The organism is Stutzerimonas sp. S1 (assembly GCF_025966695.1).
In the GTDB taxonomy this organism is placed as follows: Bacteria; Pseudomonadota; Gammaproteobacteria; order Pseudomonadales; family Pseudomonadaceae; genus Stutzerimonas.
The window spans coordinates 57,672-173,014 of the sequence record NZ_JAOEIY010000002.1 but is presented as its reverse complement, the minus strand read 5'-3'; the positions used below and the strand labels follow the sequence as shown (position 1 = coordinate 173,014).

Sequence of the window (115,343 nt, the reverse complement as noted above, 5' to 3'; positions counted from 1 at the left end):
GTGGGCATCGCTGTAGCGATAGTCGCGCGCCTGCGCAGCCGAAATAAGTCCGAGCAGGCAACATGTAATGAGGCAGATACGTGCAATCGACAACTGAAGTCCTCCTGACAACCAGCCTGATAGACAACCGCCGGTGCATGCCGTTCGGCTTATTGCTTTCGACCCCAAATCCGAATGCCGGACCATATACCCCCACCGGTATTTGATCGATATCAAAGGTGAAGCTGTCTGCCGCCAGTACCCTCTCGCTGTCCTGTAGTCCTGACGTATCTTATCGACCAGGCTCCACCACGAACCCGAAACCAAAGGATCCATCCATGGCACTCAAAACCATCAGCGCTCGCGGACAGATGAACGCAGGCATGAGCATCGAAGTGGAATGCGGCAATCATCGGCTGATCATGGATCAACCCAAACATGCCGCGGGTCAGGACCTCGGGCCGACGCCACTGGAAGCCATCCTTGCAGCCGTGGCTGGCTGCTTCGGGACCATCGGCCGATTCATCGCGCACCAGCAGAAGATCGAGCTGCGCGGGATGCAGTTCGAGATCGAAGCCGATTACGATCCGGCTGGCCTGCTCGGTCGCGACCCCAGCGTCCGCCCCGGTTTCCAAGAGCTGCGGGTGAAGGTCGACATCGATGCCGATCTCAGCCGGGAAGCCAAGCAGGCCATGCTCGAACAGATCGAGCAGCGCTGCCCGGTCGCCGACAACTTGGCCCATGGCACGCGCCTGGTCAGCGAACTCGTATAATCCACCCGCGAAACGAAAAGGCCCGTCATGCGACGGGCCTTTTCTTTACGGCGTTTGCCTCAGCCTCAGGCGGACAGCTCTACCAGCAGCTTGTTCAGGCGCTGCACGTAAGCGGCCGGATCCTTGAGACTGTCGCCTGCCGCTAGCGCGGCCTGATCGAACAGGATGTGCGACAGGTCGGCGAAGCGATCCTCGTCAGGCTCGCCATCGAGCTTCTCGATCAGCGGATGGCTTGGGTTGAACTCGAAGATCGGCTTCGCGTCCGGAACCTTCTGCCCGCTGGCCTCGAGGATCTGGCGCATCTGCAAGCCAAGATCCTGTTCGCCGATAGCAAGAATCGCCGGTGAATCGGTTAGCCGGTGTGATACACGCACCTCCGCCACCTCATCCCCCAGGGCTGCCTTAAGCCGCTCGATCAGCCCCTCCTTGGCTTTGGCAATTTCTTCCTGGGCTTTCTTGTCCTCTTCCGAATCCAGCGTGCCCAGGTCCAGGTCACCGCGCGCAACGTCGACAAACTGCTTGCCGTCGAACTCGGTGAGATAGCTCATCAGCCACTCATCGATGCGGTCGGTGAGCAGGAGCACTTCGATGCCTTTCTTGCGGAAGACTTCCAGGTGCGGGCTGTTCTTGATTTGCGCGTACGATTCGCCGGTGAGGTAGTAGATCTTGTCCTGGCCTTCCTTGACGCGTCCCAGGTAGTCGGCCAGCGATACCGACTGCTCGTCGCCCTCGCCAGCGGTGGAGGCGAAACGCAGCAGGCCGGCGATTTTCTCCTTGTTGGCGAAGTCTTCCGCCGGGCCTTCCTTGAGTACCTGACCGAAAGCCTTCCAGAACGCCTTGTACTCTTCGGGCTTGTCCTTGGCCAGCTTCTCCAGCATGTCCAGCACGCGCTTGGTCAGGGCCGACTTCATCGAGTCGATCACCGGATCTTTCTGCAGGATCTCGCGGGAAACGTTCAGCGACAGGTCGTTGGAGTCCACCACGCCCTTGATGAAGCGCAGGTACAACGGCAGGAACTCGTCGGCCTGATCCATGATGAACACGCGCTGCACGTAGAGCTTGAGCCCCTTGGGTGCCTCGCGGTGATAGAGGTCGAACGGCGCACGACCCGGCACGTAGAGCAGCGAGGTGTACTCCAGCTTGCCCTCGACCTTGTTGTGGCTCCAGGTCAGCGGGTTCTCGAAGTCATGCGCGACGTGCTTGTAGAACTCTTGATACTCCTCGTCCTTGACGTCGGTACGCGGACGGGTCCACAGCGCGCTGGCCCGGTTGACCGTTTCCCACTCAGGCTCGACTGGCGTGTCCTTGTCCTCGCCACTCTCGGGAGAAGAAAGGGGCTCCTTCGGCAGCTCGATCGGCAGGGCGATATGGTCGGAATACTTTTTAACAATGTTGCGTAGGCGCCAGCCGTCGGCGAATTCTTCTTCGCCGCTTTTCAGGTGCAGCACGATGCGGGTACCCCGCTCCGGCTTGTCGATGGTGGCGACCTCGAAATTGCCTTCGCCCTGCGACGACCAGTGCACGCCTTCGGCAGCCGACAGACCTGCGCGACGGGTGTAGACGTCAACCTTGTCCGCAACGATGAAGGCCGAATAGAAGCCCACGCCGAACTGTCCGATCAGATTGGAATCTTTCTTCTGGTCGCCGGACAGGTTCTTCAGGAAATCGGCGGTACCAGACTTGGCAATGGTGCCCAGGTGAGTGATGACGTCCTCGCGGCTCATGCCGATGCCGTTGTCCTCGAGAGTGACCGTCTTGGCGTCCTTGTCGAACGACAGACGGATCTTCAATTCGGCACCACCTTCGAGCAGCTCGGGCTTGGCCAATGCTTCGAAGCGCAATTTGTCGGCTGCATCGGAGGCGTTGGAAATCAGCTCTCGGAGGAAGATTTCCTTGTTCGAGTACAGGGAATGGATCATCAGGTGAAGCAACTGCTTCACTTCGGTCTGGAAGCCCAGGGTTTCTTTTTGAGTCTCCACACTCATCGTTCACAAACTCCACATCGTCAATGGCACGGGCCGCAACTGCGGCAGTGTCAGGCAGATGGGGGATCGCGCGACGGATTTCAAGGGCTATGAACGCACGCTGACGGGCTGCCGCACACCTTGGCGCGAGATGCAGGCCATCGCTTGCCCCGCTGCGGTTACGGCTCCAGCAACTCCAACAGCACGATTTCGCCTGGCGCCAAGTTGTAATAGGCCTCACCAGGGCCGCTGATGACACGACGAATGCGCAAGTTGCCCTCACTGTCGAGGCCCATGAAACGCCCTTCCGCCACGCCACCGCGCTCGGTATGGGCGCGCACTAGCAGATGCTCGTAACGCCCGGGATTGCGCAACAGACGGTCCATGGAGAAGCGTGGCCGACGATCGAGCGTGCTGGCAGGCGGTGCGACGACAGGCTCTACCAGAGCAGCGCTCGGTTTGGCCGGTGCTTGCACAGCGGCCAGCGGCGGATAGTTGTCTCCCTCGACATGCCAGCCTTGTGCGGTTTTGAGCAGAACGAGTTCGTGTGTCGCTTCTTGCCCCTGGACGGTACCACGTGCAGCAATAGTCAATCGGGTCGCCGCCAAGCTGACGTCATCTAACGGTGCCAATTGAACATCACGAGTGGCATACCGGCGCTGCAGGTAGTCCTTCACCACATAAGCGATCGTGTCCAGGGAATCGTGCTGTGTATCGACCTGCCCATCGCGATAGCGCAGGTGATTGGTATATAGCTCGACCTTTCCGCTCAGGCTGGTCGCAAAGTGCGGCGGCAGGACCAGATGGAAGTCCCCACGCAATGTGTTGGGTGCCTCCGGCTGCAGATCCAGGTGCAGGGTATAGCCACCCGTTAGCCGCCTCGCTTCCGGCCGCTCGGTTCCGGGCTCCAACCAGGACAGTCGGATCTCCGGGAGGTTGCCGGTATCATCCGGCAGCACATCCAAGGCCAGCGGCCCCTCTAACTGCTCCGGCAGGCGAATGCTGACTTCCTGTCGAGCGAAGAAGTCCTTGCCCGCCCGTAGCGTCAGTACGCCATCAATGTACTCGCCGTACTGCGGTGTAAAAGCCCGGCCGTTCAGCTGGCCACGCAGCTGGGTAGCCAGCTCAGGCTGTGCCTTCTGAGGCAGCCATTGCATGCTGAAGATTGCCGCCAGCCGCTCGGCATCCCGCGCGGCCAACAGCGACAAGCCGACGATCATGGGAATGAAGCCCAGTCCAACCAACAGCAGCGCCTTGCGCGCCACGTTCCAGTGCCGCACCACATAGGCGAGTGTGACAGGCGGCAGCAGGCTGCCGATGCCCCAGAAGAGACTGGTCCCGAAGGCGAGGCTGACCAGCCAGACCAGACCCGCAAGGGTCAACAGCAGACCGCCGAGAATCAACAACGCATCCATTCACAATCCTTGACTCAAACTTGGGTGGTCGCCAGCCGGCCACCCTCGCCCGAACGTCAGGGTTCGTCGATCTTGAAATGGCAGCGGGCGGTAGCTATGGGTTCGGCCTGGGTAGTTTGCCAGGCAGTGATCGCGACGTTGGCGACCCTGCGCCCCTGGCGCCATACCTGGCAGGCAGCGAAGGTGTCACGATAGTGACCGGCTCGCAGATAATCTATCGAGAAGTCGATGATTTTCGGCAAATGTGGTGCGCCCATGAACATCAGTAGATGCAGCATCGCCGCATGTTCCATGAAGCCGGCGATCACCCCGCCATGTATGGCCGGCAGCATCGGGTTGCCGATGTTGTCCTCGTTCTGCGGCAGGCGGAACACCATCTCATCGCCCAGGCGCAGGCATTCGATCCCAATTAGCCTGGCGTAGGGCACTAGGTTAATCAGTGGGTCGTAGTCATTGCTTTCATGCGCCTGACGTACCAGCTCGTTGAAATTCACCTTGCTCACGCCTCGCCCCCCTTTGCCACCAAGGGCTGTACACCTTTACCCATGCGCATGAAAGTGCCAACCACGTGAGCGATGGGCTCATTGATGTCGCGCTGGTAGGCGACACCTCGGGTGAAGATCACTGTCGGGGTGACTCGATAGCACTCGGCAAAGCCAAACACATCGTGGCCGGGCTCAGCCGGATGCATGTAGTCGATACGGAGATCGAGCGTCGGACAGACTTCCAGCTCCGGCAGCGCACAGGCAGTTGAAATGCCGCAGGTGGTATCCATGAGCGTGGTTATAGCGCCACCATGAATGCCGCCGGTTTCCGGATTGCCGATCAGCTTGTCGCTGTAGGGCAAGCGCAGAGTCAGGCCGTCGCGATCGGCATGCTCAACGCGCAAGCCGAGCACCTGGCAATGGCGCAATAAAGAGAGAAAGCGTTGGGTACGCTCAAGAATATGGCTGTCGCTCATCGGTACTCTCGGACACTGAATCGAGCCCGGCATGATACCGCTTCGCCAGCGCTACCCCTACTCCTTGAGCGGGTCGGTGGTAGAGGTTGGCGTGAACACCATGACCTGCAGTACGTCCGAATGAAACTCACGGCGGTAGAGAATCAGCACTACCCCCGTGGTGACCAGCATGAAGAACCACGGATGGATGAACCAGGCCAGCGTGGCCATGCCGAAGTAGTAGGCCCGCAAACCGAAGTTGAACTGATTGGCCGCCATCGAGATGACCCGCGCGGCCCGCTCGGCAAATGCCTTACGTTCCAGATCGCTGACGTTGCGCTCCCCCGCCATCGGCGCGGAGGCCACCAGCACCGCGGCAAAATTGTACTGCCGCATGCACCAGCTGAACGTGAAGAAGGCGTAAACGAATACTACCGCCAGCCCAAGCAGCTTGATTTCCGAAAGGCCACGGCTGACAGGCTGAGCAAACGGCAGATCGGCCAGCAACGACACGGCGCGCTCGGACGCGCCGAGGGCGGTGAGGATGCCGGCGAGGATGATCAGAGTACTGGAGGCAAAAAACGAAGCGTTGCGCTCAAGATTACCGATCACGTTGGCATCGGCGATGCGGTTGTCGCGCAGCAGCAGGCGCTGCATCCAGTCTTGCCGATAGAGATGCAGCACGCTGGCCAGGCAAGCCGTGTCACGACCGCGCCAGGTGGCGTAGCGGGTGTACCCCACCCAGCAGAGAATGAACCAGCCGACCGCAACAGCATGCGGTATCAGATGATCAGCAATCGTCATGGCAGCCCCTCGAGAGTTGCGCAGGATTATAGCGAGACGCTGCGAGCGCCCGCAGCATCAAGGCCGCTGTCGCGGCTGTGCTGATTGCAGCAACACCCTATTACCACACTAGACCAGCGAGCATCACGCTTGCTGCGGTTTACCGAGCAGTCGATCGACCACGACTGCCACCGCCAACATCCCCAGAGCCGGCAGCAACCAGCCCATGCTCTGCTCGGCGAATGGCAGGCTGCTGAACCACTGCGGGATCAGTTGTGTGAAGCCAGCCGCAGCGAGCCCGTCCGTTACGCCGAAGACCAGCGTCACCGCCATGACCGGCATGAATACCCGTGCCTGCGAGACCCACAGTCGATCGAGCAGGCTTAGCGCGACCAGAACAATGGCCAACGGATAGAGCCCCACCAGAACCGGAACCGAAACACTGATCAACTGCGTGAGCCCCTGATTCGCTACCAGCAGGCTGAACAGTGCGCACAGAATGACCACGCTGCGGTACGAAACCGGCAGCAAAGCGCTGAAGAACTCGCCGCAGGCGACGGTGAGGCCGACCGCCGTGGTCAGGCACGCCAGCGTGATCACGATGGCAAGTAGCAGACTACCCGGGGTTCCAAAAGTGTGCTGTACATAGCTGGTGAGAATCTGCACGCCGTTCTGTGCGTCCCCGGCGATGCCCTGGCTGGTAGCCCCGAGGTAGAACAGCGCCAGATAAACCAGCGACAGCCCGATCGCGGCGATCACGCCAGCGGTCATCGAGTAACGCGTCACAAGCCCCGCATCGGTCACGCCCTTGTCACGAATGGCAGTGGCAATAACGATGCCGAACACCAGTGCGCCCAGGGTATCCATGGTCAGGTAACCTTCGAGGAAACCCTTGATTAACGGATTGGTCTGGTAGGTTTCGGCGGTTGCACCAATCTCGCCGGCCGGAGCGAACAGCGCCGCTCCGCCGAGTACCAGCAGCGCCGCCAGCAGCACCGGTGTGATGAACTTGCCGACGCTGTCGACCAGACGTCCCGGATTCAGCACCAGGAACAGCACGGCGGCAAAGAACAGTGAGGTATACAGCGCCAGCGGCGCGGCAGAGTTGCCTGCAAATGGGGCTACCCCCATTTCAAAGGACACCACCGCCGTGCGCGGCGTGGCAAATAACGGCCCGATAGCCAGGTAGACGGCGATGGCCAGCAGCGTACCAGCAACCCGTCCGAGCGGTGCAGTCAATCGATCCATGCCGCCGCCTACACGCGCCAGAGCCACCACTGTCAGCAAAGGCAGCCCCACCCCCGTAAACAGAAAGCCCAGCGCTGCCTGCCAGACGAACTCGCCCGCCGCCATACCAGCGCTAGGCGGAAAAATGATATTGCCGGCACCGAGGAACAGCGCAAAGGTCATGAAGCCCAGGGCAAGCAGGTCGAAGCCTTTCAAACGATTCATTCGAAACAACTACCAAAGGAATAACGGCTGTCGAGAAATACCACGCGGCCGAAGCCCTGGAGCTTCAGCCAACAGCGATCACAACAGCGGGAAGGGTTAGGAAATTCTCCGTGGATATGGAAAACAGGATTCGGCCTGATTGGGCCAACTCCGTGCTGCAGCCTGCGCCTCTCGTGAACGCGGCAGGCAAATTGGAAGATGGCAATGATGCCATTGTCTTGCGATGAATGCCGAGCACACAGTCGGCGCAGGGAATTCGAGTGGCACGAAGGCCGCCCATAGAAGCGGCCTTCGGCAGACGACCTGATATCAGGCGCCCTGCATGCTCCAGCCAGTCACCTCGGCCAGCGCCTTACCAATATCAGCCAGCGAGCGCACGGTCTTCACACCAGCGTCCTGCAGAGCGGCAAACTTCTCCTCCGCGGTACCCTTGCCACCGGAGATGATCGCACCGGCATGCCCCATGCGCTTACCTGCCGGCGCCGTGACGCCGGCAATGTAGGACACGACCGGTTTGGTGACGTTGGCCTTGATGAAAGCCGCTGCCTCCTCCTCCGCCGACCCTCCGATTTCACCGATCATCACGATCGCTTCGGTCTGCGGGTCATTCTGGAACAGCGTCAGGATGTCGATGAAGGTGGACCCGGGGATCGGGTCGCCACCGATGCCGACACAGGTCGACTGGCCGAAACCCGCATCGGTCGTCTGTTTCACCGCTTCATAAGTCAGGGTGCCGGACCGCGAGACGATGCCGACCTTACCCGGTTGATGGATATGCCCCGGCTGGATGCCAATCTTGCACTCGCCGGGAGTGATGACGCCTGGGCAATTGGGCCCAATCAGACGTACACCCAGTGCGTCGCACTTGATTTTCACCTCCAGCATGTCCAGCGTCGGAATGCCCTCGGTAATACAAACGATCAGCTTGATGCCACCGAATGCAGCCTCAAGGATCGAGTCCTTGCAGAAAGGTGCGGGCACGTAGATGACCGACGCGTCAGCCCCGGTCGCCTCGACGGCTTCCTTCACCGTATTGAACACTGGCAGACCGAGATGCCGCGTGCCGCCCTTGCCTGGTGTGACACCACCGACCATCTGGGTGCCGTAGGCGATAGCCTGCTCGGAGTGGAAGGTGCCTTGCGATCCGGTGAATCCCTGGCAGATGACTTTGGTGTCTTTATTGATCAGCACGCTCATTATTTGCCCTCCGCGGCTTTGACAACCTGAATGGCCGCATCGGTCAGGCTGTTGGCGCCGATGATGTTCAGACCGCTTTCGCTCAGCATCTTGGCGCCAAGATCGGCATTATTACCCTCCAGACGCACCACCACCGGCACCTGCACGCCAACTTCCCGGACCGCGCCGATGATGCCCTCGGCAATCATGTCGCAGCGGACGATGCCACCGAAGATATTCACCAGAACGGCTGCGACGTTACTGTCGGAAAGAATAATTTTGAACGCCTCGGTTACCCGCTCCTCGGTGGCTCCGCCGCCCACATCGAGGAAGTTGGCCGGCTTGCCGCCATGCAGATTGACGATATCCATCGTCCCCATGGCCAGCCCGGCACCATTGACCATGCAACCGATGTTCCCGTCCAGGGCGACGTAATTGAGCTCCCACTTCGCCGCATGGGACTCGCGCGGATCATCCTGGGATGGATCAGCCATGTCGCGCAGCTTGGGCTGACGGTAAATGGCGTTACTGTCGATGTTGATCTTGGCGTCCAGACAATGCAGGTTGCCGTCCTTCTTGATCACCAGCGGGTTCACTTCCAGCAACGCGAGGTCGTAGTCCTTGAACAGCTGTGCCAGGCCAACAAAGATGTGGGTGAACTGCTTGACCTGATCGCCCTTGAGCCCGAGCTGGAAAGCAAGTTCCCGAGCCTGGAACGGCTGAGCGCCAACCAAAGGATCGATCGTGGCCTTGAGAATCTTCTCGGGAGTATCGTGCGCGACTTTCTCGATATCCACACCGCCTTCGGTTGAGGCCATGAATACGATGCGCCGACTGGCGCGGTCAACGACAGCGCCAAGGTAGAGCTCCTTGTCGATCTCCGTACACGCCTCGACGAGAATCTTGCTGACCGGCTGCCCATTGGCATCGGTCTGGTAGGTGACCAGACGCTTGTCCAGCCACTGTTGGGCAAAGGCCCGAGCCTCGTCCTTGCTGCGAACCAGCTTGACGCCGCCAGCCTTACCGCGGCCCCCTGCATGCACTTGGGCTTTCACGACCCACTCAGTGCCGCCAATCTTGTCGCAGGCCTCAGCTGCTTCTTTCGGACTATCGACGGCGTAGCCCTTGGAAACCGGCAGACCGTATTCAGCGAATAATTGCTTACCTTGGTACTCGTGAAGATTCATGCTTCTCTACCGTTTGGTTGGTATTGCGCATTTCGGCGCCGCACAAGCCGCGCCACCTCTCTCAAGTCGCTGAAAACTATCCACGATACCTTTCAACGACCTGTCGATACTGAAAATGCCAAGCTTAGGCAGACAAAAGCCCGGCGTGTTCCAAGGGAACACGCCGGGCTTCGGTCTTCTACCATCAGAGATGCTTAGCGCTTCTTGCGATTGGCGATGTGAATGGCATGACCATTAACGGCCAGCGCAGCTTCATGCAGCGCTTCAGACATGGTCGGGTGCGAGAACACCATCATGCCCAGATCTTCGGCACTGGTGCCGAACTCCATGCCGATGGCACCCTGCTGAACCAGCTCTGCCGCGCTCGGGCCCATCACGTGAACGCCCAGCACGCGGTCAGTCTTGGCATCAGCGATGACCTTGACCAGACCAGCGGTGTCGTTGGCGGCCATCGCACGGCCGCTGGCAGCGAACGGGAAGACACCGACGTTGACTTCGACGCCCTCAGCCTTGAGCGCTTGCTCGCTCTTGCCGACCCATGCGATTTCCGGATGCGTGTAGATCACCGAAGGCACCAAGTCGTAGTTCATCTGGGTCTTGTGACCAGCGATACGCTCGGCGACCATCACACCTTCTTCGGACGCCTTGTGGGCCAGCATGGCACCACGTACGACGTCACCGATGGCATAAACGCCCGGCACGCTGGTAGCGCAGTAATCGTCGACAAAGATGAAGCCACGCTCGTCCATGTCGACACCGGCATCGGCAGCCAGCAGATCGGTGGTGACCGGACGACGGCCAACCGCAACGATCAGCTTATCGAAGGTCATCTGCTGCTCGCCTTCGGCGCTGGTGAAGCTGACGGTAACCTGATCACCCGAGACCTGCGAGCCAGTCAGACGCGCGCCCAGCAGAATCTTGAGGCCCTGCTTGGTGAGAACCTTGAAGGCTTCCTTGGCAATCTGCTCGTCGGCGGCCGGCAGGAACTTGTCCATGGCCTCGATAACGGTTACTTCGGCGCCCAGGCGCGCCCAGACCGAACCCAGCTCCAGACCAATGACGCCGGCGCCAATCACACCGAGCTTCTTCGGCACGCTTTGGAAATCCAAGGCGCCGGTAGAGTCGACGATGATCTTCTGGTCCACCGGGGCCGGCGGAATGTTCACCGGCGTGGAGCCGGATGCCAGAATGACATTCTCCGCAGCCAGAGTCTGAACGTTACCATCCAGCCCGGTGACTTCGACTTGCTTGCCAGCCAGCAGCTTGCCGTGCCCTTCGAACACAGTCACACCATTGGCCTTCATCAGCGCAGAAACACCACCGGTGAGGTTTTTGACGATCTGATCCTTGCGCGCGATCATCGTCGGAACGTCCATGGCGACGTCACCGGTGCTGATACCGTGCACTTTGAAGCTCTCGTGGGCTTCGTGATACTTGTACGAGCTGTCCAGCAGCGCCTTGGACGGGATGCAACCAACGTTCAGACAGGTCCCGCCCAGCGCGGTTTTGCCTTCCTTACCCTGATACTTCTCGATGCAGGCGGTTTTCAGACCCAGTTGGGCGGCCTTGATGGCGGCAACATAGCCACCAGGGCCAGCACCGATGACGACTACGTCGAATTTCTGGCTCATTACAAATCCTCTTTACGCAACTTAAAGCCAAAGGCTGCAGGCAACAGGCCAGGCACACGCCCTTCCTGTCAGCTGCAGCCCTGGTGTCTCGATTAGATGTCCAGCAGCAAGCGAGCCGGGTCTTCCAGCAGATCCTTCATGGTAACCAGGAACGTTACCGCTTCCTTGCCGTCGATCAAGCGGTGATCGTACGACAGCGCCAGGTACATCATCGGCAGGATGACCACCTGGCCATTGACGGCCATGGGGCGCTCCTGAATCTTGTGCATGCCGAGAATGGCGGTCTGCGGCGGGTTGACGATCGGAGTCGACAGCAGCGAACCGAATACACCACCGTTGGAGATGGTGAAGGTACCGCCAGTCATCTCTTCGATTGTCAGCTTGCCAGCCTTGGCCTTCTTGCCGAAATCGTTGATACCACCTTCGATTTCCGCGAGGCTCATGTGCTCGGCATTGCGCAGGACTGGAACGACCAGACCACGATCACTGGACACGGCAACACCGATGTCCTGGTAGCCATGGTAGACGATGTCGTTGCCATCGATGGACGCGTTTACACCCGGCTGACGCTTGAGTGCCTCCACGGCCGCCTTGACGAAGAAGGACATGAAGCCCAGACGCACGCCATTGTGGGTCTTCTCGAACAGGTCCTTGTACTTGGCACGCAGCTCCATGATCGGCTTCATGTTGACTTCGTTGAACGTCGTCAGCATTGCCATGGACGATTGAGCTTCGACAAGACGCTCGGCAACCTTGGCACGCAGGCGAGTCATCGGGACGCGCTTCTCGACACGATCACCAGCGGCAAAGACCGGAGCCGCAGCCGCCGGCGCAGCGGGCTTAGCGACAGCCGCCGGAGCGGATTTCTTGGCTTCGATGGCAGCAACCACGTCTTCCTTGGTCACGCGACCATCTTTGCCAGTGCCACGCACGCTGTTCGGGTCGATGCCGTTTTCCTCGGCCAGCTTGCGCGCGGCCGGAGCCAGAATCGCCTCTTCAGCGGCGGCAGCCGGAGCTGCAGCGACAGGAGCAGCGGCTTGAGCCGGAGTCGCAGCAGGCGCAGCCGCGGCAGCTGCGCCTGCTTCCAGTTTGCCTAGCAGCTCGCCGCTGAGAACGGTGTCACCTTCGTTCTTGACGATTTCGACAAGGACGCCGTCCGCCTCAGCCAGCACTTCCATGACCACCTTGTCGGTTTCGATGTCAACGATCAGCTCGTCACGCTTGACCGCTTCACCGGGTTGCTTATGCCAGGTGGCGACGGTGCCGTCAGCAACCGATTCGGGGAATGTAGGGGCTTTAATCTCGATAGCCATTATCAGGGGTCCTATTGATTCGGTTTCTACATCGAGGCCGTGCCTTGCACGGCCTCTCGCAGCGATGGTTATACGGTGAAGGCGTCTTGCAGGAGCTTCTCTTGCTGTTCGGCATGCATCGAGGCATAACCGACGGCCGGAGCCGCAGAAGCATCACGACCGGCGTACTGAAGGAACAGCTCCTTCTTGAACGCCACTGCTACGCGACGCATGTGGTGCTGGCTGCAATACCAAGCCCCCTGATTCATCGGTTCTTCCTGGCACCAGACGATGTGCTTGAGGTTCTGATAAGGCGCCAGTGCCTCAGCCAGATCCTCTTCGGGGAACGGATACAGCTGCTCGATACGCACGATGGCGATATCGTCACGGCCTTCGTTGCGACGCTTGTCCAGCAGATCGTAGTAGACCTTACCGCTGCACATGATCACTCGTTCGACCTTCGCCGCATCAATCGGATCAATTTCCGGAATGACCGTCTGGAAAGAACCCTGAGTCAGCTCCTCCAGAGTCGAGATCGCGAGCTTGTGACGCAACAGCGACTTGGGAGTCAAGGCGACCAGCGGTTTGCGCAGCGGGCGAATCGCCTGGCGACGCAGCATGTGGTAGACCTGAGCCGGAGTAGTCGGCACGCAAACCTGGATGTTGTGCTCGGCGCACAGCTGCAGATAGCGCTCCAGGCGAGCCGACGAGTGCTCTGGTCCCTGCCCCTCGTAGCCGTGCGGTAGCAGCATGGTCAGACCACACAGGCGTCCCCACTTGTGCTCGCCGCTGGTGATGAATTGATCGATCACCACCTGCGCGCCATTGGCGAAGTCGCCGAACTGCGCTTCCCAGACGACTAGTGCGTTCGGCGTGGTGGTGGCGTAACCGTATTCGAACGCGAGCACCGCCTCTTCCGAAAGGAAGGAGTCGTAAAGGTCGAAGCGCGGCTGCCCCTCGAACAGATGCTGCAGCGGAATGTAGGTGCTGCCATCCTTCTGGTTGTGCAACGCCGCGTGGCGATGCGAGAAGGTACCGCGACCAACGTCCTGTCCGGAAATGCGCACCGGGTGGCCTTCAAACAGCAGCGTGGCGTAAGCCATCGTTTCGGCATAACCCCAGTTGATGGCCAGCGCACCTGCGCCCATCTTCTGACGGTCTTCGAGAATCTTCGAAACCTGACGCTGGACGACAAAGCCTTCCGGGATGTTCAGCAGCTTGCTGGACAGGTCCTGCAAGGTCTTCAGATCGAAGCTGGTGTCGTGGCGGGCAGTCCATGCATGCCCCAGGTACGGACGCCAGTCGACGAAGAGCTCCTTGTTCGGCTCCTTGACCAGGCTCTTGACCACATGCAGGCCGTTGTCCAACGCCGTACGATACTCATCGACTTTGGCCTGAACGCGCTCGGCATCCAGCACGCTCGACTGGATCAGCGCATCGGCGTACAACTCGCGAGTGGTACGGTGCTTGGCGATCTTTTGATACATCAGCGGCTGGGTACCGCTCGGCTCGTCGGCCTCGTTATGACCGCGGCGACGATAGCAGATCAGATCCAGCACGATGTCGCGCTTGAACTGCATCCGGTAGTCGACAGCGAGCTGGGTGACGAACAGCACCGCCTCGGGATCGTCTGCGTTCACATGGAAGATCGGCGCCTGGATCATCTTCGCCACATCGGTCGCGTACTCAGTGGAACGAGCATCTTCCTGCTTGTTCGTGGTGAAGCCGACCTGGTTGTTAACCACGATACGGATGGTACCGCCGGTCTTGTAGGCGCGAGTTTGCGACATCTGGAAGGTTTCCATGACCACACCCTGGCCGGCGACAGCAGCGTCACCGTGGATGGTTACCGGAAGGACCTTGTCGCCGACAGGGTCGCAACGACGATCCTGACGAGCGCGCACCGAACCCTCGACTACCGGCGAAACGATTTCGAGGTGCGACGGGTTGAACGCCATGGCCAGATGGATCTCACCACCGGGCGTCATCACGTTAGAAGAGAAGCCTTGGTGATACTTCACATCGCCAGAGCTCAGACCTTCGACTTTCTTGCCTTCGAACTCGTCGAATAGATCGCGCGGGTTCTTGCCGAAGGTATTCACCAGCACGTTGAGGCGGCCACGGTGGGCCATGCCGATGACGATTTCCTTGGTGCCGTAGGAACCGGAGCGCTGGATGATCTCATCGAGCAACGGAATCAGGCTCTCGCCCCCTTCCAGACCAAAACGCTTAGTGCCCGGGTACTTGGTGCCCAGGTACTTCTCCAGACCTTCGGCAGCAGTCAGACGCTCCAGCAGGTGACTCTTGATCTCTGCCGAGTACTCCGGCCGACCACGAACACTTTCGACGCGCTGGATAAACCAGTTGCGCTGTTCGGAATCGACGATATGGGCGAATTCAGCACCGATGCTGCGGCAATACGTCTCTTGCAATGCCTGCAGAATTTCGCGCAAGCTCGCTTCATCTTTGCCAATTGCCAAGTCACCAGTACGGAACACGGTGTCCAGGTCTGCGTCGGTCAGACCATAATTGGTGATTGCAAGATCAGCAGGAACCGGACGCTGTTGCAGTGCGAGCGGATCAAGCTGAGCAGCTTGATGGCCGCGCAGACGATAAGCCTGGATCAATCGAAGAACTTCAACCTGCTTCTTCTCATGTTCGCTGCTCACGCTACCTGCGGAGACCGGCTGCGCGCGGCGCTGATTCTTAGCCAACAGCACGAAGTGGTCGCGAATCGTCGAGTGCGATACATCGGATGATGCGCCGCCGCTAGAGGGCAACTTCTGGAAATAAGTGCGCCACTCTTCGGGCACAGCGTTGGGGTCGTGCAGGTAGAGCTCATAAAGCTCTTCCACATAGGCAGCGTTACCACCGGATAGGTGGGCGCTGTCCCACATGCGCTGCATTACGCTTTCTTGCATGTCTGGTCACCTTCGATAAGGAGACACCACCAGCGTGGAGACCGCAGCATGACTTCCCAAGTTCTGAAGCAGCGACTCAGGTAAAGCCACTACGGACCGCGCAGATAGTTTCCGGGAACCAACCCGGATGCTCCTGCTGGTCATCAAATTTTCAGAGTGAAATCCTGGCTTTTTGAGCTGGATTCCTACTAAAGCTACGGCGCCTGGATGTTACTCCGGCGCCGCAGTACCACGGTAAAGCACTGTCGGTCGCTCGCACCTATCGTGCTCGCAACCGCCGTTTCATCAAGTCCCGCTCTGCAGCAGCATGTTGCGAATGTGACCAATTGCCTTGGTCGGGTTCAACCCTTTCGGGCAGACATCCACGCAGTTCATGATGCCGCGGCAACGGAACACGCTGAACGGATCGTCCAGTCCAGCCAGACGGTTCTCGGTTTCGGTATCCCGACTGTCCGCCAGGAAACGATAAGCTTGCAGCGAAGCAGCCGGACCGAGGAACTTGTCTGGGTTCCACCAGAAAGACGGGCAGCTCGTCGAACAGCAGGCGCACAGAATGCACTCGTACAATCCATCCAGCTTCTCACGATCTTCCGGACTCTGCAGACGTTCGATAGCCGGAGGCGGCGTATCGTTCATCAGATACGGGCGAACCTTCTCGTACTGCTTGTAGAAGATGCTCATATCGACAACCAAGTCACGAATGACAGGCAACCCTGGCAGCGGACGAATGACCAACTTATTGCCCTTGACCACAGAGGACAGCGGCGTAATGCAGGCCAGGCCGTTCTTACCATTGATATTCATACCGTCCGAGCCACATACGCCCTCGCGGCAGGAACGACGATAGGAGAAACCCTGGTCCTGTTCCTTGATCAAAGCCAAGACGTCGAGAACCATCAGGTCTTTACCGTCGGTATTGACCTGAAAATCCTGCATGAACGGCTTTTCGTCCTGATCGGGGTTGTAGCGATAAACACTCACTTGCAACATATCGGCGACCTCAATAAGTCCGAACCTTGGGCTCGAATGCCGGAACAGTCTTCGGAGCGAAGTTCACGGCACGCTTGGTAACGCGCTTCTCACCCGGGAAGTACAGGGTGTGGCACAGCCAGTTCTCGTCGTCACGCTCTTCGAAGTCTTCGCGAGCGTGCGCTCCACGGGACTCTTTGCGGGTCTCCGCAGCAATTGCGGTAGCCTCGGCAACCTCAAGCAGATTCTGCAACTCGAGCGCTTCGATACGGGCAGTGTTGAACGCTTGGCTCTTGTCCGAGATCTTGACGTTAGCGATACGCTGACGCAGATCGACAAGCTGTGCGATACCCTTCTGCATGTACTCACCGGTACGGAACACACCGAAGTAGTTCTGCATGCAGTTCTGGAGTTCCTTACGCAGAGGAGCGACGTCTTCGCCAGTAGTGCGCTCGTTGAGGCCGGCGAGGCGACCCAAGGCTGCATCCAGATCAGTTTCGCTGGCGCCGCGATGCTCGACACCTTCCTTGAGTGCTTTTTCCAAGTGCAGACCGGCAGCGCGACCGAACACCACCAGATCAAGTAGCGAATTGCCACCCAAACGGTTAGCGCCATGCACGGATACGCAAGCCACTTCGCCGACAGCGAAGAGGCCGTCGATGATCTTGTCGTTGCCGTTAGCGTCCTGAGTGATGGCCTGACCATGGATATTGGTGGCAATACCACCCATCATGTAATGGCAGGTCGGAACGACCGGTACTGGAGCAGTGACCGGATCGACGTGCGCGAAGGTCTTCGACAGCTCACAAATACCCGGCAGACGGCTGTGCAGCACTTCCTCACCAAGGTGGTCGAGTTTCAACATCACGTGATCGCCATCCGGACCACAGCCGTTACCCGCCAGGATTTCCTTGACCATCGAACGCGCAACAACGTCGCGACCAGCCAGATCCTTCGCGTTCGGCGCATAACGCTCCATGAAGCGCTCGCCATGCTTGTTGATCAGGTAGCCACCCTCGCCGCGGCAACCTTCGGTCACCAACACACCAGCGCCAGCAATACCAGTCGGGTGGAACTGCCACATCTCAATATCTTGCACCGGCACTCCGGCGCGCAGTGCCATCCCGACTCCGTCGCCGGTGTTGATCAGCGCGTTAGTGGTCGATGCATAGATGCGACCAGCGCCGCCGGTGGCAAGCACAGTGGCCTTAGAACGGATGTAGACGGTTTCACCGGTCTCAATGCAGATAGCGATGACGCCAACCACGGCACCGTCCTGGTTCTTCACCAGATCGACCGCGTACCACTCATTGAGGAATACTGTGTCGTTCTTCAGGTTGCCCTGATAAAGGGTATGCAGCAGCGCGTGACCGGTACGGTCAGCAGCGGCACAGGTACGAGCAGCCTGACCACCCTTGCCGAAGTCCTTGGACTGGCCACCAAAAGGACGCTGATAGATTCGGCCCTGCTCGGTACGGGAGAACGGCAGCCCCATGTGCTCAAGTTCGAACACAGCCTCGGGACCGACAGAACACATGTACTCGATAGCGTCCTGGTCACCGATATAGTCGGAGCCCTTGACGGTGTCATACATGTGCCAGCGCCAATCATCGTTCGGGTCAGCCGAAGCGATCGCGCAAGTAATACCACCCTGAGCGGAAACCGTGTGCGAGCGAGTTGGAAAAACCTTGGTGACCACTGCGGTCTTGTGACCGGACTGCGACAGCTGCAGCGCCGCGCGCATACCGGCGCCACCGCCACCTACGATGATGGCGTCGAAGGAAAGCGTACGAATATTAGCCATGAATCAGATACCCCACAGAATCTGCACGCCCCAGACGAAGAAGGTGAACATCGCAATGCCACACCCCGCCTGAAACAGGAAACGCACACCGGTAGCCCACTTACCGATCGCCATGTTGGTCAGGTAGTCGGTGGAAATCGTCCACATACCCACCCACGCGTGCACACTCAGGGCAACCAGAGCTAGGAGACTGAAGATCCGCATCCAATTGGCAGAGTACAACTCATGCCACTGTGCATACTCCAGCCCTGGATTTGCGATCAGATAACCCAGCAGGAACAGAAAATAAGCCGCGAGGACCACTGCAGAAACGCGCTGCGCCATCCAGTCATAGAGGCCCGAGCGCGAAAAGTTTGTGACATTGGTTACCATATCCACACTCCCGCCAGAACGATCAGCACCACCGAGACGGCGATTACGATTTTCGAGCCCAGCTTTCCGCCTTCCAGCGTTTCACCATGGCCAGTGTCCATGATCAGGTGACGAACACCCGCCACCAGGTGATACAGCAGTGCGGACAGCAGCCCCCAGCTCACCAGCTTGACCAGCGGACTACCCAGATACGCACGAACCTCCTCAAAGCCTTCTGGCGAAGACAACGAGGCATCGAGCGCGAGCAGCAGCAGGGCGATACCGACGAACAAAATAACACCGGATACACGGTGGAGAATCGACGTGTAAGCAGTGATTGGGAGTTTTATTGTCCTAAGATCTAGGTTTACAGGTCGTTGGCTTTTCACGGCTTCTTTTCACACTTGAGAGCCCCAGAAACACAGGGCAAAGTTGTTGGGAAGAGTACGCAGCAGTACCCGCTACCCACGAGTGACAACCTACAGATTGTTGCCTGTCAGGCCCCTGCCGGTCGGTTTCCGAGTATAAACAGTTAGGTCACTAATGACAATGTGGTGAAGTGCCACTAAAGGCGGATAGCAGCCTATATATAAATGCCGTAAACAGTCGCCCAATGCTGCATAGACACCCCGCAAAACCCCTCTGCAGCATGGGTTCGCGCAAATTGACTTTGCGATTTATCACACTATAGTGATGCGGGCCCTGCGTGGGGGGCCATGATGATTCCAAGCACAAAACAGGAGGCCATACATGGCTGACAAGAAAGCGCAGTTGATCATCGAGGGCGCTGCCCCCGTCGAACTGCCCGTTTTAACCGGTACCGTAGGGCCTGATGTCATAGACGTACGAAGCCTGACCTCCACGGGTCACTTCACCTTCGATCCCGGCTTCATGTCGACCGCCTCTTGCGAGTCCAAGATCACCTATATCGATGGCGACAAGGGCATCCTGCTGCACCGCGGTTACCCGATCGAGCAGCTTGCGGAAAAATCCGATTACCTGGAAACCTGCTACCTGCTGCTGAACGGCGAACTGCCGACAGCGGAGCAGAAAGCCCAGTTCGTCAGCACCATCAAGAATCACACCATTGTTCATGAACAACTGAAGACGTTCTTGAACGGTTTCCGTCGTGACGCACACCCAATGGCCGTAATGTGCGGTATCGTCGGTGCCCTTTCGGCGTTCTATCATGACTCGCTGGACATCAATAATCCGCAGCATCGCGAGATTTCCGCGCATCGCCTGATTGCCAAAATGCCGACGATTGCGGCCATGGTCTACAAGTATTCCATGGGTCAGCCGATCATGTATCCGCGTAACGACCTGAGCTACTCGGAAAACTTCCTGCACATGATGTTCAACACCCCGGCTGAGGTCAAACCGATCAGTCCGGTGCTTGCGAACGCCATGGATCGCATCTTCATCCTGCACGCCGACCATGAACAGAACGCATCGACCTCGACTGTGCGCCTGGCTGGTTCCACTGGTGCGAACCCGTTCGCCTGTATCGCTGCAGGTATCGCCGCTCTGTGGGGGCCGGCACACGGCGGCGCCAACGAAGCTGTGCTGACCATGCTCGACGAGATCGGCGATGTATCAAACATCGAGAAGTTCCTGGCCAAAGCCAAAGACAAGAACGATCCGTTCAAACTGATGGGCTTCGGTCATCGCGTGTACAAGAACTTCGATCCGCGCGCGAAGGTCATGAAGAAGACCTGCGACGAAGTCCTGGGCGAGCTGGGCATCAACGACCCGCAGCTAGAACTGGCGATGAAGCTCGAGGAAATCGCGCTGAAGGATCCGTACTTCGCCGAGCGCAACCTGTACCCGAACGTAGACTTCTACTCGGGCATCATCCTCAAGGCCATCGGCATTCCGACCAGCATGTTCACAGTGATCTTCGCCATGTCGCGCACTGTGGGCTGGATTTCCCACTGGAAGGAAATGATTGCCTCCGGCCAGAAGATTGGCCGTCCGCGTCAGCTTTACACTGGCTATGCCAAACGCGATCTGCCGCGCTAAGTAATAGCTCCAAAAGAAAAGGCTGCCTCTGGGCAGCCTTTTTACTTTTCAGACTTTGATGGAACACTAGCCGTGCTAAGTGCGGGCCCCATATACGGAAACGACTTGGTTCAGCGATCTTCAGCCAGGCTGCGCAACTGCCGGAGCGTGTTATAGGGCGCCTCCACAACGAATTTGTTGGCGAGCCATGAAGGCACGTTACCGCCCGGCTCAGTATGAACCTGATAGGTCACTTCAACCTCCCCGCCCTCTTTCGGCGCGAATTCCCAAAAACCATCGACCCGACTAACCCTGACGTAGCCATCAACTTCGGGCAGATATTCCGGCATACCGTGTAACTCCCGCCGCAATACACCACTTCCCCCCATATGCGAAGTGATACGCACGATCGAATCACGCGGCGCTACTGGCCACGGGGCGTTGAACTTCGTATACGTCCAGGCTTGCTCGCCCTCACGCTTCAACAGTTTTTGCGCCTTGCATTCATGGATCCACGAGCAGGCAGCAGCCGCATCCTCTTGGAGCTCTCTCAGGGTCAGCATATCTGCCTTGACTCGGGTGACGCCGCGATACGCCTTGTAAGCAGAACCCGGCACCGCCTGCAGATACACGCGAATACCATCCTCTTCCTTCGCGAGTTTCCACTCGGCGGCCTGCGCCAAACCTGCTAGCACACACAGCAATGCACCCGCAAAACAGTGAACAGTTGCACCCATAAGGGACGACTCCTTGTACGAGTAGATAATCGAGAACTATTCGACCTGCTCAGGCAGTTGCCTGTTCCAACCAGCCGAGAATGTGAATCGCCTCCTCACGCGTCGACCCACAAACCTCGGGATCAGCTCCAAATGCCGAGCATACAGCCGGTCGCTCAACGCGCCCGAAGAGCGCACAGCGATTATCGCTAGATAAGTGCAGACAACGAACCCCGGCGGGTTTGCCGTGAGGCATACCGGGAAGTGGAGAGCTGATCGAAGGGGCGATGCAACAGGCACCGCAACCGGGGCGGCAGTTCATGAATAGCCTTCCGACAGAGACGGGGCGCCGATAATAATTGCTGCCTTACGAAAAGACACTAGTAAGCCCGCGCCACATCTTGCAGCTGTGCAACGGCAGTAATAGGCTGCGCCGTCTTCTCCGGAGTACTGAAATGCCCGTCTGGATGCAAACTGCGGCTCTGCTTTGCTGCTCGAACCTTTTCATGACATTCGCTTGGTACGGGCACCTCAAAACCCTCAACGGCAAGCCTTGGCTGGTAGCGGCGCTGATCAGCTGGGGGATAGCCCTCTTCGAATACATGCTGATGGTGCCGGCAAACCGTATCGGCTATACGGAGATGTCTATTGGCCAGCTGAAGATCATGCAGGAAGTAGTCACCCTGGCCATCTTCGTCCCCTTCAGCGTGCTGTACATGCAACAACCACTGAAGCTGGATTACCTCTGGGCCGGGTTGTGTCTGGTAGGCGCGGTGTACTTCATCTTCCGCAACTGAGTTCGCGGCTGGTGACGCCATCAGGCGGCTTGGGCATACTGGCCACCCTTTTCCAACCCTCAAGGTATCGACATGTTCAAGGTCAATGAGTACTTCGATGGAACCGTCAAATCTATCGCGTTCGACATGGCGGCAGGACCGGCCACCATCGGCGTAATGGCCACTGGTGAATATGAGTTCGGCACCAGCCAGCTGGAAATAATGCATGTGATCGCCGGCAGCCTGGACGTAAAACTACCGGGAAGCGAACGCTTTGAAACCTTTGGCACGGGAACCCAGTTCACTGTACCGGCCAACAGCAAGTTCCAACTGAAGGTTGCAACGGATACTGCCTATCTGTGCGAGTACCGCTGAATAATAAAGCACTGGCAAGCCAGTGCTTGTCAGTGCTTCATTAACTTTGCTTTAAGACCCGAACGCTGCGCTTAAACAACGCAACGTCTTTTGATCAGCCTCGGCCAGCGATGCCGTCCCAGCCTTCCTTTACCTCAGCCAGCAACCGAGCCACTTCATCGAGTTTGCTGACGTCATTGTGACGACCGGCTTCAAACAAACGCATGGTCATGTATTCGTAGAGTCGGTCGAGATTGCCAGCCAATTCGCCACCGGCATCCTTATCCAGCACATCACGCAGACCAGCGATGATGTTGATGGCCTTGCCAATCAATGCGCCCTTCTCAGCGAATGCTTCACGCTCCATGGCGCCCTTCGCTTGAGCGATACGATCCAAACCGCCCTGCATCAGCATCTGGATCAGCCGATGCGGGTCGGCTTCATTGACCTGCACCTTCACACCGACCTGCTGATACTGCCTCATCGCTGCCATAGCATTCATTTGAACAAGCCCCTCACCACATCAACCTTGCATGTCCAGCTTATCGGTCCGAAACGCTCAAGCTTGATAGCGCAAGACAGGTTTTTTACTTCGCAAAAAAAAAGCCGCCAGAGCGGCGGCTTCCTATCGCTACGTAATGTTAGCTCTTCGAATTATTTGCAGCCCACGGCAAGTTTTCCAGCGAAGCCAGCAGACTCGAAGAAGTATTGGACAATTGTCCAACCAACAGATCCATCGCATTGAACTGTTTATACAAGCGCTCTTGCAGCGAAGTGATGCGCCGATCGAGATCTTCCTTCTGCTTGTCGATCTTCGATATCGTTTCGGTCATTGCCTTGTTGCGCTGCTCGAGAATGCCGCCAGTTTCGGTGTATGGCTTAAGTTTCTCATCGAGCCGGGTGGCAAGCCCCTTTTCCCCCGCGAACAAACCAGAAAGCGCTTCAAAGCTGTTATCCATCACGGAAGCAAGCTTGTCATCGTCGACCTTCAGCGTGCCGTCTTGCTGCGTGGTGATGCCGATATCGGCCAGGGCACGGATGCTGCCTGAGCCCTGCACGGCAACCAACTCATTGCGAATTGTGTTCAGCAACGTCCGAGCGGTAGCATCACCGACCAGAGCTCCGGTTACCGGCGCCTTGTCGTCCCCAACCGTGGTGACCTTAGTTTGCGTATTGATCACACCGATGAGCTTGTTGTACGCATCGACGAACGACTGAACCTGCTTCTTGACCCCAGCTTCATCCAGCGTCACGCCCACAGTGAGTGGCTTTCCAGCTTCCGTCTCACCCTTCAACTCCAGCGTCACCCCTTCGATGGCGCTGGTGATCGTGTTGGTCTTGCTGGTAACGCTGAGGCCGTCAACGGTTAGCAGGGCACTCTGGGCCGCCGAAATAACGCCCGCCGAACCATCAGTGCCCGGCACGGCAACTCCGCCAGCAAACGCAAGCTTGGATAGATCGCCAGTTGGCGCATCCACTGCCACGGTGATGTCTTCACCGGCCCCGGTAGTCGAACTACTGAGTACCAAGCGGGAACCGGCGTCGTCGGTCACGATAGTGGCGGAAACGCCCTGCTCTGCGCCGGCCTTATTGATCGCATCACGAATACCCGCCAGGGTGTTGTTGCTATCGTCTACCGTAATGGCGGGCAGTTCGGTACCACCAACGCTTACCTTCAGCGTACCGGTGCCAAGCGTGACAGGGTTATTAGCATCATCCTGGATAGCCTGAAGCGCCACCTTGCTGCCAGCAGCAAGCTGACTGACCGCCACCTTATAGCTACCCGCCCCAGCGGTTACCCCAGCCTTCACGGAAAGAAGCTCGGAGTTGGAGGAAGAAGCAGCACGAGCCTGGAACAGCTCGGGCTTGTTCAGATTACCCAGCGCGGTTTGGAATTCACTGATCGCGCTTTTCAGCGCACCGACAGCCGTGATCCGCGTGGTGGTTTTAGCTTCAAGCGTCTTGAGTTGTGACTCTTTCGGCGCGCGCTCGGCAGCCACCATACTGGCCACGATGCTGTCGATGTCGATACCGGAACCAATGCCCGTTACGCCCGCCATAGCCTCACCTCGTCAATAAAATCGCGTATGGGTTACAAACCAGCTGACCATCAAGAACCGTGCCGTTCAAGCCTTGGTTTCGAACAACAGGCTGCGCATCTCATCGAGCCGTTCGGCCAGACGCAGGATTTCTTCCGAAGGAATCTGCCGTACCACCTTGCCCGACTCACCATCAACGACTTGTACGATCACGTCACCGGTCGAGTCGTCGACACTGAAATTCAGGTCCCGCTGCAGATTTTGCACCTGCGAGCGCAAGCGATCCACTACCTCGCCGACACCTTCCGCTACCTTGGTCCGCTCCTCGCCAGTTGGCACAGGCTCTTGCCGGCCGGACGACGAAATCCCAGGCTCCCGAAGAAGACTGGGCGACGAACCTGAAGCGGCTGACGAAAGGGCCATTCCAGACATTTTTGCGACGTCCATGATTCACCTCGTAAATGAATCGATGGGGAAGCAGCCGAGCCACTTCCCCATCCTTTGCGCCGTCCTACTCCTGCTATTACTGCAGCAGGCTGAGGACTGCCTGCGGCAGCTGCTTGGCCTGGGCCAGGATCGCGGTACCGGCCTGTTGCAGAATCTGGTTCTTGCTCAGATTCGCGGTTTCGGCAGCGAAGTCGGTGTCCTGAATACGGCCACGTGCTGCGGAAACGTTCTCGGAAATGCTCTGCAGGTTGGCGATGGTGTTATCGAAGCGGTTCTGTACAGCACCGAGATCAGCGCGCTGCGAGTCGATTGCCTTGATTGCATCGTCGATGATCAGAACTGCGGCCTGAGCACCAGCCGCGTTGCTAATATCAACACCCTTGACGTTGTTACCATTGTCGGTGTCATCGACAGCTGTTGTGCCAAGAGTAATAGCAGCGAAGGTTACAGCCGGGTCTTCTGTACCGGCGGTGAACGCGCCGATAGTGGTCACAATGGGCGCCGCATCAGTGCCCGATTTGCCATTCCCTTTCGCAATGATCTGCCAAGCGTCGTCAGCATCTTTCTGAACGCTGATGCCCAAGTTGGCGTCGTTGATCGCTGCAGCGATACGAGCGGTGGCGGTGTCAGCATCATCACCATCCTTGAACGCAACGTCGATTGTGCGGGTCGTGGTGTCGTCCATCGTAATTTCGATGGTACCCGAGCCTTTGACAATGGCGGCACCGGTAGCGTCTACGAATGCCGTCTTGTAGTAGGTACCAGTGAGGGAATCGGCACTTGCAGAGTCGATCCCGACGCTAATGATCTCGTTGGCAGCTGAACCTACCTGGAAGCTGGCTACACCGAACGAACCATCCAGCAACTGGCGACCGCCGAAGGTGGTGGTATTGCTGATACGGTCCAGCTCCTTCTTAAGCTGACCGACTTCCGAGTTCAGCGCAACGCGCTCGGAATCGCTGTTCGAACCGTTGGCCGACTGCAGGGCCAGGTCACGCATACGCTGCAGAATGTTGGTCGATTGTTGCAGGGCGCCTTCAGCAGTCTGGGCCAGGGAAATACCGTCGTTGGCGTTGCGAACCGCTACGCCCAGGCCGTTGACCTGGCTGGTCAGGCGGTTGGCAATTTGCAGGCCGGCGGCGTCGTCTTTGGCGCTGTTGATGCGGCTACCGGTGGACAGGCGCTGCATGGAGGTGGCCAGCGCGTTGGACGAGCTGTTCAGGTTACGCTGGGTGTTCAGCGAAGGGATGTTGGTATTGACGGTAAGAGCCATGGTGTTTGCCTCCAAAGGCGCTAGTTACTTAGGGTTGCCTGAGCTTGCGACTCCGGGCCGGCTTGTGCCCAGGCACCCATTGAGTTCGCATTCGATTAGCTTATCGGCGTCGTTTTGGTGAGCTTTAGGAGGCGGTTGAAAATAATTTGCAAGCCCCGAAGACAACCTGTACGACACCGGCGAACTCGGAACCACATGCGAGTCCACCTGCCAAGCTTTTCGGACGGGGGACAGAATTCTTTAATGCACGCAATGGAGATGTTGAGGCTGTGCCGGCGAGGATGAACCGATTCAGTGGTTAGCCTGTTGGCAGACGACTGACGGGCGGCCGGGCACGGAGATCGCGTAGAGAACACCAGCAAGCCGCCGTGGAGCAGTTGGTGGATAAGGCTTCGCCGTTATCCACCCTACAGATAGGCAGTACTGCCCGTTTGGACAGGACGCAAAACATAGACGGGTATTGATCGCTTCCGCGCAGACCAGCCACGCAGCGCACAACGCATCCTTCCTCAGCGTTTGCCGGGCTGCGTTACCTAACGATCTAGCCTAGCTGAGCAAGCCGCTCGAGAAACTGAGCCTCATCGAGCACGGTCAGACCAAGTTCGTTCGCCTTGGTGAGCTTAGAACCGGCGCCTGGCCCGGCAACCACGCAGGTGGTCTTGGCTGAAACGGAGCCGGCGACCTTGGCGCCCAGCGCTTCCAGCTTCGCCTTGCCTTCGTCGCGACTCATAGTCTCCAGAGTGCCGGTTAGTACCCAGGTCTGCCCAGCCAGCGGCAAACCTGCTGCGACTTTCCTCTCGCTTTCCCAGTGCATGCCGAATTCGCGCAACTGAGCCTCGATAGCCCGCGCGCGCTCGGCGTTTCCGGGCGTGTCGAAATAATCGCGCAGCGAGCGGGCGGCCTTTTCGGTAAGGCGTTCGACCTGGCGCAAATCGAGCCAGTCGGCAGCGATGATCGCTTCCAGGTTGCCGAAGCGCTCCGCCAGCCGCTGCGCACCGGTACTGGCGATAAACGGAATGTTCAGCTTGTCGAGAAGACCGGACAGGGTCGCGCAGGCAGCGAATCCCGGATGCAGCTCACCCTCCTCCTGCAATTCCACGCGTCGCTCGCGCAGCTGCGCGATCACCGAGCGATTGTGCTCGTCCTCGAAGAAGCTGTGGATTTCGTGCGCGACTTCCAGGCCGACGTCGGGCAGGTAGACCAGCACGTCCGGCAACGCCCGCGCGATGCGATCCAGCGAACCCAGCGCCCGCGCCAGCAGCTTGGCGGTTTCCTCGCCGACATCGGGAATGCCCAGAGCGAAGACGAAACGCGCGAGGGTCGGCCTGCGGCTGGCGTCGATGGCGTTGAGCAGATTGCGCGTGGAGATATCGGCGAACCCTTCCAGCTCGATGATCTGCTCGTAGGTCAGGCAGTACAGGTCCGCCGGCGAGCGGACCAGGCCACGGTCGACCAGTTGTTCGACGATCTTGTCGCCCAGACCGTCGATATCCATTGCACGACGCGAGACGAAGTGGATGATCGCCTGCTTCAACTGAGCCTGGCAGGCCAGCCGGCCGACACAACGGTAGATAGAGCCTTCGCTGACCGACTCGCGACCCTTGCTGCGCTTGATCAGCTGGGTGCGTTCCACCGCCGAACCGCAGACCGGGCACTGCTCGGGTACATGCACAGCACGGGCATCCATCGGGCGGCGCTCGGCGATCACACCGAGAATCTGCGGGATGACGTCGCCGGCGCGCCGGACGATCACCGTGTCGCCGATCATCACGCCGAGGCGTGCTACTTCATCCATATTGTGCAGGGTCGCGTTGGAGACGGTCACGCCTGCGACCTGCACAGGCTTGAGCCGGGCGACCGGCGTGATGGCGCCGGTACGGCCGACCTGGAATTCGACGTCGAGCAGCTCGGTGATTTCTTCGCGCGCGGGAAACTTGTGAGCGATAGCCCAGCGCGGCTCGCGCGCGCGGAAACCCAGCTCGCGCTGCTGCGCGACGGCATTAACCTTGAACACCACGCCGTCGATCTCGTAGGGCAGCGCATCGCGTTTCTCGCCAATGGCGTCGTAGTAGGCGCGACATTCGGCAACGCCCCTGGCCAGTTTCAGCTCACGGCTTATGGGCAGGCCCCAGCCTTTCAGCGCTTCGAGAATCCCGATGTGCGTACCTGGCAGCTCGCCATCACTACGACCGATGCCGTAGGCGCATAACTCCAGTGGACGCGCAGCGGTGATCTTTGGGTCCAGCTGGCGCAGGCTGCCGGCCGCCGCGTTGCGTGGGTTGGCGAAGGGCTTGCCGCCGCTTTCCAGTTGCCGCGCATTGAGCGCCTCGAAGCCTGCCTTCGGCATGAAGATTTCGCCGCGCACCTCAAGCACCGCAGGCCAGCCGCTGCCGTGGAGCTTGAGCGGGATGTTGCGCACGGTGCGCACGTTGGCGCTGATGTCTTCGCCGGTGCTGCCGTCGCCACGGGTCGCACCGCGCACCAGATGGCCGTTCTCATAGAGCAGGCTGACGGCCAGACCGTCGAGCTTGGGTTCGCAGCTGTACTCGACCACGGCGCCGTCGCCGAACAAGTCGCCGGCCGGCAAGTCCAGTCCTTCGCGCACCCGTCGGTCGAAGTCGAGCAGATCCTGTTCTTCAAAGGCGTTGCCGAGGCTCAGCATCGGCACTTCGTGGCGCACCTGGCCGAACGCCGCCAGCGCCGCACCGCCGACGCGCTGAGTTGGCGACTCGGGCGTCACCAGTTCCGGGTGCTCGGTCTCCAGCGCCTTGAGCTCATTGAACAGACGGTCGTATTCGGCATCGGGAACGCTGGGCTCGTCGAGCACGTAGTAACGGTAGTTGTGAGCGTCGATTTCGCTGCGTAGTTCGGCGATGCGCTCGGCAGCGGTTTGGGCGGAAGGCATATGACGGGGCCGTAACTATGGCGATTCTGATTCAGACCGTATCAGCGCGCCGATGATTGATATGGGCGCGGATTTTAGCCGATAAGGCAATTGCCGACTGGGCCTGACATGCCAGCTGACATTCAGCCCAGCCGTCGCGGGCGACTCCCGATCGGAAGGCGCCCGCGGCGCTTGCGGAAAGGCTTGACCGAAAACCGGGCGAACGTCAGCGCTTGGGCGTCATCTGCCGACGCTCGAACTCGACGATGCGCTGCCGGTAGTGCTCGATGGTCTGTGCGGTCAGCACGCTGCGCTGGTCGTCCTTCAGCTCGCCATTGAGTTCCTGGGACAGTTTGCGGGCTGCGGCAACCATGACGTCGAACGCCTGCTTGGGATGGCGAGGACCGGGCAAACCGAGGAAGAAGCTCACCGCCGGCGTGGTGAAATGATCGATGTCGTCCAGGTCGAACGTACCCGGCTTGACCGCATTGGCCATAGAGAACAGCACTTCACCATTACCCGCCATGCTTTCGTGGCGATGGAAGATATCCATCTCGCCGAAACGCAGACCGCTTTCGAGAATGTTCTGCAGCAGCGCCGGACCGCGAAAACCCTGCGGATCGCGCGCGAGCACGTTGATGACCAGCACCTCCTCCACCGGAGCCGTCTCACGAACCTCGGCGTCGTCCTCTGCCTGATCGTCGACCACGGGGTCAAGCAGGGTCGGCACCGGCTCGTCAGCGGAAAAATGCAGATCGCCCTGGCGTGGCTCGCCGGTGCGACGCTTGCCCGATTCCCGCGTGCTCACGGAAGGCAGATCGGTTTCATCCAACGACGGTTCGCTGGTTCGGCTGACTACTCGCGGAGGACCGAGCAGCTCCTTGGCGTCTTCGTCCACATCCGGCAGGTTGGCGGTCAGGTTACGGTCCAGCTTGAACTTCAACTTGCCCTTGCTGCCCCGCATGCGACGCCAGCCGTCGAACAGAATGCCGGCAATGACGATGATGCCGATGACGATCAGCCATTCGCGCAAACCGATATCCATTAATCCTTTTACCTCTGAATCCGATGATAAAGACGAGAATTCACAACCACTTAGGCTGGGTTTCCCGCATCGCAAAAAATTGTGCTCTAAGCTAGCACGACGAACGGTAGGTTTGCACCGTGCGGTAGTTCACTTTTATGGGCCTGCCAGAATCAAAACTGCTCAATCGTCCGGCTTTTCCACAGGCGGCGCTAACGGTAGTGGTTTCAAGCTTCGGCAAGCGCTACCGCCTGCTCCACATCCACTGCCACCAGGCGCGAACAGCCCGGCTCGTGCATCGTCACGCCCATCAGCTGATCGGCCATTTCCATGGCGATCTTGTTGTGGGTGATATAGATGAACTGCACTTTCTCCGACATCTCCTTTACCAGCCGTGCATAGCGGCCGACGTTGGCGTCATCCAGCGGCGCATCGACTTCATCCAGCATGCAGAACGGCGCCGGGTTAAGCTGGAAGATGGCGAAGACCAACGCCAGCGCAGTCAGCGCTTTCTCGCCACCGGAAAGCAGGTGAATAGTGCTGTTCTTCTTTCCAGGCGGGCGCGCCATGATCGCCACCCCGGTATCGAGTAAATCTTCCCCGGTAAGTTCCAGATAAGCGTTGCCGCCGCCGAAGACTTTGGGAAATAGCGCCTGCAAGCCCCCGTTGATCTGGTCGAAGGTTTCCTTGAAACGATTGCGGGTTTCCCGGTCGATCTTGCGAATGACGTTTTCCAGCGTATCCAGCGCTTCAACGAGATCGTCGTTCTGCGCATCCAGGTATCGCTTGCGCTCGGACTGCTGCTGGTACTCGTCGATCGCCGCCAGGTTGATCGGTCCGAGACGCTGGATGCGCTGACCCAGCCGTTCCAGCTCTGCGTCCCAAGCTTGTTCGCTGGCTTCGGCCGGCAGCGTGGCAAGCACGCCATGCAGGTCGTAGCCGTCCTCATGCAGCTGATCTTGCAGCGCCTTGCGCCGCACGCTGAGGCCCTGCCAGTCCAAACGCTGCTGCTCCAGTTGACCGCGTAGCAGTTGCGCCTGCTGTTCGGCCTGGGTCCGGCGTTTTTCCGCCTCGCGCAGCTCGCGGTCGGCGTCGTCCAGCGCCAGTCGCGCATGCTTGAGTTCGTCCTCGACGGCCATGCGCCGGTCGAGCAATTCCTCGAGCTTCATGCGCAACTCTTCCAGAGGCGCTTCGCCTTCTTCCAGATTCAGGTTCAGTTGCTCACGCCGTTCGATGGCGCGTTCGAACTGCTGTTCCAGGCGTTCCAGGGCCTGCCGCGTGGAGTCGTATTGTGCTCTGAGCGAGCCGATGCGCAGCGCCAGCTGGTGCGCATGGTCCTTGCGCTGACGGGCATCCTGACGGATACGATCGAGCTGCTCGCGGATACCGTCGCGACTGGCAAGAAGCGCCTCGCGCTGCTCGGTGTCGTGCGCCATGGCATCCAGCGCTTCCTGCAACTGCAGACGCGCCTCACCCAGCTGCTCGGTTTCCACCGCGCGCTGTTCCGCCTGTTCTACCAGCTCCTCATCGAGTCGGCGCCGGCGCAGGGCCAGTTGTTCGACCTTGGCCTGCTGCGCCGAGAGCTGCGCCTTGAGTTCACCCTGCTGGCGCGACTCGTCCTGCTGACGCCGCCGCTGCTGTTCGCGCTCCTGTTCCAGCTGCTGCTGGGTCGTCCGCAGGCGCTCCAGACTCTCCTGCACCCCCTCGAGGCTCGCCTCGCGTTCGGCGCGCTCGGCCTGCAGGCGCTCCAGCTCCTGGCCGCGGGCGAGCAACCCGGATTCCGTTTCGCTGCCGCGGCGCACGCGCAGGAAATGCCGACCGACCCAGTAGCCGTCGCGGCTGATCGAGCTTTCGCCTTCGGCCAGATTCGCACGTGCGGCCAGCGCCTGCTCCAGTGACTCCACTGGCCGTACGCTGCCCAGCCAGGGGGCGAGATCGACATGGCTGTCGACCTTGTCCAGCAAGCTACCGGGCCGACGCACATCACCGCCGCCCCCCTGGACCAGACGCAGCTCGCCCTGGTCGAAGCGATCCAACGCCAGGCCGGCGAAGTCGTCCAGCAGCACGGCCTGCAAGTCGGCACCGAGCACGGTTTCCACCGCCAGCTCCCAGCCGGCCTCGACGCGCAGGCCTTCGGCAAGTCGCGGCAACTGCTGCAGTTGCTGCTCACTCAGCCAGGCGGCAACACCCTTGCCTGGGTCCAGCGCGGCCTGCTGCAAGGTTTCCAGCGAAGCGATACGACCGTTCAGGCGCTGCAGGTCACCATGCAGCTGCTGCTGGCTGTGAGTCGTCTGCTGGAGCCGCTCGCGCAGCTGCTCCAGCTGCTCGTCGAGCGCTTCGCCAGCGGCGGCCAGCTCGTCCAGGTTCAGCTCACTGATTGCCAGCTGCTCGCCAAGCTCGAGAATCGCCGCATCCTCAGGGTCGGCAATCAGCAAGGCTCGCTCGTCATCCAGCCGGCGCTGGCGTTCGGCCAGGCGCTCGAGACTCTGCTCCAGCTGCTGGATGCGCGACTGCTGCACTTCGGCGGCGCGGCGCGGCTCGGCACTGTGGTGGTTGAAGCGCTCCCACTGCTCCTGCCAGGCCTGCATCGCCGTTTCCGCCTCCTCCAGCTCGGCGGCGGATTCTTCGGCGGCGGCAGCGGAAAGCTCCTGCTCTGGCTCAAGCATGGCCAGTTCTTCGCCCAGCGTGGCCAGCAGCGTGCGATCGTGACCGAGGTGCGACTCGGTTTCCAGGCGTGCCTGCTCGGCCTCGCGCAGGTCGTCCTGCAACTGGCGCAGGCGTTGCTGGCCGTGCTGGATGCTTTGCTCCACCCTGGCGATGTCGCCGCCAACCGAATAGAAGCGTCCCTGCACCTGATTGAAGCGCTCGGACAGTTCATGATGGCCGTCGCGCAGGCGCTCGATGCTCGCATCGGCATTGCGTTGCTCGGCCACCAGCGCCTCGAAGGCCACCTCCTGATCGCCAATGACCTGCTCGCGCTGGCCGACCTGCTCGTTCAGGGCCTGCCAACGCAGCGCCGACAGCTGCGCCTTGAGCTGGCGTTCCTCGGCCTTGTATTCCTGATACTTCTCCGCCGACTGGGCCTGCCGGTGCAGACGCTCTAGCTGGCGCTCCAGCTCCTCGCGCAGGTCGGTCAGGCGTGCCAGGTTCTCATGGGTGCGGCGAATGCGGTTCTCGGTTTCGCGCCGGCGCTCCTTGTACTTGGAGATGCCGGCCGCTTCCTCGATGAAGTTGCGCAGATCCTCCGGCTTGGCCTCGATCAACTTCGAGATCATGCCCTGCTCGATGATCGAATAGCTGCGTGGCCCGAGGCCGGTGCCGAGGAAGATGTCGGTGATGTCGCGCCGGCGGCACTTCACCCCGTTGAGGAAGTAGGTGTTCTGCGAGTCGCGGGTGACACGGCGGCGGATGGAGATTTCGGCGAAGGCCGCGTACTCGCCGGTCAGCGTGCCATCGGAATTGTCGAAGATCAGCTCAATGCTGGCCTGGGTCACCGGCTTGCGGGTATTGGAGCCGTTGAAGATGACGTCGGTCATCGACTCGCCGCGCAGGTTTTTCGCCGAGCTTTCGCCCATCACCCAGCGTACGGCATCGATGATGTTGGACTTGCCGCAGCCATTCGGACCGACCACCGCCGCCATGTTGCTCGGAAAGCTGACCGTGGTCGGATCGACGAAAGATTTGAAACCGGCGAGTTTTATGCTTTTCAGTCGCATGAGAGCCTTTCCGTGGCGGTCAGCGTGGGAATGAACAAGCAGAGATCGCCGCGTGCATCGGGATTCCTGGCATCGAGTGGGTGCTGGCGCAAAGCCGCGGAGTTTATCACGGCGTTCCCGGCGGCTTGCAGGGAACGGAGCACAAAAGCCCTAGGGCCGGCGCGCCGAGCGGCGAAGAATCGGCCGGCCATCGAATGGGCCTTCATGCGGGGGTGACGCAGTGGAATATTGCCAGTGCCAAAGTGAATGTTGGCGCACCGCCTTCGAACGGTGTCAGCCGCCGGTCATGCTCATGAAGCGCACCACCTGCACCTGATCGTCGGTGTTGAAATGATGCTTTTCCGGCTTGAGCTGCAGCGCCTCCACTAACGCGTTACGCAACCGCTCGCGGTCACCGGGATGACGACGCATCAGGCTCTTCAGGTCCAGCGCGCCATCATGACCGAGGCAGAGCACCAGTTTGCCCTCGGCGGTGACCCGCACGCGGTTGCAACTGCCACAGAAGTTGTGGCTGTGCGGCGAGATGAAGCCCACCTGGGTTTCCGTTCCAGCTACCTGCCAGTAGCGCGACGGGCCGCCGGTGCTGTGGCTGCTGCGCACCAGGTTGTGACGCGCCTCGATCCGCTCGCGCACCTCATCGCTGGAGCAGAAGGTGATCTGGCGCTGATGACTAGAGACACTGCCCAACGGCATTTCTTCGATGAAGCTAATGTCGAGTCCACGAGCGACGGCGAAATCCACCAGGTCGAGCACTTCGTCGTCGTTACGCCCCTTCTGGATCACGCTGTTGAGCTTGATTCGCCTGAAACCCGCCTGCCGCGCCACCTCGATGCCGGCGAGCACCTGATCGAGCTGATCACGCCGGGTCAGCTCAGCGAAACGCTCGCGCCGCAGCGAGTCGAGACTGATGTTGAGGCGCTTCACCCCGGCAGCATGCAGCGTCGACGCCAGACTGTGGAGCTGCGAGCCGTTGGTGGTGATGGCCAGATCCTCCAGCTCCTCGCGAGCACCCAGGCGCGTCAGCAGGCTGGACAACCCTTTGCGCACCAGCGGCTCGCCACCGGTGACCCGGATACGCCGCACACCCAGACTGATGAAGGCGTCGGCGACTGCGTACAGCTCTTCCAGGGTAAGGATCTGCGCACGCGGCGCGAACACCATGTCCTCGCTCATGCAGTAGGTGCAGCGGAAGTCGCAGCGATCGGTGACGGAAAGCCGCAGGTAGGTGATGCGCCGGCCGAACGGATCGACCAACTGGGAATCGGGCATGGAACTCTCCAACTACGGGGTGCGCATGTATGCAGCCTATGTCGTAACAACGGATCAGGCAAAGTCGGCTTATGAATGTCGCACCATCAGCACCTCGCTGCCGGCGCGTCTTGGCACGAGCATTCTTCCGCCAGCGCAACGCACGGCGCAGCGCGCTGAGGAAGGCGTGTTTTAATGGGCGGGCCCTGGCGGCACCGACTGCCACCCGAATAGATCTGGAGAGACCTGCGCAGATGGATAACGATTCGCTGCAAGCCATGAGCTGGCGAGAGCGCCTCTACGTCATCATCTTTTTCACCAACACACCGGCGGGCCGACGCTTCGACACCTGGTTGCTAGTGGTGATCCTTGCCAGCCTGGTTGTGGTGATGTTCGACAGTGTCGCCTCGGTCAACGCACGCCACGGAGTGTTGCTGACCAATCTGGAATGGGCATTTACCGCCGTCTTCGCCATCGAGTACGCGCTGCGCATCTACACCCATCCCGAGCCGCGCAAGTACGTGTTCAGCTTCTATGGCGCCGTCGACCTGTTGTCGGTGCTGCCCGCCTTCGTCGCCCTGCTGTTCCCGGACGCGCAGTACCTGCTGGTGGTTCGCGTGGTACGCATGCTGCGCATCTTCCGCATCCTCAAGCTGACGCCCTATCTCAGCCAGGCCAATTTCCTGCTGGTAGCACTGCGCGGCAGCCGGCAGAAGATCATCGTCTTCCTCGCCAGCGTGACCACCCTGGTGATCATCTACGGCACGCTGATGTATGTCGTCGAAGGCCCCGCCAACGGCTTCACCAGTATTCCGGTGAGCATCTACTGGGCCGTGGTCACGCTCACCACCGTGGGCTTCGGCGATATCGTCCCGCACACCTCGTGGGGCAAGGCGCTGGCGACCATGGTGATGATCACCGGTTACTCGATCATCGCCGTACCCACCGGCATCTTCACCGCCGAACTGGCCAATGCCATGCGCCAGGACAGCCTGCAGCACAGCTGCCCGGTGTGCGACAAGCTCACCCACGAGCATCACGCCGCCTACTGCAGCCGCTGTGGCAGCAGGCTGTTCGACAAGCCCGAGCGCCAAGCCCAGGATTGACCAGCAACTAGCGCACCGCCGTCATACCGTTTCGCTTCCGTTCGACGCTCCCCAGCGCGCCGCTAGACGCTCGACCACGCCCCCACCACTTGCTGCAGGCTGCCGGCCCGAACGGGCCCGGCAGCCGATTGTCACATCCTCAGACTCGTCGCGGGCAGGATGGAGACGCGCATGCCCTTGCTCAAACTGCTGCACTTCGCCGCCCTGCTGTGCTGGTGCGGTTCGCTGCTGTACCTGCCGGCCCTGATCGCCGCCGGCACGCGGCCGAACGATCGGCTGTTCTACCGCGACCACGCGCATCTCACCCGCCTGGTGTTCACCCTCATCAGCACGCCTGCAGCATTGCTGGCCATCGGCTCCGGCACTGCGTTGTTTCTACGCGATGGCACCCTCGCCGGCTGGCTGATCGTGAAGCTCACGGCGGTCACTGCGATGGCGTTGTGTCATGCGCTGTGCGGTGTGCTGGTACTACGGATCGAACGCCAGCCCGAGCGCAGCGTCACCCGCCAATGCCTGGTGATGGGCGTGCTGATCCCGCTGCTGATCGCGCTGACCCTCTGGCTGGTTCTGGCCAAGCCCTTCTAACCCAAGGAACCACTGCCTCGCATGACCGACCAACCGGCCCCATACATCGCCGCCCCGCCCACAGACGTGCGGCAAGCGACCACGCTAGGCATCCAGATCGACGCCCACGGCATGTTCGTAGACCAGCCGTCCGCCGAGGAACGCCGCCAGGGAGATCAGCAGTGCGGTCAGCAAAGAAAGGTACAACCCCCACAGGGCGTCCGCGTCACCGCTGTTCATGCCCTGATAGCGCAACAGCCAGTTGAGCGAAGCCAGCGACAGCATCATCACCGCCAGGATGGCATGACACCAGGCGGTAACCTTGCGGCGGATCTGCTTCACGCTGAGCAGATCGATCACGCCGGCGATGCTGGCGATCCAGCCACCGATGGCGCCGACACCTGCCAGCCAGAGCGCGGCACGCCACCAGAACTCGTCGAGCGTCCACAGATAGGCGAGGTCCGCCGGCACCAGGCCAAGCAGTGCGGCCACCGGAAAGTGGATCATCATCGGGTGCAGCGGGTGGCCGGCAATCGCGGCGTTGCTGTTGATGGTTTCGCGATCAATGGCCATTCGGCCCTCCCAGGCGCTCACGTCATCTGCGCCACCGCTAGCGCACAACGCGGCGGCAGGCTCTTGCAATGGACCACGCTGGCGCTGGCAGTTCCTTTGCTCGCCGGCTGCGACGGTCCGCAATCGGCACTGTCTCCGGCCGGGCCGATGGCACGCGATGTGGCGAACGTCTGGTGGGCGATGTTCGCTTTCTCGGTGCTGGTGCTGGTGGTCGTCAGCTGGCTGTGGATCCACGCCATGCGTCGACAGCCGCGCGAAGTCGACGCGGAACAGGCCAGGCGCATCAATCGGCGCTGGCTCGTTGGTGGCGGCCTGATTCTGCCGACCGCCAGCATCTTCGCCCTGCTCGCCTTCGGCATCCCCGCCGGACGCGGCATGCTGCCACTGCCGGTGATCGGCGAGCAGCCGCTACGCGTGGAAATCACCGGCCACCAGTGGTGGTGGGAGGTGCGCTACCCGGACAGCGGCGTGGTGACCGCCAACCAGTTCATCCTGCCAGTGGGCCGCCTGATAGACATCGAGCTCAGCAGCGCCGACGTGATCCACTCGTTCTGGGTGCCACGTCTGGGCGGCAAGCTGGACATGATCCCCGGCCGGACCAATACCCTGCGCCTGCAAGCCAGCGAAAGCGGCGTGATGCGCGGGCAATGCGCCGAATTCTGCGGTAGCCAGCACGCGCACATGATCCTGCATGTCGAGGCGCTGGAAGCCGAGGCCTTCGACCAGTGGATCGAGGCGCGCGCTGGTCGCGAGCATCAGCCGCCCACCGGCGCTGCCGGCCAGGTCTTCGGCGAGCGCTGTGGACAGTGCCACCGTGTCGCCGGTGTCAGCGACGGCCAGCGCGCGCCGGATCTGAGCGACCTTGCAACGCGGCCCACCCTAGGCGCCGGCGTCATCGCCAACGATGCGGAAGGCCTGCGCCGCTGGCTGCGCGAGCACCAGAGTCTCAAGCACGGCAACGCGATGCCGAGGCACGACGACATTTCCGATGAAACCCTCGACCAGCTCGCCGACTGGCTGGAGACCCTTGCACCATGAGTCCGGTCCATCGCAGGGGCGCACCTGCCACCGATCCCGATCAGCTGCACGACCAGTTCAACGAAGTCTGGGGCAACCCACGCGGCTGGCGGGCGCTGACCATCGTCAACCACACCAGCATCGGCCTGCGCTTCCTGGTCACCGGCGCCTTCTTCTTCCTGGTCGGTGGGCTGCTGGCCATGCTGATCCGCACCCAGCTCGCCCTGCCGGGCTACGAGCTGATGGAGCCGGACGTCTACAACCAGGTCTTCACCATGCACGGCACGGTGATGATGTTCCTCTTCGCGGTGCCAATGATGGAGGGGCTGGCGGTCTATCTGATTCCCAAGATGCTCGGCGCCCGCGACCTGGTGTTTCCACGGCTTTCCGCCCTGGGCTACTACTGCTACCTGTTCGGCGGGCTGATCCTGCTGTCGAGCATCTTCCTCGACGTCGCGCCCAAGGCTGGCTGGTTCATGTACACGCCGCTGTCCAGTTCGGCGCACACGCCGGGGGTGAATTCGGACTTCTGGCTATTGGGTATCACCTTCGTCGAGATTTCCGCGGTATCGGCCGGCGTTGAGCTGGTGGTGTCGATTCTGCGCACCCGCGCCAACGGCATGGCCCTGCACAAGATGCCGCTATACGCCTGGTACATCCTGGTGATGGCGATGATGATCGTGGTCGGCTTCCCGCCGCTGATCCTCGGCTCGATCCTGCTGGAGCTGGAACGCGCAGCCGGCATGCCGTTCTTCGACGTCGCCCGTGGCGGCGACCCGGTGCTCTGGCAGCACCTGTTCTGGCTGTTCGGCCACCCGGAGGTGTACATCATCTTCCTGCCCGGTGCCGGCATCGTCTCGACGCTGATTCCGGTGTTCTGTCAGCGCCCGCTGGTGGGTTATCGCTGGGTCGTGCTGGGCGTGCTGACCACCGGTTTCATCAGTTTCGGCCTGTGGGTACACCACATGTTCACGGTCGGCATCCCGCAGCTGGCCACCGCCTTCTTTTCGGCGGCGAGCATGCTGGTGGCGATTCCCACCGGCGTGCAGATCTTTGCCTGGATCGCCACGCTCTGGCTCGGTCGACCGGTGTACCGGGTGCCGATGCTCTGGCTGGTGGGCTTTCTGATCGTCTTCGTCGCTGGCGGACTGACCGGGGTGATGCTGGCGCTGGTGCCATTCGACTGGCAGGTACACGACACCCATTTCGTCGTCGCGCACATGCACTACGTGCTGGTGGGCGGCATGCTGTTCCCGCTGATGGCCGGCCTCTATTACTGGCTGCCGCACTTCTCGGGACGCATGCCGTCCGAAAAGCTCGGCCGCTGGGGCTTCTGGCTGTTCTTCATCGGTTTCAACGCGACCTTCCTGATCATGCACTGGACCGGCCTGATCGGCATGCCGCGGCGCGTCTACACCTACGACACGGGCCTGGGTTGGGACATGCCCAATCTGGTGTCGTCGATTGGCAGCTTCATCATGGCCGCCGGCGTGGCCACCATCCTGCTGGATATCCTGTTGCACTTCCGCTTCGGCGTTCCGGCGCCGAAGAACCCCTGGAACGCCGATACCCTCGAGTGGGCCACCAGCCTGCCGCCCAGCGCCTACAACTTCGTCAGCCTGCCGGACGTCAGCGATCGCCACCCGCTGTGGAAGAACCCGGACCTGCCGGACAGCGTCGCCCGTGGCGAGCATGCGCTGACGGTGATCGACCACGGCCGGCGGGAAACCTGGGGCATCGATCCCTTGACCGGCAAGGTACGTGAAATCATCCATCTACCCGGCAACAGCTGGCTGCCCTTCATCGCCGCGGTGTTCCTTGCGGTGCTCTGCCTGAGTCTGCTGAACAAGGCCTACATCCTCGCGATCATCGCCACCGTGGCCACGCTGATCGTGCTGCTGCGCTGGTCGTGGGAAAACGGCGCGCATCCGGCTGCGGCACCGGACGCCCGCACCCAGCCTGGCGAGCCGCCGCTGCACTCACGCACGTTCGACGGCCCAGGCCTGTGGGGTATGGGCGTCACGCTGCTGGCCAATGGCGCGCTGTATCTGTCACTGCTGTTCGGCTGGTTCTACCTGTGGACCGTATCGCCGCAATGGCGGGTGCCCGACAGTGCGCTGAACGGCTGGCTGATGCTGGCGAGCGCACTGCTGCTCAGCGGCGGCAGCTTCTGGCTGCATCGCCTGATCAAACGTCTGCGCGCCGGCATTCATCGTGGCCTGCTAGGACAACTGGCGCTGCTCGCGCTGCTGGCGCTGGTGCAGTCGGCCATGCTGCTGTGGCTACTGCTGTCGGCAGGGCTGGCACCGACCGAAACGGCCCACGATGCGGTGCTCTTCGTGCTGCTGGCATATAGCCTGATCCACTGCACGCTGGCGGCGGTACTCACCGGCCTGCAGGCCTGGCGCGTGGGGTACGGCTACGTCGGTGACAATGCGCCCTATGAGCCGGTGGTGGTGGAACAGCTCTGGTACTACAACTTGGGCGTCCTATGGATCAGCTATGCGGCAATCGTGTTGTTTCCCGCGACCTGGGGAGGCGCCTGATGCAACCCGCACGCACCTCGCCGTTTCATCCGATCCAGATCCCGATCGGCCTGATCATCTGGAGCCTCTGGTTCGTCACCATCTATGGCGGCCAGGCGGTCGCCTGCAAGATCAGCCCACCCGATCCGGCACAGGGCGTGTGGAACTGGCTGAATGGCAGCCTCGGCCTGCTGACCGTGCTGACGCTGGCACTGTTGCTCTGGCTGACGCGCTACTTCTGGCGCCTGTCGCGACCGCCGCAGGAGTTGAACGAGCGGCAGCTGTTTGTCACCAAACTGGCCGCGGGCATTCACTTCATCGCGGCGCTCGCGACCCTCTTCGTCGGCATCCCGCTGTTGCAGATTCCACCATGCCTATGACTGCTCTGGCGCTGGCCGTGTTGCTGAGCCTGCCGAGTCCGGCGCTGGCCCACGGCCTGTTCGACACGCACCTGTTGGACCGCATGCCGCTGCTGCTCACTGCGCTGCTGGTCGCTGCCGCGTGGCTGCTTTATGTCCTAGGCGCCCGCAAGGTGCCGGCGCGGCGCAGCGAAGCCTTCTGCTTTCACAGCGCCATGCTGCTGACAGCGTTCGCCGTCTTCGGCCCCATTGACGACTGGGCGGAAAGCAACACCAGCTGGCACATGACCCAGCACATGTTGTTCATCGTGGTGATCGCGCCGTTGTGGGCATTGGCGCGGCCGCTGCCGCAGTGGCGCGGCGTCACTGGCCGCTTCGCGCAACCGCTGTGGACGGCCATCCTGCGCGCCGGCCGCTATCCGACGTTGCTGGCGTTGCTGCATGGCGCGGTGATCTGGATCTGGCACACACCGAAGCTCTATGTGCTGGCGCTGGACAACCTGTGGTGGCACGCCTTCGAGCACGCCTGCTTCCTCTTCAGCGGCTGGCTGTTCTGGTGGTCGGTGCTGCGCGCCAACCCGAAAAAGGTGCCGCAGGCGCTGATGGCAGTGGTGCTGACGCTGATGCACACCGGCCTGCTCGGCGCGCTGCTCACCTTCGGCAGCACCTCGTTCTACGGCGCAGGCCGTTCGGTGGAGGATCAGCAGCTGGCGGGACTGCTCATGTGGGTGCCGGGCGGGCTGATCTACCTGCTCGGTGGCGGCTGGATCGCCTGGCGCTGGCTGACGCGCATCTGGCGACGTCAGCCGGCACACCGGCTCGATCAATCATCCTGACCACGTTCGCTCGACAGTACCGGCTCCTGCTGCAGTTGCTCGATCTGCCAGCCGCCACCCAGCGCGGCGATCAGCTGCACGCTGGTCACCAGGCGGTCGCCCAGCAGCGTCAGGTTGGTGCGCTGGTTGTTCAGCGCAGTGGTCTGCACCGTCACCACGCTCAGGTAGTCGACGGTACCGGCGCGATACTGGTTCTCGATCAGCCGCAGCGATTCCTGCGCGGCGTCCAGCGCTTCGCGTTGCACCACGGCTTCCTCACCGAGCACGCGTAGCTGCACGAGGTAATCCTCGACCTCGCGGAAGCTGTCGAGCACCGTTTGCCGGTAGGTCGCCACGGTCTGGTCGTAGGCCGCCTCGGCACGCTCCAGTTCGGCACGCCGGCCGCCGAAATCCAGCAGCGTCAGCGCCAGCTGCGGACCGAGCGACCAGAAGCGGTTCGGCACCTCGAACAGCTGGTTGAAGCTGCTGTTGCGATAGCCACCGCTGGCCGACAGGGTCAGGTCCGGATACCAGGCCGCCTCGGCGATGCCGATCTCGGCATTGGCGGCCATCACCTCGCGTTCGGCCGCCGCGACATCCGGGCGGCGCTCCAGCAGTTGCGACGGCATGGCCAGCGGCACCTCAGGCAGCGCGGGAATGTCTTCGCGCACGGCGATGTTCAGCTCAACTGGCGGTACGCCGATCAGCACCGCGATGGCATGTTCCAGCTGCGCCCGCTGCCACTTGAGGTCGATGGCCTGCGCCTGGGTGCTCTTGAGCTGAGTCTGCGCCTGGGCAACGTCGGACTTGGGCACGATGCCGGCGCGATACTGGTTCTCGGTGAGGCGCAGCGAGCGCGCGTAGGCGGCGACCGTCTGGTCGAGCAGACGCTGCTGCTCATCCATCACCCGCAATTGCAGGTAGGTCTGCACCAGCTCCGCCTGCAGACTCAGACGGACCGCCGCAAGGTCGGCCGCGCTGGCCTGCATGCTTGCGCGGTTGGCTTCCAGGCCACGGCGCAGGCGGCCCCAGAGGTCCAGCTCCCAGGATGCGCTGAGCCCTGCCTCGTAGCTTTCGCTGACGCCCACGCTGCTACTGGAGGAGCTGCCGCCGGTAGCCTGCCGCGAACGGGTAACCCCAGCGTTGCCGGACAGCGTCGGGAACAGCTGCGAGCGCGCGCTGCGCACCAGTGCGCGTGCCTGGCGATACTGCGCCTCCGCCACGGCAAGGTTCTGGTTGGACACGTTCAACCGGCTCACCAGCGCATCCAGCTCGGCGTCGCCGTACAGCTGCCACCAGTCGCCGCGCTGCAGGGCGTCGGCCGGCGCCGCGCTCTTCCAGCCTTCGGCCTGCTTGAACGCGCCGGCATCCGGCAATTGCGGGCGCTGGTAATCCGGGCCGAGGGTGCAGGCAGCGAGCGTGAGGGCCATGCCGATCACGACCAGGGGACGAAGGGTACAGCTCGGGCTCATAGCGGATTTTCCATGGCGGCATCGGTACGCACACCGCGCCAGTTGTTGAAGCGATGGCGCAGGCGGTCCAGGTAGAGGTAGACCACCGGCGTGGTGTAGAGGGTAAGAATCTGGCTGAGCACCAGCCCGCCGATGATGGTCAGGCCCAGCGGCTGGCGCATCTCCGCGCCCTCCGCGCCGCCGATCAGCAGCGGCAGCGCGCCGAGAATCGCCGCCAGGGTGGTCATCAGGATCGGGCGGAAGCGCAGCAGGCAGGCCTTGTGGATCGACTCCGCCGGCGCCAGACGCTCGTTGCGCTCGAACTGCAGCGCCAGATCGATCATCAGGATGGCGTTTTTCTTCACCACGCCGATCAGCAGGAACAGCCCGAGCAGCGAGATCAGGCTGAACTGGTCGCCGGTGAGGATGATCGCCAGCAGCGCGCCGACCCCGGCCGACGGCAGCGTCGAGAGAATGGTCAGCGGGTGGATGTAACTTTCGTAGAGCACGCCGAGCACGATGTACACCAGCAGCAGCGCACCGAGGATCATGAACGGCTGGCTTTCCTGCGCGGCCTTGAACACGTCGCCGGTGCCGCCCAGGCGGCCCTGCACCGAACTCGGCAGGCCGATCGCGGCCACCGCGCGCTCGATGGCCAGGGTCGCCTTGTCCAGGCTGACGCCTGGGGCGAGGTCGAAGTCGATGTTCTCCGCGGCGAACTGGCCGTCGTGGCTGACCCGGTCTTCCTCCAGGCTGCGCTCGTAGCGGGCGAAGGCGGACAGCGGCACACGTCGGCCATCGCTGGTGACCACGTGAATCTGCTCCAGCACCTCGGGATGCTGCGCATAGCTCGGGTCGATCTCCATCACCACCTGGTACTGGTTGAGCGTCTCGTAGATGGTCGAGATTTGTCGCTGGCTGAAAGCATTGTTGAGCAGTGTGGTCACCGTGCTCATGTCGATGCCCAGGCGCTTGGCGGCGTCGCGGTCGATCTTCAGGCTGATCTGCTGCGCGCCCTCGCCTTCGTTGGCGTCGATGCTGGTCAGCTCCGGCAGCTCCATCAACGCCTGATTCACCCGCGGCACCCAGGTGCGCAGGTCCGCGAGGTCGCTGGCCAGCAGCGTGTAGGCGTAGGCCGAGCTGCTCTGCCGGCCGCCGCCGAACTGTAGGTCCTGATCGGCCATGAGGAACAGCCGTCCGCCCGGCACTTGCGGCTGATTCTTGCGGATGCGCTCGATCACCTGCTGCGCCGATAGCTTGCGCTCCTCCAGCGGTTTGAGGCGCACGATCATGAAGGCGTTGTTGATCCCACCCTGCCCGCCGATGAATCCGGCCACGCTCTCCACCGCCGGGTCGGCCAACACCGCCTTGCGGAAGATCTCCATCTTCGGCTGCATGACCTGGAACGACAGGCCGTCGTCGCCACGGATGAAGCCGGTCAGCTGGCCGGTATCCTGCTGCGGCAGAAAGGTCTTGGGCACCTGCACGTAGAGCACCACGTTGAGCGCGATGGTCGCCAGCAGGCTCAACAGCGTGATGCGCCGATGGCGCAGCGCCCAGCTCAGCGAGCGGTCGTAGTAACCGAGCAGCCACTGGTGAGCATTGTGGCTCCAGCGATGCAGACGGCCTTCGCGCTCGGCCTGGTAGGGCTTGAGCCAGCGCGCGCAGAGCATCGGCGTCAGCGTTAGCGACACCAGTAGCGAAACCAGGATCGCCGCCGCCAGCGTCAGCGAGAACTCGCGGAACAGCCGCTCGACGATACCGCCCATGAACAGGATGGAGACGAACACCACCACCAGCGACAGGTTCATCGACAGCAGCGTGAAGCCCACCTCGCGAGTGCCGATGTAGGCCGCACGCAGCGGCGGCACCCCCTCGTCGATATGCCGGGCGATGTTCTCCAGCACCACGATGGCATCGTCCACCACCAGACCCGCGGCGAGGATCAGCGCCATCAGCGACAACGTGTTGAGCGAGAAGCCGAACAGGTACATCACCGCGAAGGTGCCGACCAGCGAGACCGGCACCGCCAGCGCCGGGATCAGCGCGCTGCGCACATGGCCGAGAAACACGAAGACCAGCACGATCACCAGCACCACGGCGATCAGCAGCGTGCGCTCGGCCTCGTGCAGGGTGGCGCGGATCACCGGCGAGCGGTCCATCGCCACGTTCAGCTCGACGCTGCCCGGCAGAATCGCCTGCAGCGCCGGCAGTTCGGCGCGAATGCCCTCGATGGTCTCGATGATGTTGGCGCCGGCCTGGCGGTTGACGATCAGCAGTACCGCCTGCTCGTTGTTGAAGAAACCGCTGTTGTAGCGATCCTCCACCGCATCCTCGACCTTGGCCACATCGCTCAGGCGCAGCGTCGCGCCATCCTGATAGCGCAGGATCAGCGGTAGATAGTCGGCAGCAGCGTGCAGCTGGTCGTTGGCCTGTACCTGCCAGTGGCGCTCATCGTTCTCGACCATTCCCTTGGGCCGGCGCACGTTGGCGTTGGCGATGGTCGTACGCACCTCGTCCAGCGAGACGCCGTACTGCTCCAGCTGCTGCGGCTGCAATTCGACACGCACGGCCGGCAGCGAACTGCCACCGACCTGCACTTCGCCGACGCCGGGCACCTGCGAGAGCTTCTGCGCGAGGATGGTCGAGCCGATGTCGTACAGCTGGCCCTTGTCGAGGACTTCGGAGGTCAGCGACAGCACCATGATCGGCGCCTGCGAGGGGTTGATCTTGCGGTAGGTCGGCATGCTGCGCATGCCGCTGGGCAACAGGTTGCGCGCAGCATTGATCGCCGCCTGCACGTCGCGTGCGGCGCCGTTGATGTCGCGCTCCAGGTCGAACTGGATGATGATCCGCGTCGAGCCTTGGCTGCTGCGGCTGCTCATCTGGCTGACCCCGGCGATGCTGCCCAGCGAGCGCTCCAGCGGTGTCGCCACGCTGGAAGCCATGATCTCCGGACTGGCGCCGGGCAAGCTGGCCTGCACGGTGATCACCGGAAAATCCATGTTCGGCAATGGCGAAACCGGCAGCAGGCCGAAACTCACCCCGCCCAGCAGCAGAATCGCCAGGCTGAGCAGCATGGTCGCCACCGGCCGGGCGATGAAGGGCGCCGACAGGTTCATTGCGCCGCACTCCGTTGCGCCGCATTCCCGTGCAGAGCAACCCGGCTCACGCTTGCGCCTCGCTCGGCACCGCGCCGCGACGGCCGAAGCGTTGGCCCAGGCGATCGAAGAACAGGTAGATCACCGGCGTGGTGAACAGCGTCAGCAGCTGGCTGAGCAGCAGGCCGCCGACCAGCACCAGCCCTAGCGGCTGGCGCAGCTCGGCACCCGAGCCGGTGGCCAGCATCAGCGGAATGGCACCAAACAGCGCGGCCAGGGTGGTCATCAGGATCGGCCGGAAACGCAGCAGCGCGGCGCGGTAGATCGCCTGTTCCGGCGTCATGCCCTGGTGGCGTTCGGCCTCCAGCGCGAAGTCGATCATCATGATCGCGTTCTTCTTGACGATGCCGATCAGCAGGATGATGCCGATGATCGCGATCAGCCCCAGGTCGTTGCCGGTCAGCAGCAGCGCCAGCAGCGCGCCCACCGCCGCCGACGGCAGCGTGGAAAGGATGGTGATCGGGTGGATGTAGCTCTCGTAGAGCACGCCGAGCACGATGTACATGGTCACCACCGCCGCCAGGATCAGCAGCAGCGTGCTCGACAGCGACGCGCGAAACGCCTCGGCGGCGCCCTGGAAATGGCTCTGGATGCCGGCCGGCAGGCCGATGTCCTGCTTCACCGCCTCGATCACCTCCACCGCCTCGCCCAGCGACACGCCCGGCGTGAGGTTGAACGACAGCGTCACCGCCGGGAACTGGCCGATGTGGTTGATCAGCAGCGGCGCGGAATGCTGCTCCAGTCGCGCCAGGCTCGACAGCCGCACCGGCGTGCCGCCCTCGCTCTGCACGAACAGCTGCTCCAGCGCCTGCGGCCCCAGGCGATTGCCGGCCTCAGCCTCGAGCACCACGCGGTACTGGCTGGCCTGGGTGAAGATGGTCGAGATCTGTCGCTGACCGAAGGCGTCGTACAGCGCGTTGGTGATCGCCGAAACCTCGATGCCCAGGCGCGCGGCGGCATCGCGGTCGATGTCCAGGTAAATCTGCAGGCCGTCGTGCTGCAGGTCGCTGGCCACATCGGTGAGTTCCGCCCGCTCGCGCAGCGCCTCGACCAGCCTGGGCGTCCACTCCTGCAGCAGCGCGCTATCCGGCGACTCCAGGCTGAACTGGAACTGCGTGCGGCTGACCCGATCCTCGATGGACAGGTCCTGCACCGGCTGCAGGAACAGCTCGATGCCCGGCAGCTTGGCCAGTTCCGGGCGCAGGCGTTCGATCACTTCGCTGGCGGTGACGTCGCGTTCGGCGTGCGGCTTGAGGTTGATCAGCAGGCGGCCGCTGTTGAGCGTGACGTTGTCGCCGTCCACGCCGATGTAGGACGACAGGCTGGCGACCGCCGGATCGGCGAGGATCACCTGGCTCAGCGATTGCTGACGGTCGCTCATGGCGCGGAAGGAGATCGACTGCGGCGCCTCGCTGATGCCCTGGATCACACCGGTGTCCTGCACCGGAAAGAAGCCCTTGGGCACGGCGAGATAGAGCACCACCGTCAGGCCGAGGGTGGCCACCGCCACCAGCAGCGTCAGCGTCTGGTGACCGAGCACCCAGGTCAGCCAGCGCGAATAGCCGCCAATCAGCCGCTCGACCCAGTCCGGAGCGGCCGGATCATGGCTTACCGGCTTGAGCAGGCGCGCGCACATCATCGGCGTCAGGGTCAGCGAGACCACCAGCGAGATCAGAATCGCCACCGCCAGGGTGATGGCGAACTCGCGGAACAGCCGGCCGACCACGTCCTGCATGAACAGCAGTGGAATCAGCACGGCGATCAACGAGAGGGTCAGCGAGATCAGGGTAAAGCCGATCTGTTTGGCACCCTTGAGCGCGGCATTCAGCGGCGTCTCACCCTCCTCCAGGTGCCGCGCGATGTTTTCCAGCATGACGATGGCATCGTCCACCACGAAGCCGGTGGCGATGGTCAGCGCCATCAGCGTCAGGTTGTTCAGCGAGAAGCCGCACAGATACATCACCGCGAAGGTGCCGACCAGCGAAAGCGGCACGGCGATCGACGGGATGACGGTAGCCGAGAGTTTCTTGAGGAAGATGAAAGTCACCATCACCACCAGAATGGTGGCGAGGATCAGCTCGTGCTGCACGTCGGTGACGGCGGCGCGGATGGTCTGGGTGCGGTCGGTGAGCACGGTCACGTCGAGACCAGCCGGCATGCTGGCAGTGACTTCCGGCAGCAGCGCCTGGATGCGCTCGACCACATCGATGACGTTGGCGCCTGGCTGGCGCTGGATGTTCAGCAGCACCGCCCGGCTCTCGTTGGCCCATGCCGCCAGCCGCTCGTTCTCGGCGCCGGCGACGATGTCGGCGACATCCTTGAGTCGCAGCGCGGCGCCGTCCTGATAGGTGAGGATCAGCTCGGCGTATTCCTCTGGCGTCTTCAGCTGGTCGTTGGCATCGAGCATGGACACCCGCGTCGGACCGTCGAAGTTGCCCTTGGGCTGGTTGACGTTGGCGTTGCCAATCAGCTCGCGCACATCGGCCAGCGACAGGCCGTAGGCGGCCAGCGCCTCGGGATTGGTGCGGATGCGCACCGCCGGGCGCTGCCCGCCGGCGATGCTGACCATGCCGACGCCGCTGATCTGCGCCAGCTTCTGCGCCATGCGCGTGTCGACCAGATCGTGCAACTGCGGCAACGGCAGCGTCGCCGAGGTCACCGCCAGGGTGATCACCGGCGTATCAGCCGGGTTGACCTTGTTGTACACCGGCGGTGCCGGCAGGTCGTTGGGCAGCAGGTTGTCTGCCGCATTGATCGCCGCCTGCACCTCCTGCTCGGCGACGTCCAGCTCCACTTCGAGGGAAAAACGCAGAGTGATCACCGAGGCGCCACCGGAGCTGCTCGAGGACATCTGTGTCAGCCCCGGCATCTGCCCGAACTGGCGTTCCAGCGGCGCGGTAACCGCGCTGGTCATCACCTCCGGACTGGCACCGGGATACAGCGTCATCACCCGGATGGTTGGATAGTCGACCTGCGGCAGCGCCGCAACCGGCAACAGCTTGTAGGCGATCAGACCGGCCAGCAGGATCGCGACCATCGTCAGCGTGGTCGCCACCGGCCGCAGGATGAACAGCCGCGAGATGTTCATCGCGCCGGGCGCTCCCCGGCATTCTCACCACCCACCTTGGGTTGCTGCGCCGCCTCTTCGGCCATGGTCGCGCGGTCGACGACCTCCACCTCGCTGCCATCGCGCAGGCGATCGGTGCCTTCCATGACGATACGCTCACCCGCCGTCAGCCCCTGGGTGATCACCGTGGTCTCGCCATTGCTCGGGCCGACTTCGACGCTGCGCAGCTGCACCTTGCTGTCCGCGCCGACCACATAGGCGAAGTTGCCGCGCGAACCGAACTGCAGTGCCGCCGAGGGGATCAGCGTGGCGTCTTTGAGGGTTTCGACCCGCAGGCGCACGTTGACGAACTGGTTGGGGATGAGCATTTCGCTTTCGTTATCGAAACGCGCCTTGAGCTTGAGCGTGCCGGTGGCGGCGTCGATCTGGTTGTCGAGACTCTCCAGCACACCTTCGCCGAACAGCAGCCGCTCACCACGATCCCAGGCCTGCACGCCCAGCTCGGCGCCCTGACGAAACCGCGTCAGCACTGTCGGCAGGTCACCTTCGGGCAGGGTGAAAGTCACGGCCATCGGTTGGGTCTGGGTGATCACCACCAGCGGCGTGGTATCGCTGGCCGACACCAGGTTGCCGACGTCGAGCTGGCGCAGGCCAAGGCGGCCGTCGATCGGCGCGCGAATCTGGGTGAACTCCAGGTTGAGCTTGGCTTCGTTGACTGCCGCCTGGTTGGCCGCCAGCGTGCCCTGGTACTGGTTGACCAGCGCCTGCTGGGTATCGAGCGTCTGCTTGGCGATGCTGTCGTCGGCATACAGGCCGCGATAGCGCTCAAGGTCGACCTGGGCGTTCTGCAGCAGCGCGCGATTCTGCTGCAGCGTGCCTTCGGCCTGCTGCAGGGCGACCTTGTATGGCCGCGGGTCGATCACCGCCAGCAGCTCACCAGCCTTGACCCGCTGACCCTCTTCGAAGCGCACCTCGACCAGCTCGCCGCCGACGCGGCTGCGCACATTGACCGTGTTCAGCGGCGTCACCGTGCCGAGCGCCTTGTAGAACACCTCGAACTCACCCTGCTTCACCGTCGTCACGCGCACCGGCACCGGCCCGCTGAACGCGCCGAAACCCGGACGCCCGCCCATCTGGGGGGGCTTCGCCGAAGGGCTCGGCCACAACCACCAGGTCAGCAAGGCAATGGCCAGTACGGCAAGGCTGATGATCAGCCAGCGACGACGGGAAGCAGCAGGAGAGGATTGAGCGACGGACATGAACTGAGTTCGCTTGGAAAGGAGCGTGAACCTTAAGCAGTCGCGCTCGGCTCGCAAAGGGGATTTACGGCATTTTTACGTATCGACGCTTGTCTGCCCCGCGACATGCGCCCGGAACCATGCCGCATCCGCCCAGTCTATGTAGCGTTCGACCAGGGGCCAGCCCTGGCAGACGGAACTGTCCCAGGCACGCCGCTCCGCTGAACGCTTGCGTGTCGCATTACCGGACCACCACAGGGTGGCCTGCTACAGGATCAAGGAATGAATGCATCACTGGTCATCCTGGCGTTGACCGTAGCCAGTTTTCTGCTCGGATTTCTGCGCGATCTGTTCATCGCCCGGGCCTTTGGCCTCAGCTGGGAAGCCGACCTGATTTTCGTGGCGTTGATCCTGCCGCTGTTCTTCGAGAACTTTCTCGGCCTCGCTCTGCGCGATGCCATGATTCCCTACCTGCAGAAGCTACGCAGCCAGTCCGAGGTGCTGTTCGAGTCGGTCAGCCGCTGGCTGTACTGGCGCGTGATGCTGCTGGGCGTGGCCGCCAGTGCGCTGGTCATCGTCGCCAGTTACTGGATCCTCAACCTGCTGGCGCCGGGCTGGAGCACCGAGCAGGTGGCAACCGGGCAGCTGGTGTTCTGCGTCGGCGCGCTGCTGATCGCCGTGCAGGCGACGCTGTACTGCCAGGGCGCGCTGCTCAACATGGATAACGTGTTCATCCTGCCGATGACGCGCACCGTGCTGCTCAATGCCGGAGCGATCATCGGCATCCTGCTGTTCCAGCCCACCGGGATGGTGATCTTCATCGGCATGCTGTTGCCGCAGCTGGGGCTGATCCTTATGCAGCATCGGCGGCTGGCCTATCTGCGCGGCGAAGCAGCCGTATCGACCGAGGGACACGGCAGTGCCTTTGGCCTGGCCTTCGCGCCGGTACTGCTGGCGGCCGGGGCGCAGCAGGCATGCATCCTGGCCGAGCGAATGTTCGCCTCGTTCCTCGATGAAGGCAGCATCACCATGCTCTCGTTCGCCTTCCGCATCGTCACCATTCCGCTGACGCTGTACGCGATGTCGGTGCTCTCGGTGCTGTTCCCGCAATTCTCGGCGAGCTGGAACGACAACGACCACAGCGGTCACGCGGCGGTAATCCGCAAGGGCCTGCTGGCGACGCTGCTGTTCCTCGTGCCGGCCGCTGTGGTGCTCTGCTCGTTCCCGGACACCGTGGTCGCCGTGCTGCTGGAGCGCGGCCAGTTCGGCGCCGCGCAGACCAGCGCCACGGCCTCGCTGGTGATCATCTACGCGCTCGGCCTGCCGGCGATGGGGCTTGCGCTGCTCTGGGGCCGTGCCCTGCTCGCCCAGCACCAGGCCCGGTTGTTCCTGGTCATCACGCTGATCAGCTCGGCGCTGACCATTAGCCTCGACGCCGTGCTCTACCGGTCTTACGGCGCCGAGGGGCTGGCCATCGCCTTCTCCAGCGGCGCGATGTTGCAGGCCCTGTTCATGGGCTTGTACGTCTACCGGGCATCGCCCAAGGGCTTGGGCATCGCCCTGCTGCTGCGCTGGGCGGCAACCGCTGCGGCACTGGCGGTGGCGCTGCACTGGCTGCCCGAGCCGCAGGGCTTCATCGAACTGTGCCTGTACATCGCGCTGGTGCTGGCCGGCTTTGCGCTGGGTGTGGTGCTGCTGGGCGAACGCGACCTGTTCCGCCGCAGCTACTGGTCGATGCGCCGCGCCTGACGTGCCGATCGGCTATTGCTGATCGACGCGCTGCAGCTGCTGCGCCTCGTACTGCGGATAGAGATGCGTGACGCTGCGGATCAGCTCGTAGCGGGTCAGGCTGATGCCGGCGAAACGCTCGGGGATCGGGCTGTGGATCACTTCGTTCATGTCGGCGCCGCTGGCCGCCGCCTCGCGCAGCAGACTGTCGAGCCAGACGAGGTAATCGCGCATCTGCACGAACGGTGCATCGTCACTGGCGACCGGCCCGTGACCGGGCACCAACAGCTTCCACGGCTGGGCCTGCAGTGTGTCGAGATCGGCCAGCCAAACATCCAGCCCCGGACTGTTGGGCGTGGTCAGTGCACGCTGATAGAAAAGGATGTCGCTGGCGAACAGCACGCCGCTGTTCTCGTCGAGCACCGCCAGATCGGCGCCGGTATGCCCGCGCAGGGCGAGCAGACGCAGCCTGTGCCCGCCGATTTCCAGCACGCCAGGCTGCAACGTTTCACCCGGCAACACCACTTCGGTGCCGCGCATCCAGTCGCCCACCAGCCGGTACATGTTTTCCGCCATCGCGTCGCCCTGCTCGCGCAGCAGCTCGGTAGTGCCGGCCAGCGCAGCGATGGGCACATCGGCGAACGCCTGGTTGCCGAGCACGTGATCGGGGTGATGGTGGGTGAGCAGCAGCTTGATTACCGGGCGGTCGGTGACGCCCGCAATCGCTTCGCGCATGGCCTCGCCGTAGCGTCTGGACGGACCGCTGTCGATCACCACCACGCCCGCCTCGGTGACGATGAAGCCGGTGTTGACGATGTTGCCGCCGTTGCGCTGCTCGAAGTTGTCGGTCGAGCCTTCCAGCAGCCAGACATCCTCGGCAATCTGCTTAGGCTGCAGGCTGTAGCGCAGCTCGGCGTGCAGCGGCAGCGTCAGACAGCACGCGAGGATCAGGGTGAACAGGCGCATGGTGTCTCCTTGGCTGGGATGAAGCGGGCGAACCTACAGCGCCGCCTCGAACTCGTTGCCGTTGTTGTCGCGTAGCCACAGACGGGTGTCCTGGCGGCCCTCGACTTCCAGGCTCAGGTTGGGGTTCTCGCTGACCGCCGGATAGAGTTCCAGCGTCGCCAGTACCTCGCCGTCGGCGTCACGCAACTCGGCCTGGTTGAGGAAGAACTCCGGAATGCCGCCGACCAGGCCGTTGTCCATCGGGTGCGACACCTGCAAGCGCAGCCGGCTGAAGTCGCCGCGCGGGAAGCGCGCACCGATCACTTCGCCCAGGCGATCCTCCCAGCCGGGCTGGGCCCGCACCACGCTCGGCGCCGTGCAACCACCCCCGGCGGCATCGACCTTCGCGCCCCCCATGTGCCAGACGCCGTCGCGCGTCAGCACGGCCGCGCGGATCGGCGTCGCCTGTTCCACACGGATGCGGATCGCCACCAGCGGCGCGACCTGGTCGCCTGGGGTAAAGGTAAAGATGCGCGGAATGGGATTGAGGTCGGCCCAGGCCTCGATGCGCACCACCTCGTCGCCGAGGGCTCGGGCGTCGATATGCACCGGTACCTGGCGGGCATCCTCGGCAAACGGTGGCACCTGCACCTTGACCCGCTCGTCAAACACGTAGGGTTCACCATGCAGCAGGTGCTTGTGGTGGTATTCCCACATTACTGACTGCAGAGGATCCGGCTCGCCGGCCACGAGATTGCCGGCCTGGCTGAGCGTCAGCGCCAACAGCAGTACGCGGATGGACATCTCGACTCCTGGGGCGGCGCCCGGCAACTGGTGGAACACTCGAATAGCGCGAGCAGCGCTTAGCGCTCGGCCATCTCGTTCTCGACATCCTGATACAGCCCTGGCAACTCGTAGCGCAGCCCATAGCTGGCGTAAATCTTCTCCAGCCGGCCGTCCTTGATCAGCGGCTCGAGCACACCTTCCAGTGCATAGGCCAGCTGACGGTTGGACTCGTGTACGGCCATGCCCAGGTCCCACACCTGCTTGCCCATGTCCGGGTAGGCGTTCTCGGCCAGCTTCAGGTGACTGTCGTCGGCCTGTTTGAGCAGCCAGTCGATTTCCCCGCGCATGGCCATGGTCGCGTCCACTTCGCCGGCCTGCATCGCGGCGAACGCGGCCTGCGGGCTGGGATAGTGATGCAGCATCTTGCTCATGCGCCCGCCGAATACCGAGGAAAGGTAGAACGACGGCACGCTCTCGACCTCGACACCCACCGGGTGGTACTGAAATACCGCCACGCTCGGTATTTCCTGCAACCGGCGATCATCGAACGCGGCCTGCCAGCGCTCGCGCTGATAAGGGCCGAACATCACCACCAGTTCGTTGATCAGCTCGCCCAGCTCGTTGCGCTTGTAGGAGAACTCGCGGTCATACGGCACGCGCAACATCACGTCGGCGAGCACGTTGGGCCGCAGGTAATGGCCCTTCCAGATGAAGTTGCGCAGGTCATCATCCAGCGTTTCGTCCGGCGCGACCCACAGCACTTCCAGCTTGAGGCCGAGGCCTTCCGCCAGCCCGCGCGCCATGTCGACATCGACACCGCGAGGCTGACCGTCGACCGCGAAACTGTACGGCGGGAAGTCCTGGTACATCGCCACCTTGAGCACGCCCGAGGCGATGATGTCGTCGTAGGCACGCACCCGCACCACGTCCGCCTGCGCCAGCGCGCAGCAGGCCGACAGGCACAGCGCGACGAGCCAGCGGCGGAGGCGCATCACTGCTTGGCCGCTTCGCTTTCGATATAGGTACGGATCGCCCACAGCGCTTCCTGGCTGAGGGTGTCGGCCATACGCGGCATGTACACCGCACCGTCACGCACCGCGCCGTTGATGACGCGCTCCTTGAACCACTCATCGCCGTCGTAGCTGGCTTCCAGCTCACGCAGGTCCGGGGCGATACCGCCGGAGATGGCTTCCAGACCATGGCAGCGGGCGCAGTTCTGGTTGTAGGCGGAGGAGCCGATCTGCACGGCGACGTCGTGATGCTCGCTCGGCGCGCGGTAGGGATTCTCGTCGACCCACTCCTCGCCAAGCGACGGCAGGCCCTTGGTATCAACCGCCTGCGGCGTCACGTCGCCATGCGCCAGAGCCAGGCCCGACATACCCAGAACACCCGCTGCCAGCAGTGAGCGCAAAAAGATCTTGTTGTTCATGACTACCACCCTCTATTCGAGAACCTGTGCAAGGCAGCCCCCATCGGAGCGCATGGTGGTCATGTTGGCGGCGCAGTCGGATCGGCAGAATCCTGCTTTGGATGCCTGCATCTCCTCCCTTGGTACTGGGTTTTTCCAGCACCTTTGGCACCCCACTGGTAGCAAGGCCAATTCAGCGGGGGTCGGGAAGGATTCCCGGCATCCGCGGGAGCTTTTCCGTATCGGCGCGCGCAGGGGCACTCCCACTATTCGTATCGCCAGGCCACCGGCAGACGGCGGCCTCGTCCGAATCGACCAAGGGAATCGCAACCATGACAACAAGATCGCACCCCGGTACAACCCGCCCGCTCGCCCTCGCCGTGCTCCTCGGCAGCCTCGCGCTGGCCGGTAACGCCCAGGCCAAGACCGTCAGCTGGGAAGACATCGCCAACGACCACCTGTCTACCGAGAACGTCCTGCAGTACGGCCTGGGCACCAGCGCCCAGCGCTGGAGTCCGCTGGCCCAGGTCAACGACAAGAACGTGTTCAAGCTCACCCCTGCCTGGTCATTCTCCTTCGGCGACGAGAAGCAGCGCGGGCAGGAATCCCAGGCCATCGTCCATGACGGCGTGATCTACGTGACCGGCTCCTACTCGCGCGTGTTCGCCCTGGATGCCAAGACCGGCAAGCGCCTGTGGTCCTACGCCCATCGCCTGCCCGACGACATCCGCCCGTGCTGCGACGTGGTCAACCGCGGCGCCGCCATCTATGGCGACAAGATCTACTTCGGCACCCTCGACGCCCGTGTCGTGGCGCTGAACAAGGACACCGGCAAGGTCGTCTGGAACAAGAAGTTCGGCGATCACGGCGCCGGCTACACCATGACCGGTGCACCCACGCTGGTGAAAGATGCCAAGACCGGCAAGGTGCTGCTGGTGCACGGCAGCTCGGGCGACGAGTTCGGCGTCGTCGGCAAGCTGTTCGCCCGTGATCCGGATACCGGCGATGAAGTCTGGATGCGCCCCTTCGTCGAAGGTCACATGGGCCGCCTGAACGGCAAGGAGAGCACGCCGACCGGCGACATCAAGGCGCCCTCCTGGCCGGACGATCCCAACTCGCCAACCGGCAAGAAGGAAGCCTGGAGCCAGGGCGGCGGCGCCCCGTGGCAGAGTGCGAGCTTCGACCCGGAAACCAACACCATCATCGTCGGCGCCGGCAACCCGGCACCGTGGAACGGCTGGGCGCGCACCAGCGACGGTGGCGATCCGAAGAACTACGACAGCCTCTACACCTCCGGCCAGGTCGGCGTCGACCCGAGCACCGGCGAAGTGAAATGGTTCTATCAGCACACGCCGAACGACGCCTGGGACTTCTCCGGCAACAACGAGCTGGTGCTGTTCGACTACAAGGACAAGAACGGCAAGACGGTGAAAGCCACGGCCCACGCCGACCGTAACGGCTTCTTCTATGTCGTCGACCGCAAGGACGGCAAGCTGCAGAACGCCTTCCCCTTCGTCGATGGCATCACCTGGGCCAGCCACATCGACCTGAAAACCGGCCGACCGGTCGAGAACGAAGGCCAGCGCCCGCCCAAACCGGAGCCGGGCGAGAAGCACGGCAAGTCGGTGGAAGTCTCGCCGCCCTTCCTCGGTGGCAAGAACTGGAACCCCATGGCCTACAGCCAGGACACCGGCCTGTTCTATGTGCCGGCCAACCACTGGAAGGAGGACTACTGGACCGAGGAAGTCAGCTACAAGAAGGGCTCGGCCTATCTCGGCCAGGGCTTCCGCATCAAGCGCATGTATGACGATCACGTCGGCATCCTGCGCGCCATGAACCCCACCACCGGCCAGATCGCCTGGGAGCATAAGGAAAAGCTGCCGCTGTGGGCCGGAGTGCTCGCGACCAAGGGCAATCTGGTTTTCACCGGCACCAGCGACGGCTATCTCAAGGCCTTCGACGCCAAGACCGGCGACGAGCTGTGGAAATTCCAGACCGGCAGCGGCGTCATCTCCCCGCCGATCACCTGGGAACAGGACGGCGAGCAGTACATCGGCGTGACGGTCGGTTACGGCGGCGCCGTGCCGCTGTGGGGCGGCGACATGGCCGTGCTGACCAAGCCGGTCGCCCAGGGCGGTTCCTTCTGGGTGTTCAAGCTGCCGGATTGGGAGAAGAAGACCGCCAAGCGTTGAGTCAGCCGTGCCCGCCACCACGCGGGCACACCTCACGCTCTCAAGGTACAGCGGTTCGCGTGGCATCCCTGGCCCAGCCGGCTCGGGTTGGCGCTCTCGTCGACAGGGCAGAAACGCCGCGCGACCGCTTTTCATTCCTGCCCTGCCCCAGGTGACTGCCCATGAACACCCCTTGCCGCCTGTTACTGCCACTGGCCCTGTTCACCAGCGCTGCTGTCTTCGCGGCTGATGATGGCCCGCTGACCATCAACGGCTGCGTGCTCCTGCCCGACAGCCAATGTGCGAACGCTGACCTGCGCGGCGCCGATCTCAGCAATCAGGACCTGCGCCGCATCAACCTCGCCGGGGCCAACCTCTCCGGCGCCAACCTGCGCCACGCCAATCTCGACCTGGCCAATCTGGAAAAGGCCGATCTCAGCGGCGCCACCCTCAACCGCGCCAGCCTGCAGCAGGCCAATCTGCGCCTGGCCAACGTCACCGATGCCCGGCTGATCGCCATACAGGGCTGGGGGCTGTTCGCCCAGGCCACGCAGTTCAAGGGCGCCGATCTCACCGGTGCCTACCTCGAGTTCGCCCGCCTGAGCGGCGCGAAGATGCAACGCAGCACCCTGCGCGCCGCCGACCTGGAAATGACCTGGCTGAGCAAGGCCGACCTCATGGGCGCGGACCTCACCGATGCCAACCTGCAGGAAGCCAAGCTCAACGATGCCAACCTCGCCGATGCCATCCTGACCGGAGCCCGACGGCATTACGCAACGTTCCAGGGAACCAATATGGAAGGCTGCAAAGACTGCCCACACGATTGGGAGCAGTAGCCGCAGCGACAGGCGTATCGGTGCCAGGACTGGTCGCCGGCATCGACTTGTCTGCAGCCCTCGAATAGCGTTGTATGACCCGACCCTGTTGCGCTCCGGAAGCCGCCGATGTCAATCATCCACATCCCCCAGCACCCTGACATCGACGCCCTGTCGGCATTCGAGGGCTTGCCGCGCGAGCGCATCGCCATACCCGCCAGCGCCGCCGCCTTCGCCGCGGCCGTCGACGAGATCCTCACCTTTCCTTACGTCGGTTTCGATACCGAGTCCAAGCCGACCTTCAAGGCCGGTGAGGTGTCTGGCGGCCCGCACCTGATCCAGTTCGCCACACCGCACAAGGCCTATCTGTTTCAGGTTGTCGCGCCAGGCTGCATCGATGCAGCGCGCGCTGTGCTGGAGGCGCCAGGGGTGGTGAAGTTCGGTTTCGGGCTGAAATCGGACCGTAGCCGGCTGCGCAGCAAGCTTGGCATCGAGCTACACACCTATATCGACCTCGGGAAGACGCTGCGCTACCAGGGCAAGAAGGGCCAGGTGGGGTTGCGCGGGGCGGTGGCCGGTGTACTCAACATGCGGGTGCGCAAGTCGCGCAGCGTGGCCACCTCGAACTGGGCCAACACCGTACTGAGCGAGGCCCAGCAAGCCTATGCGGCGAACGACGCCTATGCTGCGCTACGGGTGTTCCTCGGGCTGTCTGCCGAGCAACAACGCCTGCTGCTACAGCTGGCCAGCACGCCGCCGCAGCCGCGTCGCGCCAAGCCCAGGCACCCGCTTCGAGAGGACGCTTCGCGATGAAAACTCTGACGATTCGCTGGCAGCGACTGGTCGACGAACATGGCCAGACCTGCGACCGCTGCGGCGCCACCGAGGTCGCAGTAAGACGGGCCGCCGCGGATCTGCAACAGGCATTGCACATCCTCGGCATCGAGGTGCGCCTGGAAACCAGCACGCTGAGCCCCGCCAGCTTTGCGCAGGCACCGCTGGAATCGAATCGCCTGTGGATCGCCGACGTGCCGCTGGAGCAGTGGCTCGGCGCGACCACCGGCCAGAGCCGCTGCTGCTCGGCCTGCGGCGACGCCAGCTGCCGCACGCTAAGCATCTCCGGCACGACTTACGAAGCCGTTCCAGCCGACCTGATCGTCAAGGCCGGATTGCTGGCCGCCGCCCAGCTGCCCGATCGAATCCCAGCCAGTTGCTGCCCGGCGAAAACCGATGTCGACGGGGGCTGCTGCAGCTGAATCGTCGCCTTCAGCCAAGACCGCGAGCGGTTCGTTGCAACAACGACAGCGCACCGTACGCCAACACGCCCAGCGCGGCCGACAGCCACAGCGCGCCGGTACCAAAGCCATCGATCAACAGCGCGAAGACGAACGGCGCGAAGGCCTGGCCGAAACGCGCCGGCACCATCAGCAGGCCTTGGCGCAGGCCGTAACCGTGCGGACCGAAGATCACCAGCGGCAAGGTGCCCTTGGCAATCGTCAAGATGCCGTTGCCACCGCCATGCAACAAGGCAAACCCGGTGGTCGCCGGCGCCCCGAACAACATCACGCCAGCCGCACCGATCGGATGCGCGATGGCCGCCAGGCGTGCAGAGAGCAGTGGGTGGAAGCGCTGCAGCAACGCGAACTCCAGACAGCGCGCACCGACCTGAGCCGGTCCGACCAGGGCTGCGACGCCGATGGAGGCCGCCGCCGACAGCCCGGACTCCTGCAGCAGTCGCGGCAGGTGTGCGGCCATCGCCGTACTGACGAACCAGGTGGCGGCGAACACGAACGCCAGCAGGCCCATGGTCAGGCCCGCGCCGGCACGTTCCTGCGGCGGCTTGTCGGTTGACGGCAATGCCGGCTGGATGCCGAATGGAATCAGCAGCCGGTTCAACGGCAGCCCCAGCAGCAGATGCGCACCGGCCCAGACGAGGCAGGTGTTGCGCCAGCCGAACTCGGCATTCAGCCAACCGCTGATCGGCCAGCACACCGTACTGGCGAACCCGGCGAGCAACGTGATGCCGGTGATCGCGCCGCGCGCATCGCGGCCATAGATGCCGGTAAGCGTGGAGAACGCCGACTCGTAAAGGCCCAGCGCCATGCCGATGCCGATCACCAGCCAGCCAAGCCAGAGCATCAGCGGCCCGCTCGCGAGGCCGAGGGTCGCCAGCCCGGCCGCGAAGACGATGCTGGAAAGCGCCAGCACATCGCGGCCGCCGTGATGGTCGATGCGCTTGCCCGAGAGCGGTCCGAGAACGGCCGTGACGACCAACGCCAGGGAGAACGCGGCGAAGACGTTGCCGGTGGAAATGCCCAGCTCGCGCGCCATCGGCTCGGCGAGAATCGCCGGCAGATAGTAGGTCGAGCCCCAGGCCAGCGTCTGCGCGCTGCCGAGCGCGAGCACGATGCGCAGGCGTGACATGCTCAACGCCCTCGGTCGCTCGCCGTCAGGCGTGGCGATCCGCAAGAACAAGCGGCTGCATGGACGTGAGTCATCCGGGCTCCTGTGAATGCCGCCGCGGGTGGGCGGCCAAGTGCGCCAGCATACGCAATCTGCCGTGACCGTTTTGCGTCACCGCCGGGCACAACGGTCAGCGGCACAGGACAGCCGAAGCAGGCCCGGCATACCAGACGAAAAAAACCATGCCGGGCACCGAAGCGCGGCATGGTTGTTTTCGTCATCGGCCTGATGGCTTATAGCGCATCCCACTGGTAACGCACGCCCACCCAGCCCGCACGCGGCGCACCCGGGGCGATGAACTGCTCGTGGCGCCAGGCGTCCGGGTCTGTCTCGAAAGCGTTGCCGGCGCCGACGAAGGGGTTCTCGGCCAGCGCGCCACCGGTGGCATAACGCTTGTCGAACAGGTTGTCGACCCGGCCGAACAGCGTCCAGTCACGGGCGAAGCGGTAATCGGCGGTGAGGTTGACCACGGCGTAGCCCGGCAGCTTGCCGCTGCCTTCAAATTCGTCGTTGGGCTGATGACGGTTGTTCTCGTTGCCGCGCACGTACTGCTCCGAATACGCCAGCACGGTCGTGCCGATGCGCAGCCGTTCATTGAGTTTCCAGTCCAGGCCGAGCTTGAGGTTGTGCTTCGGCAATCCTGGCAGATAGTCGCCACTGGATACGCGAATCTCGTCGTCCGGGCAGCCACCCTCGCCTTCGGTGCTGTTGTTCTCGGCCAGGATGCACGCCGAGGACTGGAAGGTGGCGTGCAGGTAGGTGTAATCCAGCCGCCAGTCGAACGGTCCCTGCGCACCGGCCAAGCCGAACTCGATGCCCTGCCGGCGGGTGCGGCCGAAGTTGGTGAAGTAGCCCATGCTGCCGCCGGTGCCGACGAACAGCAGGTCGTCATGGTTCACGCTGCGGAACGCGCCGAGGTTCCAGCGGGTGCCGCCGGCCAGTTCGCCACGCACACCGAACTCCAGCGTGCGGGTGACCACCTGCTCGAGGAAGGGATCGGCCGCCATGGCGTTGGGCAGGCTGCAGGGATTGGCCGGATCGGCACAACCCAGTTCGATCGGCGTCGGTGCCCGGTTGCCCTGGGAAAAGCCGCCGTAGACGGTTAGCGCCGGTTGCAGCTGCCAGGCGAAACCCAGCGCGGGGTTGAGCTTGCGATAGGTGAAGTCGCCGTCGAGATCGTCACCCATGCGGTCGCTGTTGATCACGCGGGTGCGGTTGTAGCGTAGCGAACCGGTCAGCTGCAGCGCGTCGGCCAGCGCCCAAGTGTCGGTGGCGTAGAGGCTGGAGGTGCGGGTGCGACCCAGCAGACTGTTGGCCTGCTCCTCCTCTTCGCTGGCGCGGATGCCACGCTCATTGGTCAGCTCACCGCCCTGCTCGCTCTGGTGGAAGCTGGCTCGGGTGTTGTCATGGGTCAGGCCGAAGGCGAACTGATGGGCGCCAGCCTGGCGCGCCCACTGCAGCGCCAGGCCATAGGCGCGCTGGGCGGTGCGGGTACGGTTCAGCACGCCGCTTTCCGGACCTTCGCCAAGAAAACCGCCGTTTTCCCATTCCTCGTATTCGTCCTCGTACTCGTCGTTGCCATCGCCATTGAGGGTCGCCGTGCGCGTGCGCCGCAGGTAGACGGTGCCGGACAGCCGGTCGCTGTCGTTCAGCCAGTGACTGGCGGACAGCGCCATCAGATGGCTGCGATTCTCGGTCTGGTCGGGATGGGTGAAGATCGCCTCGCGCCGCTGGTCGTACATGCTTTCAGGAATCAGGCCGTTGCCGATCAGGTCGTTGTCGGCGTGTGCCAGCGTCAGTGCCAGATCGGTGGTGTCGGTGGTCCAGGCGAACTTGCCGAACAGCTGGCGGACCTCGGACGGCGAATGGTCACGCCAACCGTCCTCGTCCATGCCTTCCGCAGCCAGGTACCAGGAGAATTCCTCATGGTTGCCACCCTGTTCGATGGCACCACCCTGGCGTCCGAACGAGCCGCCGTAGACCTCCGCCGAGCCACCGGGATGGGTATCGCCACGTTTGGTCTGCAGCGCCAGCGCGCCGCCCAGGGTGTTCAGGCCGTACAGCGGGTTGGAACCCGGTACCAGGGCCATGTTGGCGATGGCGGTATTCGGAATCAGATCCCAGTGCACCACATCGCCGAACGCTTCGTTGACCCGCACGCCGTCGAGAAACACGGACAGGCCCTGCGGGGTACCCAGGAGCGGCGAGGCGCTGAAACCCCGGTAGTTCAGGTCCGCCTGGTAAGGGTTGCCCTGGATTTCGTTGACATTCACGCTCGGCAGCCCGCGCTGCAGCTTCTCGGCCAGCGACTGACCGCCCAGACGGCGCAGGTGCTCGGCATCCAATGTCTGGATATTGGCCGGGACCTGATCCTTAGGCAGGTCGATGCCCGGTAGCGGCGTGGTGGCGACGACCTCTTCGCCGCCGAGATCGAGCGGTTCATCGGCATGGGCGAAGCCCGGCACGAGGCTGGCGATTGCGAGGGAAAGCAGCGTGCGCCGGGGCATCCAGCGACGACAGAGCTGATACTGCATGGGCGTTCCTTGTTGTTGTCTGGCGGATCGGGTGGTCGAGGTCCCGTACTGGCAACCTGCCAGGGCCGATTATCGAAAGCCGCCATCCGGCACCGACAGGGAAAAACTCCCGGTCCTGCCGGGAAAACTTCCCGGTTCGGCAGCGCTTGGTCTTACTCCTGCCGGAGTAGAACGGACGAAGGCTTGGCTGCGCGCCGGTGCAGGAACGACGCACGCGGTCACTCCTGCGGATGACCGGATCGACATCGCTAGCGGGCACGCATGAAGGCGCACCGGGCGCCGCCGCATGGAGTGCGGCGTCCGATGCTGAGATTTTCGGAAAGATGAACGACCGCGCGTGGTGCGGCGAAAGAAGTCGCGCCGGCAGGCCCGGCGCTCAGGCCTCGCAGAGCATCCGTTCGCCGACGCGCAACAGGCCCTGGTCGATGGCTAGATGCACCAGCTCCGCCTGGGAACTGACCTCCAGCTTGCTCTTGAGCAGCGCCATGTGGTTCGAGACGGTCTTGCTGCTGATGCACAGCCGCTCGGCGATCTCGCGATTGCCGATGCCGCGGGCGAGCATGATGAAAATTTCCATCTCGCGCGGCGTCATCTCGGCCAGCCGCCCCTGCACGGGTGACGCCGACGGGCGCTGGCAGGCCAGTTCGGTCGCCAGCGGTTGTTCGATGAATGCCTGCCCGGCGAGCACCTTGCGCACTGCCTCGACCAAGACGTCCGGCGCGCAGCGCTTGGTCAGATAGCCAGATGCGCCGGCATCCAGGGCCTGACGAACCAGTGCCAGTTCGTCGTGCATGCTGAAGATCAGCACCGGCAGCAGCGGCAGGCGCTGACGCAGCCGCCGACAGGTTTCCAGGCCGCTGATGCCGGGCAGGCCGAGATCCAGTATGACCAGGCTCGGAATCTGTTCCTGCACGCGCTGCAGCGCCAGCTCACCGCTGGCCGCCTCGGTCACCACCACCTCGGGCAGCAGAGCGGTCAGCAGACTGGCATAGCCCTGACGCACTACCGCGTGATCGTCCACCAGCAGGATTTTCATGCTGTCGCTCCCTTCAATGGCAGATTGAGATACAACGCCCAGCCGCGCCCCGGCCAGTGTCGCAGGCGCAACCGGGCACCGAGGCAGCGCGCACGCTCACGCATCGAACGCAGGCCGACACCGGCTCGCTCCGGCGGCTGGCCATGGCCGTTATCACACAGCAGCAGACGCAGGGCCTGCGCGTCACCGCGCAGCTGCAAGCGCACGCAACTGGCGTGCGCATGGCGCGCCACATTGGTCAGCGCCTCCTGAATCAGCCGATACAGGTGCAGCTTGTCCTCGATGGCCAGGGCTGGAATCGCTCCCTGCAGCTGCAGCCGACATTCGATCCCCTGTGCGCCCTGCCACTGCGCGACCAGCTGCTCGACGGCGGCCTCCAGCGACAGGTGATCGAGCATCACCGGATACAGGTCGCGCACCAGCGTGCGGAAACCGTTCTGCAGATCGAGGCTGTGCTGTTCCAGATGCCCGGCGGTTTCGCGCACCGCCTCCGGCTGCTCGGCCTGTACTCGCAACAGGCAGGCCCGCGCGCGGATACCGGCCACGTACTGCCCGAGATCGTCGTGCAGCACCTGCGCCAGCCGCGTGCGCTCGCGCTCCTGCAGCTCCATCAGGGTCCGCGTCAGTCGGACGTTGTCGGCCTCCGCCGCCTCCAGCGCCCCGGCCATCTGGTTGAAATGGCCAGCCAGCCGTTGCGCTTCGGGCAGGCGCCGGGCAACCAGCCGGGTCGCCAGCTGCCCCCGGGAAATCCGCCGCAGCCCGCCGAGCAAATCTTCCAGCACGCCGAGCGCATGCCCGACGGCCCAGCGAATGGTGACAAGGCTCAGCGCCAGCGCCAGGCCGAACAGTGCCAGCAGTTGCAGCAACGAATCCCAGACTTCTTCCACCTCGTCGTCTGGGTTGACGGCGAGCCGGATCTGTCCGCCATCCTCGAAGTGCAGCACCCGTGCCGGCGTCATCTGCGGGTAGAGCCAGCGGCTCAGCCAGGGCCGCTGCGAGTCCGACGGCAGCGCGCGCTCGGCACCCGGCGGGATGCGCTCGGCGCGGATGTGCCGGAGGCTGCGTTGCAGCGCCATGGTGAGCGCCTGGGGACGCTCGTTCAGGCTGACCGCCAGGTAATCCACCACCTGCTGGGCCGCATCCAGCTCACGCTGTACATCCCGGACGGCTTGGCGCAACAGCACCGCCGTGCACACCAGCGTCACCGCGGCGAAGAACAGCGCGACCAGCAGGTAGGTACGCCCCAGGGCACTCATCACCGTCCCCTCACTTGATCACGAAGCGACCTTCCATGCCCTTGTTCTGCAAGCCCTTGCAGTAGAACGGATAGCTGCCCGGCTTGACCGGCAGGAAGAAGATCTCCGCCTCGCCGGCATCCTCGAACTCCAGCTCCACCAGGGTTATCGCCTTGATCTCCACGCCGCCGGCCTCGACCTTGCGCAGGAAGATCGCCTGAGCGAATTCCGGAGCCTGGAACGCACATTCCTTCTGGCCGTCGGCGATCACCTTGAGCTGGTAGGCGACGCCGGTTTCCAGCTGGTACTCCTTCTGCGAGACCGCGTAGTCGCTCTGTTCGGAGCCGAACTTCAGATCCGGCAGGGCCTGCGTGCGCCGGGTGAGATCCCCGGCGGCCTGGCTCTGATCGAATCCGACCAGGCTGCCGAGGAACAGCAGGTTGAGCAGCAGTGCTTTGCAAGTGGGCATGGCGTCGGCCTCTTTTGTTGTTATGGACAGCGTCATGCTAGGGGCTCGCACCGAACGCCAACCTACTACCTTGGTACCGCCGGAGCGGTACTTTCTGCATATTTCCCCCTGCCCTGGCGGTTCCTATGCTGGCCACGAACCCCAGGAGCCGACCATGCGCCCACTTGCGATCCACACCGCAGTTTGTCTGATCGCCCTTGCCTGCCCCGTCGCGATCGCGGCACCTGCCGCGCCACAGCCGCTGGAGGTGCGCATCGGTTATCTGGGCTATCGCCCCGATCCCGGACCGCTGCTCTCCAATGTGATCCCCGAACCGGAAGACGCCGGCCTGCGCGGCGCCGAGCTGGCGATCGTCGACAGCAACAGCACCGGGCGCTTCCTCAAGCACCGCTATCAGCTCGACGGCACCACCAGCGAAACACCGGACGCCCTGCTGGAGCAGGCCGCGCAACTGCATGCCGAAGGCTTGCGTCTGTTCGTGGTGAACGCGCCCGCCGATACGCTGCGCCAGCTGTCCGCCGCCATGCCCGACAGTCTGCTGCTCAATGCCGGCAGCGCCGCCGACAGCCTGCGCAGCCAGCAGTGCCTGAGCAACGTGCTGCATACGCTGCCCAGCCGCAGCATGCTCGCCGACGCATTAGGCCAGTTCCTCGCCGTGCGCCGCTGGAACCGCTGGCTGCTGATCAGCGGCCCGACTGCCGAGGATCAGGCCTACGCCGACGCACTGCGCCGTGCGGCCAAGCGCTTCGGCCACAAGATCGTCGCGGAAAAGCCCTGGAGTTTCGAGAACGACCAGCGCCGCAGCGCCCAGGCCGACATGCCGCTGTTCACCCAGACCACCGAGTACGACGTGGTCGTGGTGGCCGACGAACGCGGTGATTTCGGCGAGTACGTGCCCTATCACACCTGGTATCCGCGCCCGGTCGCCGGGACCCAGGGGCTGACCCCAACCGGCTGGCACAAGACCGTGGAAACCTACGGCGCCGCCCAGCTGCAGAAGCGCTTCGAAGCGCACGCCGGGCGCTGGATGAACGACCGCGACTTCGCCGCCTGGCTGGCCGTGCGCAGCCTCGCAGCTGCCGTGACCAAGCTGCGCGCAACGGACGTTTCGGCAATCCGCCAGCTATCGCTGAGCGACCAGTTGCCGCTCGATGGCTTCAAGGGTCGCAAGCTGAGCTTCCGCCCGTGGAATGGCCAGCTGCGCCAGCCGATTCCGCTGGTCCATCCGCGGGCGCTGGTTTCCAGCTCGCCGCAGGAAGGCTTCCTGCATCCCAGCAGCGAGCTGGACACGCTGGGCTTCGATGCGCCGGAAAGCAGCTGCCGGCTGAGCGAGGCACAACCATGAAGCGCCTTCCCGTGGCCGCCCTGCTGGCATTGGCCGTCCTGCCCGGCACCTCGGCGCTCGCCGACGAGCTGGGCTACGAGGCCTATGTCGACAGTCCCAGGCGCATCAAATGCCTGTACGGCTACGTCACCGCCAAGACCGGCAATTTCGAGGCGGCCAAGGCCATCTTCGAGGACTGCGTGACGCGCTGGAACGATGTCTATTCGCTGATTTCGCTGGCGCAGATGTACGAAAGCGGCAGCGGCGTGACGAAGGACCTGAGCAAGTCCGCCGCGCTGCTCAAACAGGGCGCCGAGCAGCCCGACGCAACCAGTTACGTAAGCCTCGCCCGCTACCACTGGGGCGTGGCCCTGGCCGAAGGCCGTGGCGTGGAACAGGACCGCGCGGCCGCGCGCGACTGGCTGCAGCGTGCTTCCGCGGGCGGCCAGAGCGAAGCCGACGACTACCTGCTGCGCCTGGACCAGGCGAGCGATCCCAATCCGGCCCGCTAGCGGCCGCCATTCATAACAACAAGAGAATCGACCATGCCCAGAACCCTGCTCGCCTCCGCCATTGCCTGCACCCTCGGCTGCTTCGCCGGCTCCGCCGCAGCGGCCACCGCCTACGTGTCCAACGAGAAGGACGACAACATCAGCGTGATCGACCTGACCAGGATGGAAACGGTCGAGACCCTGGATGTCGGTATGCGCCCGCGCGGCCTCACCCTCTCCCACGACAACAAGCTGCTCTACATCTGCGCCAGCGACTCGGACACCGTGCAGGTGATGGACCTGGCGACCCGACAGATCATCAAGCAGCTGCCCTCCGGCGCCGATCCCGAGCAGTTCGCCCTGCATCCCAACAACCAGTGGCTGTACATCTCCAATGAGGACGATGCGCTGGTGACCGTGGTCGATGTCGACAAGGAAGAGGTACTGGCGCAGATCGACGTCGGGGTCGAACCCGAGGGCATGGCGGTCAGCCCGGACGGCAAATGGGCGGTCAACACCAGCGAGACCACCAACATGCTGCACTGGATCGACACCGCCACCAATGAGCTGGTGGACAACACCCTGGTCGACCAGCGCCCGCGCCACGTGGAATTCACCAAGGACAGCAAACTGCTGTGGGCCTCGGCCGAGATTGGCGGCACGGTCAGCGTGGTGGACGTGGACACGCGCGAGATCCTCAAGACCCTGACTTTCAAGATCAAAGGCATCCACCCGGACAAGGTGCAACCGGTGGGCATCAAGCTGACCTCGGACGGCAAGTACGCCTTCGTCGCGCTCGGCCCGGCCAACCACATCGCCGTGGTCGATGCGAAGACTTACGAGGTGCTGGACTACCTGCTGGTGGGCCGGCGTGTCTGGCACATGGCGTTCAACCCCGACGAGAGCCTGCTGCTGACCACCAATGGCGTGAGCGGCGACGTCTCGGTGATCGACGTGGACAAGCTGAAAGTCACCAAGTCGATCAAGGTCGGTCGCTATCCGTGGGGCGTGGTGGTCGCACCATGAACGCACTGGAAGTCGAAGGCGTCGATTTCGCCTACGGTCAGCGCCAGGCGCTCGACGGCGTCGCCTTCGCCACGACCAGAGGACGCTTCACCGCGCTGCTCGGCCCCAATGGCGCCGGCAAGTCCACCCTCATCGCCCTGCTGACCCGGCTGTACGACCTGCAGCACGGCGCCATCCGTATCGCCGGCTTCAGCTTGCGCCAGCAACCGCGCGAAGCGCTGTGCCGGCTCGGCGTGGTGTTCCAGCAGAGCACGCTGGATCTGGACCTGACGGTGGAACAGAACCTGCGCTACCACGCCGCCCTGCACGGCATGCCGCGGGTGCTGGCCAATGAGCGCATCGAACTGGAACTCGAGCGCCAGCAACTCGTCGAGCGTCGCAAGAACAAGGTGCGCGAGCTCAATGGCGGACACCGGCGCCGCGTCGAGATCGCCCGCGCACTGCTGCACAAACCCAGCCTGCTGCTGCTCGACGAAGCCAGCGCCGGCCTGGATCCGGCCAGTCGCCAGGCCCTCAACCAGCACGTGCGCGCGCTGTGCCGAACGCAAGGCATGAGCGTGCTATGGACCACTCACCTGCTCGATGAAGTGCGTGCCGACGACGACCTGCTGATCCTCAACCGCGGCCGCTTGGTGGCGCAGGGTCGCGCGCAGGAGCTGACTCGGGCCGGTGACACCCTCGAACAAACCTTCGACCGCCTGACCCGCAGCGTCGAGGCGGTCGCATGAGCCGCTCGTTCACGCGGGGCCTGCATCGCCTGCCGGAGTCATCGCCATGACGCTCTACTGGGAATGTGTGCGCGGCATCGTGCTGCGCGAATGGCTGCGGTTCGTCCAGCAGCGCTCGCGCTTCCTCAGCGCCCTGGTGCGCCCGCTGCTGTGGCTGGTGGTGTTCGCAGCCGGATTTCGCGCCGCGCTGGGAATCGCGATCATCGAGCCGTACGACACCTACATCACCTACGAGACCTACATCGTCCCAGGCCTGGCCTGCATGATTCTGCTGTTCAACGGCATGCAGGGTTCGCTGTCGATGGTCTACGACCGCGAGATGGGCAGCATGCGCGTGCTGCTCACCAGCCCACTGCCGCGCAGCTTCCTGCTGGCGAGCAAACTGCTGGCCACCGCGCTGATCTCGCTGTTGCAGGTTTACGCCTTCCTCGCCATTGCCTGGGTCTACGGCGTGCAGCCACCCGCGCTGGGCCTGCTGACCGCCCTGCCCGCGCTGCTGTTGGTGGCGCTGCTGCTCAGTGCGCTGGGACTGTTGCTGTCCAACGGCATCCGCCAGCTGGAGAACTTCGCCGGGGTGATGAATTTCGTCATCTTCCCGCTGTTCTTCCTCTCCTCGGCGCTCTATCCGCTATGGAAGATGCGCGAAGCCAGCGAGTGGCTGTACTGGATCTGCGCCATCAACCCTTTCACCCACGCGGTGGAGCTGGTGCGCCACGCGCTGTACGCGCGTCTCGAACCGACGGCGCTGGTCATCTGCATCGGCCTGAGCGCGCTGTTCAGCCTGCTGGCGGTGCTCAGCTTCAATCCGCAACACGCCGCACTGCGGCGTTCGGCATGAGTCATTTACTACTTTGGTACTGGTTTTACCCTCCAACGTAGGATTTCAAAGACACCCCCGTTGCTCTGTAATCGACCGCACCGAAGTAGGGAGGACAGGACGATGCCCAGGTCGCTGCTGACACTGCTGATCGCCGCGCTGACCGGGCTCGCTCTGGGCCCGGTCAGCGCCAACGAGCAAGCCGGACTGTTTTCCGCCGATGGCTATCGCCAGACGCAGTACCGCAGTCCGACCCCGGCCACCGCCGAGGGCGCGCAGACGGTCGATACCGCGGCGCTGCAGCGGCTGCTGGCCGAGCAACCGCACACGCTGCTGGTGGATGTCTATCGCCGCCAGTGGCTGGCCGGGCAATTCATCGACAATGAAGCCCACGCCAACCTGCCGGGCAGCGTCTGGCTGGCCAACACCGGCGATGGCACGCTCGCGCCGGACTGGGCGAACTACTTCAGCGCCAACCTGGCCCGCCTCAGCGAAGGCAGGATGGATCGGCCGCTGGTGTTCTACTGCCGCTCCGACTGCTGGCTGGGCTGGAACGCCACCCGGCGCGCCCACGCGCTGGGCTACACCAAGCTGTACTGGTACCGTGACGGCGTGGACGGCTGGGAGCAAGCCGGTCTGCCGCTGCATCCTGCAACCCCGGAGCCTTTGCGTAGCACCGACCAACGCCCTGAATGAGCTCACCATAATCACAACAAAGAGGTGACCGGCCTTGTACAAGATTCTGATTGCCGACGACCATCCGCTGTTTCGCGAAGCCATCCACAACGTCATCCGTGACGGCTTCCCCGACAGCGAAATCCTCGAAACCGCCGACCTCGACAGCGCCCTGGCGCTGACCCTGGAACATGACGACCTCGATCTGGTGCTGCTGGACCTCAACATGCCCGGCATGCATGGGCTGAACGGCCTGATCAACCTGCGCAACGAGGCGCCAACCATCCCGGTGGTGATCGTCTCCGCCGAGCAGGACAAGCAGGTCGTGCTGCAGGCCATCACCTACGGCGCGGTCGGTTTCATCACCAAATCGTCGCCGCGGGCGCAGATGACCGAGGCCATCGAGCAGATCCTCAACGGCAACGTCTACCTGCCCTCGGACATCATCCGCAGCCAGAAGAGCAGCAGCCGGCATTCGCACCACAACGAACCGTCGATCCCGCCGGAACTGCTGCAGGCGCTCACGCGCAAGCAGCTGCTGGTGCTCGAACGCATGACCAAGGGCGAATCGAACAAGCAGATCGCCTACAACCTCGACATCGCCGAAACCACCGTCAAGGCCCACGTCTCGGCGATCCTGCGCAAGCTCAACGTGCACAACCGCGTGCAGGCGATCCTCTCGGCCGGTGACATCGACTTCACCGCCTACCTGCGCCGCTGACGCGCCACCCGCTCCCAGTGTTTCCCTGCACCGCTGCCCCTGATGGGTGGCGGTTTTTTTTCGTGTGTCGACGCTTAGCGAACCGGCAGCCTGGTCCGGCTGAAAAGATGACGAACCGCCGCGCACCGGCTCAGGCCCGCCCCGCGAACCTCAGCTCGCCTGCCCATGCTCCAGCATGTGGCACATGGCGGTCTTCAGCTTCATGGGCCGCACCGGTTTGTGCATCAGCATATGGCCAAGCTCGCGTACTTGCTGCTTGAGCTCGTTGCTGTAGTTGGCAGTGATCATCAGCGCCGGTAGCGCCACCGCGCGACGGGCATTGACCGTGGCGACCACATCGATGCCGGTGTGGCCGTTGTCCAGGTGGTAGTCGGCGATCAGCAGATCGGCCTCGGCATGGAAGTTGTCTACCTGCCGCGCCAGGTCCTCCTCCGACAACGCGGTGATCACCTTGCAGCCCCAGCCTTCGAGCAATGTGCGCATGCCGGCGCAGATCGCCGTGTCGTTGTCCAGCACCCAGACGCGCGCGCCCTGCAGGCGCTCCAGCGCCAGTTCCGCGGTGTTCGGCTCGGGCCGCGCCTTGGGTGCGCGCTTGGCCAGCGGTACCTCGATGGCAAAGCGTGAGCCGTGCCCGAGCCGCGAACTGACCTGTATGCGGTGGCCGAGCATGCGCGCGATCTTCTCGACGATGGCCAGCCCCAGGCCCAGCCCGCGATCCTGATTCGGCCGCACGCCCTCCCCGCGCTTGAACTCCTGAAAGATCTCTTCGAGTTTGTCCCCGGGTATGCCGACACCGGTGTCCCACACCTCGATGGACAGGCTCTGCCGGCGCCTGCGGCAGCCCAGCAGCACGCGGCCCTGCGGGGTGTAGCGGATGGCGTTGGTCAACAGGTTGCGCAGGATCCGCGCGAGCAGCTGGATATCGCTGCGCACCAGCGCCGAACAGGGAATGAAGTCCAGCTCCAGATGCTCGCAACTGGCCAGCTGGCGGAATTCCAGGGCGAGGTTTTCCAGCAGCTCGCTGACAGCGAACGGAGCGATATCCGGCTTGATCACGCCGGCATCCAGCTTGGAAATGTCGACCAGCGTGCCGAGCAGGTTCTCCACATCCTCCAACGAGTTGCTGATATTGCGGATCAACCCGCCGTTGGGCTCGCCCGGCTGCTCCAGCAAGGCGCTGGTGAACAGCCGGGCGGCATTCAGCGGCTGCAGCAGGTCGTGGCTGACCGCGGCGAGAAACTTGGTTTTCGACAGGTTGGCCAGTTCGGCCTCGCGCTTGGCCTCACGCAGCCGCGCCTCGACATGGCTGCGCTCGTCGATCTCGCGCAGCAGCTGGTCGTTGAGGCTGGTCAGCTCGGCGGTGCGCTCGCGTACCCGCTGCTCGAGGTTCTGGTAGGCCTGGTGCAGCGCCTCGGCGGTGCGCCGACGGTCGGTGATGTCCTGGATCAGCACGAAGATACCGGCCACCTCGCCGCTGGCCAGCCGGTTCGGCACGTAGGAGCGCAGCATGTAGCGCTGCTGACCGGCGTGGTTGCGTTCGGCCATCTCGAAGCTGACGCTCTCGCCAGACAGCGCGCGGTCGATGTACGGCTCCAGCTGACGCCAGTGCTCGCCGCTGTGCACCTCGCGCAGGCACTGGCCGAGCATGCCGTCGCTCGGCCAGCGGTACCACTCCTCGTAAACCTTGTTGGTGAATTCGTAGGTCAGATCGGAGGACACGTAGGCAATCAGCGCCGGTACGTGGTCGGTGATCAGGCGGATCCAGCGCTCACTCTCGCGCAGCGCTTCGGCGTGACGGTAACGCTCGGTGATATCGGTGAAAGTGTTGACGAAGCCGCCGGTGGGCAGCGCATGGGTGCGGATCTCCAGCATGCGCCCGTCGAACATGCGCTGCTCCAGTTCGCGCACCGGTCGGCCTTTGGCGTCACGGGTGTTGGGCGTCAGCAGACGCAGCTCGCTGTCGGCCATCACCTCCTCGAACGGCCGGTGCGCTTCGATCGGCGCCAGCCCGCAGAGCTCGAGGAAGCGTCGGTTCCACAGCTCCAGGGCACCCTCGGCACTGACCATCGCCACGCCCTGGGACAGGTTGTCCACGGCGCGCTGCAGCAGCCGCGACTTCTGCGCCAGCGCCTGTTCACGGCGCATGGTTTCGCTGACCTTCACCTCGGTAATGTCGGTATAGAGGATCACCAGCCCGCCTTCGCGAGTCGGCCGCTCGCTGACCTGCACCCAGCGCCCGTTGTGCAGTCGGTAGACGGTCGGCTCGTCGCCCTTGCCGCGGTGCTCCTCGACGATCAGCCCGGTGCTTTCGGCCATCCGCCGCACTTCCGCCAGCCGCGTACCGGCGTTGATCCGCGCGCGCGTGCGCGCCCACAGCGACTTGAAACGACGGTTGAACAGGACGATGCGCTGGTCCTTGTCGAACAGCACGAAGGCATCGGAAATGCTCTCGATGGCATCGACCAAATGCTGATGGGCAGTCTCCGCGCGCAGGCGTGCGTCGCTAAGCAGCTGGTTGCTGCCCTTGAGTTCGGCCATCGCCTGGTTCAGCGCATCGGTGCGCTCGCGCACCTGCTCGGCCAGTTCCACCGAATGCTGAAAGGCCGCATAGGACGCATCGCGCCCGGCGCCGCTGGATTCGACACGCTCGATCAGTGCGGCGTTGATGCGCCTGAGCTTGAGATTTTCGCGCTCCAGCTCGGCCTGCCGCGCCAGCAGCTCAGCGACCGCCCCGCCCTCCAGGCCGGCCGATAGCGACGCCGGTGAAGGTCTGGTTGATGTGCATGCCATTGAACTGCTCTCCGTAGGTGTTGAAGCCGATCACCTGCTGGCGTCGGAGAAAATCCGAGGTCGGTTCGCTGGCGTCGTTCGCCTCGATCTCCAGGCGGCGCAGAAAGCAGTCGCAGCCGATGGTCAGCAAGGGCGGTCCGAGGCGCTGCTCCAGCCGCGCAAACAGGCTTTCCAGATTCGGCATCAGCGGACCCGGCTGCATGGCGGTAAGCACGATGCCGTTCTCCACCGCGCAATAGAAGGTCAGGCTGAGGTCCTCGTTGACCTTCTGGATGGCGCGCACGTAGTAGTGCTCGTTGATGCGCACCGCCAGCGGATGCGCGGCGAACAGCCGGTGGTCGAGGTCGGCGACGTTCACGCCGATCAGCCGCGCGTACTCCTCGGCGGCCGGCTCGGCATTGAGTTCGTACACGCGCCGGCTGTGGCTGTCGGCACGCGTCACCACCAGCTTCTCGCTGCGCGGCAGGATGTGGTGGGTGGTGAACACCTCGAAATCCAGCCAGGTGTTGATCAGCACCACGATGGCCGCGCCGCTGTGGAACTTGCCGCCGAAATAGACATGAGTGTCGGTCAGATGGTTGTCGTCACCGGCCGAGCCACCAAAATGCGGAATGCTGCCGAACGCCGCGCTGAGCGCCGCCAGCACCACTTCCTCGCGACTGGACAGGCCATCGAGCAGGGTCAGGGCGAAGCTGTGGTCCTTGATCGGTGCCAGCGAATTGCTGCGACAGTCGCTGCCCAGCCGCTCCACCAGCTGCTGCGCCTCGACCAGGCCGAAACGCTCCATCTCGTCGATCAGCTCGCAGGCGATCGAGAAGCTGCGGTGATCGAAGCCGACAGCCGACACGCAGCTGCGGCTGTAGCCCTGCGCGGTGATTTCCCCGGCGGTGGTGCAGCCGACCAGCCGCACGCCGCCAAAGTACTGCTGCAGCGCATCGCCCAGCGCCGGGAGGTCGTACTCGGCCGAACAGAAGAACAGCACGAAGCCCAGGTGTGGATGCATCAGCTGGCGGGCGAGATCCTGCGCCACCGTCTCGGCCAGGCGGGCTTCGGACATCGCCGTGCGTATCACCTCCGTCTGCTGTTCGCTCACGCACCGCCCTCCCGTACCACCCGTATCGGATTGACCCCATTCTTGGGCAGGGCATTTGGCACGAAAATGCTACTTGAGTACCGGAAAAGGCCTGCCTAGGTAGCATCGCGACGAAACGCCCCAAGCTCGTCAGCAATGCAAAAAGGCTGACCCCTCGCGGGGTCAGCCTTTACTGCGCGACGACGATCGCCGCCGTACTGTCAGGACGTGGGCCGTACGCTCGACGACGTGCCCACTGCCGTGCAACGAATGGAGCGACCTACGGTTCGACGGCCATTCGCGCCCTGACCACCGCGCCTTAGAAGCTCAGCGCCGCACCTACCGCGAAGGTGCGGGTGTCTTCGTCGAGAGCCGGGTTTTCCTTGCCGTCGATCTCGAACTGATTCAGCTCGGCGACCAGGGTCAGGTTGTCGTTGATGCTGTGGAACAGCGCGATACCGCGGGTTTCGTAGTCGGCTTCACTGCCCAGGCCGTTGCCATCGTCCTTGGTCTGACCATAGGACAGCGCCAGGCGGTTCTTGCCGAAGCGGTAGGAGCCCTGCAACAGGTAGCCGTCGCTGTCGACTTCGCGCAGCAGCGCTTCGCCGGCGTTGTTGGTGAAGAACGGGTTGATGCCCTCGGCCTGGAAGCCGGACGCGGTCAGCGACAGGTTGCCCATCTTGGCCTGCACGCCGTAGCCCAGGCCCTTGGAGTCCACCTTCTCGATGCTGCTGTCGGTGTTGTCCGAACTCTGCTGCATGCCGTTGATCCAGGTGTAGAACTTGGTGCCGCCCAGATCGAACTGGTAGGTGATCTCGGTTTCGAAACGCGGTGCTTCCTGGTAGGCCTTGTCGAGATCGGAGCTGGTGTCCTCGGTGGTGTCCACCGGGTCCATGATGCCGGCGGCGATGCGCAGGCCGCTCATCTCCGGCGAGCGATAGGTGATCTGCGAGGTCGGGAACGGATACGGATAGCCGGTGCCGATGTTGCCGAACGACACGCCGCCGCCATCGACCAGGCCGAGCACGTCGCTGACCTGACCATAACCGCTGAGCATCTCGTCGAGCAGGATGTTGGAGCGGGCGAACAGGCCGAAATCCTTACCGAACAACACCTCGCCCCACTGCTCGTTGGCAGCGGTGGCGTAGAACTGACGGACATCGATGCCGGTTTCAGTGCCGTTGGTGTCGCTGTCGTTGATGGTTACCCAGAACGAGGAGCGGCCACCCAGCTTGAGATCGCCGACCTGCTTGCTGAAGTTGAAGCCGATCCAGTTGGGCAGAAAGCCCATCTTCACCCGCGACTGGCGGCGATCGAACTGCTCGCCATCACGCTCCACGTCGCTGTTGACGTAGAAGGTGTTGAAGTAGCCGTCGGTGGAAAAGGTGGTGTCATCTTGATCGTAGAGCACGATTTCGGCGACAGCCGACTGGCTCATGGTCATGGCTACGGCACTGGCCAGAGCCAGGGGCAGCAGGGTTGATACGGCTTTCTTGTTGTTGTGCATGGCGCTCTCCGCTGTATTGACGACAAGCAGTCGTGACGGGAGCGATTATCGAAAGGCCATCAGAGCGCACATACGCTGCGATAGCGGCGATGCGCTACTACTTTGGCTGCGGTCGGTGGCTTGCGCGAAAAGCATGTCATCCTCGGCGCCCGGATCAGCGCTTAGGTCGTACGCCCAAAGCAGTGCCCGCAGCGGCAGCGCACTCGCACGCGACCTACGCGCCACGACCGAACGCTGCCGTTCGACCAGCGAACGGCGTTGCGCAGGATGCATACGATCTGAAATGGCGCTGGCAGAGTGTATGACGCGCGCTACGCGCTCATTGCGGCTGCCAGCCGGCGCTCGGGGCCGGCGCATTGGCCACGCCGATCCAGCCGCCGCGCGCTGTGCGCAGGGCCGCGAGCGCGGCGCGCAGCTCATCCGGCTGCAGGTCGCCCAGGGCGGCGGCGACCTGGGCGGGATACTCGGCATCCTGATCGGCCAGGCAGGCTTGCCAGACATGCTCGGCACGCCGACGCAGATCGGTCAGCTGCCCGTCCTGGCGTGCCCCCATGCCGCCATCCAGCGGGGCGAACGCGCCGGCGCCCAGTTTGTCGGCGAAGCTGTCGAGAAAGTCCTGGATATGCTCGATGATCTGCGCTGCCGAGGCGCTCGGCGATTGCACCGCGAACAGGATGCCCGCGTGCTCGCCGAACTGGCGGAAGCCGGAGAACACCGCGTAGCCCAGCTGCAGCTCGCTACGCAGACGACGGAAGAAATCGCCCTCGAGCAACCGCGCCAGTGTGCGCCAGGCAGCCTCTACGCGAATGCTGCGCGCCGGCAGCGGGCAGAACAGCAGTACGGCGGTCTCGCTGGCAACCTCACCGATGGACCACCAGCGGCGAAGTCCTTCGCCATCGGAGCAGGGTTGCGCGCCGGCAGTGCGCTGCGGAGCCCCGGGCATATCGCGCAGCACGCCGCGCAACGCGCCGTTCAGCTCGGACGACAGCCCCACTGCCAGGGCGTCCCAATGCGCCCGCGCCCAGGCTGCGCCCAGAGCCATCTGATCCGGCTCGCTCTCGACGACCGGACTGGCGTGGCTCAGCAGCCGCGGCAAGCGCCTGATCAGCTGGCGGATGAGCAGTTCGTCGCCGTTCAGGCGGTCGGCTGCAGCGAGCTGCCGCTGGGCGGAGGCGAAAGCGCTGGCCGGCGGCTCGTGGAGCAGTGCCAACAGATCACCCGCAATACGCGGCAAGGCCGCGGCGTAGCCGAACAGGCTCAGACACCAGCTGCTGCCGTAATCCTCGAAGCGCAGGTCGACTCCGGCCTGCCGCGCCGCCCAGATCGGCGTGCGCAAGGCGCTGTGCAGGACGTGCCACAGCGCGGGCTCGGGGCTTGCGCCATCGAAGCGCCAGCGCAGGTAAAGCGCACCCTGCCCGCCGCCATCTTCCGGCCCGAGGCAGTGCAGCGCCGGTTCGTCCAGCGGTTGTGTGGCCAGTGGTGCAGACGCCTGCAGCCACGGGTTGCACGGCGGAAGCCGCCAGTGCCAATCGCGCAGCGCGACCGCGGGCAACGGCTCGGCCGCGATACGCAGCGGGAAACCCGCGGTTTCGATGGCGGCGCAGGGGCGCTGATCGGCAGTCAACCGGATAGGCGTTGTCTGCAACCGCTCCAGCAAAACCCGCAGCGCCTGTCGCACCATCGGCGCCGCGGTGAACGCCAACTCCGGCTCCGGTTCGATCCAGTAGCGCAGCCGCGCCAGCGGTTCCATCCCGTGCAGACTGCGCTGGCGCTCGCGCACGTATTCGTCCCAGCAGTGCGCGCAGGTCGTCTCGTCGGCAAGAAAGCGCAGCCACGCCTGCAAGGCCGCGGCGATGCCAGCGCGCATCGGCAGCCCCTGCTCGGTCAGGGCGAACTCGACCACGACTACACCCTGACCGGCATGCCAGTACGGCACGCGCAGCTCCAGGCCATCGACCCAGCCGGCATCGCGCAGTGTTTCGAACAAGCTGTTCGGTGCCTCGGACTGCAGACAGCTGCCGAGAAAATCCAGCGCCGCCGCGCTGCCCGACGGCATGCCATCGAGACAGAACGCCAGATCTAGCCGAGGCCGGCCGCTGTCGAGCTGCAGGCGCAGGCTGTGACTCTCGGCCAGTAGCGGCTGGAGGGTACGCGGCGGTTGCGGCCGCACCGCGAACTGGCATCGCGCAGTCTTCAGCAACGTTTGTAACTGGGCGACATCGAGCGGCGCGGCGACCAGCAGCTCCAGCGTTCCGGCGTGATAGAAGCGCTGGTGATAACCCTGCAGGGCCTGCTGGAACTGCGCGCTTTCCACCGGCAGGCTGGCGCGATTGCCGGCATGAAAGGCAGCGAACGGGTGCGGCGCCCGCAGCGCAGTGCCGATGGCCGCGTCGCACAGGGTCTCACTGTCCTGGGCGCGGGCGAGGTATTCAGCTTGCAGCACCTCGCGCTCGCGCAATTGCGCCGCGGGGTCGAGCAGCGGTCGCGCCAGCATGTCGAGCAGACGCTGGAGCCCGCCCTCCAGCGCTTCGGCCGGCAGCTGGAAGAAGAAATCGGTATGCCGTTCGCGGGTCGAGGCATTCAACTGGCCGCCGCAGCCCTGCACGAACGGCATCAGGCTCTGCTCGACCGGATAGGCATGACTGCCGAGAAACAGCAGGTGTTCGAGGAAGTGCGCCAGCCCCGGGTAGGCTGACGGCGCGTCGTGCGCGCCAGCGTGCACCCGCACCAGCGCCGCCGCCTGACTGCCCCCCGGCAGCTGGATCAGCCGCACCTGCAAACCTTCGGTCGTGCAGAAACATTGCGGAGCTGCGGTGGGATCGAAGCGGTACTGAACCATTGGCATATCGTCGGAAGTGGCTGGCGAGGCCGACAGCATCACGCGATCAGCCCATGCCGCACAATGCTGCTTGCGCACTAGCGGGCCGTGGAGAACTGGCCGCGTTGACCGTAGCGCCTGAAGGCAGGGCGAAAAACGCTCATCTACCGCCGTAACGCGACGACTGCTTCCGCCCGTTCAAGCGCTCGCCCGGCTCTCCTCGGCCTGCCAGTTCCTCGTCTCAGGTATCCAGCCGACCGGCGAGAAATTGCTGCAGGCGCTGCTGCATCTGTCGTCCGGCACTGCCCAGACAGGCGATCGGCGAACCACGCAGGCTCTCTTCGCCTAGCTCGGCCCCCTCTCCCGCCAGGGCCAGCGGGCAACTCAGGCGCAGCGCCAATCGGTTCAGCTGGCGCACCTGTGCGCCGCTCGGCGGGGCGTTGGCGTACAGCACCAGTGCCGGCGGTTGGACTTTTTCGCAGATCAGCGTCAGTTCTTCCAGGGGCTGGCCGCTGGGCAGCACCCGGACCGCCAGGCTGTCGCTGGCCAGCAACAGGCCTGCCACCAACAATTCCAGCTCGCGACACTGGCCAGGCAGCGCGGCCAGCAGCACGGCCGGCGATGAGGCGGACTGCCCCAGCTGCAGCCGCTGCAGCACGCGGCCACGCAGGAAGGCATCGAGAAACAGCCACTCGCTGGTGCGCCCGAATTCGTCGTGGCGCAACAGCAGCTCCTGCCACACCGGTAGCAGCACTTCCTGGAACACCGTCGCCAGCGGATAGGTGGAGTAGATCTGTCCGTACAGCTGCTCCAGACGCAGACTGTCGAACTCGCTGACGGCCCGGCGCAGCTGTGCTTGCCACTCGGCACGGTCACCGGCGCCCGCTTCCTGGGCTGTGGCCGGCTGTTCCGCCGCGCTGGCCGCCCGGCTCGTGGCGCTGCGGCTGAGAATGCTGCCAACCTTGCTTACCGCGACACCGCGCTCGGTCCAGGCGAGGATGTTGCGCACCGCCTCGATGTCCGCCATCGAATACAGGCGATGGCCGCTGTCGGTGCGGGTCGGCTGGATCAGCCCGTAACGCCGCTCCCATGCGCGCAGGGTGACCGGGTTGACGCCGGTCAGACGGCAAACCTCACGGATGGGAAAGAGTTCCTGCTGCTCGAAAGCGTTCGAGGCGGGTGTCGAAGCGCCGGAGGAATCGGTCATGGGGCGGCTCGGTTGGAAAGTTGGGCCAGATTGTAACTCAGCGTTTCCCGTCATACCCTCTACAAACGTTGTACAAGTTCGAGACATGATGAAATGCCCCCCGCTCTGCCACTGACGCTGTTCGTCGACCGCGACTGTCCGCTGTGTGCCCGCGAGGTTCGCTGGCTGGAGCGCCATGCCGATCCAGCACGGCTGTTGCTGGTGGACATCAACGCAGCCGACTTCGATGCCAGCGGGCTCGGCCGCGACCTCACGCAGCTGCGTCGCCGCCTGCACGCGCGCAGCGCCAGCGGCGTCTGGTTGACCGGTGTGGACGCCACCTACTGGAGCTGGCGCCTTGCCGGCCATGGTTTCTGGGCCGCACCGCTGGGTTGGAAGCCGCTGCGCCCACTGCTGCTGCTCGCTTACGCGCTGTTCAGTGTGCTGCGGCCACACTTGGCCTGGCTGCCGCATCCGGAAGGAGCCAGCCGCTGCAACACGCAACATTGCAGCGTGCCCAAGCCACCCCGCACGCCCGAATCCTGAAGCCGCGCTAGCCCTCAGCGGCCAGCGGCACGCGCAGACCCTGCTCGGGTTCCAGGCATGCCGGCCGGCCGATCATCTCGTCGTGGCTCACCGGCTGGCGCCAGTACACCTCGCGCACCCCACAGGCATACAGCAATCGCTTCAGGCTGCCCTGATCGTTCCACACCGTCCGCCTGCCTTCGGCAAACTGCGAGCGCCGCCCGCTGCGCTCGATCACCCAGGTGCTGTAACCGCAGCAGCGCAGGCCGTGCAGCTCGACCAACTCGACCTGATCGCGACGCAGCGCGAAGCGCAGGCTGCTACAGGACATTTGATATACCGACATCTCGACACCTATACAGAATTGGGCTCGCGCGCCACATCCACGCAATCGCCCGTCAGCGAAGATCCAAGCGGAATGCAGCTTCCGGCCAGAACCGGCCCAGTACGCCGCCTCGCCATCGCCACAAATTATTGTACAACTACAAATATTGGTATAGGTTTGGTTTAGCTCCAGGCAATGGACCCTCCGTGCCTGCCTCCGCTCCCAACAGCGGCCGCGCTGCGGCCACCAGGAATCCGCCATGCACAATCTGCCCGGTCATTACCGCGAAATATTGCTTGGGGTCGGCGAAGACCCGGCGCGCGAAGGTCTGCGCGATACACCGCTGCGCGCCGCCAAGGCCATGCAGTACCTGTGCGACGGCTATAACCGCAGCCTGGAAGAAATCGTCAACGGTGCACTGTTCGCCTCGGACAACGACGAGATGGTGATCGTCAAGGACATCGAGCTGTACTCGCTGTGCGAGCACCACATCCTGCCATTCATCGGCAAGGCGCATGTCGCCTACATCCCCACCGGGCGCGTGCTCGGTTTGTCGAAAGTCGCGCGGATCGTCGACATGTACGCGCGACGGCTGCAGATCCAGGAAAACCTGACCCGCCAGATCGCCGAAGCCATCCAGGAAGTCACCGGTGCCGCCGGCGTTGCGGTGGTCATCGAGGCCAAGCACATGTGCATGATGATGCGCGGGGTGGAGAAGCAGAACTCGGTGATGAACACCTCGGTGATGCTCGGTGCCTTCCGCAGCTCCTGCAACACGCGGATGGAGTTCCTGCAGCTGATCGGGAGGGGCCAGTGATGCCGCGCCTGGAGCCTGGCATGGCGCGCATCCGGGTGAAGGATCTGCGCCTGCGCACGTACATCGGCATCAACGAAGACGAGATCCTCAACCGGCAGGATGTGCTGATCAACCTGAACATCCTCTACCCCGCCGTGGAAGCGGTGCGCGACAACGACATCGAACAGGCGCTGAACTATCGCACCATCACCAAGGCGATCATTCGCCATGTGGAGCAGAACCGTTTCGCCCTGCTGGAGCGCATGACCCAGGAGATCCTCGACCTGGTGATGGCGCATCCGGCAGTGCGCTATGCCGAGGTGGAGGTCGACAAGCCCCATGCGCTGCGCTTTGCCGACTCGGTTTCGATCACCCTAGCCGGCTGTCGCTGAGCTGCCGGCCATGATCAGTCCTCGCCACGCCATCCTCGCCTGCCTGTTGTGGCTGATCCCGCTGCTCGCCACTGCCAACTGGCGCGAGGCAGTACCCGAGGCGCGACTGATTGGCGAAGGCGAGCTGCGCTTCTTCGGCCTGCGCATCTATGACGCGCGGCTGTGGAGCGCAACGGAACCGCTGCAAACACAGAGGCCATTCGCGCTGGAGCTGACCTATCACCGCGCGATCAGCCGGGACGACTTCGTGCGCACCAGCCTGGAAGAAATCCAGCGACTTTCCGGCGAGCCGGTCGATTCGGCTCGGATGCGTCAGTGGCGTGCGGAGATGCGGCAGGCCTTCGTCGACGTACGCCCCGGCGAGCGCATCACCGGGGTCTACCTGCCCGGTCGCGGCTGCCGGTTCTATGTGAATGATCGCCTGCAGCATGAAGTCGCCGATCCTGCATTCGCCGAGGCCTTCTTCGCCATCTGGCTCGACCCGCACAGCCGCGACCAGAAGCTACGGCGCGACCTGCTGGGCGAGCGATGAACAACTCGGCGCTGGCGGCTTATGGCGTGCTCGGCCTGCCCCTGGCAATGGCCATGTTGCCGATCTACGTGCTGGTACCCAGTTTCTATGCGGCGGACCTCGGGCTTGGCCTGACCCTGACTGGCAGCGTGCTGTTCCTCGCGCGGCTGCTGGATACCGTGCAGGATCCCTGGCTCGGACGCTTGATCGATCGCCGCTCGCCACGCGGCTGGTCCATTCTGCTCGGCGGCACCGCCGTGTTGCTGAGCCTGGCGATGGCGGCGCTGCTGATTCCACCCAAGAGCCTCGGCGCCTTCGCGCTTGCCGCATGGCTGGGCGGACTGCTGGCGCTTACCTACACGCTGCACAGCCTGATCAACATCACCTACCTGGCCTGGGGCGCGCGGCTCTCCGATCAGCCCAACACCCGGACCCGGGTCGCAGCCTGGCGGGAAGGAGCGGGGCTTTTCGGTGTGATTCTGGCCAGCGTGCTGCCCAGCGCGATGGCGAACCGATACGGCATGGCCACCGGGCTTGCCGCATTTGCCGCCACCTTCGCCGTGCTGCTGTGCGCCGGCACCGCGGCACTGCTGTTCGCCGCCCCACGACCGCATCGAGCCGCACGCATCGATACCGGCAGCTGGCGGCAGCCGCTGCGTAACCCGGCGTTTCGGCGGCTGGCGAGCGTGTACTTCATCAATGCGGTCGCAGTGGCGATTCCCGCCACGCTGGCGCTGTTCTTCATCGCCGACCGCCTACAGCTGGCTCCGTTGACCGGACTGTTCCTGGCCCTCTACTTCGCCAGCGGCGCCCTGGGCCTGCCGCTCTGGACCCGCCTGGCCGATCGACTGGGCAAGCGGCGCAGCTGGCGGATCGGCATGCTCACCGCGTGCGCGGCGTTCATCTGGGCGGTGCTATTGGAACCCGGTTCCGCCTGGGCGTATGGCGCGGTTTGCATCCTGTCCGGCCTTGCCCTCGGGGCCGACCTGGCGCTGCCGCCGGCATTGCTCGCCGACATCATCCCGGTCGATGAGCGGCAGTCGACCGCCGCCTACTTCGGCCTGTGGAGCTTTCTCGGCAAGCTGGCGCTGGCCCTCGCCGGCCTGGCCTTACCGCTGCTGGCCTGGGCCAGCTATCAACCGGGCACACCAGCGGGCTGGAACCTCGCGCTGGTCTACGCCGGCCTGCCCTGCCTGCTGAAGCTGCTGGCAGCGCGACTGCTCTCATCTCTTCCCTGCGGAGAACCACAACCATGAAGAAGGCATTGATTCTGGCCTGTTGCCTGCTGCTGCTCAGCTGCACGGCCGTCGAGGTCGAGCATTACCGCAACGAGAAGCCGCAGCTGGATCTGCGTGAATATTTTGTCGGCAAGGTCGATGCCTGGGGCATGTTCGAGAAGCGTTCCGGTGAGGTCATCAAGCGCTTTCACGTGGAAATCACCGGCCGCCTCGAGGGCGACAGACTGATTCTCGACGAGCACTTCCGCTACAGCGACGGCACCACCCAACAACGTGTCTGGACCCTGACCGAGCACAGTCCCGGTCAGTGGCGCGGCACGGCGGCCGATGTGATCGGCGAAGCGCGCGGCGAGGTGGCAGGCAACGCCCTGCGCTGGCGCTATGTGCTCAGCCTGCCGGTCGATGACAAGGTCTACGAGGTGGACTTCGATGACTGGATGTACCTGATCGACGAAAACACCCTGGCCAATCGCTCGTTCATGAGCAAGTTCGGCGTCGAGCTCGGGCAGGTCACGCTGTTCTTCCGCCGGCAGGCCGACTAGGCCAGCGGCACTCGACGCATTCTGTCAGCCAGGCCCGGGCGCTAGATCGGGCCAAGTTGTTCTAGAATGCGCCGCATGCCCCTTCAGGATGTCGCGCCATGATCAATGCCAAGCTGCTGCAACTGGTAATCGAAGCCTCCAACGACGGAATCGTGGTTGCCGAGCAGGAAGGCGACGACAACATCCTGATCTACGCCAACCCGGCCTTCGAGCGCCTCACTGGCTATAGCGTCGACGACATCCTCTACCGGGACTGCCGCTTCCTGCAGGGCGATGACCGCGATCAGGCGGGCCTGCAGGCCATTCGCGAGGCGGTGAAGAACAACCGCCCATGCCGTCAGGTGATCCGCAACTATCGCAAGGACGGCACGCCGTTCTGGAACGAGCTGTCGATCACCCCGGTCTTCAACGAAGGCGACCAGCTGACCTACTTCATCGGCATCCAGAAGGACGTAACCGCCGAGGTAGAGGCGTTGCAGCGGGTCGCGGCGCTGGAAGCCGAGGTTCGTGAACTCAAGGCGCAACTCGCGCAACAACCAAGCTAACCATACCCCCTCACCGCCACACCTCTACCAAACGTCGATGCATGGGCCCCGCCGGGCGGCTCCTGCACGCTGCCGCCCTGGTTTTATGGGATAATGGCATTCCGCCATAGCCTCCTGCAGTCGGGCGTTTCGCGCCCTTGGATGACGTTAGTTGATAACCAACACCCTCGTAGAAAACACCATCGTTCTGTTCGCGCTGTGCTGGCTGCTCGCCTTCAGCTCCCGCGACTGGACCCGGCGCCACGCGCTCTCGGCGCAGTATCTGGCCGGCGTGTGGTTCGGCGCCGCGTGCATCGTCGGCATGATGATCCCCAGCGCGGCCCAGGACGGCCTGGTCTTCGATGCGCGCACCGTGGTACTGAGCATGGCCGGCCTGTTCGGCGGTCCGCTGGTGGCCGGCATCGCCGGCCTCCTCGCTGGCGGCTTCCGCATCTGGATCGGCGGCGTCGGCGTGTTGCCGGGTCTGGCCAACGTGGTCATGCCGATTGTGCTCGGCCTCGCCTACCGCAGCGCCTATCGCCGCGGCATGCTGGACATCGGGCCCTGGCAGCTACTGGGGTTCGGCATTGTGCTGCATCTCTGCACGCTGGCATTGGTGCTGCTGTTGCTGCCATCGTCGATCGGGCTGCCGGCCGTACACAATGTCGCCTGGTCGATGATGCTGGCGCTGCCGCCAGCCACCGCGGCACTCGGCCTGTTGATCAAGGACCTGATCAAACGCAACGAGACCGAGCAGGCCCTGAAATTCAGCGAAGCGCGCATGCGTGCCATCGCCGATGCGCTCCCGGACCTGCTGCTGGTGATCGACGAGGATGGCCGTTACCTGGACATCATCTGCTCCGAACGCAGCCTGCTGTATGACGATGCCGCCCGGCTTATGGGGCGCCGCCTGCACGATGTGATGTCGCCGGCCGAGGAGCAGCGTTTCCTCGAGTTCATCCACCAGACCCTGCAGAGCAGCAGCCCGCAGCTGATCGAGTACTCGATGGCGACCCTCGGCGGCCAGAAGGTCTTCGAGGGACGCGCGCTGCCGCTGGACATGCCGGACACCGAGAAGCGTGCAGTGGTCTGGCTCAGTCGCGACGTCACCGATCGCGTCAATGCGGAGCTGGAACAGCGCATCGCCGCGATCGCCTTCGAATCGCAACAGGGGATGCTGATCACCGACGCGGACAACCGCATCATCCGAGTCAACAAGGCGTTCACCGAGATCAGTGGCTACAGTGCCGAGGAAGCCGTGGGGCAAACCACCAGCCTGCTGACCTCCGGCAAGCATGGGCCGGATTTCTACCGGGCGATGTGGGCCAGCATCGCGGCCACAGGCACCTGGTCGGGCGAAATCTGGAACCGCCGCAAGAGTGGCGAAGTGTTTCCCGAGTGGCTCACCATCAGTTCAGTGCGCAACGCCAAGGGCACGATCAGTCACTACGTCGCTGCCTTCACCGACATCACCGACCGCAAGGTCGCCGAAGAACGCATCCACCATCTGGCCTTCTATGACCCGCTGACCAGCCTGCCCAACCGCCGGCTGCTGCTCGATCGACTGCGGCAGGCAATGGCCAGCAGTACTCGCAGCGGCCAGCTCGGCGCGCTGATGTTCATCGACTTGGACAATTTCAAGAACATCAACGATCTGCACGGTCACCAGACCGGCGACGAGGTGCTGCAACTGGCAGCCGCACGCCTGACTGCCGAGGTCCGCGCCAGCGATACCGTGGCGCGCCTGGGCGGCGACGAGTTCGTGGTGATGCTCGAGAGCCTGGCGAGCGACCCCGAGCAGGCCGCGACCCTGGCCGAGCACATCGGCATGAAGTTGCTCATCTCGCTGGACCAGCCGTACCGGATCGATGACCTGAGCCTGCACAGCAGCGCCAGCATCGGCGTCGTGCTGTTCGGCGAAGACGATAGCAGCAGCGAAGAGCTGATGAAACGCGCCGACATGTCGATGTACGAAGCGAAGATGTCGGGCAAGAACGCTTTGCGCTTCTTCGATCCACACATGCAGCAGGCCGTGCAGGATCGTCTGCGGCTGGAGGAGGAAATCCGTCAGGGCCTGACCGCCAGCGAGTTCGTCCTGCATTTCCAGCCTCAGCTGGAACAGCGCCGCGGTCTGATCGGCGCCGAGGCCCTGGTGCGCTGGCGGCATCCGCAACGCGGTCTGCTGAGCCCGGGCGCATTCATCGGCCAGGCCGAGCATGCCGGGTTGATTCACGAGCTGGACATCGTGGTGCTAAAGCAGGCCTGCGACCAACTCGCCGCCTGGGCCGGGCATCCGCACTTCGCCGAATTGACATTGGCCGTAAATCTCAGCGCCCACCTGCTCTACCAAGACAACTTCATCACCCGCCTGCTCGACCTGCTCCAGCGCAGCGGCGCTAACCCGCAGCGGCTCAAGCTGGAACTGACCGAAACCTTGCTGCTGGACAACATGCCCGAGGCCATCGCGCGGATGAACCAGCTGAAGGCACACGGCATCCGCTTCTCCATCGACGACTTCGGTACCGGCTACTCGTCGATGAGCTACCTGCAGCAACTGCCGCTGGATCAGCTGAAGATCGACCAGGCCTTCGTCCACGGCCTGCCCGGGGATGCCGCCAGCCTGACCATCGTCCGCGCGACGTGCGCACTGGCCGCCGGACTGGGCCTGGAAGTCATTGCCGAGGGCGTGGAGAACGAACAGCAGCGGGCGCTGCTGCTCGCCAATGGCTGCCACCGTTTCCAGGGCTATCTGTTCGGCAAACCCATGCCGATCGCCGAGTTCGAGCGAGTGGCCCACGACTTAATGACCAGCGAAGCCGTGGACAGCTGAGGCGCGCCGCCCGCCCGGAGCGGGCGGACGCGCTTGCTTATAACTCCTGTGGTGCGCGGCGACACAGCGCGACGAGCGCCTGCACCCAGTCCTCGTGCGTATTCAGGCAGGGCACCAGCAGCAGCTCTTCGCCACCGGCCTCGACGAACTGCTCGCGACCGCGATCGCCGATCTCCTCGAGCGTCTCGATGCAGTCAGCAACGAACGCCGGACACATCACCAGCAGCTTCTTCACGCCCTGCTGCGCCAGCTCATCCAGGCGCGTTTCGGTGTAGGGCTCGATCCACTTCGCCCGTCCCAGGCGCGACTGGAAGGACACCGACCACTGATCGTCACGCAGCCCCGCGCGCTCGGCGAAGCCGGCGGCGGTACGCATGCACTGCGCGCGATAGCAGCTGGCAAGCACCTCGCCTTCGGCCCGCTGGCAGCAGTCATCACCCTTGAGGCAATGCGCCCCGGTGGGATCGCTCTTGTGCAGATGGCGCTCCGGGAGACCGTGAAAGCTCAGCAACAGGTGATCGAAACCCTGTTCCAGATACGGCCTGGCGCTTGCCGTCAGCGCGTCGAGGTATTCCGGCTGATCGTAGAACGGCTGCAGGATCGACAGTTGCAGCTTGAGCCCGTGCTCGCGGATCACCCGCCGCGCCTCCTGAATCACCGTGGTGGTGGTGCTGTCGGCGAATTGCGGATAGAGCGGCGCCAGGGTGACCTGGGTGATGCCCTGCCCGGCCAGGCGGGTCAGCGTGCTCTCGATGGACGGCTCGCCGTAACGCATCGCCAGTTCCACCGGCCCCTGCGGCCAGAACGGTCGCACCGCCTCCTGCAGCCGCCGGCTCAACACCACCAGCGGCGAACCTTCCGGCCACCAGATCGAGGAATAGGCATGGGCGGACTGTTCCGGACGCTTGATCAGGATCAGCGATACCAGCAGACGACGTAGCGGCCAAGGCAGGTCGACGACATAGGGGTCCATGAGGAACTGGTTGAGGTAGCGGCGCACGTCGGCCACTTCGGTGGAGGCCGGGGAGCCGAGATTGACCAACAACAACGCCTGCTCTGTCATGCAACATTCCTGACTACTGATGGGGGAATCGCGCCGCTCTGCCCTGCAAGCGACGCGGTATTTTCACACATGGCGCAAACGCTGGGAGCCGGGCTGCGTCAACAGGTCCGCCAGCGCCGCATCCAGATCGTGAAAGCGAAAACCGTAGCCCTGCGCCTGCACGCGCGCCGGCAGCGCCCGCTGACCGCCAAGCAGCAGGCCGGCAAGTTCGCCCAACCCTAGCCTCAACAGCGGCGCCGGCACCGGCAATAGCGCGGGACGATGCAGCACGTGGCCAAGCACTCGGGTGAACTCCAGGTTGCGCACCGGCCGTGGCGCGCAGGCATTGTAGGGGCCGCGGGCCTGGGACTGGTGCAGAAGAAAATCAATCAGGCCGATTTGATCTTCGAGGTGAATCCACGGCATCCACTGGCGACCGCTGCCGATGCGCCCGCCGAGCCCCATTCGGAACACGGGCAACAGCCGCTGCAGGAAACCGCCATCGCGGGCCAGTACCAACCCGGTGCGCACCAGCACCACGCGAATGCCCAGCGCCTCCGCCTCGCGCGCGGTTTCTTCCCAGGCATCGCAGAGCTGGCTGGCGAAGTCGCTGGCCACCGCCTGATTGTCCTCGGTCAGGGTGTGCTCGCCACCATCGCCATACCAGCCCACCGCGGAGCCGGAGATCAACACCTCCGGCTTCTGCGTGCGCTGCGCCAGCCAGTCCACCAGCCGTTCCGTCAGCTGCACGCGGCTCTGCCAGAGCAACGTCCGCCGCGCGTTGGTCCACGGCCGGTCAGCAATGGGCGCACCGGCCAGGTTGACCACGGCGTCCAACGGCTGCGAATCGAGTTCGTGCAATGCGCCGATACCGCGGACTTGCGGGCCGCACAGCTCCGCCACCCGTTCCGGTGTGCGACTCCACACCCACAGGCTGTGACCCTGCTCGGACCAGTGCTTGCACAGCGCCCGTCCGATCAAGCCGGTACCGCCAGTCAGCAGGATGTTCATGCAGATCTCCTCGTTGCCCTCGCGGGATGGGTTGCTGATTATCAGCATACACCTATACACAACGAAATTATTGTATAACTTTTAGCGCTCCCGTAGCCTGCACGTCCGACCAGGAGGTGAACGATGACCCCGGAAACGATTGCCATCATCGGCGCCGGCATGGCCGGCCTGTCTGCGGCCGACGTATTGCGACAGGCCGGTCAGGCGGTGCAGCTGTTCGACAAGAGCCGCGGCAGCGGCGGACGCATGTCCAGCAAACGCAGCGAGATCGGCGCACTGGACCTCGGTGCGCCCGCTTTCGCTGCCCAGGATCCCGCGTTCTGTGCCGCGCTGCGCGACTGGGTGGCAGCTGGCTGGTGCGCAGACTGGACTGCCGCCGGCAACGCACGATCCTGCTGGCTGGGCACACCGCGCATGAGCGCGATCAGTCGCGGGCTGCTCGGCGACCTGCCGGCAGCGTTCTCCTGCCGGATCAGCGAGGTATTTCGCGGCGAGCGTCACTGGCAGCTGCTCGACGCAGAAAGAAACGTTCACGGGCCGTTCAGCCATGTGATCGTCGCCGTGCCAGCACCCCAGGCCGGCGCGCTGCTGACAGCGGCACCGGTGCTGGCTTCGCGTGCCGCCAGCATCAGTATGGAGCCGGTGTGGGCCGTGGCGCTGGGCTTTACCGAAGCGTTGCCCTGCGCGCTGCACAGCGCTCGGTTCGACGGTGAAATCCTCCAACAGGCAACGCACGACAGCGCCAAACCAGGCCGTGACAATCGGCTCGACACCTGGGTGCTGCAGGCGAGCAACCGCTGGACGCGCCAGTATCTCGATCTGTCGAAAGAACAGGTGATCGACCGGCTGCAACTCGCCTTTGCCGAGACGCTCGAACAACCACTGCCACAGCCGGAATTCGCCCTCGCCCACCGCTGGCTGTACGCCAATCCAACCCATAGACACGACTGGGGCGCACTGGCCGATTCGCGACAAGGCCTGTTCGCCTGTGGCGACTGGTGTCTGGACGGCACGGTCGAAGGCGCCTGGCGCAGTGGTCAGCAAGCCGCGCAGCTGCTGCTGGCAAGCCTGTGAACCGTTTCAATCCGGCCAAGCTCCGGCTGTCCAAGTGGACAGCCTGCGAGCCACGCAATCGTGAGAAGCATTTTCTCGTCATCGATCTGCAGCACGATGAAGCCGGCGTGCTGCAGCAGGTCGAGCTGCAGGCGGTGTACAGCCTGCGCAGCGAATGGCTCGACTGGCGCCAACTGCGCGACAGTCAGCGCTGGCGCATGGGTTGGCACTGAGCGGTTCTCGCCCGCACTGCTCTAACCTGTACAAGATTAGGCAATTACTTGTACATGATCACTTGACTTGTATAACTCAATATCTATGATGACCTCACGTTGTACAGAATCTCTACTTGTACAAGATGAGGCCACGCCATGCACATCCACGACGCCAAGCCCCGAATCGCCATCAGCGCCTGCCTGCTCGGTAATCCGGTGCGCTTCAACGGCGGCCACAAACAGTCGTCGCTGTGCAGCGACGTGCTGGCGCGCCATGTCGAGTTCGTCCCGCTCTGCCCGGAGGTCGCCATCGGCCTAGGCACGCCGCGCGAGCCGATTCGTCTGGTCGGCGAGCCGGATAATCCCCGCGCTCGCGGCACCGTGCGCCGCGAGCTGGACGTCACCGACGCATTGGCCGCCTACGGCCGGCAGATCGCCACGCAACTGGACGACATCAGCGGCTTCATCCTCATGCAGAAGTCGCCGTCCTGCGGCATGGAGCGGGTCAAGGTCTATCGCGACAACGGCCACACCGTCCCCGGCGGCGGCAGCGGCATCTTCGCCCGCGCGCTGATGGAGGCGCGCCCCGACCTGCCGGTCGAGGAAGACGGTCGCCTGAACGACCCAGTGCTGCGCGAGAACTTCCTCACCCGCGTCTACGCCTACGCGCAGTGGCAACGGCTGCAGCAACAGGGTCTGACGCGCAAGGCCATCGTCGATTTCCACTCACGCTACAAGTACCAGCTGATGGCGGCGCATCCACAGCAGTACCGCGCACTGGGACGGGTGGTGGCGAACCTGCGCGACTGCTCGGTGGACGAGTTCGCGCCAGGGTACTTCAGCCAGTTCATGCAGGCGCTGAAGCGCCCCGCCACGCGCGGCACCCACAGCAACGTGCTGCAGCACCTGAGCGGCTACCTGAAGAACGCACTGGCGCCGGAGGATCGGCGCGAAATGCGCCGGCTGATCGACCAGTACCGCGCCGGCGTCATCCCCCTGGTGGTGCCGCTGACGCTGCTCAAGCACCACTTCCGCCGCCACCCGCACCACTACATCGAGCGCCAGGCCTACCTGCAGCCGCACCCGGAAGACCTCAGCCTGCGTAACGGAATCTGATCATGAGCGATGCGTTCGACAACACCCCGGCCGACCTCGAACCCGGCTGGCGGCCGATCCGCGATGTCGCCCGGCTGACCGGGGTGAACGCGGTAACGCTGCGCGCCTGGGAACGCCGCTACGGGCTGATCGTGCCGCGCCGTACCGCCAAGGGCCACCGGCTGTACGACGACGGCCACGTGCAACGCATCCGCGACATCCTCACCTGGCTCAGCCGTGGCGTGGCCGTCAGCCAGATCAAGCAGTTGCTGACCGCCGGCCCCGAGTCCGCACCCGTCGAGCAGAACCTCTGGGTCAATCTGCAGGACGAGCTACTGGCGGCCATCGATCGCCTCGATGAACGGCAACTCGACGATGCTTTCAACCGTGCGCTGACGGTCTACCCGCCGCGTACTCTCTGCCAGCATCTGCTGCTGCCGCTGCAGACCAGGCTGGAACAGCGCTGGCACGGCCAGTTCGGCGCGGCACTGGAGCGCGCCCTGTTCGACTCCTGGCTGCGCAGCAAACTGGCCACACGGATCTACTTCAACAACCGTCAGCACGTCGGCGCGCCGCTGCTGCTGGCCAGCCTGGGTGACGGGCCGTTCGACGCCGGCCTGTGGCTGACCGCCTGGCTGGTGTCCAGCGCGGGCTGCCCGGTGGAAACCATCGAGTGGACGGTGCCGCTGGCCGAACTCAGCCTCGCGCTGGAACGCATCGATCCGCGCGCCCTGCTGCTGCATGCCGGGCACAGCCTGGACGCCGATTGCCTGCAGCGTCAGCTGCCGCGCCTGCTCACGCAGCATGAGCTGCCACTGCTGCTCGCCGGTCCCGCCGTGCATATCCACGGCGATACCCTGAGCCAGCAGCCTGGCCTGCGTTTGGCTGGCGATCCGCTGGCGTCACTGCACCAGCTGCAGGCAGACGGGCTGCTGCCTGACGTAACGGAGAGCCGCGCATGACTCAGTTGATCTGGCTGCGTCGCGACCTGCGCGTAAGCGACAACACCGCCCTGAGCGCTGCCATGGCTGCCGGGCCGACGATCGCGCTGTTCCTGCTCACGCCGGATCAGTGGCATCGTCACGACGATGCGCCGTGCAAGGTGGACTTCTGGCTGCGCAACGTCGCCGAGCTGGCCACGGAGTTGCGCCGGCTCAACGTGCCACTGCTGATTCGCCACACCGATGACTGGCAGACCGTCCCCGACGCGTTGCGCCAGGTCTGCCGCGAGCACGCCGTGCGCGCTGTGCATTTCAACGAGGATTACGGCGTCGACGAGCAGCGCCGCGACCACGCCGTGAGCGACGCCTTGCGTCAGGACGGCATCGTCACGCGTGGCTACCTCGACCGTCTGCTCTTCGCCCCGGGCACGCTGCTGACGCAAAGCGGCGGCTACTTCAAGGTGTTCGGCCAGTTCCGCAAGAGCTGCCTGGCGCGCCTGCAACTGTCGCTGCCGCCGTGCCTGCCGCCGCTCGCGCCGCAGGCGCCGCTGGCGATAACCAGCGATTCGCTGCCAACCGCGGTACCGGGCTTCGCCGTGCCCGCCAGCACGCTGCAGGCACGCTGGCCAGCTGGGGAAGCCCACGCCTACCAGCGCCTGACGGCCTTCGTCGATGAGGCTCTGGACGATTACCAGCAGCGCCGCGATCTGCCCGCCGAGCCCGGCACCAGCCAGCTGTCACCGTACCTCGCGGCCGGGGTGATCTCGATCCGCCAGTGCCTGCATGCCGCGCTCGCCGGCAATCGTGGCGAACTGGACAGCGGCAGCAGCGGCGCCGTCGCCTGGATCAACGAACTGCTCTGGCGCGAGTTCTACACCCACATCCTGGTCGGCTATCCGCGCGTCTCGATGCATCGCGCCTTCCGCGCCGAAACCGAAGCGCTGCCGTGGCGCCACGCCCCGGATGACCTCGCCGCCTGGCAGGAAGGCCGCACCGGCTTTCCCATTGTCGACGCGGCCATGCGCCAGCTGCGCGACACCGGCTGGATGCACAACCGCCTGCGCATGATCACGGCGATGTTCCTCAGCAAGAACCTGCTGATCGACTGGCGCGAAGGCGAGCGCTGGTTCATGCGCCAGCTGATCGACGGCGATCTGGCCGCCAATAACGGCGGCTGGCAGTGGAGCGCTTCCACCGGCACCGATGCGGTGCCCTACTTCCGCCTGTTCAACCCGATCAGCCAGTCACAGCGCTTCGACCCGGACGGCCGCTTCCTGCGTCACTGGCTGCCGGAACTGCAAGGGCTCAGCCGTCGCGACATCCACAACCCGGCGACGCTCGGCGGGCTGTTCGCACCGAAGAACTATCCGGCGCCGATCGTCGATCTCGGCGAGAGCCGTGCGCGGGTGCTAGCGGCGTTCCGCGATCTGCCGCAGGTGCAGCCATGAGCGACTTCCTCCACGACTTCGCCCGCCGCTTCGCCGATTTGGACGCCGGCAACCTGCATCGCCTCGGCGAGCTGTATGCCGACGAGGTGCACTTCACCGATCCGCTGCACGAAGTCGTCGGGCTGGAGGCGCTGCAACGCTATTTCGCCGCGCTCTACGCCAATGTCACGCAGCTGGACTTCGAGTTCATCGGGTTCGACCCCGTGCGCGAAGGCGAAGGCTATCTGCGCTGGGTGATGAGCTACCGTCACCCACGGCTCAACTGTGGCCAGCTGATCAGCCTCGAAGGCTGCTCGCTACTGCGCTGGAATGGCGAGGGCAAGGTCGAACGGCACCGTGACTTCTTCGACGCCGGCGCGCTGCTCTATCAGCATGTGCCACTGCTCGGCCCGGCGATCCGCTGGCTGCAACGGAGGCTGACATGAGCGCCCAGCGGCACATCTGGCTGACCGGCGCCAGCAGCGGCATCGGCCACGAACTGGCGCGCCAGCTGCTCACCGAAGGCCACCGGCTGGCACTGTCGGCGCGCAGTGACGAGCCGCTGCATGCCCTTGCCCGGCAATACCCGGAGCAGGTGCTGGTGCTACCGGGCGACCTGACCGACGCGGCGCAGGTGCGTGCCATTGCAGCGGAGATCGACACACGCTGGGGCGCGCTGGATACGCTGATCCTCAACGCCGGCACCTGCGAATACATCGACGTCCGGCATTTCCAGGCCGAACTGCTCGAACGCGTGCTGCGCGCCAACCTGATCGCGCCCGGCTACTGCATCGAGGCAGCGTTGCCGTTGCTGCGCCGCGGTGAGCGCCCGTTGCTGGTGGGCGTCGGCAGTTCGGTGACCTGGCTGCCGCTGCCGCGCGCCGGCGCCTATGGCGCATCCAAGGCCGGCCTGCGCTACCTGCTCGAATCGCTGCGCCTGGACCTGGCTGCCGAGCGCATCGACGTCACGCTGATCAGCCCCGGGTTCGTCGACACGCCGCTGACCCGGCGCAACGACTTCCCCATGCCACTGCGCTGGCCTGTAGAGAAGGCCGCACGCTACATCATCCGCCGCCTGGAGCGTCGACCGCTGCACATCCAGTTCCCCGCGCCGTTCATTGCCGGACTGCGCCTGCTTTCCCTCCTGCCCGCACGCCTGCAGTACGCCCTCGGCCAGCGCATGGCGCGCACGGACTCTCACGGATAGACCACACCATGAAGATCGCCATCATCGGCAGCGGCATCGCCGGCCTGACCTGCGCCCACCTGCTCAACCGCCAGCACGACATCAGCGTGTTCGAGGCCGCCAGCTGGATCGGCGGCCACACCCATACGGTGGACGTGCACCTGCGGGGCCGCGATTACGCGGTGGACACCGGCTTCATCGTCTTCAACGACTGGACCTATCCCAACTTCATCAAGCTGCTGCGCCAGCTTGGCGTGGCGTATCGGCCAACCGAGATGAGCTTCTCGGTCTGCGACCCGTTCAGCGATCTGGAGTACAACGGCCACGACCTCAACACCCTGTTCGCCCAGCGCAGCAACCTGTTCTCGCCGCCGTTCTGGGGCATGATCCGTGACATTCTGCGCTTCAATCGAGAAGCGCTGGACGACTACCAGAACGGTCGTATCGGCCCGCACGTCACCCTCGGCAACTACCTGCGCCTGGGCCGCTACAGCCAGCGTTTCATCGACCATTACATCGTGCCGATGGGGGCGGCGATCTGGTCGATGTCGCTGGCCGACATGCTCGAGTTTCCGTTGGAATTCTTCGTGCGTTTCTTCAAGAACCACGGCCTGCTGTCGGTGAGCGAGCGCCCGCAGTGGTACGTGGTCGAAGGCGGCTCGAGCGCGTATATCGAGCCGCTGACCCGCGCATTCAGCCAACGCATCCGGCTGAACTGCCCGGTGTTCGAGGTTGCGCGCGACCAGCACGGTGTCACCGTGCACAGCCCGGCCGGCGCCGAACGCTTCGACAAGGTGGTGTTTGCCTGCCACAGCGACCAGGCATTGAAGCTGCTGGCCGAACCCACCGGACCCGAGTGGGCAATCCTCGGCGCCATCGGCTATGCCGACAACGAGGTGGTGCTGCATACCGATACCCGTCTGCTACCGCGCCGGCGTCGGGCCTGGGCCAGCTGGAACTATCGTCTCGGTGGCCCGAGCGAACAGCTGGCCGCCGTCACCTACAACATGAACATCCTGCAAGGCATCGACGCCCCGGAAACCTTCTGCGTCAGCCTCAACCAGAGCGAGGCGATCGACCCGGAACTGGTGCTGGCCCGCTTCACCTATGCCCATCCGCAGTACAGCCTGGCCGGCATCGCCGCCCACGCCCGCGCCGACGAGCTGCTCGGCGCCCGCCACAGTTATTTCTGCGGCGCCTACTGGGGCAACGGCTTCCACGAAGACGGCGTGGTCAGCGCGTTGCGCGTGGCCGCGGCGTTTGGCGAATCGCTATGAGCGGCGCCATCGTCCACAGCGCGCTGTACCACGGCTGGGTGCAGCACCGGCGCTTCGCCCCGCGTGCGCATGCCTTTCACTACCGCATGGGCCTGCTCTATCTGGACCTCGCCGAGCAGGACGCCGTGCTCGGGCTGTCCGCCCTGAGCGGCCGCGGTCGCTTCGCCGCGTTCGCCTTCCGGGAAACCGACTACCTACCGGAGTTCACCCGCCAGGGCATGTCACTGGCGGATGCGGTGCGCCAGCGCGTCAGCGAGGCACTGGGGCGTACGATCAGCGGCCCGGTACGTCTGCTGACCCAGCCGCGCAGCTGGGGCCTGAGCTTCAATCCGGTGAGTTTCTTCTACTGCTTCGACGAGCAGGAGCGGCTGGCGGCGATCCTCTGCGAAGTCAGCAACACGCCCTGGCGCGAGCGCTATCACTACGTGTTGCCGGCCAGCGGTAACACCAACCTGCGCTGCAGCGTGGCAAAAACGTTCCACGTATCGCCGTTCCTGCCCGGCAACCTCGAGTACCGCATGCGCTTCAACCCGCCGGGGTCGAGCATCGGCGTGCACATGGAGGACTGGCAGGACGAACGCAAGCTGTTCGATGCCACCCTTGGCCTCAAGCGCGAGCCACTCTCGCGCGCCGCCGTGCATCGCTACCTGCTGCGCTTCCCCTGGATGACCGGCAAGACCGTGCTCGCCATTTACTGGCAGGCACTGCGCCTACTGCTCAAGCGCACCCCGATCTTCTCCCACCAACCCGCCGACGGCCGTTATGCCGTGGCCACCGTTACTGTTCCGGAGTCTCGCCATGAAAAGCTCTAGCATGACCGTCAAAGCCACCCCGGCGGCCGGCCTGGGCCTGGCCAGTGGACTGCTGCGTCGCAGCGTGCTGCGCCAGCTGGCGCAGTTGCGTCACGGCCAGTTGAGCGTGTTCGAGGGCGAGGGTTGCCTGCTGTTCGGCGCGGGCAGCGGCCTCCATGCCGAAATCCGTGTGCATGACGGCGCCGCCTGGGGCCTGATCGCCAGCAACGGCTCCATCGGCGCCGGCGAAGCCTATATCCATGGCTACTGGAGCAGCCCGGATCTGACCGCGGTGGTCCGCCTGTTCGTCGCCAACCTCGATGTGCTCGATAGCCTCGAAGGCGGCCTGGCACTGCTCGGTCGCCCGTTGCTCAAGGGCCTGCACTGGCTCAACCGCAACAGCCGCGCTGGCTCGCAGCGCAACATTGCGGCGCACTACGACCTCGGCAACGCGCTGTTCGAGCGTTTTCTCGACCCGACCATGATGTATTCCGCCGCGCTGTTCGAGCGTGCCGACGACAGCCTGGAACAGGCCCAGCTGAACAAGCTGGCGCGCATCTGCGACAAGCTCGAACTCAAGCCAACCGATCACCTGCTGGAGATCGGCACTGGCTGGGGCAGCATGGCGCTGTACGCCGCCGTCAACCATGGCTGCCGGGTGACCACCACCACGCTGTCGCACGAGCAGTTCGCCTACACCCAGGCGCGCATCGAGGAAGAAGGCCTGCAGGATCGCGTCACCCTGCTGCTCAAGGACTATCGCGATCTCGACGGCCAGTTCGACAAGCTGGTGTCCATCGAGATGATCGAGGCCGTCGGTCACAGCTTCCTGCCGACCTATTTCCGCCAGTGCGCGCGCCTGCTCAAGCCCGACGGGCTGATGCTGCTGCAGGCCATCACCATCCGCGACCAACGCTACGAGCAGGCGCGGCGCGGCGTCGACTTCATCCAGCGCTACATCTTCCCCGGCGGCGCGCTGCCGTCGGTGCAGCGGATGACCGAGCTGGTCGGCCGCGAAACCGACATGAACCTGCTGCACCTGGAAGACATCGGCTGGCACTACGCGCGCACCCTGCGCCTGTGGCACGAGAACTTCCGCCGCGCGCGCAACGAGCTGGAAGCGCTGGGCTACGACGAGCAGTTCTACCGGCTCTGGGAGTTCTACCTCTGCTACTGCGAGGGCGGCTTTCTCGAACGCAGCATCGGCACCGCGCAACTGCTGCTCGCCAAGCCGCAGGCGCGGCCGAGCAACCGGCTGCCGGAGATCAATTAGTCACACCGAGCGGCGGCTTATCCTAAATAGACATACCCCCTTGAGTACCCAAATGAATCGCCAAAGCCCGCCCCTGCAAGCGCACTACATCAAAGCCGACCGGATCATGCTCGGCGTGATCTGGGCGCTCGTCCTTTATTCCCTGGGTCTTGCGGCACTGAACGGCAACTGGGCGCAGGCGCTGGTGATCGGCGGCCTCACCGCTGTCACGCTGACGCTGCTCAACCTGCTGATTCCCGGTCAGCGGCTGATGCGCTGCCTGATCGGTGCCGCGTTCATGGTGCTGGCCGCCCTGCACATCAACCAGGCCCACGGCATGCTGGAGATGCACTTCGGCATCTTCGTGCTGCTCGCCTTCCTGGTGTACTACCGCGATTGGCTGCCGATCGTGGTGGCCGCTGGCACCATCGCCGTGCACCATCTGAGCTTCTTCGCCCTGCAGCAACAAGGCGTCAGTGTGTTCCTGATTCCCGAGGGCAGCTGGGGCGTGGTGCTGCTGCATGCCTTATATGTGGTAGTGGAGAGCGTCATTCTCGTTTACCTCGCCGTGCGCGCCAACGCCGAGGCCCGCGAAGGCGATGCGCTGATGAATGGTGTGGTCGCCATCACCCGGGATCCGGCGCGCATCGACCTGCGGCATCGCAGCCAGGCCAGCGGACAGGTGGCCCAGCGCTTCAATGGCTTCATCGATCAGCTCGCCGAACTGGTCGGTGAGGTGGTCAGCGACACTCGCGCACTGGATGGCACCGCCGCCAGCCTCAGTGTTGCGACACACCAGCTGCGCGAGGGTGCCACTCGGCAACTGGACGAGACGGCTTACATGGTCGATGCCATGCAGCAGATGAGCGTGGCTATCGACGACGTTGCGAGCCACGCCGACCGCGCTGCGCAAGCCGCACAAGGCGCCAGCCACAAGGCCGGTGAAGGTCGTGGCGCAGTCAACCAGGCGCGCGGAGAAATCGCCACGCTGGCCGAACACATCGAGGGCACCGATCAGGTCGTGCAGAATCTCGCCGAGCAGGCAGCGCAGATCGACCGGGTGCTGGAGGTGATCCGCACCATCGCCGATCAGACCAATCTGCTGGCGCTCAATGCCGCCATCGAGGCCGCCCGCGCAGGCGACCAGGGCCGCGGCTTCGCCGTCGTTGCCGACGAGGTGCGTAGCCTGGCGCACAAGACCGCCGAGTCCACCACGGAGATCCAGGCCATCATCGGCCGCCTGCAGCAAGGCAGCCGCCAAGCCACCGATGCCATGCATAACAGCCGCGAAAGCGTCGCCCGCTGCGTGGCCGGTAGCCAGAAGACCACCCAGCTGCTGGAAGCGATTGCCGGCGAGATCGAAGCCATCAGCCAGATGAACGAGCTGATCGCCGCAGCGACCCATGAGCAGAGCGCGGTTTCTGCCGACATGGGCCGCCATCTGCAGAGCGTGCAGCAGGTCGCCGAACGCAATGCAAGCGACGCCAGCCAACTCGACGCCGACAGCCGCCAACTGCACAAGCTGGCCCTCGGTCTCGGCAGCGTCAGCGGCCGCTTCACCGTGCAAGAATAGATTTCCCGGCCAAGCGGCTCTTTCCAGCGCCAGCCTAGCGGCTGGCCGCCCCAAAGCAGGGAGCGCGGATTCCCTGCCGCACCCTTCTGGTTCAACACGCTTCCGGGCTGCAACTGGACAACCCATCTACCGGCCGATCCGGTAAAGCGGCCGAGCGGCCCGCCGTGCCGCGTGATCAGGCATACGGTCGCAGCCAGCAGACGCTTCCACGCGACTTGGCACGCTAGCTGCAATTACCCAGGCAAGACCTGCCGAACCAAGGCAGGACGTCCCAGGCGGTCAGCGGCGACCGCCCGCCAGCAGGCATGGGACTGGGTACCGGCAGGCAACGACGCCTGACCCGCGCCCCCAACACTTCACAGATACCAGGCAAAGGCGCCTGGAGCTGATCACCAGCTCCAGGCGCCTTTTTGCGTTTTGCCGGCCCAGTGCCGCAGCAGCTCGACTGAGGAAAGGCCATGAGTTCTACCGTCACTCCGCTCAAGCACGAAAAACTGGTCATCGTCGGCAACGGCATGGTCGGTCACCACTGCATCGAACAGCTGATCGAGCGCGGCGCGCTCACCCGCTACGAGCTGCATGTGTTCGGCGAGGAGCGCCAGCGTGCCTACGACCGCGTGCACCTGTCCGAATACTTCGGCGGTCGCGATGCCGAGTCGCTGGCCATGTGCGATGCCGACTACTACAGCAGCCACGGCGTCTACACCCATCTGGGCGTTCAGGTGCTGGGTATCGACCGCGAACGTAAGGAGGTCGTCACCAGTGCCGGCCGCCAGCCCTACGACCAACTGATTCTTGCCACCGGCTCCTACCCCTTCGTGCCACCGATCAGCGGTGCCGAAGGCAGCGCGCGACTGGTCTACCGCACCCTCGACGACCTTGATGCGATTCGTGCGGCCGCCAGCGGCGCCACGCGCGGTGTGGTGGTTGGTGGCGGTCTGCTCGGGCTGGAAGCGGCCAACGCGCTGAAGTCGCTCGGCCTGGAAGCCCATGTCGTCGAATTCGCCCCGCGCCTGATGCCGGTGCAACTGGACGGCGAAGGCGGCGCGGCATTGAAGGCGCGCATCGAGGCGCTGGGCGTCGGCGTGCACCTGTCGCGCGCCACTCAGGAGATCGTCGCCGGCGAGGATTACGCCTGGCGGATGAACTTCACCGACGGCGAATTCCTCGAAACCGACCTGATCGTGTTTTCCGCCGGCATCCGCCCGCAGGACGCTCTCGGTCATGTCGCGGAGCTGGAGATCGCTCCGCGCGGCGGCATCGTGATCGACAGCGAATGCCGCACCTCGGATCCGGCGATCTTCGCCATCGGCGAGTGCGCCAGCTGGAACGGCAGCGTGTTCGGCCTGGTTGCACCGGGCTACAGCATGGCCCGCAGCGTCGCCGCGCAGCTGGCCGAGGAACCGCACGAGCCCTTCTACGGCGCCGACATGTCGACCAAGCTCAAGCTGCTCGGCGTCGACGTCGGTTCCATTGGGGATGCCCACGGCGCCACGCCGGGCTCGCGCAGCTACCGCTTCATCGACGAGGCGACCGCCAGCTATCGCCGCCTGGTGGTCTCCGCCGATGGCAAGACCGTGCTCGGCGCGGTGCTGGTCGGTGACAACAGCTACTACGACACCCTGCTGCAGTACGCGCAGAACGGCATCAAGCTGCCGACCGATCCGTCCGCGCTGATCCTGCCGCAGACCGAAGGCGCTCCGACCCTTGGCCCGGACGCCCTGCCGGCCAGCGCGACCATCTGTTCCTGCCACAACGTCAGCAAGGGCGCGGTCTGCTGCCAGGTCGATGCCGGCGTCACCGATCTCGGCGAACTGAAAGCCAACACCAAGGCCGCCACCGGCTGCGGCGGCTGCAGCGCCCTGCTCAAGCTGGTATTCGACGCCGAACTGGCGGCGCGCGGCGTGGCGGTGGACAAGAGCCTGTGCGAGCACTTCGCCTACACCCGCCAGGAGCTCTACGGCATCGTCCGCGTCGAGGGCATCCAGAGCTTCGCCGAACTGCTGGCCAAGCATGGTCGCGGGCATGTCGGCTGCGACATTTGCAAGCCGACGGTGGGTTCGATCCTCGCCTCCTGCTGGAACCAGCCGATCACCGATCCGGCGCTGATTCCGCTGCAGGACACCAACGACACCTTCATGGCCAACATGCAGAAGAACGGCACCTACTCGGTGGTGCCGCGCATCCCGGGCGGCGAGATCACGCCCGAGGGGCTGATCGCCATCGGCCAGGTGGCGAAGAAATACGACCTCTACACCAAGATCACCGGCGGCCAGCGCATCGACCTGTTCGGCGCCCAGCTGCACGAACTGCCGGACATCTGGGGCGAGCTGATCGCCGCCGGTTTCGAGACCGGTCACGCCTACGGCAAGAGCCTGCGCACAGTGAAGTCCTGCGTCGGCAGCACCTGGTGCCGCTACGGCGTGCAGGACAGCGTCGGCATGGCGCTGCGCCTGGAGGACCGCTACAAGGGCCTGCGTGCGCCGCACAAGATCAAGTTCGCCGTATCCGGTTGTACCCGCGAATGCGCCGAGGCGCAGAGCAAGGACATCGGCGTGATCGCCACCGACAAAGGCTGGAACCTCTACATCTGCGGCAACGGCGGCATGCGCCCGCGGCATGCCGAGCTGTTCGCCACCGACCTCGACGACGAAGCGCTGATCCGCACCATCGACCGCGTGCTGATGTTCTACGTGCGTACCGCGGACAAGCTGCAGCGCACCTCGGTCTGGCGCGAGAGCCTGGAAGGCGGCCTGGACTACCTCAAGACCGTCATCATCGAGGACAGCCTGGGCTTGGGCGCCGAGCTGGAAAGCCAGATGCAGCATGTGGTCGACAGCTACCAGTGCGAGTGGGCCAACGCCATCAGCGACCCGGAAAAGCTCAAGCGCTTCCGCACCTTCGTCAACGACAGCCGCAGCGATCCCGACATCCACTTCGTCAAGGAGCGCGGCCAGCGTCGGCCGGTGCAGGCCTGCGAACTTCACCTGATCCCCGTCACCCAGGAGGTGCTCTGATGAGCCAGTCCAACGTCGTTCGTCTCGACTCCCGTTCCGCAGCCCCGGCGGCCTGGCAGGCACTGTGCAGCCGTGCCGATCTGGTCGCCAATTCCGGTGTAGTGGCCTGGCACGAAGGCGCCCAGGTGGCGCTGTTCCACCTGCCCGAGAATGCCGAAGGCGAGCAGTTGTTCGCCATCGACAACCGCGACCCCAAGTCCGGCGCCAACGTCATCGGCCGCGGCATCGTCGGCAGCCTCAAGGGCGAACTGGTGATCGCCTCGCCGCTGTACAAGCAGCACTTCCGCCTGACCGATGGCAGCTGTCTGGAATACCCCGAACAAAGCCTGCGGGTATGGCCGGTGCGCCTCAATGGCGATGCCGTGGAGATCGCCGTCGCCTGAATCCGCCGCCGCGCGGATTACGCCGGCGGCGCCCCAAAGCCAAGAATTTGCAAGCCTCTGCCCACTATTCGAGAGCATCCCCCATGTCCTACATAATCCCTGCCGAGTTCACCACCAAGATGGTCGACGCCGGCGAATCGAAGATCTTCATGTCCACCCGCGACACCCTGATCCGCGCCTTCATGGCCGGGGCGATCCTCGCCCTCGCCGCGGTGTTCGCCGTGACCATCACCGTGCAGACCGGCTCACCGCTGATCGGCGCCATGCTGTTTCCGGTCGGTTTCGTCATGCTCTACCTGATGGGCTTCGACCTGCTCACCGGGGTATTCATGCTCACGCCGCTGGCACTGCTCGACCGCCGCCCCGGGGTAACCGTGGGCGGTGTGCTGCGCAACTGGGGCTGGGTGTTCCTCGGCAACTTCGGCGGCGCGCTGACCGTGGCCTTCATGATGGCCTTCGTCTTCACCATGGGCTTTTCCACGGAGCCGGGACCGATCGGCGAGAAGATCTCGCACATCGGCGAGGCACGCACCCTGGGCTATGCGGAGTTCGGCGCGGCGGGCTGGGCGACCATTTTCCTCCGCGGCATGCTGTGCAACTGGATGGTCTCGATGGGCGTGGTCGGCGCGATGATCTCCACCTCGGTCAGCGGCAAGGTGATCGCCATGTGGATGCCGATCATGCTGTTCTTCTTCATGGGCTTCGAGCATTCGGTGGTGAACATGTTTCTGTTCCCCTCGGCGATGATCATGGGCGGCGACTTCTCGGTGATGGATTACATGCTCTGGAACGAGATCCCCACCGCGCTGGGCAACCTGGTCGGCGGCCTGGCCTTCACCGGCCTGACGCTCTACACCACCCACGTGCGCACCGCACCCAAGCGCACCGTCTACTGACCCTGGAGTGAACGAAGCCCCGGCTCGCATGCGCGCCGAGGCTTTTGCGCAGATGAAGATGCCCAGCCAACTCGCCATTTCCCTCGGCCAGCATTCGGACCGCGGACGCAAACCGGCCAACCAGGACTTTCACGGCGCCGGCGTGCCCGCTGACGCCCAGCTCGCCAGCAAGGGCATCGCCATTGTGCTGGCCGATGGCATCAGCAGCAGCGAGGTCAGCCATGTCGCCAGCGAAACCGCGGTGGCGAGCTTTCTTTCCGACTATTTCTGCACCTCCGACGCCTGGTCGGTGAAGCAGTCGGCGCAACGGGTACTGGTGGCGATCAATTCCTGGCTGCATGCGCAGACCCGCCACAGCCCGCACCGCTATGACCGCGACCGCGGCTATGTCTGCACCTTCAGCGCGCTGGTGCTCAAGTCCGCCAGCGCGCACCTGTTCCACGTCGGCGATGCGCGCATCTATCGACTGCGCGACGGCGGCCTCGAACAGCTGACCGAAGATCACCGCGTGCGCGTGTCGGCGGACACCAGCTACCTCGGCCGCGCGCTGGGCATCGACCGGCACCTGGAGATCGACTACCGCACCCTGCCGCTGGCGGTCGGCGATCTGTTCCTGCTCGCCACCGATGGCGTCTACGAGCACATCGGCGCGCGGGAGGTGGCGCAGCTCGTCGCCGAGCATGGCGACGACCTCGACCTGACGGCGCGCCGGATCGTCGAGCGGGCATTGGCCAACGGCAGCGACGACAACCTCACCGCACAGCTGGTGCGCATCGACAGCCTGCCGGAGCAGGCCGTCGACGACGTGCAGCGTCAGCTCGGCGACCTGGCGCTGCCGTCACTGCTGGAGCCGCGCATGCTGTTCGATGGCTATCGCATCGTTCGCGAGCTGCATGTCAGCAGCCGCAGCCATGTGCATCTGGCCGTCGACGAAGCCAGCGGCGCCACGGTGGTGCTGAAGACGCCGTCGATGGATCTGCGGGGCGACGCGGCCTATCTCGAGCGCTTCCTTCTCGAGGAATGGATCGCCCGGCGCATCGACAATCCTCACGTGGTCAAGGCCTGCCCGCCGCCACGGCAGCGCCGCTACCTGTACACCGTGAACGAATTCATCGATGGCCAGACGCTTGCGCAGTGGATGCTCGACCATCCACAGCCGGACCTGGAAACCGTGCGCGGCATCGTCGAGCAGATCGCCCGCGGCCTGCGCGCCTTCCACCGCCTGGAGATGCTGCATCAGGACCTGCGCCCGCAGAACCTGATGATCGACGCCACTGGCACCCTGAAGATCATCGATTTCGGCTCGACCCGCGTCGCCGGGCTGGCCGAGCGCAATGCGCCGGGTACGCAGGACAACCTGCTCGGCACCGCCGCCTATACCGCCCCGGAATACTTTCTCGGCGAGGCCGGCACGCCGCGCTCGGATCAGTTCTCCCTGGCGGTGATCGCCTACCAGCTGCTCAGCGGTCGCTTGCCGTACGGCGCCGACGTCGCCAGGGCACGCACCACTGCAGCGCAGAAACGCCTCTGCTATCAGCCGCTACGCCATGCGCAGCGGGATATCCCGGCGTGGATCGACGAAGTGCTGGGCAAGGCGCTGCATCCCGATCCGGCGCGGCGCTATGCCGAGCTGTCGGAGTTCGTCTTCGAGCTGCGCCAGCCCAACCCGGCGTTTCTCAATCGGGCCCGCCCGCCGCTGCTGGAACGCAATCCGCTGCTGTTCTGGAAGGGCCTGTCGCTGCTGCTGGCCGGTACGGTAGTTGCGCTGCTGTTGCGCTAGCCGCGCTGGCGCAACAGTGCCGTGGCGCCCTGGGGCTTGCGCGTGTACCAGAACACCCGGCTGACGCCGCGGGTGATCGCCACGTAGCCCAGGCGCAGGCTTTCATCGGCCATGGCCTGGTCATAGCTGTTGCGGAAGAAACCCGAGTAGGCATACAGCGCGTTGCGCAACGGGTGCGGCTGAACCGGGGCGCAGTCGTCGACGATGACCGCCACCTCGGCCTGCAGCCCCTTGGCGCGGTGGATGGTGTAGGCCTTGACCGGTAGTTTGCGGTCCAGCTGCGCCTGAATAGTGCGCAGCGACTCATTGCGCCGGCTGAGCAACAGCACTGCGATGCGTTCGCGGCTTTGCCGTTCGGCCACATGGGCGCACTGCGCGGTGATCGCCTCGATCAACTTCGGCAGGCCCTTGTTCAGCTCGAAACCGGCGACCAGCTTTACCCCGTGGTCGCCGGGCTGCGTCGGTTTGCATGGCCGGCTGGTCTTGGCCTGCTTGAACTGCACGCCGGCCAGCACCGCCTCGCCATCGCGAATCACCGGTTCGATGGAGCGGTAGTTTGTTTCCAGCAGCAGCGTCTCGCTGCCCTTGGCGCCGCGCCGCGGAAAGTACTTGTCGAAGTCCATGAACAACTCCGGCGAACTGCCGCGCCAGCCGTAGATCGACTGCCAGTCGTCACCGATAGCCATCAGGCTCGGGCTGCTCTTCTGTCGCGCCAGCTGGCGATGCAAGGCTTGCAGCCATTGGACGATCTGCGGGGAAATGTCCTGGAATTCGTCGATCAGCAGGTGTTGGAACGGGTCAAGGCTGGCCTGTGGCATGTCCGAGCCTGAGCCCAGGCGCTCGGTGAGCTGTTGAAAGGCCTCGTTGAAGGTCAGCAGCCCCTGCTCACGCAGCGCCGCTCGGAAGTAGTTATGGAAACTCACCAGCGCTTCGACGAAATCCCGTTCGCGCGGCGCGCACTGCAGCTTGCCCGGCTGCAACTGATCGATGCGAATACCAATGCTTTCGATGAAGCCCGCCTGGGCATGGAACGCCTCGTACAGCGGCAGCGGCGTGAACTCGCCGGCCAGGGTGAAGGTATCCCCGGGCGCTTTCGGCGCAGCGCGCTTGCCCTGCTCGTCTTCGGCAGGCGGCGCAGGCAGATCGAGCAACCGATGCACCCGCTCGCGGAATGTCGCTTGTTCGGCGTAACACTGCTGATAGGCCTGCTTGAGCAGGCGAACTTGCGCCGGGCGCAGGCGTGCGGCGGCTAGCGGGTTATCCGGCTCGTCCGCCGCGGCGGCCTTGTCGTCCAGCTGCTCGAACCACACCGGCCGGGCCAGCACCTCACGCGCCAGCTGCGCCATGGCCGAATGGAAGGTGCGCACGCACTGGCGCGCCTGCTGCGCATCGAACGGCACCTGCCAGAAGCCGAGCACGCGCACCAGCTGTTCGCGCAGCTGCGCGCAAGAGGCGTTAGTGAACGAGATGACCGTCAAGCGTCCGGGCTCGACGCCCATGTGGCAGAGCATGAACACCACCCGCAGCAACAAGGTGGTGGATTTGCCGGAACCGGCGCCGGCGAAGATTCGCGTCACCGGGCTGCGGCTGAGGATCATCGCCCACTGCTCGTCCGACGGCGCGCTGATGATCCCGGCAGCCACCGCCTGCTCGACACGGGCGCGCATGGCCTGAATCTGCGCCTCGTCGACCGGCAACGAAGTCGCCGCGTAGATGCTCGCGGTCGCCGTCCTGCCAGGCTTGGCGGCACGCGGCAGCGCCGGCTGTTTCGCCGCTGACTTGCCCGTGCCCTGCTTGCTTTTCCCCTTTCCCTCGCCCTTGGCTCCTTTGCCGCTCCCCTGCGACGCTGACGGTTTTCCCCAGCGGCGAAACACCAGCTCGTCCTCGCTGCGCAGATGGGCGGCGGTGCGCGGAAAACAACGCGCCAGCGTCCCGGTGACGAACAGGGTGTAGCGCTTCACGGCAGACAGCATGCGAGATCCAGCGAAAGGTAGGTCGTTGATATGGTAAGGGTTTTGCGCGAACGATCGGAAACGACGAGAGGAACGGTCAGACCGGCCACGACCGCAGCAGCGGCTAAACCCGCAGCGCGGTGCACACCGGAAAATACCCGCAATAATTCAAGGATATTGTTACCAAGCTGCAGTTGTATTCATTAGATATCACTCAAAGCGCAGCGGACAATTGCGGCGTGACTTCGCGGTGCCTGACCCGAAGTCGTCGCGCCCGCCGGGGCCGAACTGGGCGAACGGCGCGCGACTGTCATAACCCAAAGGAAATACCGATGAAGAAAACCGTGATCTCGATGCTCGCCCTCGGTGGCGCACTGGCCCTGCAGCCGGCGCTGGCGCAGGACGGCGAAACCCTGTTCAAGAGCAAGGCCTGCGCAGCCTGCCATTCGATCGACGCCAAGCTGGTCGGTCCGTCCTACAAGGAAGTCGCAGCCAAGTACGCTGGCCAGGCGGATGCCGTCAGCATGCTCGCCGGTAAGATCAAGAACGGCAGCCAGGGCGTCTGGGGCCCGATTCCGATGCCGCCAAACGCAGTTACCGAGGAAGAGGCGAAGATCCTCGCCGAATGGGTACTGAGCAAGAAATAAAGCCAGCGACCGAAGGCAGCCTGACCGTGGGCTGCCGCAGTACCGCCTGCCTTCGGTCGCCGCGGCACTGCCGTCCGGCGGACAAAGGTACGGCGATATCCCACTAATCAACTGGGCCTTGACCCCTATCAACGCCCCCCGAGGCTTCTATGAGCACATTGCCAACACACAAGCGCCGCGAGGAGGCTCCGATGTTTGGCTCTGTGAAGTGGAACGACCGCTTGATGCACCGCTACGGGCATGTCGGCCAACGCCAGCACGGTTATCCGACAGCTGCCGACTTCAATACACCGATCGCACCGTTCGATCTGCTGCGCGCATTGCGTGACAGTCGCAAAGCGCAGCGCCCGCTTTCCCTCGCCGTGCGGCTGCCGATCCTGGCGCCCGACGCCATGACCACCTACCTGCGGCACCTCAAGCGCGAGATCGAGCTGCTCGCCTGTCACCTTGGCGAGCACCCGCGGGTCGAGCAGCTGCAATTGAGCGCCGGCCGGGCGAGCATCGCGCAGCTGCGCGACTTGCTGGGCCATCTGAAATCCCATTTTCAGTTCGCCGAGCAGGGCCTGGGCGATTTCACCGTCGAGGTCGAACTGGCCCATGCCGACTGGCCACTGGTGGGGGTGCTGCGCGAGCTGGGCTTCAACCATCTGAGCGTCGGCGTACCGGACCTGCACGCCGATGAAGACGGCACCATCGAATACTTCCGCAGCTCGACGCGCATCCGCGCGCTGATCGAGGCGACGCGGGCCTTTCATTACCGCTCGGTGAACATCGACCTCGGCTACGGCCGCTCCTGGCAGTCCCCGGCCAGCTTCGCCCGCAAGCTGGATTCGATCATCGAACTGCAACCCGACCGGGTGTCGATGTTCGACTACCGGCAGCTGCCGCAGGCCGCCGAGTCGAGCTCGCCACGGCTGCGCCCGGCGTCGCCCGGCGCCAGCCGGGCAATGCACCGTCACGGAATCGAGTCCCTTGTCGCGGCCGGCTACCGCTTCATCGGTCTGGGTCGCTTCGTATTGCCCCACGACGATCTGACGATGGCCCAGGAGACCGGCAGCCTGCGCCACGACATCGGCGGTTATACCGACCACGAGCATTTCGACCACCTGGGCCTCGGCGCCGGAGCGATCAGCCGGGTCGGCATGCTGTACGTGCAAAATTTCGCCCGGGTCGCGCCGTACCAGCACGCCCTCGAGCAGGACCAGCTACCAACCTGGCGGGGCTTGCCGCCCGCCAGCGTCGATCAACCGCTGCGGACGGTCATCGAGCGACTGCATTGCGATGCCCGCCTCGATTTCGTCGAACTGCACAACCGTTGCGGCCTGGTGTTTCAGCAGCGCTATGCGGCGCTATGGCCGCTGCTACTGCAGATGCAACGTGACGGCCTGCTACGGTTGGGCGAACACGGCATCGAGGTACTGCCGGAGGGCAAGCTGGCCATCCCTACGCTCTGCGCGGTGCTGGTGCAGCCTGAACTGGCCTGCAACCTGATGGATACGCCTGCATCAGCCAAACCCACTTCGCTGAGCGCGAGGTAAAACTTCATGGCCAAGAAATTTCCGCTGAATCCACCGCATCCCGAGCGCATCTGCTGGGGCTGCGACCGCTACTGCCCATCGACCTCGCTGGGCTGCGGTAATGGTGCCGACCGCACGATGCACCCCTCTGAAATGCTCGGCGAGGACTGGTACCTGTACGGCGACTGGGGCATCGAGGCCCCGGAAACCTCGCAGAAACCAGCCGACGAGCCGTTTCTGATCGCCCGTCAGGGCTGACCTCGGCGCCGCGGCGACAGGTCGGTCCGGACGATCGGCTGCCGCCTCGGCTGCCCGCGCCCGGAACGCTCGCCGCCGGACAGAGTCATCTGCTGACCATCAGCGCGATGAGGATCGAGCCATGAAACCACTATTCGATGAAACGGCCGCGCAGAACGTGCACGGTTTGGAGCGTACCGCCTCGGTAGCCGGCGGCCTGCTGTTGCTGGGCCTGGGCGCACGCCGCGGCGGTGTACTCGGCCTGCTGCAGATGGGCGTCGGCGGTCTGGCCCTGCTGCGCGGCCTCAGCGGACGCTGCGAGGCCAAACGGCTACTCGCCGAGCCACCACGGCACCCGGCTCCGGATCGCGCACGCTACAGCCACATGCCGCTGGATTCAGAAGTGCACAGTCCGGACTTCGCCGATGCCGACGTCGTTCTCCCCGATTCGACGCCCATGGGCTACGAGGCTTCGGCTTCACGCACCTGACCGGCACAGCCACCGAGCGATCCGTTATACCGATCGTTCGCCGCCGCGCAACACTGGCGAACGAGCGGCGCGAGTGCTATTGCTTGGCGCCCCAAGTTCGCCAGCGGAGCCTGCCGTGATCCCTGCCCCTCTCATCACTGCCCTGCGCGAAGCGCGTCACGTGCTCGTATTCACTGGCGCCGGCGTCTCCGCGGAAAGTGGCATCGCCACCTTTCGCGACGCGCTGACCGGCCTGTGGGAGCGCTTCGACCCCGCCGCGCTGGCTACCGCCGACGCCTTTCGCCGCGATCCGGCGCTGGTCTGGGGGTGGTACGAATGGCGCCGCATGCAGGTGCTACAAGCCCAGCCGAATCCGGCGCACCAGGCCATCGCCGCCTTGGCACAACACGTCGCGAAACTCACGCTGGTGACGCAGAACGTCGATGACCTGCATGAGCGCGCCGGCAGCCGCGAGGTCATCCATTTGCACGGTAGCCTGCATCAGCCACGCTGTTTCGCCTGCGCCCGCACCCCGGGCGAGCCACTAGGCATGCCCGACGAGCCCGAAGGTGGCCGTCGCCTGGAGCCGCCGCACTGCCTGCACTGCGGCGGCAAACTGCGGCCAGGCGTGGTCTGGTTCGGCGAAAGTCTGCCCACGCAGGCGCTGAATGCCGCGTTCGACGCGGCTGCCGAATGCGACGTACTGATTTCCATCGGCACCTCCGGGGTGGTCTATCCAGCCGCCGAAGTACCGGAACGCGCCTGGCGTGCCGGCGCGGTGCTGGTGCACATCAATCTGCAGCCGGTCGGCAATCATGCCGAACGCGAATATCTGCTACGCGGCGCGGCCGCAGAGCAGCTGCCAGCGCTGCTGCACGCGGCCTTCGCCGACTGAACAGCGCAAGGTCCGCCAGGCCGCGTCGGTGAGCCTTCCGTTTGTCTGTCACGTTTCGCTTATATCGTTGTGCGAACTAGACTTTCCCTAGCAATCCGCTAGGAAGCCAGGCACTAGATATGGGCGCAGTATGGCGGTCCACCCCCTCTTCGGCGGGGCGCTCCAAGCGCGCCTCTGCCTCCCGTTCACCCCAAGCATCACCACCGAAGAAAGATCACCGGCTGGCTCATCGCCTGAGCCTGCTGCTGGCGGTATCGGTGCTGGCCGGTGGCGGTTACGCCGCATGGCATGAACTGCAGACCTCCCAGCTGCAATCGCGCTGGCTCAGCCGTTACGCCGCGAGCCTCGACTACCGCGTCGAGCCGGGGCCCAGCTCGACTATCCAGTTTCCCGACAACGGCCCGTTCGACCGCCGCCTGGGCTATGTACAGCTGCCGACGTTCATCGAGCGCCTGACCGAACGCGGTTTCGAGGTCGAGGCCCAGGCACGCTTTTCGCCGGCATTGCTCGACTACGCCAGCAAGGGTTTCTTTGTTCCGTACCGCGAGCAGTCGCAGGTCGGCCTGACCATCCACGATTGTCGTGGTGTGCCGCTGTACGCCAACAGCTACCCGCAGCAGTTCTATGAGACGTTCGACGACATACCGCCACCGGTGGCGCTGAGTCTGCTGTTCATCGAGGACCGCGGCCTGCTGGATGCCGATCGCCCGACCGTCAATCCGGCGGTGGACTGGCCGCGTTTCGCCAAGGCCGCCATCAGTCAGCTGGAAAAGCGCCTGGGCCTGGCCGGTCAGGCGTCCGGCGGCAGCACCCTGGCAACCCAGGTGGAGAAATACCGCCATTCGCCGGAAGGCCGTACCGGAGACCCACAGGAGAAGTTTCGCCAGATGGTCTCGGCGAGCGTGCGCACCTACCTTGAAGGACCGCAGACGCTCGCCACTCGTCAGCGCATCGTGCGTGACTACCTCAACAGCGTGCCGCTTTCCGCCGTGCCGGGGCACGGTGAAGTCCACGGAATCGCCGATGGCTTGCGCCTGTGGTATGGCGCCGACTTCAGTGAGGTCAACCGGCTGCTTGATCCGCACCACAACGCTGGCAGTGATCGTCAGGCGCAGGGGCTGGCGTTGCGTCAGGTGCTGTCGCTGCTGATCGCGCAGCGCCGTCCGTCCTACTACCTCGGCGCCGGACGGGCAGAACTGGCCACGCTTACCGACAGCCATATTCGGCTGCTGGCCGCTGGCGGCGTGATCGATTCGCCACTGCGCACC

101 protein-coding genes (2 of these 101 cut by a window edge) are annotated in these 115,343 nt (G+C 63.9%); 52 read left to right on the top strand and 49 right to left on the bottom strand.

What is annotated here, in order from left to right:
• Window positions 1-93, bottom strand: partial view of an amidohydrolase gene (locus tag N8H22_RS04775; RefSeq protein ID WP_264589483.1) — the start only. It extends 942 nt beyond the left edge of the window; the window shows 93 of its 1,035 coding nt (coding positions 1-93); the start codon lies at window positions 91-93; the stop codon falls past the left edge of the window.
• Window positions 94-317: 224 nt separating this feature from the next.
• Here N8H22_RS04775 and N8H22_RS04770 point away from each other — a divergent pair, with 224 nt between their 5' ends.
• A complete protein-coding gene (locus N8H22_RS04770; protein ID WP_264589482.1) occupies window positions 318-752 on the top strand; it encodes an OsmC family protein in 435 nt (144 codons plus the stop codon).
• Between the two features lie 65 nt (window positions 753-817).
• Here N8H22_RS04770 and htpG read toward each other — a convergent pair whose 3' ends face one another.
• The 15 genes from htpG to sdhC form a co-directional block, all read right to left on the bottom strand.
• Window positions 818-2,737, bottom strand: a complete 1,920-nt coding sequence (htpG, locus tag N8H22_RS04765) for a molecular chaperone HtpG (protein ID WP_264589481.1) — start codon at window positions 2,735-2,737, stop codon at window positions 818-820.
• Window positions 2,738-2,895: 158 nt separating this feature from the next.
• Window positions 2,896-4,131: an MFS transporter gene (locus tag N8H22_RS04760; protein WP_264589480.1), complete on the bottom strand. Its 1,236-nt coding sequence runs from the start codon at window positions 4,129-4,131 to the stop codon at window positions 2,896-2,898.
• Between the two features lie 56 nt (window positions 4,132-4,187).
• Window positions 4,188-4,634 (bottom strand): PaaI family thioesterase, encoded by a 447-nt coding sequence (locus N8H22_RS04755; protein ID WP_264589479.1) that lies wholly within the window; start codon window positions 4,632-4,634, stop codon window positions 4,188-4,190.
• Window positions 4,631-5,092 carry a PaaI family thioesterase gene (locus N8H22_RS04750; protein WP_264589478.1) on the bottom strand — a complete coding sequence of 154 codons (462 nt, stop codon included), beginning with the start codon at window positions 5,090-5,092 and terminating at the stop codon, window positions 4,631-4,633. The genes N8H22_RS04755 and N8H22_RS04750 overlap by 4 nt, the downstream gene beginning before the upstream one ends.
• Window positions 5,093-5,149: 57 nt before the next feature.
• Window positions 5,150-5,875, bottom strand: coding sequence for a DUF599 family protein (locus N8H22_RS04745; protein ID WP_264589477.1), 726 nt, complete (start codon window positions 5,873-5,875; stop codon window positions 5,150-5,152).
• A 123-nt stretch (window positions 5,876-5,998) separates the two neighbouring features.
• The gene (gene brnQ / locus N8H22_RS04740; RefSeq protein WP_264589476.1) at window positions 5,999-7,306 is read right to left on the bottom strand and encodes a branched-chain amino acid transport system II carrier protein; all 1,308 of its coding nucleotides are present in this window, start codon (window positions 7,304-7,306) and stop codon (window positions 5,999-6,001) included.
• Between the two features lie 309 nt (window positions 7,307-7,615).
• Window positions 7,616-8,503 carry a succinate--CoA ligase subunit alpha gene (sucD, locus tag N8H22_RS04735; RefSeq protein WP_264589475.1) on the bottom strand — a complete coding sequence of 296 codons (888 nt, stop codon included), beginning with the start codon at window positions 8,501-8,503 and terminating at the stop codon, window positions 7,616-7,618.
• Entirely contained in the window at window positions 8,503-9,669 is a 1,167-nt protein-coding gene (sucC, locus tag N8H22_RS04730; RefSeq protein WP_264589474.1) for an ADP-forming succinate--CoA ligase subunit beta, read from the bottom strand. The genes sucD and sucC overlap by 1 nt, the downstream gene beginning before the upstream one ends.
• A 194-nt stretch (window positions 9,670-9,863) precedes the next feature.
• Window positions 9,864-11,300: a dihydrolipoyl dehydrogenase gene (lpdA, locus tag N8H22_RS04725; RefSeq protein ID WP_264589473.1), complete on the bottom strand. Its 1,437-nt coding sequence runs from the start codon at window positions 11,298-11,300 to the stop codon at window positions 9,864-9,866.
• A gap of 92 nt (window positions 11,301-11,392) precedes the next feature.
• The gene (odhB, locus tag N8H22_RS04720) at window positions 11,393-12,613 is read right to left on the bottom strand and encodes a 2-oxoglutarate dehydrogenase complex dihydrolipoyllysine-residue succinyltransferase (protein WP_264589472.1); all 1,221 of its coding nucleotides are present in this window, start codon (window positions 12,611-12,613) and stop codon (window positions 11,393-11,395) included.
• Window positions 12,614-12,681: 68 nt separating this feature from the next.
• Window positions 12,682-15,513 carry a 2-oxoglutarate dehydrogenase E1 component gene (locus tag N8H22_RS04715; protein WP_264589471.1) on the bottom strand — a complete coding sequence of 944 codons (2,832 nt, stop codon included), beginning with the start codon at window positions 15,511-15,513 and terminating at the stop codon, window positions 12,682-12,684.
• Window positions 15,514-15,798: 285 nt separating this feature from the next.
• Complete coding sequence (locus N8H22_RS04710) at window positions 15,799-16,503, bottom strand: succinate dehydrogenase iron-sulfur subunit (RefSeq protein ID WP_003294789.1); 705 nt, start codon at window positions 16,501-16,503, stop codon at window positions 15,799-15,801.
• A gap of 10 nt (window positions 16,504-16,513) precedes the next feature.
• Window positions 16,514-18,286, bottom strand: a complete 1,773-nt coding sequence (sdhA, locus tag N8H22_RS04705) for a succinate dehydrogenase flavoprotein subunit (protein WP_264589470.1) — start codon at window positions 18,284-18,286, stop codon at window positions 16,514-16,516.
• 3 nt (window positions 18,287-18,289) lie between these two features.
• Window positions 18,290-18,658, bottom strand: coding sequence for a succinate dehydrogenase, hydrophobic membrane anchor protein (gene sdhD, locus N8H22_RS04700; protein WP_264589469.1), 369 nt, complete (start codon window positions 18,656-18,658; stop codon window positions 18,290-18,292).
• Complete coding sequence (sdhC, locus tag N8H22_RS04695) at window positions 18,652-19,026, bottom strand: succinate dehydrogenase, cytochrome b556 subunit (RefSeq protein WP_264589468.1); 375 nt, start codon at window positions 19,024-19,026, stop codon at window positions 18,652-18,654. The genes sdhD and sdhC overlap by 7 nt, the downstream gene beginning before the upstream one ends.
• A 361-nt stretch (window positions 19,027-19,387) precedes the next feature.
• On the opposite strand from sdhC, the gene gltA reads away from it, so the two are divergent.
• A complete protein-coding gene (gene gltA / locus N8H22_RS04690) occupies window positions 19,388-20,659 on the top strand; it encodes a citrate synthase (protein ID WP_264589467.1) in 1,272 nt (423 codons plus the stop codon).
• 110 nt (window positions 20,660-20,769) lie between these two features.
• On the opposite strand, the gene N8H22_RS04685 is transcribed toward gltA, so the two are convergent.
• Window positions 20,770-21,375: an START domain-containing protein gene (locus N8H22_RS04685; RefSeq protein WP_264589466.1), complete on the bottom strand. Its 606-nt coding sequence runs from the start codon at window positions 21,373-21,375 to the stop codon at window positions 20,770-20,772.
• A 49-nt stretch (window positions 21,376-21,424) separates the two neighbouring features.
• Entirely contained in the window at window positions 21,425-21,676 is a 252-nt protein-coding gene (locus N8H22_RS04680; RefSeq protein ID WP_264589465.1) for a YkgJ family cysteine cluster protein, read from the bottom strand.
• A 133-nt stretch (window positions 21,677-21,809) separates the two neighbouring features.
• Here N8H22_RS04680 and N8H22_RS04675 point away from each other — a divergent pair, with 133 nt between their 5' ends.
• Both N8H22_RS04675 and N8H22_RS04670 read left to right on the top strand, forming a co-directional pair.
• A complete protein-coding gene (locus N8H22_RS04675; protein ID WP_264589464.1) occupies window positions 21,810-22,151 on the top strand; it encodes a DMT family protein in 342 nt (113 codons plus the stop codon).
• A gap of 72 nt (window positions 22,152-22,223) precedes the next feature.
• Window positions 22,224-22,505 (top strand): pyrimidine/purine nucleoside phosphorylase, encoded by a 282-nt coding sequence (locus tag N8H22_RS04670; protein WP_264589463.1) that lies wholly within the window; start codon window positions 22,224-22,226, stop codon window positions 22,503-22,505.
• A gap of 94 nt (window positions 22,506-22,599) precedes the next feature.
• On the opposite strand, the gene fliS is transcribed toward N8H22_RS04670, so the two are convergent.
• From fliS to moaA, 8 genes are all read right to left on the bottom strand, one after another.
• Window positions 22,600-22,986 (bottom strand): flagellar export chaperone FliS, encoded by a 387-nt coding sequence (fliS, locus tag N8H22_RS04665; RefSeq protein ID WP_264589462.1) that lies wholly within the window; start codon window positions 22,984-22,986, stop codon window positions 22,600-22,602.
• A 139-nt stretch (window positions 22,987-23,125) separates the two neighbouring features.
• Window positions 23,126-24,544: a flagellar filament capping protein FliD gene (fliD, locus tag N8H22_RS04660; RefSeq protein WP_264589461.1), complete on the bottom strand. Its 1,419-nt coding sequence runs from the start codon at window positions 24,542-24,544 to the stop codon at window positions 23,126-23,128.
• 66 nt (window positions 24,545-24,610) lie between these two features.
• Entirely contained in the window at window positions 24,611-24,970 is a 360-nt protein-coding gene (locus tag N8H22_RS04655) for a flagellar protein FlaG (RefSeq protein ID WP_264589460.1), read from the bottom strand.
• A 76-nt stretch (window positions 24,971-25,046) separates the two neighbouring features.
• Complete coding sequence (locus N8H22_RS04650; protein WP_264589825.1) at window positions 25,047-26,243, bottom strand: flagellin; 1,197 nt, start codon at window positions 26,241-26,243, stop codon at window positions 25,047-25,049.
• Window positions 26,244-26,784: 541 nt separating this feature from the next.
• Window positions 26,785-29,148 carry an NAD-dependent DNA ligase LigA gene (gene ligA, locus N8H22_RS04645; protein ID WP_264589459.1) on the bottom strand — a complete coding sequence of 788 codons (2,364 nt, stop codon included), beginning with the start codon at window positions 29,146-29,148 and terminating at the stop codon, window positions 26,785-26,787.
• A 205-nt stretch (window positions 29,149-29,353) separates the two neighbouring features.
• Entirely contained in the window at window positions 29,354-30,172 is an 819-nt protein-coding gene (gene zipA, locus N8H22_RS04640) for a cell division protein ZipA (protein ID WP_264589458.1), read from the bottom strand.
• A gap of 206 nt (window positions 30,173-30,378) precedes the next feature.
• Window positions 30,379-33,867 (bottom strand): chromosome segregation protein SMC, encoded by a 3,489-nt coding sequence (smc, locus tag N8H22_RS04635; RefSeq protein ID WP_264589457.1) that lies wholly within the window; start codon window positions 33,865-33,867, stop codon window positions 30,379-30,381.
• 273 nt (window positions 33,868-34,140) lie between these two features.
• Window positions 34,141-35,136, bottom strand: coding sequence for a GTP 3',8-cyclase MoaA (moaA, locus tag N8H22_RS04630; RefSeq protein ID WP_264589456.1), 996 nt, complete (start codon window positions 35,134-35,136; stop codon window positions 34,141-34,143).
• Between moaA and N8H22_RS04625 the strand changes: the two genes are divergently transcribed.
• The 3 genes from N8H22_RS04625 (at window position 35,135) to N8H22_RS04615 (ending at window position 36,806) form a co-directional block, all read left to right on the top strand.
• Window positions 35,135-35,311: a hypothetical protein gene (locus N8H22_RS04625; protein ID WP_264589455.1), complete on the top strand. Its 177-nt coding sequence runs from the start codon at window positions 35,135-35,137 to the stop codon at window positions 35,309-35,311. The genes moaA and N8H22_RS04625 overlap by 2 nt on opposite strands.
• Before the next feature lie 58 nt (window positions 35,312-35,369).
• Window positions 35,370-36,221 carry an ion transporter gene (locus N8H22_RS04620; RefSeq protein ID WP_264589454.1) on the top strand — a complete coding sequence of 284 codons (852 nt, stop codon included), beginning with the start codon at window positions 35,370-35,372 and terminating at the stop codon, window positions 36,219-36,221.
• 171 nt (window positions 36,222-36,392) lie between these two features.
• Window positions 36,393-36,806, top strand: coding sequence for a CopD family protein (locus N8H22_RS04615; protein WP_264589453.1), 414 nt, complete (start codon window positions 36,393-36,395; stop codon window positions 36,804-36,806).
• Window positions 36,807-36,890: 84 nt separating this feature from the next.
• Here the strand turns inward: N8H22_RS04615 and N8H22_RS04610 are convergent, their stop codons facing one another.
• Entirely contained in the window at window positions 36,891-37,358 is a 468-nt protein-coding gene (locus tag N8H22_RS04610) for a DUF2231 domain-containing protein (protein WP_264589452.1), read from the bottom strand.
• Between the two features lie 147 nt (window positions 37,359-37,505).
• Here N8H22_RS04610 and coxB point away from each other — a divergent pair, with 147 nt between their 5' ends.
• From coxB to N8H22_RS04590, 4 genes are read left to right on the top strand one after another with little or no spacing between them, the layout of a single operon-like run.
• Window positions 37,506-38,396: a cytochrome c oxidase subunit II gene (gene coxB / locus N8H22_RS04605; protein WP_264589824.1), complete on the top strand. Its 891-nt coding sequence runs from the start codon at window positions 37,506-37,508 to the stop codon at window positions 38,394-38,396.
• Window positions 38,393-40,921: a cytochrome c oxidase subunit I gene (ctaD, locus tag N8H22_RS04600; protein WP_264589451.1), complete on the top strand. Its 2,529-nt coding sequence runs from the start codon at window positions 38,393-38,395 to the stop codon at window positions 40,919-40,921. Before coxB ends, ctaD begins: the two co-directional genes overlap by 4 nt.
• Window positions 40,921-41,280, top strand: a complete 360-nt coding sequence (locus N8H22_RS04595; RefSeq protein WP_264589450.1) for a hypothetical protein — start codon at window positions 40,921-40,923, stop codon at window positions 41,278-41,280. Before ctaD ends, N8H22_RS04595 begins: the two co-directional genes overlap by 1 nt.
• The gene (locus N8H22_RS04590) at window positions 41,277-42,095 is read left to right on the top strand and encodes a cytochrome c oxidase assembly protein (protein ID WP_264589823.1); all 819 of its coding nucleotides are present in this window, start codon (window positions 41,277-41,279) and stop codon (window positions 42,093-42,095) included. The genes N8H22_RS04595 and N8H22_RS04590 overlap by 4 nt, the downstream gene beginning before the upstream one ends.
• Here the strand turns inward: N8H22_RS04590 and N8H22_RS04585 are convergent.
• The 4 genes from N8H22_RS04585 to N8H22_RS04570 are packed head-to-tail and all read right to left on the bottom strand — an operon-like array spanning window position 42,083 to window position 51,012.
• Window positions 42,083-43,546: an efflux transporter outer membrane subunit gene (locus tag N8H22_RS04585; RefSeq protein WP_272890709.1), complete on the bottom strand. Its 1,464-nt coding sequence runs from the start codon at window positions 43,544-43,546 to the stop codon at window positions 42,083-42,085. The two genes, N8H22_RS04590 and N8H22_RS04585, sit on opposite strands and share 13 nt — an antisense overlap.
• Window positions 43,543-46,647 (bottom strand): efflux RND transporter permease subunit, encoded by a 3,105-nt coding sequence (locus tag N8H22_RS04580; RefSeq protein WP_264589449.1) that lies wholly within the window; start codon window positions 46,645-46,647, stop codon window positions 43,543-43,545. Before N8H22_RS04580 ends, N8H22_RS04585 begins: the two co-directional genes overlap by 4 nt.
• 46 nt (window positions 46,648-46,693) lie before the next feature.
• Complete coding sequence (locus tag N8H22_RS04575) at window positions 46,694-49,774, bottom strand: MdtB/MuxB family multidrug efflux RND transporter permease subunit (RefSeq protein WP_264589448.1); 3,081 nt, start codon at window positions 49,772-49,774, stop codon at window positions 46,694-46,696.
• Entirely contained in the window at window positions 49,771-51,012 is a 1,242-nt protein-coding gene (locus N8H22_RS04570) for an MdtA/MuxA family multidrug efflux RND transporter periplasmic adaptor subunit (protein ID WP_264589447.1), read from the bottom strand. Before N8H22_RS04570 ends, N8H22_RS04575 begins: the two co-directional genes overlap by 4 nt.
• A gap of 261 nt (window positions 51,013-51,273) precedes the next feature.
• Between N8H22_RS04570 and N8H22_RS04565 the strand changes: the two genes are divergently transcribed.
• Entirely contained in the window at window positions 51,274-52,740 is a 1,467-nt protein-coding gene (locus tag N8H22_RS04565; RefSeq protein WP_264589446.1) for a lipid II flippase MurJ, read from the top strand.
• A gap of 12 nt (window positions 52,741-52,752) precedes the next feature.
• On the opposite strand, the gene N8H22_RS04560 is transcribed toward N8H22_RS04565, so the two are convergent.
• The 4 genes from N8H22_RS04560 to pedF are packed head-to-tail and all read right to left on the bottom strand — an operon-like array spanning window position 52,753 to window position 55,879.
• Entirely contained in the window at window positions 52,753-53,685 is a 933-nt protein-coding gene (locus N8H22_RS04560) for a quinoprotein relay system zinc metallohydrolase 1 (protein ID WP_264589445.1), read from the bottom strand.
• Between the two features lie 33 nt (window positions 53,686-53,718).
• The gene (locus tag N8H22_RS04555; RefSeq protein WP_264589444.1) at window positions 53,719-54,468 is read right to left on the bottom strand and encodes a quinoprotein dehydrogenase-associated SoxYZ-like carrier; all 750 of its coding nucleotides are present in this window, start codon (window positions 54,466-54,468) and stop codon (window positions 53,719-53,721) included.
• Between the two features lie 59 nt (window positions 54,469-54,527).
• Complete coding sequence (locus tag N8H22_RS04550) at window positions 54,528-55,442, bottom strand: transporter substrate-binding domain-containing protein (protein ID WP_264589443.1); 915 nt, start codon at window positions 55,440-55,442, stop codon at window positions 54,528-54,530.
• On the bottom strand, window positions 55,442-55,879 hold the full coding sequence (gene pedF, locus N8H22_RS04545; protein WP_264589442.1) for a cytochrome c-550 PedF: 438 nt from the start codon (window positions 55,877-55,879) through the stop codon (window positions 55,442-55,444). Before pedF ends, N8H22_RS04550 begins: the two co-directional genes overlap by 1 nt.
• A 311-nt stretch (window positions 55,880-56,190) precedes the next feature.
• On the opposite strand from pedF, the gene exaA reads away from it, so the two are divergent.
• From exaA to N8H22_RS04525, 4 genes are all read left to right on the top strand, one after another.
• Window positions 56,191-58,050, top strand: coding sequence for a quinoprotein ethanol dehydrogenase (exaA, locus tag N8H22_RS04540; protein ID WP_264589441.1), 1,860 nt, complete (start codon window positions 56,191-56,193; stop codon window positions 58,048-58,050).
• Between the two features lie 161 nt (window positions 58,051-58,211).
• The gene (locus tag N8H22_RS04535) at window positions 58,212-58,865 is read left to right on the top strand and encodes a pentapeptide repeat-containing protein (protein ID WP_264589440.1); all 654 of its coding nucleotides are present in this window, start codon (window positions 58,212-58,214) and stop codon (window positions 58,863-58,865) included.
• Between the two features lie 108 nt (window positions 58,866-58,973).
• The gene (locus tag N8H22_RS04530; RefSeq protein ID WP_264589439.1) at window positions 58,974-59,657 is read left to right on the top strand and encodes a 3'-5' exonuclease domain-containing protein 2; all 684 of its coding nucleotides are present in this window, start codon (window positions 58,974-58,976) and stop codon (window positions 59,655-59,657) included.
• Window positions 59,654-60,100, top strand: a complete 447-nt coding sequence (locus N8H22_RS04525; RefSeq protein WP_264589438.1) for a DUF2703 domain-containing protein — start codon at window positions 59,654-59,656, stop codon at window positions 60,098-60,100. Before N8H22_RS04530 ends, N8H22_RS04525 begins: the two co-directional genes overlap by 4 nt.
• 10 nt (window positions 60,101-60,110) lie before the next feature.
• On the opposite strand, the gene N8H22_RS04520 is transcribed toward N8H22_RS04525, so the two are convergent.
• From N8H22_RS04520 to N8H22_RS04500, 5 genes are all read right to left on the bottom strand, one after another.
• Complete coding sequence (locus N8H22_RS04520) at window positions 60,111-61,268, bottom strand: MFS transporter (protein WP_264589437.1); 1,158 nt, start codon at window positions 61,266-61,268, stop codon at window positions 60,111-60,113.
• A gap of 272 nt (window positions 61,269-61,540) precedes the next feature.
• On the bottom strand, window positions 61,541-63,841 hold the full coding sequence (locus tag N8H22_RS04515) for a TonB-dependent receptor (protein ID WP_264589436.1): 2,301 nt from the start codon (window positions 63,839-63,841) through the stop codon (window positions 61,541-61,543).
• A gap of 376 nt (window positions 63,842-64,217) precedes the next feature.
• Entirely contained in the window at window positions 64,218-64,877 is a 660-nt protein-coding gene (locus N8H22_RS04510) for a response regulator transcription factor (protein WP_264589435.1), read from the bottom strand.
• Entirely contained in the window at window positions 64,874-66,133 is a 1,260-nt protein-coding gene (locus N8H22_RS04505) for a histidine kinase (RefSeq protein ID WP_264589434.1), read from the bottom strand. The genes N8H22_RS04510 and N8H22_RS04505 overlap by 4 nt, the downstream gene beginning before the upstream one ends.
• A gap of 10 nt (window positions 66,134-66,143) precedes the next feature.
• On the bottom strand, window positions 66,144-66,581 hold the full coding sequence (locus N8H22_RS04500) for a copper-binding protein (protein ID WP_264589433.1): 438 nt from the start codon (window positions 66,579-66,581) through the stop codon (window positions 66,144-66,146).
• 154 nt (window positions 66,582-66,735) lie between these two features.
• Here N8H22_RS04500 and N8H22_RS04495 point away from each other — a divergent pair, with 154 nt between their 5' ends.
• The 7 genes from N8H22_RS04495 to N8H22_RS04465 all read left to right on the top strand — a co-directional run bounded on the left by N8H22_RS04495 (window position 66,736) and on the right by N8H22_RS04465 (window position 72,363).
• Window positions 66,736-67,926, top strand: a complete 1,191-nt coding sequence (locus N8H22_RS04495; RefSeq protein ID WP_264589432.1) for an ABC transporter substrate-binding protein — start codon at window positions 66,736-66,738, stop codon at window positions 67,924-67,926.
• Window positions 67,923-68,417 (top strand): sel1 repeat family protein, encoded by a 495-nt coding sequence (locus tag N8H22_RS04490; RefSeq protein ID WP_264589431.1) that lies wholly within the window; start codon window positions 67,923-67,925, stop codon window positions 68,415-68,417. The genes N8H22_RS04495 and N8H22_RS04490 overlap by 4 nt, the downstream gene beginning before the upstream one ends.
• A gap of 33 nt (window positions 68,418-68,450) precedes the next feature.
• Complete coding sequence (locus N8H22_RS04485) at window positions 68,451-69,422, top strand: YVTN family beta-propeller repeat protein (protein WP_264589430.1); 972 nt, start codon at window positions 68,451-68,453, stop codon at window positions 69,420-69,422.
• Window positions 69,419-70,150, top strand: a complete 732-nt coding sequence (locus N8H22_RS04480; RefSeq protein ID WP_264589429.1) for an ABC transporter ATP-binding protein — start codon at window positions 69,419-69,421, stop codon at window positions 70,148-70,150. Before N8H22_RS04485 ends, N8H22_RS04480 begins: the two co-directional genes overlap by 4 nt.
• Window positions 70,151-70,196: 46 nt before the next feature.
• Window positions 70,197-70,988, top strand: a complete 792-nt coding sequence (locus tag N8H22_RS04475; RefSeq protein WP_264589428.1) for an ABC transporter permease — start codon at window positions 70,197-70,199, stop codon at window positions 70,986-70,988.
• Window positions 70,989-71,090: 102 nt separating this feature from the next.
• The gene (locus N8H22_RS04470; RefSeq protein WP_264589427.1) at window positions 71,091-71,663 is read left to right on the top strand and encodes a PQQ-dependent catabolism-associated CXXCW motif protein; all 573 of its coding nucleotides are present in this window, start codon (window positions 71,091-71,093) and stop codon (window positions 71,661-71,663) included.
• 34 nt (window positions 71,664-71,697) lie between these two features.
• Entirely contained in the window at window positions 71,698-72,363 is a 666-nt protein-coding gene (locus N8H22_RS04465; protein WP_264589426.1) for a response regulator transcription factor, read from the top strand.
• Between the two features lie 150 nt (window positions 72,364-72,513).
• On the opposite strand, the gene nahK is transcribed toward N8H22_RS04465, so the two are convergent.
• The 5 genes from nahK to N8H22_RS04440 all read right to left on the bottom strand — a co-directional run bounded on the left by nahK (window position 72,514) and on the right by N8H22_RS04440 (window position 81,757).
• Window positions 72,514-75,153: a hybrid sensor histidine kinase/response regulator NahK/ErcS' gene (nahK, locus tag N8H22_RS04460; RefSeq protein WP_264589425.1), complete on the bottom strand. Its 2,640-nt coding sequence runs from the start codon at window positions 75,151-75,153 to the stop codon at window positions 72,514-72,516.
• Window positions 75,083-76,246 carry a nitric oxide-sensing protein NosP gene (gene nosP, locus N8H22_RS04455; protein WP_264589424.1) on the bottom strand — a complete coding sequence of 388 codons (1,164 nt, stop codon included), beginning with the start codon at window positions 76,244-76,246 and terminating at the stop codon, window positions 75,083-75,085. The genes nahK and nosP overlap by 71 nt, the downstream gene beginning before the upstream one ends.
• A gap of 298 nt (window positions 76,247-76,544) precedes the next feature.
• The gene (locus tag N8H22_RS04450; RefSeq protein ID WP_264589423.1) at window positions 76,545-77,732 is read right to left on the bottom strand and encodes a porin; all 1,188 of its coding nucleotides are present in this window, start codon (window positions 77,730-77,732) and stop codon (window positions 76,545-76,547) included.
• 319 nt (window positions 77,733-78,051) lie between these two features.
• Window positions 78,052-80,571 (bottom strand): pyrroloquinoline quinone biosynthesis protein PqqF, encoded by a 2,520-nt coding sequence (gene pqqF, locus N8H22_RS04445; protein WP_264589422.1) that lies wholly within the window; start codon window positions 80,569-80,571, stop codon window positions 78,052-78,054.
• 220 nt (window positions 80,572-80,791) lie between these two features.
• Entirely contained in the window at window positions 80,792-81,757 is a 966-nt protein-coding gene (locus tag N8H22_RS04440; protein WP_264589421.1) for a MerR family transcriptional regulator, read from the bottom strand.
• Window positions 81,758-81,850: 93 nt separating this feature from the next.
• Between N8H22_RS04440 and N8H22_RS04435 the strand changes: the two genes are divergently transcribed.
• Window positions 81,851-82,282, top strand: coding sequence for a DUF393 domain-containing protein (locus N8H22_RS04435; RefSeq protein WP_264589420.1), 432 nt, complete (start codon window positions 81,851-81,853; stop codon window positions 82,280-82,282).
• A 7-nt stretch (window positions 82,283-82,289) separates the two neighbouring features.
• Here the strand turns inward: N8H22_RS04435 and N8H22_RS04430 are convergent, their stop codons facing one another.
• Window positions 82,290-82,607 (bottom strand): DUF6482 family protein, encoded by a 318-nt coding sequence (locus N8H22_RS04430; protein ID WP_264589419.1) that lies wholly within the window; start codon window positions 82,605-82,607, stop codon window positions 82,290-82,292.
• Window positions 82,608-82,845: 238 nt separating this feature from the next.
• Between N8H22_RS04430 and folE the strand changes: the two genes are divergently transcribed.
• The 7 genes from folE (at window position 82,846) to N8H22_RS04395 (ending at window position 89,419) form a co-directional block, all read left to right on the top strand.
• Window positions 82,846-83,403, top strand: a complete 558-nt coding sequence (folE, locus tag N8H22_RS04425; protein WP_264589418.1) for a GTP cyclohydrolase I FolE — start codon at window positions 82,846-82,848, stop codon at window positions 83,401-83,403.
• Entirely contained in the window at window positions 83,403-83,774 is a 372-nt protein-coding gene (gene folX / locus N8H22_RS04420; protein ID WP_264589417.1) for a dihydroneopterin triphosphate 2'-epimerase, read from the top strand. The genes folE and folX overlap by 1 nt, the downstream gene beginning before the upstream one ends.
• Window positions 83,775-83,784: 10 nt before the next feature.
• Window positions 83,785-84,306, top strand: a complete 522-nt coding sequence (locus tag N8H22_RS04415; RefSeq protein WP_264589416.1) for a chalcone isomerase family protein — start codon at window positions 83,785-83,787, stop codon at window positions 84,304-84,306.
• Window positions 84,303-85,541 (top strand): MFS transporter, encoded by a 1,239-nt coding sequence (locus N8H22_RS04410; RefSeq protein WP_264589415.1) that lies wholly within the window; start codon window positions 84,303-84,305, stop codon window positions 85,539-85,541. Before N8H22_RS04415 ends, N8H22_RS04410 begins: the two co-directional genes overlap by 4 nt.
• Entirely contained in the window at window positions 85,538-86,065 is a 528-nt protein-coding gene (locus N8H22_RS04405) for a DUF3833 domain-containing protein (protein ID WP_264589414.1), read from the top strand. The genes N8H22_RS04410 and N8H22_RS04405 overlap by 4 nt, the downstream gene beginning before the upstream one ends.
• Before the next feature lie 98 nt (window positions 86,066-86,163).
• The gene (locus N8H22_RS04400) at window positions 86,164-86,610 is read left to right on the top strand and encodes a PAS domain-containing protein (RefSeq protein WP_264589413.1); all 447 of its coding nucleotides are present in this window, start codon (window positions 86,164-86,166) and stop codon (window positions 86,608-86,610) included.
• Between the two features lie 151 nt (window positions 86,611-86,761).
• On the top strand, window positions 86,762-89,419 hold the full coding sequence (locus N8H22_RS04395; RefSeq protein ID WP_264589412.1) for an EAL domain-containing protein: 2,658 nt from the start codon (window positions 86,762-86,764) through the stop codon (window positions 89,417-89,419).
• Between the two features lie 37 nt (window positions 89,420-89,456).
• Here N8H22_RS04395 and hemH read toward each other — a convergent pair whose 3' ends face one another.
• Together hemH and N8H22_RS04385 are read right to left on the bottom strand one after the other, a co-directional pair.
• A complete protein-coding gene (gene hemH, locus N8H22_RS04390) occupies window positions 89,457-90,482 on the bottom strand; it encodes a ferrochelatase (protein WP_264589411.1) in 1,026 nt (341 codons plus the stop codon).
• A 63-nt stretch (window positions 90,483-90,545) separates the two neighbouring features.
• Window positions 90,546-91,472 (bottom strand): TIGR01777 family oxidoreductase, encoded by a 927-nt coding sequence (locus tag N8H22_RS04385; RefSeq protein WP_264589410.1) that lies wholly within the window; start codon window positions 91,470-91,472, stop codon window positions 90,546-90,548.
• 123 nt (window positions 91,473-91,595) lie between these two features.
• On the opposite strand from N8H22_RS04385, the gene N8H22_RS04380 reads away from it, so the two are divergent.
• The 15 genes from N8H22_RS04380 (at window position 91,596) to N8H22_RS04310 (ending at window position 108,358) form a co-directional block, all read left to right on the top strand.
• Window positions 91,596-92,546, top strand: coding sequence for an FAD-dependent oxidoreductase (locus N8H22_RS04380; protein WP_264589409.1), 951 nt, complete (start codon window positions 91,596-91,598; stop codon window positions 92,544-92,546).
• On the top strand, window positions 92,543-92,758 hold the full coding sequence (locus tag N8H22_RS04375) for a TIGR02450 family Trp-rich protein (protein WP_264589408.1): 216 nt from the start codon (window positions 92,543-92,545) through the stop codon (window positions 92,756-92,758). Before N8H22_RS04380 ends, N8H22_RS04375 begins: the two co-directional genes overlap by 4 nt.
• 138 nt (window positions 92,759-92,896) lie before the next feature.
• Window positions 92,897-93,856: a 2-thiouracil desulfurase family protein gene (locus N8H22_RS04370; RefSeq protein WP_264589407.1), complete on the top strand. Its 960-nt coding sequence runs from the start codon at window positions 92,897-92,899 to the stop codon at window positions 93,854-93,856.
• Between the two features lie 2 nt (window positions 93,857-93,858).
• A complete protein-coding gene (locus tag N8H22_RS04365; RefSeq protein ID WP_264589406.1) occupies window positions 93,859-94,797 on the top strand; it encodes a MerR family transcriptional regulator in 939 nt (312 codons plus the stop codon).
• Window positions 94,794-96,224, top strand: a complete 1,431-nt coding sequence (gene phrB / locus N8H22_RS04360; RefSeq protein ID WP_264589405.1) for a deoxyribodipyrimidine photo-lyase — start codon at window positions 94,794-94,796, stop codon at window positions 96,222-96,224. Before N8H22_RS04365 ends, phrB begins: the two co-directional genes overlap by 4 nt.
• Window positions 96,221-96,649: a nuclear transport factor 2 family protein gene (locus tag N8H22_RS04355; protein ID WP_264589404.1), complete on the top strand. Its 429-nt coding sequence runs from the start codon at window positions 96,221-96,223 to the stop codon at window positions 96,647-96,649. The genes phrB and N8H22_RS04355 overlap by 4 nt, the downstream gene beginning before the upstream one ends.
• On the top strand, window positions 96,646-97,410 hold the full coding sequence (locus N8H22_RS04350) for an SDR family NAD(P)-dependent oxidoreductase (RefSeq protein WP_264589403.1): 765 nt from the start codon (window positions 96,646-96,648) through the stop codon (window positions 97,408-97,410). The genes N8H22_RS04355 and N8H22_RS04350 overlap by 4 nt, the downstream gene beginning before the upstream one ends.
• Before the next feature lie 8 nt (window positions 97,411-97,418).
• On the top strand, window positions 97,419-98,666 hold the full coding sequence (locus N8H22_RS04345) for an FAD-dependent oxidoreductase (RefSeq protein ID WP_264589402.1): 1,248 nt from the start codon (window positions 97,419-97,421) through the stop codon (window positions 98,664-98,666).
• Window positions 98,663-99,478, top strand: coding sequence for a DUF1365 domain-containing protein (locus N8H22_RS04340; RefSeq protein WP_264589401.1), 816 nt, complete (start codon window positions 98,663-98,665; stop codon window positions 99,476-99,478). The genes N8H22_RS04345 and N8H22_RS04340 overlap by 4 nt, the downstream gene beginning before the upstream one ends.
• Complete coding sequence (locus N8H22_RS04335) at window positions 99,465-100,730, top strand: cyclopropane-fatty-acyl-phospholipid synthase family protein (RefSeq protein WP_264589400.1); 1,266 nt, start codon at window positions 99,465-99,467, stop codon at window positions 100,728-100,730. Before N8H22_RS04340 ends, N8H22_RS04335 begins: the two co-directional genes overlap by 14 nt.
• A 52-nt stretch (window positions 100,731-100,782) precedes the next feature.
• Complete coding sequence (locus N8H22_RS04330) at window positions 100,783-102,282, top strand: methyl-accepting chemotaxis protein (protein ID WP_264589399.1); 1,500 nt, start codon at window positions 100,783-100,785, stop codon at window positions 102,280-102,282.
• A gap of 458 nt (window positions 102,283-102,740) precedes the next feature.
• Window positions 102,741-105,299, top strand: coding sequence for a nitrite reductase large subunit NirB (nirB, locus tag N8H22_RS04325; protein WP_264589398.1), 2,559 nt, complete (start codon window positions 102,741-102,743; stop codon window positions 105,297-105,299).
• Window positions 105,299-105,682 carry a nitrite reductase small subunit NirD gene (gene nirD, locus N8H22_RS04320; protein WP_264589397.1) on the top strand — a complete coding sequence of 128 codons (384 nt, stop codon included), beginning with the start codon at window positions 105,299-105,301 and terminating at the stop codon, window positions 105,680-105,682. The genes nirB and nirD overlap by 1 nt, the downstream gene beginning before the upstream one ends.
• Before the next feature lie 83 nt (window positions 105,683-105,765).
• A complete protein-coding gene (locus N8H22_RS04315; protein WP_167135459.1) occupies window positions 105,766-106,578 on the top strand; it encodes a formate/nitrite transporter family protein in 813 nt (270 codons plus the stop codon).
• A 28-nt stretch (window positions 106,579-106,606) separates the two neighbouring features.
• Entirely contained in the window at window positions 106,607-108,358 is a 1,752-nt protein-coding gene (locus N8H22_RS04310) for a bifunctional protein-serine/threonine kinase/phosphatase (protein WP_264589821.1), read from the top strand.
• On the opposite strand, the gene N8H22_RS04305 is transcribed toward N8H22_RS04310, so the two are convergent.
• The gene (locus tag N8H22_RS04305; RefSeq protein WP_264589396.1) at window positions 108,355-110,331 is read right to left on the bottom strand and encodes a DEAD/DEAH box helicase; all 1,977 of its coding nucleotides are present in this window, start codon (window positions 110,329-110,331) and stop codon (window positions 108,355-108,357) included. The two genes, N8H22_RS04310 and N8H22_RS04305, sit on opposite strands and share 4 nt — an antisense overlap.
• Before the next feature lie 311 nt (window positions 110,332-110,642).
• Here N8H22_RS04305 and N8H22_RS04300 point away from each other — a divergent pair, with 311 nt between their 5' ends.
• From N8H22_RS04300 to N8H22_RS04275, 6 genes are all read left to right on the top strand, one after another.
• Window positions 110,643-110,957 (top strand): c-type cytochrome, encoded by a 315-nt coding sequence (locus tag N8H22_RS04300; RefSeq protein ID WP_264589395.1) that lies wholly within the window; start codon window positions 110,643-110,645, stop codon window positions 110,955-110,957.
• 191 nt (window positions 110,958-111,148) lie between these two features.
• Complete coding sequence (locus tag N8H22_RS04295; protein ID WP_264589394.1) at window positions 111,149-112,495, top strand: coproporphyrinogen III oxidase; 1,347 nt, start codon at window positions 111,149-111,151, stop codon at window positions 112,493-112,495.
• Between the two features lie 6 nt (window positions 112,496-112,501).
• Entirely contained in the window at window positions 112,502-112,732 is a 231-nt protein-coding gene (locus N8H22_RS04290) for a DUF3079 domain-containing protein (protein ID WP_264589393.1), read from the top strand.
• Window positions 112,733-112,853: 121 nt separating this feature from the next.
• Window positions 112,854-113,201, top strand: coding sequence for a YgaP-like transmembrane domain (locus N8H22_RS04285; RefSeq protein ID WP_264589392.1), 348 nt, complete (start codon window positions 112,854-112,856; stop codon window positions 113,199-113,201).
• A 115-nt stretch (window positions 113,202-113,316) separates the two neighbouring features.
• Window positions 113,317-114,075 carry an NAD-dependent deacylase gene (locus N8H22_RS04280; RefSeq protein WP_264589391.1) on the top strand — a complete coding sequence of 253 codons (759 nt, stop codon included), beginning with the start codon at window positions 113,317-113,319 and terminating at the stop codon, window positions 114,073-114,075.
• A 119-nt stretch (window positions 114,076-114,194) separates the two neighbouring features.
• Window positions 114,195-115,343 carry the 5' end (the start) of a transglycosylase domain-containing protein gene (locus N8H22_RS04275; protein WP_264589390.1) on the top strand. The gene runs 1,998 nt beyond the window's last position, so only the first 1,149 of its 3,147 coding nucleotides appear in the window; it begins with the start codon at window positions 114,195-114,197; its stop codon lies beyond the right edge, outside the window.

Bases quoted from the DNA above. Each gene is read 5' to 3' on its own strand.
- odhB (WP_264589472.1), bottom strand. From the start codon at position 12,613: ATGGCTATCGAGATTAAAGCCCCTACATTCCCCGAATCGGTTGCTGAC.
- N8H22_RS04770 (WP_264589482.1), top strand. From the start codon at position 318: ATGGCACTCAAAACCATCAGCGCTCGCGGACAGATGAACGCAGGCATG.
- N8H22_RS04530 (WP_264589439.1), top strand. From the start codon at position 58,974: ATGTCAATCATCCACATCCCCCAGCACCCTGACATCGACGCCCTGTCG.
- exaA (WP_264589441.1), top strand. From the start codon at position 56,191: ATGACAACAAGATCGCACCCCGGTACAACCCGCCCGCTCGCCCTCGCC.
- N8H22_RS04570 (WP_264589447.1), bottom strand. From the start codon at position 51,012: ATGTCCGTCGCTCAATCCTCTCCTGCTGCTTCCCGTCGTCGCTGGCTG.
- N8H22_RS04500 (WP_264589433.1), bottom strand. From the start codon at position 66,581: ATGCCCACTTGCAAAGCACTGCTGCTCAACCTGCTGTTCCTCGGCAGC.
- N8H22_RS04415 (WP_264589416.1), top strand. From the start codon at position 83,785: ATGATCAGTCCTCGCCACGCCATCCTCGCCTGCCTGTTGTGGCTGATC.
- pqqF (WP_264589422.1), bottom strand. From the start codon at position 80,571: ATGGTTCAGTACCGCTTCGATCCCACCGCAGCTCCGCAATGTTTCTGC.
- N8H22_RS04490 (WP_264589431.1), top strand. From the start codon at position 67,923: ATGAAGCGCCTTCCCGTGGCCGCCCTGCTGGCATTGGCCGTCCTGCCC.
- htpG (WP_264589481.1), bottom strand. From the start codon at position 2,737: ATGAGTGTGGAGACTCAAAAAGAAACCCTGGGCTTCCAGACCGAAGTG.
- sucC (WP_264589474.1), bottom strand. From the start codon at position 9,669: ATGAATCTTCACGAGTACCAAGGTAAGCAATTATTCGCTGAATACGGT.
- N8H22_RS04685 (WP_264589466.1), bottom strand. From the start codon at position 21,375: ATGGGTGCAACTGTTCACTGTTTTGCGGGTGCATTGCTGTGTGTGCTA.
- N8H22_RS04575 (WP_264589448.1), bottom strand. From the start codon at position 49,774: ATGAACATCTCGCGGCTGTTCATCCTGCGGCCGGTGGCGACCACGCTG.
- N8H22_RS04760 (WP_264589480.1), bottom strand. From the start codon at position 4,131: ATGGATGCGTTGTTGATTCTCGGCGGTCTGCTGTTGACCCTTGCGGGT.
- N8H22_RS04550 (WP_264589443.1), bottom strand. From the start codon at position 55,442: ATGCGCCTCCGCCGCTGGCTCGTCGCGCTGTGCCTGTCGGCCTGCTGC.
- N8H22_RS04470 (WP_264589427.1), top strand. From the start codon at position 71,091: ATGCCCAGGTCGCTGCTGACACTGCTGATCGCCGCGCTGACCGGGCTC.
- ligA (WP_264589459.1), bottom strand. From the start codon at position 29,148: ATGCCTTCCGCCCAAACCGCTGCCGAGCGCATCGCCGAACTACGCAGC.
- N8H22_RS04370 (WP_264589407.1), top strand. From the start codon at position 92,897: ATGCACATCCACGACGCCAAGCCCCGAATCGCCATCAGCGCCTGCCTG.
- N8H22_RS04485 (WP_264589430.1), top strand. From the start codon at position 68,451: ATGCCCAGAACCCTGCTCGCCTCCGCCATTGCCTGCACCCTCGGCTGC.
- N8H22_RS04440 (WP_264589421.1), bottom strand. From the start codon at position 81,757: ATGACCGATTCCTCCGGCGCTTCGACACCCGCCTCGAACGCTTTCGAG.
- folE (WP_264589418.1), top strand. From the start codon at position 82,846: ATGCACAATCTGCCCGGTCATTACCGCGAAATATTGCTTGGGGTCGGC.
- N8H22_RS04510 (WP_264589435.1), bottom strand. From the start codon at position 64,877: ATGAAAATCCTGCTGGTGGACGATCACGCGGTAGTGCGTCAGGGCTAT.
- N8H22_RS04380 (WP_264589409.1), top strand. From the start codon at position 91,596: ATGACCCCGGAAACGATTGCCATCATCGGCGCCGGCATGGCCGGCCTG.
- N8H22_RS04710 (WP_003294789.1), bottom strand. From the start codon at position 16,503: ATGTTGCAAGTGAGTGTTTATCGCTACAACCCCGATCAGGACGAAAAG.
- coxB (WP_264589824.1), top strand. From the start codon at position 37,506: ATGGCACGCGATGTGGCGAACGTCTGGTGGGCGATGTTCGCTTTCTCG.
- N8H22_RS04450 (WP_264589423.1), bottom strand. From the start codon at position 77,732: ATGCACAACAACAAGAAAGCCGTATCAACCCTGCTGCCCCTGGCTCTG.
- ctaD (WP_264589451.1), top strand. From the start codon at position 38,393: ATGAGTCCGGTCCATCGCAGGGGCGCACCTGCCACCGATCCCGATCAG.
- fliD (WP_264589461.1), bottom strand. From the start codon at position 24,544: ATGGCGGGCGTAACGGGCATTGGTTCCGGTATCGACATCGACAGCATC.
- pedF (WP_264589442.1), bottom strand. From the start codon at position 55,879: ATGAACAACAAGATCTTTTTGCGCTCACTGCTGGCAGCGGGTGTTCTG.
- N8H22_RS04715 (WP_264589471.1), bottom strand. From the start codon at position 15,513: ATGCAAGAAAGCGTAATGCAGCGCATGTGGGACAGCGCCCACCTATCC.
- N8H22_RS04340 (WP_264589401.1), top strand. From the start codon at position 98,663: ATGAGCGGCGCCATCGTCCACAGCGCGCTGTACCACGGCTGGGTGCAG.
- N8H22_RS04505 (WP_264589434.1), bottom strand. From the start codon at position 66,133: ATGAGTGCCCTGGGGCGTACCTACCTGCTGGTCGCGCTGTTCTTCGCC.
- N8H22_RS04610 (WP_264589452.1), bottom strand. From the start codon at position 37,358: ATGGCCATTGATCGCGAAACCATCAACAGCAACGCCGCGATTGCCGGC.
- nirD (WP_264589397.1), top strand. From the start codon at position 105,299: ATGAGCCAGTCCAACGTCGTTCGTCTCGACTCCCGTTCCGCAGCCCCG.
- fliS (WP_264589462.1), bottom strand. From the start codon at position 22,986: ATGAATGCTATGGCAGCGATGAGGCAGTATCAGCAGGTCGGTGTGAAG.
- N8H22_RS04555 (WP_264589444.1), bottom strand. From the start codon at position 54,468: ATGTCCATCCGCGTACTGCTGTTGGCGCTGACGCTCAGCCAGGCCGGC.
- N8H22_RS04580 (WP_264589449.1), bottom strand. From the start codon at position 46,647: ATGAACCTGTCGGCGCCCTTCATCGCCCGGCCGGTGGCGACCATGCTG.
- N8H22_RS04345 (WP_264589402.1), top strand. From the start codon at position 97,419: ATGAAGATCGCCATCATCGGCAGCGGCATCGCCGGCCTGACCTGCGCC.
- sucD (WP_264589475.1), bottom strand. From the start codon at position 8,503: ATGAGCGTGCTGATCAATAAAGACACCAAAGTCATCTGCCAGGGATTC.
- brnQ (WP_264589476.1), bottom strand. From the start codon at position 7,306: ATGAATCGTTTGAAAGGCTTCGACCTGCTTGCCCTGGGCTTCATGACC.
- N8H22_RS04680 (WP_264589465.1), bottom strand. From the start codon at position 21,676: ATGAACTGCCGCCCCGGTTGCGGTGCCTGTTGCATCGCCCCTTCGATC.
- N8H22_RS04495 (WP_264589432.1), top strand. From the start codon at position 66,736: ATGCGCCCACTTGCGATCCACACCGCAGTTTGTCTGATCGCCCTTGCC.
- N8H22_RS04305 (WP_264589396.1), bottom strand. From the start codon at position 110,331: ATGCTGTCTGCCGTGAAGCGCTACACCCTGTTCGTCACCGGGACGCTG.
- N8H22_RS04300 (WP_264589395.1), top strand. From the start codon at position 110,643: ATGAAGAAAACCGTGATCTCGATGCTCGCCCTCGGTGGCGCACTGGCC.
- N8H22_RS04350 (WP_264589403.1), top strand. From the start codon at position 96,646: ATGAGCGCCCAGCGGCACATCTGGCTGACCGGCGCCAGCAGCGGCATC.
- moaA (WP_264589456.1), bottom strand. From the start codon at position 35,136: ATGCCCGATTCCCAGTTGGTCGATCCGTTCGGCCGGCGCATCACCTAC.
- N8H22_RS04535 (WP_264589440.1), top strand. From the start codon at position 58,212: ATGAACACCCCTTGCCGCCTGTTACTGCCACTGGCCCTGTTCACCAGC.
- N8H22_RS04410 (WP_264589415.1), top strand. From the start codon at position 84,303: ATGAACAACTCGGCGCTGGCGGCTTATGGCGTGCTCGGCCTGCCCCTG.
- N8H22_RS04590 (WP_264589823.1), top strand. From the start codon at position 41,277: ATGACTGCTCTGGCGCTGGCCGTGTTGCTGAGCCTGCCGAGTCCGGCG.
- N8H22_RS04480 (WP_264589429.1), top strand. From the start codon at position 69,419: ATGAACGCACTGGAAGTCGAAGGCGTCGATTTCGCCTACGGTCAGCGC.
- N8H22_RS04435 (WP_264589420.1), top strand. From the start codon at position 81,851: ATGCCCCCCGCTCTGCCACTGACGCTGTTCGTCGACCGCGACTGTCCG.
- nahK (WP_264589425.1), bottom strand. From the start codon at position 75,153: ATGGCATGCACATCAACCAGACCTTCACCGGCGTCGCTATCGGCCGGC.
- N8H22_RS04430 (WP_264589419.1), bottom strand. From the start codon at position 82,607: ATGTCGGTATATCAAATGTCCTGTAGCAGCCTGCGCTTCGCGCTGCGT.
- folX (WP_264589417.1), top strand. From the start codon at position 83,403: ATGCCGCGCCTGGAGCCTGGCATGGCGCGCATCCGGGTGAAGGATCTG.
- N8H22_RS04525 (WP_264589438.1), top strand. From the start codon at position 59,654: ATGAAAACTCTGACGATTCGCTGGCAGCGACTGGTCGACGAACATGGC.
- N8H22_RS04365 (WP_264589406.1), top strand. From the start codon at position 93,859: ATGAGCGATGCGTTCGACAACACCCCGGCCGACCTCGAACCCGGCTGG.
- nirB (WP_264589398.1), top strand. From the start codon at position 102,741: ATGAGTTCTACCGTCACTCCGCTCAAGCACGAAAAACTGGTCATCGTC.
- N8H22_RS04595 (WP_264589450.1), top strand. From the start codon at position 40,921: ATGCAACCCGCACGCACCTCGCCGTTTCATCCGATCCAGATCCCGATC.
- zipA (WP_264589458.1), bottom strand. From the start codon at position 30,172: ATGGATATCGGTTTGCGCGAATGGCTGATCGTCATCGGCATCATCGTC.
- N8H22_RS04475 (WP_264589428.1), top strand. From the start codon at position 70,197: ATGACGCTCTACTGGGAATGTGTGCGCGGCATCGTGCTGCGCGAATGG.
- N8H22_RS04355 (WP_264589404.1), top strand. From the start codon at position 96,221: ATGAGCGACTTCCTCCACGACTTCGCCCGCCGCTTCGCCGATTTGGAC.
- hemH (WP_264589411.1), bottom strand. From the start codon at position 90,482: ATGACAGAGCAGGCGTTGTTGTTGGTCAATCTCGGCTCCCCGGCCTCC.
- N8H22_RS04625 (WP_264589455.1), top strand. From the start codon at position 35,135: ATGGAACTCTCCAACTACGGGGTGCGCATGTATGCAGCCTATGTCGTA.
- N8H22_RS04515 (WP_264589436.1), bottom strand. From the start codon at position 63,841: ATGCAGTATCAGCTCTGTCGTCGCTGGATGCCCCGGCGCACGCTGCTT.
- sdhD (WP_264589469.1), bottom strand. From the start codon at position 18,658: ATGGTAACCAATGTCACAAACTTTTCGCGCTCGGGCCTCTATGACTGG.
- N8H22_RS04520 (WP_264589437.1), bottom strand. From the start codon at position 61,268: ATGTCACGCCTGCGCATCGTGCTCGCGCTCGGCAGCGCGCAGACGCTG.
- N8H22_RS04385 (WP_264589410.1), bottom strand. From the start codon at position 91,472: ATGAACATCCTGCTGACTGGCGGTACCGGCTTGATCGGACGGGCGCTG.
- N8H22_RS04330 (WP_264589399.1), top strand. From the start codon at position 100,783: ATGAATCGCCAAAGCCCGCCCCTGCAAGCGCACTACATCAAAGCCGAC.
- N8H22_RS04620 (WP_264589454.1), top strand. From the start codon at position 35,370: ATGGATAACGATTCGCTGCAAGCCATGAGCTGGCGAGAGCGCCTCTAC.
- N8H22_RS04295 (WP_264589394.1), top strand. From the start codon at position 111,149: ATGTTTGGCTCTGTGAAGTGGAACGACCGCTTGATGCACCGCTACGGG.
- N8H22_RS04670 (WP_264589463.1), top strand. From the start codon at position 22,224: ATGTTCAAGGTCAATGAGTACTTCGATGGAACCGTCAAATCTATCGCG.
- gltA (WP_264589467.1), top strand. From the start codon at position 19,388: ATGGCTGACAAGAAAGCGCAGTTGATCATCGAGGGCGCTGCCCCCGTC.
- N8H22_RS04615 (WP_264589453.1), top strand. From the start codon at position 36,393: ATGCCCTTGCTCAAACTGCTGCACTTCGCCGCCCTGCTGTGCTGGTGC.
- N8H22_RS04310 (WP_264589821.1), top strand. From the start codon at position 106,607: ATGCGCGCCGAGGCTTTTGCGCAGATGAAGATGCCCAGCCAACTCGCC.
- smc (WP_264589457.1), bottom strand. From the start codon at position 33,867: ATGCGACTGAAAAGCATAAAACTCGCCGGTTTCAAATCTTTCGTCGAT.
- lpdA (WP_264589473.1), bottom strand. From the start codon at position 11,300: ATGAGCCAGAAATTCGACGTAGTCGTCATCGGTGCTGGCCCTGGTGGC.
- N8H22_RS04675 (WP_264589464.1), top strand. From the start codon at position 21,810: ATGCCCGTCTGGATGCAAACTGCGGCTCTGCTTTGCTGCTCGAACCTT.
- N8H22_RS04290 (WP_264589393.1), top strand. From the start codon at position 112,502: ATGGCCAAGAAATTTCCGCTGAATCCACCGCATCCCGAGCGCATCTGC.
- phrB (WP_264589405.1), top strand. From the start codon at position 94,794: ATGACTCAGTTGATCTGGCTGCGTCGCGACCTGCGCGTAAGCGACAAC.
- N8H22_RS04750 (WP_264589478.1), bottom strand. From the start codon at position 5,092: ATGAGCGACAGCCATATTCTTGAGCGTACCCAACGCTTTCTCTCTTTA.
- N8H22_RS04655 (WP_264589460.1), bottom strand. From the start codon at position 24,970: ATGGACGTCGCAAAAATGTCTGGAATGGCCCTTTCGTCAGCCGCTTCA.
- N8H22_RS04405 (WP_264589414.1), top strand. From the start codon at position 85,538: ATGAAGAAGGCATTGATTCTGGCCTGTTGCCTGCTGCTGCTCAGCTGC.
- N8H22_RS04585 (WP_272890709.1), bottom strand. From the start codon at position 43,546: ATGAGCCCGAGCTGTACCCTTCGTCCCCTGGTCGTGATCGGCATGGCC.
- N8H22_RS04650 (WP_264589825.1), bottom strand. From the start codon at position 26,243: ATGGCTCTTACCGTCAATACCAACATCCCTTCGCTGAACACCCAGCGT.
- N8H22_RS04565 (WP_264589446.1), top strand. From the start codon at position 51,274: ATGAATGCATCACTGGTCATCCTGGCGTTGACCGTAGCCAGTTTTCTG.
- N8H22_RS04335 (WP_264589400.1), top strand. From the start codon at position 99,465: ATGAAAAGCTCTAGCATGACCGTCAAAGCCACCCCGGCGGCCGGCCTG.
- N8H22_RS04560 (WP_264589445.1), bottom strand. From the start codon at position 53,685: ATGCGCCTGTTCACCCTGATCCTCGCGTGCTGTCTGACGCTGCCGCTG.
- N8H22_RS04315 (WP_167135459.1), top strand. From the start codon at position 105,766: ATGTCCTACATAATCCCTGCCGAGTTCACCACCAAGATGGTCGACGCC.
- N8H22_RS04400 (WP_264589413.1), top strand. From the start codon at position 86,164: ATGATCAATGCCAAGCTGCTGCAACTGGTAATCGAAGCCTCCAACGAC.
- sdhA (WP_264589470.1), bottom strand. From the start codon at position 18,286: ATGGCTAATATTCGTACGCTTTCCTTCGACGCCATCATCGTAGGTGGC.
- N8H22_RS04285 (WP_264589392.1), top strand. From the start codon at position 112,854: ATGAAACCACTATTCGATGAAACGGCCGCGCAGAACGTGCACGGTTTG.
- N8H22_RS04745 (WP_264589477.1), bottom strand. From the start codon at position 5,875: ATGACGATTGCTGATCATCTGATACCGCATGCTGTTGCGGTCGGCTGG.